This is a genomic window from Streptomyces sp. NPDC001137 (assembly GCF_040298885.1).
In the GTDB taxonomy this organism is placed as follows: domain Bacteria; phylum Actinomycetota; class Actinomycetes; order Streptomycetales; family Streptomycetaceae; genus Streptomyces.
In genome coordinates, this window is the sequence record NZ_JBEPBA010000015.1 from 1 (window position 1) to 113,905 (window position 113,905).

Annotated in this window: 103 protein-coding genes, 5 tRNA genes and 1 pseudogene (1 of these 109 cut by a window edge); 31 read left to right on the plus strand and 78 right to left on the minus strand. The window is 70.4% G+C overall.

Going from position 1 to position 113,905, the window contains the following annotated elements:
- Positions 1–157: 157 nt before the first annotated feature.
- Both tsf and rpsB read right to left on the minus strand, forming a co-directional pair.
- Positions 158–994 carry a translation elongation factor Ts gene (tsf, locus tag ABT254_RS27275; protein ID WP_351475277.1) on the minus strand — a complete coding sequence of 279 codons (837 nt, stop codon included), beginning with the start codon at positions 992–994 and terminating at the stop codon, positions 158–160.
- Between the two features lie 156 nt (positions 995–1,150).
- Positions 1,151–2,044, minus strand: coding sequence for a 30S ribosomal protein S2 (gene rpsB / locus ABT254_RS27280; protein ID WP_351475280.1), 894 nt, complete (start codon positions 2,042–2,044; stop codon positions 1,151–1,153).
- Between the two features lie 270 nt (positions 2,045–2,314).
- Between rpsB and ABT254_RS27285 the strand changes: the two genes are divergently transcribed.
- Positions 2,315–2,887 carry a peptidoglycan DD-metalloendopeptidase family protein gene (locus ABT254_RS27285; protein ID WP_351475283.1) on the plus strand — a complete coding sequence of 191 codons (573 nt, stop codon included), beginning with the start codon at positions 2,315–2,317 and terminating at the stop codon, positions 2,885–2,887.
- Positions 2,888–3,000: 113 nt separating this feature from the next.
- Here the strand turns inward: ABT254_RS27285 and ABT254_RS27290 are convergent, their stop codons facing one another.
- The 18 genes from ABT254_RS27290 to proS all read right to left on the minus strand — a co-directional run bounded on the left by ABT254_RS27290 (position 3,001) and on the right by proS (position 17,833).
- On the minus strand, positions 3,001–3,558 hold the full coding sequence (locus tag ABT254_RS27290) for a TetR/AcrR family transcriptional regulator (RefSeq protein ID WP_351475790.1): 558 nt from the start codon (positions 3,556–3,558) through the stop codon (positions 3,001–3,003).
- Between the two features lie 74 nt (positions 3,559–3,632).
- Positions 3,633–4,475 (minus strand): RNA polymerase sigma factor WhiG, encoded by an 843-nt coding sequence (gene whiG, locus ABT254_RS27295; RefSeq protein ID WP_351475285.1) that lies wholly within the window; start codon positions 4,473–4,475, stop codon positions 3,633–3,635.
- 271 nt (positions 4,476–4,746) lie between these two features.
- Positions 4,747–5,907, minus strand: a complete 1,161-nt coding sequence (gene dprA / locus ABT254_RS27300) for a DNA-processing protein DprA (protein ID WP_351475288.1) — start codon at positions 5,905–5,907, stop codon at positions 4,747–4,749.
- Complete coding sequence (locus tag ABT254_RS27305; protein WP_351475291.1) at positions 5,904–7,529, minus strand: YifB family Mg chelatase-like AAA ATPase; 1,626 nt, start codon at positions 7,527–7,529, stop codon at positions 5,904–5,906. Before ABT254_RS27305 ends, dprA begins: the two co-directional genes overlap by 4 nt.
- Positions 7,529–7,933 carry a YraN family protein gene (locus ABT254_RS27310; RefSeq protein ID WP_351475294.1) on the minus strand — a complete coding sequence of 135 codons (405 nt, stop codon included), beginning with the start codon at positions 7,931–7,933 and terminating at the stop codon, positions 7,529–7,531. Before ABT254_RS27310 ends, ABT254_RS27305 begins: the two co-directional genes overlap by 1 nt.
- Before the next feature lie 87 nt (positions 7,934–8,020).
- Positions 8,021–8,329 carry a DUF2469 domain-containing protein gene (locus ABT254_RS27315; RefSeq protein WP_003965949.1) on the minus strand — a complete coding sequence of 103 codons (309 nt, stop codon included), beginning with the start codon at positions 8,327–8,329 and terminating at the stop codon, positions 8,021–8,023.
- Positions 8,330–8,385: 56 nt separating this feature from the next.
- A complete protein-coding gene (locus tag ABT254_RS27320; protein ID WP_351475296.1) occupies positions 8,386–8,919 on the minus strand; it encodes an NUDIX hydrolase in 534 nt (177 codons plus the stop codon).
- The gene (lepB, locus tag ABT254_RS27325; RefSeq protein ID WP_351475298.1) at positions 8,909–9,685 is read right to left on the minus strand and encodes a signal peptidase I; all 777 of its coding nucleotides are present in this window, start codon (positions 9,683–9,685) and stop codon (positions 8,909–8,911) included. The genes ABT254_RS27320 and lepB (ABT254_RS27325) overlap by 11 nt, the downstream gene beginning before the upstream one ends.
- Before the next feature lie 91 nt (positions 9,686–9,776).
- The gene (gene lepB, locus ABT254_RS27330) at positions 9,777–10,784 is read right to left on the minus strand and encodes a signal peptidase I (RefSeq protein WP_351475793.1); all 1,008 of its coding nucleotides are present in this window, start codon (positions 10,782–10,784) and stop codon (positions 9,777–9,779) included.
- Positions 10,672–11,784, minus strand: coding sequence for a signal peptidase I (gene lepB / locus ABT254_RS27335; RefSeq protein WP_351475300.1), 1,113 nt, complete (start codon positions 11,782–11,784; stop codon positions 10,672–10,674). Before lepB (ABT254_RS27335) ends, lepB (ABT254_RS27330) begins: the two co-directional genes overlap by 113 nt.
- Positions 11,777–12,505, minus strand: a complete 729-nt coding sequence (gene lepB, locus ABT254_RS27340) for a signal peptidase I (RefSeq protein ID WP_351475303.1) — start codon at positions 12,503–12,505, stop codon at positions 11,777–11,779. The genes lepB (ABT254_RS27335) and lepB (ABT254_RS27340) overlap by 8 nt, the downstream gene beginning before the upstream one ends.
- 45 nt (positions 12,506–12,550) lie before the next feature.
- On the minus strand, positions 12,551–12,901 hold the full coding sequence (gene rplS, locus ABT254_RS27345; RefSeq protein WP_030866123.1) for a 50S ribosomal protein L19: 351 nt from the start codon (positions 12,899–12,901) through the stop codon (positions 12,551–12,553).
- Positions 12,902–13,034: 133 nt separating this feature from the next.
- The gene (gene trmD / locus ABT254_RS27350) at positions 13,035–13,868 is read right to left on the minus strand and encodes a tRNA (guanosine(37)-N1)-methyltransferase TrmD (RefSeq protein ID WP_351475307.1); all 834 of its coding nucleotides are present in this window, start codon (positions 13,866–13,868) and stop codon (positions 13,035–13,037) included.
- Positions 13,869–13,871: 3 nt separating this feature from the next.
- A complete protein-coding gene (rimM, locus tag ABT254_RS27355) occupies positions 13,872–14,414 on the minus strand; it encodes a ribosome maturation factor RimM (RefSeq protein WP_351475310.1) in 543 nt (180 codons plus the stop codon).
- 94 nt (positions 14,415–14,508) lie between these two features.
- Positions 14,509–14,748: an RNA-binding protein gene (locus ABT254_RS27360; RefSeq protein WP_003973401.1), complete on the minus strand. Its 240-nt coding sequence runs from the start codon at positions 14,746–14,748 to the stop codon at positions 14,509–14,511.
- A gap of 2 nt (positions 14,749–14,750) precedes the next feature.
- Positions 14,751–15,170 (minus strand): 30S ribosomal protein S16, encoded by a 420-nt coding sequence (rpsP, locus tag ABT254_RS27365; RefSeq protein WP_232650873.1) that lies wholly within the window; start codon positions 15,168–15,170, stop codon positions 14,751–14,753.
- 389 nt (positions 15,171–15,559) lie between these two features.
- Positions 15,560–16,156 (minus strand): hypothetical protein, encoded by a 597-nt coding sequence (locus tag ABT254_RS27370; RefSeq protein WP_030943152.1) that lies wholly within the window; start codon positions 16,154–16,156, stop codon positions 15,560–15,562.
- Between the two features lie 261 nt (positions 16,157–16,417).
- Positions 16,418–17,833: a proline--tRNA ligase gene (proS, locus tag ABT254_RS27375; RefSeq protein ID WP_351475315.1), complete on the minus strand. Its 1,416-nt coding sequence runs from the start codon at positions 17,831–17,833 to the stop codon at positions 16,418–16,420.
- 199 nt (positions 17,834–18,032) lie between these two features.
- On the opposite strand from proS, the gene ABT254_RS27380 reads away from it, so the two are divergent.
- Positions 18,033–18,899 carry an MDR/zinc-dependent alcohol dehydrogenase-like family protein gene (locus tag ABT254_RS27380; RefSeq protein WP_351475317.1) on the plus strand — a complete coding sequence of 289 codons (867 nt, stop codon included), beginning with the start codon at positions 18,033–18,035 and terminating at the stop codon, positions 18,897–18,899.
- 76 nt (positions 18,900–18,975) lie between these two features.
- Here ABT254_RS27380 and ftsH read toward each other — a convergent pair whose 3' ends face one another.
- From ftsH to nsdA, 6 genes are all read right to left on the minus strand, one after another.
- On the minus strand, positions 18,976–20,913 hold the full coding sequence (gene ftsH, locus ABT254_RS27385) for an ATP-dependent zinc metalloprotease FtsH (RefSeq protein WP_351475319.1): 1,938 nt from the start codon (positions 20,911–20,913) through the stop codon (positions 18,976–18,978).
- A gap of 50 nt (positions 20,914–20,963) precedes the next feature.
- Positions 20,964–22,517 carry a signal recognition particle protein gene (gene ffh / locus ABT254_RS27390; protein ID WP_351475322.1) on the minus strand — a complete coding sequence of 518 codons (1,554 nt, stop codon included), beginning with the start codon at positions 22,515–22,517 and terminating at the stop codon, positions 20,964–20,966.
- A gap of 275 nt (positions 22,518–22,792) precedes the next feature.
- Positions 22,793–25,240, minus strand: a complete 2,448-nt coding sequence (locus ABT254_RS27395; RefSeq protein ID WP_351475324.1) for a [protein-PII] uridylyltransferase — start codon at positions 25,238–25,240, stop codon at positions 22,793–22,795.
- A gap of 27 nt (positions 25,241–25,267) precedes the next feature.
- Positions 25,268–25,606 (minus strand): P-II family nitrogen regulator, encoded by a 339-nt coding sequence (locus ABT254_RS27400; protein ID WP_003997576.1) that lies wholly within the window; start codon positions 25,604–25,606, stop codon positions 25,268–25,270.
- Positions 25,603–26,940 (minus strand): ammonium transporter, encoded by a 1,338-nt coding sequence (locus ABT254_RS27405; protein WP_351475327.1) that lies wholly within the window; start codon positions 26,938–26,940, stop codon positions 25,603–25,605. The genes ABT254_RS27400 and ABT254_RS27405 overlap by 4 nt, the downstream gene beginning before the upstream one ends.
- Positions 26,941–27,255: 315 nt before the next feature.
- Positions 27,256–28,740 (minus strand): transcriptional repressor NsdA, encoded by a 1,485-nt coding sequence (gene nsdA, locus ABT254_RS27410; protein WP_351475330.1) that lies wholly within the window; start codon positions 28,738–28,740, stop codon positions 27,256–27,258.
- Between the two features lie 444 nt (positions 28,741–29,184).
- Between nsdA and ABT254_RS27415 the strand changes: the two genes are divergently transcribed.
- Complete coding sequence (locus ABT254_RS27415) at positions 29,185–29,841, plus strand: bifunctional DNA primase/polymerase (protein WP_351475333.1); 657 nt, start codon at positions 29,185–29,187, stop codon at positions 29,839–29,841.
- Positions 29,842–29,949: 108 nt separating this feature from the next.
- On the opposite strand, the gene ftsY is transcribed toward ABT254_RS27415, so the two are convergent.
- Positions 29,950–31,152 (minus strand): signal recognition particle-docking protein FtsY, encoded by a 1,203-nt coding sequence (gene ftsY, locus ABT254_RS27420; RefSeq protein WP_351475336.1) that lies wholly within the window; start codon positions 31,150–31,152, stop codon positions 29,950–29,952.
- Between the two features lie 105 nt (positions 31,153–31,257).
- On the opposite strand from ftsY, the gene ABT254_RS27425 reads away from it, so the two are divergent.
- Both ABT254_RS27425 and ABT254_RS27430 read left to right on the plus strand, forming a co-directional pair.
- Positions 31,258–32,241: an LLM class flavin-dependent oxidoreductase gene (locus ABT254_RS27425; protein ID WP_351475338.1), complete on the plus strand. Its 984-nt coding sequence runs from the start codon at positions 31,258–31,260 to the stop codon at positions 32,239–32,241.
- Positions 32,242–32,281: 40 nt separating this feature from the next.
- Positions 32,282–32,659, plus strand: coding sequence for a hypothetical protein (locus ABT254_RS27430; protein WP_351475341.1), 378 nt, complete (start codon positions 32,282–32,284; stop codon positions 32,657–32,659).
- Positions 32,660–32,767: 108 nt separating this feature from the next.
- On the opposite strand, the gene ABT254_RS27435 is transcribed toward ABT254_RS27430, so the two are convergent.
- From ABT254_RS27435 to ABT254_RS27450, 4 genes are all read right to left on the minus strand, one after another.
- Entirely contained in the window at positions 32,768–34,186 is a 1,419-nt protein-coding gene (locus ABT254_RS27435) for a sugar porter family MFS transporter (protein WP_351475344.1), read from the minus strand.
- A 202-nt stretch (positions 34,187–34,388) separates the two neighbouring features.
- Positions 34,389–37,997: a chromosome segregation protein SMC gene (gene smc / locus ABT254_RS27440; protein WP_351475347.1), complete on the minus strand. Its 3,609-nt coding sequence runs from the start codon at positions 37,995–37,997 to the stop codon at positions 34,389–34,391.
- A 207-nt stretch (positions 37,998–38,204) separates the two neighbouring features.
- Positions 38,205–38,408 carry a hypothetical protein gene (locus tag ABT254_RS27445; protein WP_016432419.1) on the minus strand — a complete coding sequence of 68 codons (204 nt, stop codon included), beginning with the start codon at positions 38,406–38,408 and terminating at the stop codon, positions 38,205–38,207.
- Positions 38,409–38,791: 383 nt separating this feature from the next.
- Complete coding sequence (locus ABT254_RS27450) at positions 38,792–39,073, minus strand: acylphosphatase (RefSeq protein ID WP_351475350.1); 282 nt, start codon at positions 39,071–39,073, stop codon at positions 38,792–38,794.
- 168 nt (positions 39,074–39,241) lie between these two features.
- On the opposite strand from ABT254_RS27450, the gene ABT254_RS27455 reads away from it, so the two are divergent.
- Positions 39,242–40,336: a CAP domain-containing protein gene (locus ABT254_RS27455; RefSeq protein WP_351475353.1), complete on the plus strand. Its 1,095-nt coding sequence runs from the start codon at positions 39,242–39,244 to the stop codon at positions 40,334–40,336.
- 78 nt (positions 40,337–40,414) lie between these two features.
- Positions 40,415–40,816, plus strand: a complete 402-nt coding sequence (locus ABT254_RS27460) for a winged helix-turn-helix transcriptional regulator (protein WP_351475356.1) — start codon at positions 40,415–40,417, stop codon at positions 40,814–40,816.
- Here ABT254_RS27460 and mutM read toward each other — a convergent pair.
- The 8 genes and pseudogenes from mutM to recG form a co-directional block, all read right to left on the minus strand.
- On the minus strand, positions 40,789–41,649 hold the full coding sequence (mutM, locus tag ABT254_RS27465) for a bifunctional DNA-formamidopyrimidine glycosylase/DNA-(apurinic or apyrimidinic site) lyase (protein ID WP_351475359.1): 861 nt from the start codon (positions 41,647–41,649) through the stop codon (positions 40,789–40,791). The genes ABT254_RS27460 and mutM overlap by 28 nt on opposite strands.
- A gap of 106 nt (positions 41,650–41,755) precedes the next feature.
- Positions 41,756–42,619 carry a ribonuclease III gene (gene rnc, locus ABT254_RS27470; protein WP_351475362.1) on the minus strand — a complete coding sequence of 288 codons (864 nt, stop codon included), beginning with the start codon at positions 42,617–42,619 and terminating at the stop codon, positions 41,756–41,758.
- Positions 42,620–42,626: 7 nt separating this feature from the next.
- Positions 42,627–42,800 carry a 50S ribosomal protein L32 gene (gene rpmF, locus ABT254_RS27475; RefSeq protein WP_007493396.1) on the minus strand — a complete coding sequence of 58 codons (174 nt, stop codon included), beginning with the start codon at positions 42,798–42,800 and terminating at the stop codon, positions 42,627–42,629.
- Between the two features lie 2 nt (positions 42,801–42,802).
- Positions 42,803–43,447, minus strand: a complete 645-nt coding sequence (locus ABT254_RS27480) for a YceD family protein (protein ID WP_351475365.1) — start codon at positions 43,445–43,447, stop codon at positions 42,803–42,805.
- A gap of 132 nt (positions 43,448–43,579) precedes the next feature.
- A complete protein-coding gene (locus ABT254_RS27485) occupies positions 43,580–44,635 on the minus strand; it encodes a F0F1 ATP synthase subunit B (RefSeq protein WP_351475368.1) in 1,056 nt (351 codons plus the stop codon).
- 58 nt (positions 44,636–44,693) lie between these two features.
- Positions 44,694–45,173 carry a pantetheine-phosphate adenylyltransferase gene (gene coaD / locus ABT254_RS27490; protein WP_180292546.1) on the minus strand — a complete coding sequence of 160 codons (480 nt, stop codon included), beginning with the start codon at positions 45,171–45,173 and terminating at the stop codon, positions 44,694–44,696.
- A 26-nt stretch (positions 45,174–45,199) separates the two neighbouring features.
- Positions 45,200–45,799, minus strand: a pseudogene (gene rsmD, locus ABT254_RS27495) (16S rRNA (guanine(966)-N(2))-methyltransferase RsmD); the annotation flags it as partial.
- Between the two features lie 125 nt (positions 45,800–45,924).
- Entirely contained in the window at positions 45,925–48,144 is a 2,220-nt protein-coding gene (gene recG / locus ABT254_RS27500; protein ID WP_351475371.1) for an ATP-dependent DNA helicase RecG, read from the minus strand.
- 168 nt (positions 48,145–48,312) lie between these two features.
- Between recG and ABT254_RS27505 the strand changes: the two genes are divergently transcribed.
- Positions 48,313–50,163, plus strand: a complete 1,851-nt coding sequence (locus ABT254_RS27505) for an HSP90 family protein (protein WP_351475374.1) — start codon at positions 48,313–48,315, stop codon at positions 50,161–50,163.
- Positions 50,160–53,093 (plus strand): tetratricopeptide repeat protein, encoded by a 2,934-nt coding sequence (locus ABT254_RS27510; RefSeq protein WP_351475377.1) that lies wholly within the window; start codon positions 50,160–50,162, stop codon positions 53,091–53,093. The genes ABT254_RS27505 and ABT254_RS27510 overlap by 4 nt, the downstream gene beginning before the upstream one ends.
- Positions 53,094–53,275: 182 nt before the next feature.
- Here ABT254_RS27510 and ABT254_RS27515 read toward each other — a convergent pair whose 3' ends face one another.
- Positions 53,276–54,976 carry a DAK2 domain-containing protein gene (locus tag ABT254_RS27515; protein ID WP_351475380.1) on the minus strand — a complete coding sequence of 567 codons (1,701 nt, stop codon included), beginning with the start codon at positions 54,974–54,976 and terminating at the stop codon, positions 53,276–53,278.
- A 255-nt stretch (positions 54,977–55,231) separates the two neighbouring features.
- On the opposite strand from ABT254_RS27515, the gene rpmB reads away from it, so the two are divergent.
- A complete protein-coding gene (gene rpmB / locus ABT254_RS27520; protein WP_007384934.1) occupies positions 55,232–55,417 on the plus strand; it encodes a 50S ribosomal protein L28 in 186 nt (61 codons plus the stop codon).
- A 151-nt stretch (positions 55,418–55,568) separates the two neighbouring features.
- Here the strand turns inward: rpmB and thiD are convergent, their stop codons facing one another.
- Complete coding sequence (gene thiD, locus ABT254_RS27525) at positions 55,569–56,375, minus strand: bifunctional hydroxymethylpyrimidine kinase/phosphomethylpyrimidine kinase (RefSeq protein WP_351475383.1); 807 nt, start codon at positions 56,373–56,375, stop codon at positions 55,569–55,571.
- Positions 56,372–57,337 carry a thiamine-phosphate kinase gene (locus ABT254_RS27530; protein WP_351475386.1) on the minus strand — a complete coding sequence of 322 codons (966 nt, stop codon included), beginning with the start codon at positions 57,335–57,337 and terminating at the stop codon, positions 56,372–56,374. Before ABT254_RS27530 ends, thiD begins: the two co-directional genes overlap by 4 nt.
- 206 nt (positions 57,338–57,543) lie before the next feature.
- Between ABT254_RS27530 and ABT254_RS27535 the strand changes: the two genes are divergently transcribed.
- On the plus strand, positions 57,544–57,777 hold the full coding sequence (locus ABT254_RS27535) for an Lrp/AsnC family transcriptional regulator (protein ID WP_003997603.1): 234 nt from the start codon (positions 57,544–57,546) through the stop codon (positions 57,775–57,777).
- 20 nt (positions 57,778–57,797) lie between these two features.
- A complete protein-coding gene (locus tag ABT254_RS27540; protein ID WP_351475393.1) occupies positions 57,798–58,286 on the plus strand; it encodes a DUF3515 domain-containing protein in 489 nt (162 codons plus the stop codon).
- Between the two features lie 83 nt (positions 58,287–58,369).
- Here the strand turns inward: ABT254_RS27540 and ABT254_RS27545 are convergent, their stop codons facing one another.
- The 3 genes from ABT254_RS27545 to ABT254_RS27555 are packed head-to-tail and all read right to left on the minus strand — an operon-like array spanning position 58,370 to position 61,376.
- Positions 58,370–59,527 (minus strand): D-alanine--D-alanine ligase family protein, encoded by a 1,158-nt coding sequence (locus tag ABT254_RS27545; protein ID WP_351475396.1) that lies wholly within the window; start codon positions 59,525–59,527, stop codon positions 58,370–58,372.
- A 59-nt stretch (positions 59,528–59,586) separates the two neighbouring features.
- Positions 59,587–60,597 carry an NAD(P)H-dependent glycerol-3-phosphate dehydrogenase gene (locus ABT254_RS27550; RefSeq protein ID WP_351475399.1) on the minus strand — a complete coding sequence of 337 codons (1,011 nt, stop codon included), beginning with the start codon at positions 60,595–60,597 and terminating at the stop codon, positions 59,587–59,589.
- Entirely contained in the window at positions 60,594–61,376 is a 783-nt protein-coding gene (locus tag ABT254_RS27555) for a lysophospholipid acyltransferase family protein (protein WP_351475402.1), read from the minus strand. Before ABT254_RS27555 ends, ABT254_RS27550 begins: the two co-directional genes overlap by 4 nt.
- A 156-nt stretch (positions 61,377–61,532) precedes the next feature.
- Here ABT254_RS27555 and cofC point away from each other — a divergent pair, with 156 nt between their 5' ends.
- Complete coding sequence (cofC, locus tag ABT254_RS27560) at positions 61,533–62,171, plus strand: 2-phospho-L-lactate guanylyltransferase (protein ID WP_351475405.1); 639 nt, start codon at positions 61,533–61,535, stop codon at positions 62,169–62,171.
- Positions 62,172–62,369: 198 nt separating this feature from the next.
- Positions 62,370–62,573, plus strand: coding sequence for a hypothetical protein (locus tag ABT254_RS27565; protein WP_351475407.1), 204 nt, complete (start codon positions 62,370–62,372; stop codon positions 62,571–62,573).
- Between the two features lie 78 nt (positions 62,574–62,651).
- Here ABT254_RS27565 and ABT254_RS27570 read toward each other — a convergent pair whose 3' ends face one another.
- The 4 genes from ABT254_RS27570 to leuC all read right to left on the minus strand — a co-directional run bounded on the left by ABT254_RS27570 (position 62,652) and on the right by leuC (position 65,961).
- Positions 62,652–63,299 carry an HU family DNA-binding protein gene (locus ABT254_RS27570; protein WP_351475410.1) on the minus strand — a complete coding sequence of 216 codons (648 nt, stop codon included), beginning with the start codon at positions 63,297–63,299 and terminating at the stop codon, positions 62,652–62,654.
- 137 nt (positions 63,300–63,436) lie between these two features.
- Positions 63,437–63,667, minus strand: a complete 231-nt coding sequence (locus ABT254_RS27575; RefSeq protein ID WP_030943037.1) for an SCO5555 family protein — start codon at positions 63,665–63,667, stop codon at positions 63,437–63,439.
- A 264-nt stretch (positions 63,668–63,931) separates the two neighbouring features.
- Positions 63,932–64,525, minus strand: a complete 594-nt coding sequence (leuD, locus tag ABT254_RS27580) for a 3-isopropylmalate dehydratase small subunit (RefSeq protein WP_351475413.1) — start codon at positions 64,523–64,525, stop codon at positions 63,932–63,934.
- A 5-nt stretch (positions 64,526–64,530) separates the two neighbouring features.
- Positions 64,531–65,961 (minus strand): 3-isopropylmalate dehydratase large subunit, encoded by a 1,431-nt coding sequence (gene leuC, locus ABT254_RS27585; protein WP_351475415.1) that lies wholly within the window; start codon positions 65,959–65,961, stop codon positions 64,531–64,533.
- 188 nt (positions 65,962–66,149) lie between these two features.
- On the opposite strand from leuC, the gene ndgR reads away from it, so the two are divergent.
- A complete protein-coding gene (ndgR, locus tag ABT254_RS27590; protein ID WP_015036427.1) occupies positions 66,150–66,866 on the plus strand; it encodes an IclR family transcriptional regulator NdgR in 717 nt (238 codons plus the stop codon).
- 75 nt (positions 66,867–66,941) lie between these two features.
- Here ndgR and ABT254_RS27595 read toward each other — a convergent pair whose 3' ends face one another.
- Positions 66,942–67,451: a DUF4188 domain-containing protein gene (locus ABT254_RS27595; RefSeq protein ID WP_351475418.1), complete on the minus strand. Its 510-nt coding sequence runs from the start codon at positions 67,449–67,451 to the stop codon at positions 66,942–66,944.
- 82 nt (positions 67,452–67,533) lie between these two features.
- Here ABT254_RS27595 and ABT254_RS27600 point away from each other — a divergent pair, with 82 nt between their 5' ends.
- A complete protein-coding gene (locus ABT254_RS27600; protein ID WP_351475421.1) occupies positions 67,534–68,178 on the plus strand; it encodes a MerR family transcriptional regulator in 645 nt (214 codons plus the stop codon).
- A gap of 50 nt (positions 68,179–68,228) precedes the next feature.
- On the opposite strand, the gene ABT254_RS27605 is transcribed toward ABT254_RS27600, so the two are convergent.
- The 10 genes from ABT254_RS27605 to ABT254_RS27650 form a co-directional block, all read right to left on the minus strand.
- A tRNA-Glu gene (locus ABT254_RS27605) sits at positions 68,229–68,301 on the minus strand.
- A 43-nt stretch (positions 68,302–68,344) separates the two neighbouring features.
- A tRNA-Gln gene (locus tag ABT254_RS27610) sits at positions 68,345–68,416 on the minus strand.
- Positions 68,417–68,436: 20 nt separating this feature from the next.
- Positions 68,437–68,509, minus strand: a tRNA-Glu gene (locus tag ABT254_RS27615).
- A 29-nt stretch (positions 68,510–68,538) separates the two neighbouring features.
- Positions 68,539–68,611, minus strand: a tRNA-Glu gene (locus tag ABT254_RS27620).
- A 39-nt stretch (positions 68,612–68,650) separates the two neighbouring features.
- Positions 68,651–68,722, minus strand: a tRNA-Gln gene (locus ABT254_RS27625).
- 91 nt (positions 68,723–68,813) lie between these two features.
- Entirely contained in the window at positions 68,814–69,545 is a 732-nt protein-coding gene (locus tag ABT254_RS27630; RefSeq protein ID WP_351475424.1) for an HAD family hydrolase, read from the minus strand.
- A gap of 50 nt (positions 69,546–69,595) precedes the next feature.
- A complete protein-coding gene (locus ABT254_RS27635) occupies positions 69,596–70,270 on the minus strand; it encodes a DUF4241 domain-containing protein (protein WP_351475426.1) in 675 nt (224 codons plus the stop codon).
- 111 nt (positions 70,271–70,381) lie between these two features.
- A complete protein-coding gene (gene gltX / locus ABT254_RS27640) occupies positions 70,382–71,866 on the minus strand; it encodes a glutamate--tRNA ligase (protein WP_351475429.1) in 1,485 nt (494 codons plus the stop codon).
- On the minus strand, positions 71,859–72,644 hold the full coding sequence (locus ABT254_RS27645; RefSeq protein WP_351475432.1) for a fumarylacetoacetate hydrolase family protein: 786 nt from the start codon (positions 72,642–72,644) through the stop codon (positions 71,859–71,861). The genes gltX and ABT254_RS27645 overlap by 8 nt, the downstream gene beginning before the upstream one ends.
- Positions 72,645–72,771: 127 nt before the next feature.
- Entirely contained in the window at positions 72,772–72,960 is a 189-nt protein-coding gene (locus tag ABT254_RS27650; RefSeq protein ID WP_351475435.1) for a hypothetical protein, read from the minus strand.
- 604 nt (positions 72,961–73,564) lie between these two features.
- Between ABT254_RS27650 and ABT254_RS27655 the strand changes: the two genes are divergently transcribed.
- From ABT254_RS27655 to ABT254_RS27690, 8 genes are all read left to right on the plus strand, one after another.
- Positions 73,565–77,284, plus strand: a complete 3,720-nt coding sequence (locus tag ABT254_RS27655; protein WP_351475438.1) for a sensor histidine kinase — start codon at positions 73,565–73,567, stop codon at positions 77,282–77,284.
- A 9-nt stretch (positions 77,285–77,293) separates the two neighbouring features.
- Positions 77,294–77,707 carry a roadblock/LC7 domain-containing protein gene (locus ABT254_RS27660; RefSeq protein ID WP_003973453.1) on the plus strand — a complete coding sequence of 138 codons (414 nt, stop codon included), beginning with the start codon at positions 77,294–77,296 and terminating at the stop codon, positions 77,705–77,707.
- Positions 77,708–77,816: 109 nt separating this feature from the next.
- On the plus strand, positions 77,817–78,212 hold the full coding sequence (locus ABT254_RS27665) for a DUF742 domain-containing protein (protein ID WP_030943001.1): 396 nt from the start codon (positions 77,817–77,819) through the stop codon (positions 78,210–78,212).
- Positions 78,193–78,768: a GTP-binding protein gene (locus ABT254_RS27670; protein ID WP_115905688.1), complete on the plus strand. Its 576-nt coding sequence runs from the start codon at positions 78,193–78,195 to the stop codon at positions 78,766–78,768. The genes ABT254_RS27665 and ABT254_RS27670 overlap by 20 nt, the downstream gene beginning before the upstream one ends.
- A gap of 387 nt (positions 78,769–79,155) precedes the next feature.
- Positions 79,156–82,452, plus strand: coding sequence for a sensor histidine kinase (locus tag ABT254_RS27675; protein WP_351475442.1), 3,297 nt, complete (start codon positions 79,156–79,158; stop codon positions 82,450–82,452).
- Between the two features lie 10 nt (positions 82,453–82,462).
- A complete protein-coding gene (locus ABT254_RS27680; protein WP_004983065.1) occupies positions 82,463–82,876 on the plus strand; it encodes a roadblock/LC7 domain-containing protein in 414 nt (137 codons plus the stop codon).
- 95 nt (positions 82,877–82,971) lie between these two features.
- Positions 82,972–83,565: a DUF742 domain-containing protein gene (locus ABT254_RS27685; RefSeq protein WP_351475445.1), complete on the plus strand. Its 594-nt coding sequence runs from the start codon at positions 82,972–82,974 to the stop codon at positions 83,563–83,565.
- Entirely contained in the window at positions 83,546–84,127 is a 582-nt protein-coding gene (locus ABT254_RS27690; RefSeq protein ID WP_026248371.1) for a GTP-binding protein, read from the plus strand. Before ABT254_RS27685 ends, ABT254_RS27690 begins: the two co-directional genes overlap by 20 nt.
- 122 nt (positions 84,128–84,249) lie before the next feature.
- Here ABT254_RS27690 and ABT254_RS27695 read toward each other — a convergent pair whose 3' ends face one another.
- The 3 genes from ABT254_RS27695 to ABT254_RS27705 all read right to left on the minus strand — a co-directional run bounded on the left by ABT254_RS27695 (position 84,250) and on the right by ABT254_RS27705 (position 88,549).
- Positions 84,250–84,441 (minus strand): acyl-CoA carboxylase subunit epsilon, encoded by a 192-nt coding sequence (locus tag ABT254_RS27695; protein WP_351475448.1) that lies wholly within the window; start codon positions 84,439–84,441, stop codon positions 84,250–84,252.
- 57 nt (positions 84,442–84,498) lie between these two features.
- Positions 84,499–86,082 carry an acyl-CoA carboxylase subunit beta gene (locus ABT254_RS27700; RefSeq protein WP_115905692.1) on the minus strand — a complete coding sequence of 528 codons (1,584 nt, stop codon included), beginning with the start codon at positions 86,080–86,082 and terminating at the stop codon, positions 84,499–84,501.
- Positions 86,083–86,236: 154 nt separating this feature from the next.
- Positions 86,237–88,549 (minus strand): polysaccharide lyase 8 family protein, encoded by a 2,313-nt coding sequence (locus ABT254_RS27705; protein WP_351475451.1) that lies wholly within the window; start codon positions 88,547–88,549, stop codon positions 86,237–86,239.
- A 157-nt stretch (positions 88,550–88,706) separates the two neighbouring features.
- Between ABT254_RS27705 and ABT254_RS27710 the strand changes: the two genes are divergently transcribed.
- The gene (locus ABT254_RS27710; RefSeq protein WP_351475454.1) at positions 88,707–89,261 is read left to right on the plus strand and encodes a YceI family protein; all 555 of its coding nucleotides are present in this window, start codon (positions 88,707–88,709) and stop codon (positions 89,259–89,261) included.
- Positions 89,262–89,402: 141 nt separating this feature from the next.
- Positions 89,403–90,239, plus strand: a complete 837-nt coding sequence (locus ABT254_RS27715; protein ID WP_351475457.1) for a Hint domain-containing protein — start codon at positions 89,403–89,405, stop codon at positions 90,237–90,239.
- Here the strand turns inward: ABT254_RS27715 and ABT254_RS27720 are convergent.
- From ABT254_RS27720 to ABT254_RS27730, 3 genes are all read right to left on the minus strand, one after another.
- Entirely contained in the window at positions 90,233–90,919 is a 687-nt protein-coding gene (locus ABT254_RS27720) for a DUF899 family protein (protein ID WP_351475459.1), read from the minus strand. The two genes, ABT254_RS27715 and ABT254_RS27720, sit on opposite strands and share 7 nt — an antisense overlap.
- A 90-nt stretch (positions 90,920–91,009) precedes the next feature.
- A complete protein-coding gene (locus ABT254_RS27725) occupies positions 91,010–91,555 on the minus strand; it encodes a hypothetical protein (RefSeq protein ID WP_351475462.1) in 546 nt (181 codons plus the stop codon).
- Entirely contained in the window at positions 91,485–92,645 is a 1,161-nt protein-coding gene (locus tag ABT254_RS27730) for an FUSC family protein (protein ID WP_351475465.1), read from the minus strand. The genes ABT254_RS27725 and ABT254_RS27730 overlap by 71 nt, the downstream gene beginning before the upstream one ends.
- A gap of 62 nt (positions 92,646–92,707) precedes the next feature.
- Between ABT254_RS27730 and ABT254_RS27735 the strand changes: the two genes are divergently transcribed.
- The gene (locus tag ABT254_RS27735) at positions 92,708–93,133 is read left to right on the plus strand and encodes a MarR family winged helix-turn-helix transcriptional regulator (protein WP_351475468.1); all 426 of its coding nucleotides are present in this window, start codon (positions 92,708–92,710) and stop codon (positions 93,131–93,133) included.
- Positions 93,134–93,154: 21 nt separating this feature from the next.
- Here ABT254_RS27735 and ABT254_RS27740 read toward each other — a convergent pair whose 3' ends face one another.
- Both ABT254_RS27740 and ABT254_RS27745 read right to left on the minus strand, forming a co-directional pair.
- The gene (locus tag ABT254_RS27740) at positions 93,155–94,510 is read right to left on the minus strand and encodes a hypothetical protein (protein WP_351475470.1); all 1,356 of its coding nucleotides are present in this window, start codon (positions 94,508–94,510) and stop codon (positions 93,155–93,157) included.
- A gap of 57 nt (positions 94,511–94,567) precedes the next feature.
- Positions 94,568–97,600 carry a glycoside hydrolase family 3 protein gene (locus ABT254_RS27745; protein WP_351475473.1) on the minus strand — a complete coding sequence of 1,011 codons (3,033 nt, stop codon included), beginning with the start codon at positions 97,598–97,600 and terminating at the stop codon, positions 94,568–94,570.
- A gap of 116 nt (positions 97,601–97,716) precedes the next feature.
- Here ABT254_RS27745 and ABT254_RS27750 point away from each other — a divergent pair, with 116 nt between their 5' ends.
- Complete coding sequence (locus ABT254_RS27750; RefSeq protein WP_351475476.1) at positions 97,717–99,582, plus strand: ricin-type beta-trefoil lectin domain protein; 1,866 nt, start codon at positions 97,717–97,719, stop codon at positions 99,580–99,582.
- 80 nt (positions 99,583–99,662) lie between these two features.
- Here ABT254_RS27750 and cimA read toward each other — a convergent pair whose 3' ends face one another.
- The 7 genes from cimA to ureA form a co-directional block, all read right to left on the minus strand.
- Positions 99,663–101,267: a citramalate synthase gene (gene cimA / locus ABT254_RS27755; RefSeq protein ID WP_351475479.1), complete on the minus strand. Its 1,605-nt coding sequence runs from the start codon at positions 101,265–101,267 to the stop codon at positions 99,663–99,665.
- A 335-nt stretch (positions 101,268–101,602) separates the two neighbouring features.
- A complete protein-coding gene (locus tag ABT254_RS27760) occupies positions 101,603–102,880 on the minus strand; it encodes a TolB family protein (protein ID WP_351475482.1) in 1,278 nt (425 codons plus the stop codon).
- A 135-nt stretch (positions 102,881–103,015) separates the two neighbouring features.
- Positions 103,016–103,618 carry a TetR/AcrR family transcriptional regulator gene (locus ABT254_RS27765; protein ID WP_351475485.1) on the minus strand — a complete coding sequence of 201 codons (603 nt, stop codon included), beginning with the start codon at positions 103,616–103,618 and terminating at the stop codon, positions 103,016–103,018.
- Positions 103,615–104,106, minus strand: coding sequence for a hypothetical protein (locus ABT254_RS27770; protein ID WP_351475488.1), 492 nt, complete (start codon positions 104,104–104,106; stop codon positions 103,615–103,617). The genes ABT254_RS27765 and ABT254_RS27770 overlap by 4 nt, the downstream gene beginning before the upstream one ends.
- Positions 104,107–104,143: 37 nt before the next feature.
- On the minus strand, positions 104,144–105,181 hold the full coding sequence (locus ABT254_RS27775; RefSeq protein WP_351475491.1) for an agmatine deiminase family protein: 1,038 nt from the start codon (positions 105,179–105,181) through the stop codon (positions 104,144–104,146).
- Positions 105,182–105,231: 50 nt separating this feature from the next.
- On the minus strand, positions 105,232–106,926 hold the full coding sequence (locus tag ABT254_RS27780) for an urease subunit alpha (protein WP_351475494.1): 1,695 nt from the start codon (positions 106,924–106,926) through the stop codon (positions 105,232–105,234).
- Positions 106,923–107,606, minus strand: a complete 684-nt coding sequence (gene ureA, locus ABT254_RS27785) for an urease subunit gamma (protein ID WP_351475497.1) — start codon at positions 107,604–107,606, stop codon at positions 106,923–106,925. The genes ABT254_RS27780 and ureA overlap by 4 nt, the downstream gene beginning before the upstream one ends.
- Positions 107,607–107,724: 118 nt before the next feature.
- On the opposite strand from ureA, the gene ABT254_RS27790 reads away from it, so the two are divergent.
- Positions 107,725–109,206, plus strand: a complete 1,482-nt coding sequence (locus ABT254_RS27790) for a cytosine permease (protein WP_351475500.1) — start codon at positions 107,725–107,727, stop codon at positions 109,204–109,206.
- Between the two features lie 38 nt (positions 109,207–109,244).
- On the opposite strand, the gene ABT254_RS27795 is transcribed toward ABT254_RS27790, so the two are convergent.
- Together ABT254_RS27795 and ABT254_RS27800 are read right to left on the minus strand one after the other, a co-directional pair.
- Entirely contained in the window at positions 109,245–110,333 is a 1,089-nt protein-coding gene (locus tag ABT254_RS27795) for a branched-chain amino acid aminotransferase (RefSeq protein ID WP_351475502.1), read from the minus strand.
- A gap of 242 nt (positions 110,334–110,575) precedes the next feature.
- Complete coding sequence (locus ABT254_RS27800) at positions 110,576–111,619, minus strand: 3-isopropylmalate dehydrogenase (RefSeq protein WP_351475504.1); 1,044 nt, start codon at positions 111,617–111,619, stop codon at positions 110,576–110,578.
- A gap of 142 nt (positions 111,620–111,761) precedes the next feature.
- Between ABT254_RS27800 and ABT254_RS27805 the strand changes: the two genes are divergently transcribed.
- A complete protein-coding gene (locus ABT254_RS27805; protein WP_351475507.1) occupies positions 111,762–113,324 on the plus strand; it encodes a purple acid phosphatase family protein in 1,563 nt (520 codons plus the stop codon).
- A gap of 54 nt (positions 113,325–113,378) precedes the next feature.
- Here the strand turns inward: ABT254_RS27805 and ABT254_RS27810 are convergent, their stop codons facing one another.
- Positions 113,379–113,510, minus strand: a complete 132-nt coding sequence (locus ABT254_RS27810) for a hypothetical protein (RefSeq protein ID WP_115905715.1) — start codon at positions 113,508–113,510, stop codon at positions 113,379–113,381.
- Positions 113,511–113,795: 285 nt separating this feature from the next.
- Between ABT254_RS27810 and ABT254_RS27815 the strand changes: the two genes are divergently transcribed.
- A protein-coding gene (locus ABT254_RS27815; protein WP_351475510.1) for a DUF5988 family protein crosses the window boundary here: on the plus strand, positions 113,796–113,905 show its 5' portion. The gene runs 97 nt beyond the window's last position; 110 of the gene's 207 nt are visible here — the first part of the coding sequence; it begins with the start codon at positions 113,796–113,798; its stop codon lies beyond the right edge, outside the window.

A 113,905-nucleotide genomic window follows, 5' to 3' on the forward strand; every position in this document is an offset into this window, starting at 1 on the left:
CACCGCACCCCGCCCTCGCCCGGGGGGGTTTTCCAACCCCCGGCCCGTCAGGGGCCCCCTCGACTTCTCGGCTGCCGCCCCCCCCGCGCGGGGGGGCGGCACGGCCGGACGGCTGCACTCGACCCTATCGGGCCGAGGCGCCGATCGCGGCACGGACTCAGATGCCGACCTTGATACGCGTGAAGCGCTTCAGGGTGACACCGGCCTCGTCCAGGACCTTCTGGACGGACTTCTTGTTGTCGAGCGCGTACGGCTGGCCCAGCAGCGTGGCGTCCTTGAAGAAGCCGTTGAGGCGACCCTCGACGATCTTCGGCAGGGCGGCCTCGGGCTTGCCCTCGGCGCGGGTGGTCTCCTCGGCGACACGACGCTCGGACTCGACGACCTCGGCCGGCACGTCCTCCTTGGAGAGGTACTTCGGCGCGAAGGCGGCGATGTGCTGGGCGATGCCCTTGGCCAGCTCGGCGTCGGCCTTGTCCAGCTCGACCAGGACACCGATCTGCGGGGGCAGGTCGGGCATGGTGCGGTGCATGTAGGAGAAGACGAAACCGTCGGCGAACTGCGCGAAGCGGTCCAGGACGATCTTCTCACCGAGGTTGGCGTTGGCCTCGTCCACGAACGCCTGGACGGTCTTGCCGGCCTCGATCTCGGAGGCGAGCAGGGCCTCGAGGTCGGCCGGAGAGGTCTTGGCGACGTGCTCGGCGATCGCGTTGGCGACGGCCTGGAACTTCTCGCCCTTGGCGACGAAGTCCGTCTCGCACTTCAGCTCGACCAGGACACCGGAGGTGTTGTCGTCGGCGATGAGGGAGACCACGGCGCCGTTCTCGGCGGAGCGGCCCTCGCGCTTGGCGACGCCCTTCTGGCCCTTGATACGGAGCGCCTCGACGGCCTTGTCGACGTTGCCCTCGGCCTCGTCCAGCGCCTTCTTGCAGTCCATCATGCCGGCGCCGGTGAGCTCACGAAGCTTCTTGACGTCGGCGGCGGTGTAGTTCGCCATGAGTCTGTGAATCTTTCTCGAAGTCTGGAAGATCGAAGATCTACGGGGTCTACGGCCCCCATGCAGCCGGGGGCCGCTGACTCGCCGCTGACCTACGGGTGAACGGCGGGGGCGGACTTCATGCCGCCCCCGCCGTCAACCTCTGACGCTGACGGGTCAGGCCTGCTCGGCGTCCGCGGCCGGAGCCTCAGCCTCGACGGCCGGAGCCTCAGCCTCGGCGGCGGGGGCCTCGGCAGCGGCCTCGGCCGGCTTCTCGGCGGCTTCCTCGGAGTCCGCCTTCTTCTCGCCCTCGAGCAGGTCGCGCTCCCACTCGGCGAGCGGCTCGCCCGCGGCCTTCTCCTTGCCCTCGGTGGCGACACCGGAGCGGGCGATGAGGCCCTCGGCGACCGCGTCGGCGATCACACGGGTGAGCAGGGTGACGGAGCGGATCGCGTCGTCGTTGCCCGGGATCTTGTAGTCGACCTCGTCCGGGTCGCAGTTGGTGTCGAGGATCGCGACGACCGGGATGTTGAGCTTCCGGGCCTCACCGACCGCGATGTGCTCCTTCTTGGTGTCCACGATCCAGACGGCGCTGGGCACCTTCTGCATCTCGCGGATACCACCGAGGGTCTTCTCCAGCTTGGCCTTCTCGCGCGAGAGCACGAGAAGCTCCTTCTTGGTCAGACCCGAGGCCGCGACGTCCTCGAAGTCGATCTGCTCGAGCTCCTTGAGGCGCTGCAGACGCTTGTAGACGGTGGAGAAGTTGGTGAGCATGCCGCCCAGCCAGCGCTGGTTGACGTAGGGCATGCCGACGCGGGTGGCCTGCTCGGCGATGGCCTCCTGCGCCTGCTTCTTCGTGCCGACGAACATGACCGTGCCGCCGTGGGCGACGGTCTCCTTGACGAACTCGTAGGCGCGGTCGATGTACGACAGCGACTGGAGCAGGTCGATGATGTAGATGCCGTTGCGCTCGGTGAAGATGAAGCGCTTCATCTTCGGGTTCCAGCGACGGGTCTGGTGACCGAAGTGGACGCCGCTTTCCAGCAGCTCCCGCATCGTGACGACGGCCATGGCCGTTCTCCTTGAGTTTCTCGGTTGTACCGCGGGTGCCGGTGGGCACTCGCGCCTGACGCCCGCATGCGCCGTGCCACGAAGGACCGAGGGGCGCTGACACCGGCTTTTGATCACCTGGTGTCGGGGCGTGCGAAGTCGACCCGGTGACCCGGATCGCCAGAAGAAGTGTACGGGACCCGCGGGGTACCGGGTGACGCCGCTGTCCACAACCGGGGAGTAGTCCACAGATCCCGGCCGTGATCGGGGACGGCGCGGGAGGGTTCTCGCATGCGAGCGAGGCGATACGTGCAGATGACGTGGGCGGCGGTGCTGGGACTGGCGTTGACGGTCCTGTCCCCCTGGGCCTGGGCGGCCGACCCGCCGCCACCCGCGGCACCGGACCCACCGGTCCCCGCAGTCGGCCGCGCCTGGCCGGTGGGAACCCACCCCACGGTCCTACGAGGCTGGGAGCCCCCGGCGACGGTCTACGGCCGCGGCCACCGGGGCGTGGACCTGGCAGCCCCCGCCCAAGCCCCGGTAAGAGCGGTGGCAGCCGGCCGCGTTTCCTTCGCGGGCCGGGTGGCAGGCCGCGGCGTGATCTCCGTACAGCTGACGGACACGAACCTGCGAACGACGTACGAACCGGTGACGGCGTCGGTCCAGAAGGGGGACGAGGTGACGCCGGGCGAGGTACTGGGCACGGTGGAACCGGGGCCCAGTCACTGCACGGTCACGTGCGTGCACTGGGGCCTGCTGAGGGGTGAAACCTACTTGGACCCTCTGTCCCTGCTCCCCCCGTGGCTGCTGCACCGAGGGCCATCGAGGCTGCTGCCGGTACTGGGCGTACCACTGCCACAGTGACCGGCCCAGCCTGCGGGCAGTCGTCCCGCTGGGGCGGCTCCCGGGCCCAAAGAGAGGCGGCGCCCCGCAAGCGCGGGCCGGCGGCACCGCCCCGACAGCAACCCCCGCCGCCCTCAGCCGCGAACCCCCCGCAACGCCATGGCCACGGCGGCCTCGGTGATCACCGAGGGCTCCTCAGCCGCCCCCAGCTCGATCCGCCGCACAGCCGCGTCCACCACCCCCTGCACCAACATCGCAGCCAACCGAGGCGAAGAATGCCCCATCTCCCCGAGCGCCTCGACGATCATCGCGACCAGTCCCCCATGCGCGGCCCGGATCTTCTCCCGGGCCCCCGCATCCAGCTCGCTCGCGGAAATCGCCACCACGGCCCGATGCCGCCGGTCCCCGACCAGCACCAGCTGCTGCCGCACATACGCCTCGACCTTGCCCTCGGCCGACCCCGCCCGCTCCATCGCGGCCGAGACCTCCGCGGCCCACACCGGGAAGTCGACCGCGCACAGTTCCTCGACGACGGCCGCCCGGGAGCGGAAGTACTCGTACACGGACGACCGCGCGAGCCCCGTCCGCTCGGCGAGAGCCGGGAACGTCAGCGCCTCCGTCCCACCCTCGGACAGCAGAGACCGGGCCGCGTCCAGCAGGGCGGCTCGCTGCATCGACCGGTGTTCGGCCACGGAGGCCGCTCGAATCCTTGGCACGTCAACCACTTTACGGACGGACCACCCCCGACGGGAGTGAGTCGTGCCGCTCAGCGTCCGAAGCCGGCCAGCTTCGCCCGCAGCTGCAGCACCGACTTGGTGTGGATCTGACTCACCCGGCTCTCGGTCACGCCGAGGACGTTCCCGATCTCGGCGAGCGTGAGGCCCTCGTAGTAGTACAGCGTGACGACGGTCTTCTCCCGCTCCGGCAGGGTGTTGATGGCCCGGGCCAGGAACCGTCTGAGCTCCCGGTCCTCGGCCACCTCCACGGGGTTGTCGGCGGCGGTGTCCTCCAGCGTGTCCATCACGCTGAGCCCGTCCCCGCCCTCGCCCCCCACATGCAGCAGCTCTTCCAGGGCCACCACGTTGGCCAGCGACAGCTGGCTGAACACGGCGTGGAGTTCATCGACGGGGATGCCCATCTCGACGGCGACCTCGCTCTCCGAGGGTGTCCGCCTCAGGCGCGCCTCCAGGGTCGCGTACGCCCGCTCCACGTTCCGCGCCTTCTGCCGCACCGATCGGGGGATCCAGTCCAGCGCCCTGAGCTCGTCGATCATCGCGCCCCGGATCCGGGTGATCGCGTACGTCTCGAACTTGATCTCCCGGTCGATGTCGAACTTCTCGATCGCGTCGATGAGCCCGAAGACCCCGGAGGAGACGAAGTCGGCCTGCTCCACGTTCGGCGGCAGACCGACGCTCACCCGTCCCGCCACGTATTTCACCAGCGGCGAGTAGTGCAGGATCAGCTGCTCCCGCAGCCGCTCGTCGCCCGTGTCCTTGTACGACCGCCACAGCTCGTCGAGCGTCGAGGGAGCGGGCGGCCGCACGCTGCCACCGTCACGGGCGGCTGGGGGGATCGCCGCCCGGTCGGACCCGGAGGTGTGCTGGGGCATTCGTCGCCTTGTGCCGTTCTGCTGTGAAGTGGGGGTGCCTGGGGGAGCTGTCGGTCTGGTGTCGAGATGCCGGTCTGTGCCGGAATCCTCGTGAGCGTAGCGTGACTGAAGTGTCGCGGTGCGCGAAGGACGACGCGGATCGGGTGCGCAGATACGTTCCGCAGGACGCTCCAGCGAGTCACGGTGATCGCTGAGTGTGACTGCCGAGGGACGCCAACTGCGGGTATTTCCACAGGTGTCAGGCTTCCCCCGGACGGCCGAACACGCTCGGTCAGCACGGACTGCGACCCCCGCGGACGGAGATCATCGCCTGGCGTGTCAACTTCCAGCCGTCGCCGTGTCGTTCGACGTAACCGAGTGATCGGAGTTCGTACAGTCTCGCGATCGCGTCGTCCTGCGTGGTCTGCGCACCCCGCGCGATGTCACCGGGCGGCGCCGCCCCGCGGCCGGGCAGTGCGGCCAGGACGCGACGGGCCGCGGGCTCCAGCAGATCGCGGGGCAGCACGGGTCCGCGCCGGTCCGGGGCCAGTTCGCCCATGTCGCCGACCAGCTCGACGACCTCCGCGGCGTCGGTGACGAGCACGGCGTCGCCCCGCAGGAGCTCGTGCACTCCCGCGGACAGGCCGCTGGTGGCGGGCCCGGGCACTCCCATCGTGTGGCGTCCCAGCCGCTGCGCGGCCCGTGCCGTGACCAGCGAGCCGCTGCGGTGCGCGGCCTCGACGACCACGGTTCCCCGGGTCAGGGCGGCGATCACCCGGTTGCGGACGATGAATCTGCTCGGCGTCGGATGATCGCCGGGCGGCAACTCGCCGATGACCAGTCCCTGTTCCGCGATCCTGCCGAGCAACTCGGTGTGACCGCGCGGGTAGGCCCGGTCGACGCCGCAGGCCAGCACCGCGACGGTGGCACCGCCGGCGCCGAGCGCGCCCCTGTGGGCGGCCCCGTCGACCCCGTAGGCCCCGCCGGACACGACCACCCACCCGTGCTCGGCGAGCCCGGCGCCGAGTGTGGCCGCCATGTGCGCCCCGTACTCCGTGCACGCCCGTGCCCCGACGACGGCGACGGATCTGAGCGCCCACATCCGCAGGCTGGGCCGCCCGCGCACCCACAGCCCCACCGGCCGCGCGTCCCCGAGGTCGTCGAGCTGCCCCGGCCACTCCCCGTCCCCGGGCGCGACGAACCGCATGTCGGCCTCCTGGGCGGCGGCGAGATCCCGCTCGGGCTCGGCCTGCCCGGCCCGGTCCAGCAGCCCGGCCCACCGTTTGTCGGTGATCCCGACGAGCTGCGGCCCGCCCTCGCGCAGCCGGCGCGCCACTTCCACCGCGCCGAGCTCCCGCAGCCACCGCCCGCCGACCTCGTCCCCCGGTTCGAGAACACGGCTGAGAAGGACACGGGCCAGCAGCTCACCGGCCGGGTTGTCGGCGAGGCTCATGTCAGCGCCCCGATCGCCATGGGCACGCCGCGCGGCACTCCGGTACGCAGTTGCAGCGCCAGGGCGACGTCCGTCGCGTCGGGTCGTTCGTGCCCCACGAGGTCCGCGACGGTCCAGGCGACGCGCAGCACGCGGTCGAGCCCGCGGGCGGTCAGCACACCCCGCTCCAGATTCCGTTCCGCCTCGTCCATCGCCCCGCTCGCGGCGTGCCAGCGGCTGCGCAGCTCCCGCCCGGGAACCTCGCTGTTGGTCCGCCACGGTGTGCCCACGAGCCGGGCCGCCGCACGCTCTCTGGCCGCCTGTACCCGGTCGGCGACGGTCGTGGTGGACTCGCCGCCGGCGCCGCGCCGGGCCAGCTGGGCGCGGGTGACCCGGTCGACCTCGACGCGCAGGTCCACCCGGTCGAGCAGTGGGCCGGACAGCCGGGCCTGGTAGCGGCGGATCGCCGAGGGCGGGCACTCGCAGAAGTCGTCCGTCTGCGAGAAGCGGCCGCAGGGACAGGGGTTCGCCGCGAGCACCATCAGGAATTTCGCCGGGAACCGCACGACTCCCGCACTGCGTGCGATCACCACGTGCCCCGCCTCCAGGGGCTGCCGCAGCGCGTCGAGCGCGTGGCTGCTGAACTCTGGTGTCTCGTCGAGGAAGAGGACGCCCCGATGGGAGAGCGAGACCGCGCCGGGCCGCGCGATGCCCGGGCCGCCGCCCACGAGCGCCTGCATGGTGGCCGAATGGTGCGGGGCGCAGTACGGAGCGACGTCGATCAGGGGTTTGCCCGGTGGGAGCAGGCCTGCCACCGAGTGCACCGCCGTGACCTCAAGGGACTCCTGTCGGCTGAGCAGCGGGAGGATCGCGGGGAGCCGCTCGGCGAGCATGGTCTTCCCTGCGCCGGGCGGGCCCTCCAGGAACAGATGGTGGCCGCCCGCCGCGGCGACCTCCACCGCCGTCCGCGCCGAGATCTGGCCCACCACGTCGGCGAGGTCATGACCCTGGTCGTGCTGTGCGGCGCCCAGGCTGTGCATCCCGGTGGCCGCGCCTGTACCGGGCACCCGCAGACCGGCGAGCAGCGGATCCGGGCGGCCCTGCTCGTCCGGTTCCTCGTCGGGTACGGGCTCGTCGGCCAGGACGGCGATCAGCTGGCGCAGGCTGCGCACGCCCAGGACGGAGACACCGGGCACCAGCGAGGCCTCGGCGGCCGCGCACTCCGGCACGACCACCTGCTCGTAGCCCGCGTCCGCCGCGGCCAGCACCGCCGGCAGGATGCCCCGCACGGGCCGGACGCGACCGTCCAGACCCAGCTCCCCGATCATGACGATGTCGGCGAGCACCCGCGGGTCGATCCGCTCGCAGGCGCCGAGCACGGCGCAGGCGACGGCCAGGTCGAAGCCGCTGCCGGCCTTCGGCACCGAGGCCGGGCTCAGCCCCACGGTCAGCTTCTTCTGCGGCCACTCGCCGCCCGAGTTGACGACCGCCGCCCGCACCCGGTCCCGGCTCTCGCTCAGGCTCTTGTCCGGCAGTCCCACCAGCGTGAACGCCGCCACCCCCGGCTCCAGATCGGCCTGGACCTCGACCACCACACCCTCGACGCCGACCAGCGCCACCGAACACGTACGCGCGAACGCCATCAGGCCACCCCCCGCGCGTGTTCGACCACGGGTGCGCCGCGGTCGGGGAGCAGGACGCCCACCAGGTCGATACGGACGCCGCCCGGTGGCGCCCCGCCGTGCTCCTGAACCCAGCGTTCCGCCAGGTCGCGCAGGCGCTGCGCCTTCGTCGGCGTGACCGCGGCCATCGGGTGCTGGAAGATGTCCGCCCTGCGGGTCTTCACCTCGCAGACCACCAGGACGTCCCCGTCCCGGGCCACGATGTCGATCTCACCCGTCCTGCCGGAGCGCCAGTTGCGCTCCAGGACGGTCATACCGGCGTCCGTCAGCCGCCGCGCGGCCAGATCCTCGCCGTACTTGCCCATGGCACTGCGTTGTGCGTTGCGTGTCCTCATGTCGGCACCACCTCCGGCGCCAACCGTCACGCATCCGCTCCGACCGAGTGGATCTTGGTGGACTACTCGGCGGTTGTGGACAAACTCGTCACCCGCACGAGCGACCCACCGCGGCCGTCAGCCGCCCGGCAGCTCGAGGTCGCTCTTGTTCAGCTCCTCGATGTTCACATCCTTGAACGTGAGTACCCGCACCTGCTTCACGAACCGAGCCGGCCGGTACATGTCCCAGACCCAGGCGTCCGCCATAGACACCTCGAAGAACACCTCGCCCTGGACCGAATGCACCTGCATCTCGTAGTCGTTGGTCAGGTAGAAGCGCCGCTCGGTCTCGATCACATATTTGAACAGACCGACGACATCGCGGTACTCCCGGTAGAGCTTCAGCTCCATCTCGGTCTCGTACTTCTCGAGGTCCTCGGCGCTCATGGCAGCTTCCCCTTCAGCCGTGCGATCCCACCATTGTGCGCCAGTCCCGTGAGCCCCTAGACGATTTCGGGGTCAAGGGTCACGGGCCCGGCTGGGGGACCTTCGTCGAGCAGCCTGCACAGCAGCTCGGCGAGTCTGGTCGGATACACGGTCTCATGCGCCCGGGCAAGTTCCCGACACGTCCACCAGCGTGCTCCGGCGACGCTGCGCCGCTCCAGTTCCGTGAGGCCCGTGGCCTCGGGCACCAGCCTGGACGTGTCCGTCGTACGGGCCAGGTAGTACCACTCGTCCTGGTCCCAGCGGCGGCCCGCGAACGGGAAGGAGCACATCCGCCGCCACAGCACCGGGCCGAGTTCGACATCGGTGATGCCGGTCTCCTCGGCGAGTTCCCTGAGGGCGGCCTCCTCACGACTCTCGTCGCCCTCCAGTCCACCGCCCGGCGTGAACCACCAGTCGTCGGCCGGATCGTCCGGCTCATGGCCGTGCAGGAGCAGGATGCGGTCCTCGGGGTCGAGCAGAACCACCCGGGCCACCTTGCGCAGCCCGCCCCGGTACGAGTCCTCGTCCCCGCCCGCGGCCTCAGCGGGCACCCACGGGCTCCGTCCGCGCCCGGGTGCGGCGCCCGCCCATCCGCTTGGCGATCGGGCCGTACGCGCCGCCGCCGAGGACGAGGACGGCTCCGGCCACGATCAGGGTGACGATGATCCGCAGCGGGCCCGGCTGGGAGAGCGCACCGAGGGCTTCGAAGCCGGTGGGGCGCTCCAGCATGCCCTTCAGGGGCCAGACGACGGCGTCCACGCGAGCCGTCACGGCGGAGCGCGCGACGGTGCCCTGGGCGGCGTCACTGAGGTGGGCGGAGGAGTCCAGCGACCCCTGGCGCTCGTCACCGAGCAGGAACAGGCGGCCCTGGGGGACCTTCACGGCCGGGATGTTCTTGTCCTCGACGACGCTGCCCTTGAGATAGCCCTCGTCGATCCGCTTGCCGTTGACGGTCAGCTTGCCGTTCGTGCAGCAGGAGACCGTGTCACCGCCGACCGCCACCACGCGCTTGACCACGGAGGCGCCCGTCACCCAGGACTTGTCGTTGAAGACGACGACGTCGCCCCGGCGGATCTCACTGCCGTCGACGCGCTGCGCCAGCACCCGGTCGCCGGCGTCGATCGTCGGCGTCATCGAGGTGGTCGGCACGGTGTACGGCCGGTAGACCACCGCTCCCCAGCCGAATCCGCCGAGGAACAGCACAATGCCCAGTGCGACGGCCAGTCCGGACAGTCGCTGTCCGGCCTTGCTGCCCACCGGGCCCGTGCTCTTGCCGCCGCTGCGCGGGGCCGTACGCGTAGTGCTCTCGCCACCCATGGGTCCGCACCCTACCCGGCGGTACCTGACGCGGTCAGCCCCTCATGGCCGACCTGGGTCACAGCTGCACCAGGGCTTCACCAAGGCGTGTTCAGGCGGAGTGTTCCGTGCCCGCTTCGCGGATCCCGGCCGCCGCGACCTTCCTACGACGCCACAGGGCCACCGGCACCACCCCGGTCAGGGCGAGCGCGTTCGGGGCGGCCGTCAGGGCGGCGGACGCCGAGGACTGGTCGTTCAGTCCCGGCTGGTCGAAGGTGTCCGGGATCGGGAGGGTGTCCCAGCGGGTGATGGGCCAGGCGATGACGATGGCACGTCCGACGACCTTGCTCACCGGAACCATGCCGTTGTGCTTGTCGCTCTGGTTGTAGCGCGAGTCGCGCGAGTTCTGACGGTGGTCGCCCATGACCCAGATGTAGCCCTTGGGGACCTTCACCGTGAACTGGCCGCCCTGGTCGTCGACGCTGCACGGGGTGTTGCCCGCGTACACGAACGACGCGTCGTTGAGCGCCTTGCCGTTGACCCTGAGCGGGCCGGAGCCCTTGCAGGAGACGGTGTCGCCGCCGACGCCGATGACGCGCTTGATGAGGTCCTTCTCCTCCGCGGACGGCATGAGGCCGATCCAGCTGAGGGCCTTCTGCAGCGGGTTCGGATTGGCCGTGGGCTCGCCCGCCAGCCAGTTGTCCGGGTCGTGGAAGACGACGACCTCGCCGCGCTCCGGCTTCGAGCCGAACCAAGGGGTGAGCTTGTCGACCAGGACCCGGTCGCCCTGCTGCAGGGTGTTCTGCATCGAGTCCGAAGGGATCGAGAACGCCTGCACCAGGAAGGTCTTGATCAGCAGCGCCAGCACGAGCGCGATGCCGATCAGGATGGGCAGCTCCTTCCAAAAGGAGCGCTGCTTCTTGGACTTGGGGGGTGCCCCGTCCGACCCCTGTTCCTCGGTCCGGTTCCGCTCGCCCGGCACCGTGCCGTCGTCGGTCGCCCCGGAGTCACTCCCGGAGGTCACGGCGCTGTCCGCGGCCGGGACGGCTGCGGAAACCCCGGGGACGGGCTGTCCGCGGTGCTCCTCGCCGTCGTGTCCGGACCGTGCGCCAACCGCCACATCCCCCACGCCAACTCCTTACTCTGTGCCGCTGCCTGCCCCAGACGCGGTGCAGGCCCACCACTCCCATAACGAGCGGGAGTTCCGCAGGGCTCGGGAGCTGGACCGTTCCGTTGAAATAGTCAGGAGCAACCCTATGCGACAGCCGAGGGGACGCGGTCGTCCCCGACACGGAGTTGGAGACGGAGGAGAAAGTTTTAGGTTCTTTCAAGGAAGTCCAGTGGCCGAAGGGCCAGGCGATGACCATCGCCCGTCCCACCACGGAATCCTCGGAGACCGTGCCGCCGTAGGGCGTGTTCTGGTGGGCGCGGGAGTCCGCGGAGTCGCCCCGGTGGTCGCCCATCACCCACAACCGCCCCTGGGGGACGGTGATGTCGAACGGCTGTGTGGAGGGGGCGTTTCCGGGATACAGGTAGTCGCCCTCGGTCAGGGGAACGCCGTTGACGGTCACCCGCCCCTGCGTGTCACAGCACTTGACGTGGTCGCCGCCGACGCCGATGACCCGCTTGATGAGGTCCTTCTCGTTGTCGGACGGCAGCAGGCCGATGAAGGTGAGTCCCTCCTTGACCTGCTTGACGACGACGGGGTCGTTCTTCTTGGTCGTGGTCTGCTCGTCCGCGAGCCAGCCGCCAGGGTCCTTGAAGACGACGACGTCCCCGCGTTTGGGCTTCGAGCCGAACCAGGGGGTGAACTTGTCGACGAGGACGCGGTCGCCGATCCGGATCGTCTGCTCCATGGAGCCGGACGGGATCACGAACGCCTGGACGAGGAACGTCTTCAGGACCAGGGCTATGAGGACGGCGACGCCGACGAGGAGGGGTATTTCCTTGACCGCGCTGCGCCTGCGCTTTCGTTTGACCTTGCGCTGCAGCTTGCGCCGCTCGGCGCGGGTGCGGCCGGCGCCCCCGGCGACCGGGCCGGAGGCGCGGCGGGAGCCGGTGGGCAGCAGGCTCTCGGCCGGGCTGCTCGCGGCACCGCGCGGTTTGCCACGGTTACCCATGCGCACCGTCCGCGGCGGGCACGCGCGCGTAGGCGCCGGGACGCTGCAGGCGGGTCCAGTGGGCGGTGGGCCAGATGATCCAGTCGGCGCGTCCGATGACGTCCGAGACGGGGATCATGCCGCCGCCGGGTGAGCCCAGGTGGTCGCGGGAGTCGCTGGAGTCGCTGCGGTGGTCCCCGAGGACGAAGAGGGTGCCGTCGGGCACGACGACGACGAAGGGCACCGTGGACGGGCTGTCACCGGGGTGGAGGAACGTCGACTCGTCGACCGACCGGCCGTTCACCTTGATCCTCCCCTCCCTGTCACAGCAGACCACGTGGTCTCCCCCTACGCCCACGACGCGTTTGATGTAGTCGCCGTTCCCGAAGTATCCGGTGCCGTCGAACACGACGACATCGCCGCGCCGCGGCTCGGCACCGAAACGGTACGCCAACTTATTTACGAGAACCCGGTCGCCGATCCTCAAACCGTTTTCCATGGATCCGCTGGGAATCTGGAATGGTTGGACCACGAAATGGTTGAGGAGCAGCAAAAACACCAGGCAGACCAGCAGGGTCAGGCTGATCCTCCCGCCGGGAAGCCAGTCGGCGACCCGCGACACCAACGCGAAGCGCGACCGTCCCTCCGGCCCCTCTGTGTCCGAAATCTCCTGGGAGACGTGCTCGGAATCGGAAGGGCGGGAGGAGCGGTCGCGCTCCGTGTGCTGTGCTTCGGTGTCCATCGGGGCCAGATGCTATCCGGCCCCGGTAGGAACGCCTGCGCGAGCTCAGCTGTCGCGCTTCTCCTTGATCTTCGCGGCCTTACCGCGCAGCTCGCGCAGGTAGTACAGCTTGGCGCGACGCACGTCACCGCGGGTGACGAGCTCGATCTTCTCGACGATCGGGGTGTGCACCGGGAAGGTGCGCTCGACGCCGACGGAGAAGGAGACCTTGCGGACCGTGAAGGTCTCGCGGACACCGGCGCCCTGGCGGCGGATCACAACGCCCTTGAACTGCTGCACACGGGAGCGGTTGCCCTCGATGACGCGGACGTGGACGTTGACGGTGTCACCCGGGCGGAAGGCCGGGACGTCGCTGCGCAGCGACGCGCTGTCGACGGAGTCGAGCAGGTGAGACATTTCGTCTGCTTTCTTCGCTGATGCCACAGGTCATCAACGGGAGCTAGGTGTTCAGGAGGATGCTGTCCGTGTCGGGGCGGGCGTCGTGTCCCCCTGTGGCAGGGGCGCACGCCGGACGACGCACAACAGCGGTCTATTCTTCCACGCCCTCGGTCCTGCGCCAAAATCGGCCGTACGGCTCCCCCTCCGGGTCCGGGGCCCAGCCCAGGATGGAGAGCATCTCGCGGTCCTTCTTGTCGAAGGCCTTGGGGTCGCAGCGCTCGATCAGGTCGGGCCGGTTGGCCGTCGTACGCCGCAGGGCCTCGTCGCGGCGCCAGCGGGCGATCTTGCCGTGGTGGCCGCTGAGCAGCACGTCCGGGATCCCGCGGCCACGCCACTCCGGGGGCTTGGTGTAGACGGGGCCTTCCAGGAGGTTGGCCATGGCGCCGGGGGCGAAGGAGTCGTCGCGGTGGGACTCGGCGTTGCCGAGGACGCCGGGCAGCAGCCGGGCCACGGCCTCGGTGATCACCAGGACGGCCGCCTCGCCGCCGGCGAGGACGTAGTCGCCGATGGACACCTCGTGGACCGGCATCCGGGTGGCGTACTCGTCGATCACCCGGCGGTCGATGCCCTCGTAGCGCGCGGGCGTGAAGATCAGCCAGGGCCGTTCGGAGAGCTCGACGGCGAGTTCCTGGGTGAAGGGGCGGCCGCTCGGGGTGGGCACGATCAGCGCGGGCGTGTGCGAGCCGGTCTCGTAGCCGTCGGCGAGGGCGGAGTCCAGGGCGTCGCCCCAGGGGTCGGTCTTCATGACCATGCCGGGGCCGCCGCCGTACGGGGTGTCGTCGACGGTGTTGTGGCGGTCGTAGGTCCACTCGCGCAGATCGTGCACATGGACGTTCAGCTGTCCACGCGCGCGTGCCTTGCCGACGAGGGAGACGTTCAGTGGCTCCAGGTACTCGGGGAAGATCGTGACGACGTCGAGGCGCATCTCTTACGACTCTTCCCGTGCGGAGACGATTTCTGCGCTGTCGTCGATGAGGCCGGGCGGCGGGTCGATGACCGCCTTCTGCTCCTCGAGGTCGATCTCCGTGACGATCTCCTCGACGAACGGGATCATGACCTCGCTGCCGTCCGGACGCTCCACGATGAACAGGTCCTGGGAGGGCAGGTGCGAGATCTCGGTGATGCGGCCGACCTCGACACCGTCCTTCGTGACCACGTCCAGGTCCATCAGCTGGTGGTCGTAGTACTCGTCCTCCTCCTCGGGGAGCGCCTCCGGGTCCACCTCGGCGATCAGGAGGGTGTTGCGCAGCGCCTCGGCCGCGCCTCGGTCGCGTACGCCCTCGAAGCGCAGAAGCAGGCGGCCGCTGTGGACGCGGCCCGTCTCGATGGTGAGCGGGCCCGCCGAGGCGGGATCGGTGGCCAGTACGGCGCCGGGTGCGAGCCGCAGTTCGGGCTCGTCGGTACGGACCTCGACGGTGACCTCGCCCTTGATGCCGTGGGCACGGCCGATCCGTGCGACTACGAGCTGCACTTCCCAGGATCTCCTGTCGTAACGACTGGTAACGACTACGGGCCGGGGACGGCACAGTGGCCCTCCCCGGCCCGAGCCGGTGTTGCGTTTGGCGTCAGCGGACGTGGTCCACGTCGACGAGGTCGACGCGGACACCGCGGCCGCCGATGGCGCCCACGACGGTACGCAGAGCGCGCGCGGTGCGGCCGTTGCGGCCGATCACCTTGCCGAGGTCGTCGGGGTGGACCCGGACCTCGAGCACACGGCCGCGACGCAGGTTGCGCGAGGCGACCTGCACATCGTCAGGGTTGTCGACGATGCCCTTCACGAGGTGCTCGAGAGCCTCCTCGAGCATGCTCAGGCCTCGGTCGACGCGGACTCGGCGGGAGCCTCGTCCTTCTTCTCAGCCTTCTTCTTCTGGGTGATGGCCTCACCCTTGCCCTCGTCGTCGCCACCGAGGGCGTCGAACACCGGGCGAGCAGCCTTCGGCTCGGCCACGAGCAGCGGAGCCGGGGCGGGCAGGCCCTTGAACTTCTGCCAGTCGCCGGTCAGCTTCAGGATGGCGAGAACGGGCTCGGTCGGCTGCGCGCCGACACCCAGCCAGTACTGCGCGCGCTCCGAGTCGACCTCGATGCGCGAGGGGTTCTGCACCGGGTGGTACAGACCGATCTCCTCGATCGCACGGCCGTCACGACGGGTGCGGGAGTCGGCGACGACGATGCGGTAGTGAGGCGAACGGATCTTGCCCAGACGCTTCAGCTTGATCTTGACTGCCACGGGAGTGGGTTCTCCTGGATTTGACGTGGTTGGGCACGGCGAGATTGCCGCGTGGGGTTGCGGTACCCGAGTGCCCGATGGACGCGTCAGCCGGAGGCGAGAGGGTTCCTGTGCGGCTGTCGAGTACAGCTAGCCATTGTGCCATACCCGGCGGGGCGCTTTTGGCCGAGGGTGCGGCGCGGGTGCCCGGGCATGCCTGAGCGGCGCCTGGCCTTTCAGGCGCCGTCACGGGGTTCGCGGTCCGGCGGCGCGGAGTGCCGCCCGCGCCCACCCGTGCCGCCCCAGCGGCACGACTGCCCGCAGGCTGCGCGGGGGGGGTTACGGCGGCACTCCGAGCGCCTGGCGTTCCGACCGGCAGCCACGAGATGCCGGTGTCGAACGCCGCGCGACTACGCCGCCCCCACGACCTCCGGGATCCGGAACGGCTTGCCGCAGCCGCCGCAGACGATCGGTGCCTGGGCCAGCACCGACGGGACGACCCGTACGTTGCGGCCGCAGTCGCACACCGCCTTCACCCGGACCCCGCCCCCGGACGAGCCGTGCCGGGCCGCCGGGCCGCGGAAGCTCTTCGGGGTGTCGGCGGAGGTGGCCGCCGTGTGGGCCTTGAGGGCTCGCTGCAGCCGCTCGATGGTCGGGCGGTAGCGGCGCTTGGCCTCGGGGTTGAGCGTGACCAGCGAGAAACCGCTGCTGGGGTGCGGTTCCTCGGGGTGGTCCAGGCCCAGCTCCTCGGCGATCGCGAGGAATCTGCGGTTGTGGTACCGGCCGGCGCGGGACGTGTCGCGCACGCCGCGCGCGGCGGCGATGCCATGGACTGCCTCATGGAGCAGTCGCTCGAAGGAGAGCTCGTGACCGCACGCGGACGACGACTCTCCGATCAGGGACTCTGGCGCGGCAAGGTCCGGCAGCTCGGGGTGGTACCGCTGAATGTCGGCCCACGCCTCTGCCAGCTCTGCGGCGAGAACAGGTGGTGTCTGTGTCGTGCTCACGTAATGACAACGAGCGGGGCCTCGAATGTGTTCCTATTCCGGGCCATCCCAAATAATTTGCACGTACCCGTCAGTTGCCGCTGATGCGTGCCGACGAGGGCGGGTGCGCTGATCTGCGGAGAAACCTCACAGCTCGTCCCAAGCCGGTACGTAGTCCGCTCTACGCACCGGCGCGTAGACGGTGTCCACGCGCCGGTGCGGGTGTGATCCGCAGGTGCGCAAGGGGCGTTTCGGTCGCTCTGGCGGCGGAACGGCCCTGTATCAGTAAGCGCGCGCGACGACCGCGACGTTACCGGGCGCGTCGTCGGCGTCCGGAACCGACCCGTCCGCAGCGACCAGACACCGTACGGTCACCGCGTGCTCGGCCAGTCCGGCCTCGCCTTCTTCGCCGAGATCCGCCCAGGGAATGCGCGCCCAGCCGCCGGCGGCGACCGCCTCGACGGCTTCCTCGATCGTCGACACGTCGGCCGTACGGGACTCACGGCGCTCGCGGGACCGGGCGAGCAGGAGCGCCTGGTCCTCCTCCAGGATCGCCGGGAGGAGCCGCGCGAGGGAGTCGACCGGCATCGGCTCCTTGCCGCCGGGGATGCGGCGGGCCACCATCGCCGTGCCGTTCTCCAGGTCACGGGGGCCGACCTCGATGCGTACGGGCACGCCCTTCAGCTCCCAGTCGACGGCGCGGCGCCCGAAGGGGGTGTCGGTGCGGTCGTCGACGTGGACGCGAAGACCCGCCGCCCGCAACCGGTCACCGATCTCACGGACCTTGGCCAAAACCGCCTCCTCGCCCTTGATCGCGAGGACGACCACCTGGATCTGCGCCAGCCGCGGCGGGACCCTGAGGCCGTTGTCATCTCCGTGAGTCATCACCAGGGCGCCGATCATGCGGGTGGTCGAGCCCCAGGAGGTCTGCCAGACGAGTTCCTGCCTGCCTTCCCTGGACAGGTACCGGGTGTTGAAGGCCCTGGCGAAGTTCTGGCCCAGCTCGTGGCTGGTGACCATCTGGAGGGCCTTGCCGTCGCCCATCATGCTTTCGAGCGTGAGGGTGTTGACGGCGCCGGCGAAACGCTCCTTGACCGTCTTGCGGCCGGAGACGAAGTCCATCGCGAGCACGTTCCGCAGGAAGTCCCCGTAGACGTGCTCCTGGATGTGCGCGGCGAAGTCGCGCGCCTCCTCGTAGGTGGCGTGCGCGGTGTGGCCCTCCTGCCACAGGAACTCGGTCGTGCGGAGGAAGAGACGGGGCCGAAGCTCCCAACGGACCACGTTGGCCCACTGGTTGATCCGCAGGGGCAGGTCGCGGTAGCTCTGCACCCACTTCGAGAAGTAGTCGTTGATGATCATCTCGGAGGTGGGGCGGACGACCGCGGGCTCCTCCAGTTCCTTGCCGCCGCCGTGGGTGACCACGGCCAGTTCGGGGGCGAAGCCCTCGACGTGGTCGGCCTCCCTGGCGAAGTACGACTGCGGGATCAGCAGCGGGAAGTACGCGTTCTGGGTGCCCGTCTCCTTGATCCGGGCGTCCATCTCGGCCTGCATCCGCTCCCACAGCCCGTACCCGTACGGTCGGATCACCATGGTGCCGCGCACCGGCCCGTTGTCGGCCAGCTCGGCCTTGGTGATCAGATCCTGGTACCAGCGCGGGAAGTCGTCCGCGCGCGGGGTGAGAACGGGAGCCTTTGCCATGGGCGCGATGGTAGGGGCCCACGTTGCCGGGATGTGAATTCTTTTCGCCCGCATATGCAACCCACAAGCAGGACCCCGCTACCCCTGGACGAGCGGTCGAGTGCGGAGTTATCTGGCATACGGGGGGAGTGCGAGCGCACGTCACGGGGGCCAAGGAATCGGGTACAGGGGCAACTCTCGGCGGATTGGGGCGCTTTACATGACACCTACGCTCGTGCGGCAGCACCCGTCCCCTACGGGCCAGGCGCCCCGTGTGGACCTGTGTGCACGCGCGCGTGACTGGTCCGAGATCCAGGAGCGGATGCTGGTCCCGCTCTACGAGGCCGTCTACGAGCGACTGGAAGTGGGCCCCGGCACACGGTTGTTGGGCCTCGGCTGCGGCAGCGGGCTCGCCCTCTTGATGGCGGCCTCCAGAGGCGCCGCGGTCACCGGTGTCGACCACTCCTCCCCCGAACGGCTGGCTCTCGCGCGGGAGCGGCTGCTCCCGGACGCGTGGGGCACGCGCGCGCGTGCAGGTACCCGTGTCGTCGACGGCTCGCCCGAAGACGTCGTGGCCGCGGGCGACGCGGAGACGCCCGCGTTCACCCTGGTGACGGCTTTCGAGCCGATCGGGTGTCTGGCGGGCGACTCGGAGGGGCTCGGCGGGCTGCTGCAGGCAGCGACACCGCTCGCCGGGCACGGGGCGCCCGTGGTGCTCGCCGGCTGGGGTCCGCCGGAACGTTGCACCACGTCGTCCGTGCTGCGGGTGGCCACCAGGCTGGCGGATCCGCTGCGCAGCACGGGCAGTTGGCGCCCCGCCCTTCGCGACGACCTGGAGGAGGTCGCCCAGCGGGCGGGTCTGAAGCCCGACGGCTCCGGGCGGGTCGCCTGCCCGTTCGGGTACGCGAGCATCGACAGCGCCGTACGGGGCCTGCTGTCGACGGGCCTGTTCGACGCGGCGATCTCCGCGACCGACCAGGCGCAGGTGGACAAGGAGCTGGCGGAGGCCCTGCACCCGTATCGGCGCCGGGACGGGACGGTGTGGATGCCGAACGTGTTCCGGTACCTGATCGCCCGTACGCCTTAGGCGTGCTGTCCGGCGGATCAGCTCGGCCTCGCGGGGCCCGGCACGCGCTCCGCCAGAGGAGGTGCCCCCGTACAGGTCAGACGCCGTCGACCTTCGCCAACCGAGTGATCCCCGCGATCCGGTACGCGTCCGCCTCCTCCAGTGTCTCCCTCTCCAGCAGGGCCCGGGCGAGGGCGTCCAGTTGGCCGCGGTGGTCGGTCAGCTTGCGGCACGCCTCCTCGTAGCACTCGTCGACGATCCGGCGCATCTCGCCGTCGATCACATCGAGGGTTTGCGGGGCCGCCGCGAGGCCGTAGGCCTGCTGGGCGTCGTTGGGGAGGGCGGAGAGGCGGCCGACGCGCTCGCTCATGCCCCAGCGGGCGACCATGCCGCGCGCGATGCCGGTGACCTGCTCCAGGTCGTTCTCCGCGCCGGTGGTGACGACCCCGTAGACGACCTGTTCCGCCGCCATGCCGCCGAGCGCGCCGATGATCCGGCCGCGCAGGTACTCCTCGGTGTACGCGTACTTGTCGGACTCCGGGGTGGAGAGCGTGACGCCGAGGGCGCGGCCGCGCGGGACGATGGTGATCTTGCGGACGGGGTCGGCGCCGGGCTGGAGCATGCCGAGCAGGGCGTGGCCGCTCTCGTGATAGGCGGTGCGGCGGCGCTCCTCCTCGGGCATCACCAGCGGCCGTTCGGCGCCCAGTTGGACCTTCTCCAGAGCCTCGGAGAGGTCGGTCTGGGTCACCCGCTCCTGTTTGCGCTTGACGGCGAGCAGGGCCGCCTCGTTGGCGAGGTTGGCCAGTTCGGCGCCGGTCATGCCCGGGGTGGTACGGGCGACCTGGCCGAGGTCGACGTCGTTCGAGAGCGGGATCTCGCGGGTGTGGATCCGCAGGATGGCCTCGCGGCCGCCGCGGTCCGGGGGCGAGACCATGACCACCCGGTCGAAGCGGCCGGGGCGGGTCAGGGCCGGGTCCAGGACGTCGGCGCGGTTGGTGGCGGCGATGACGATGACGCCCTCGGAGCCGGAGAAGCCGTCCATCTCGGTGAGGATCTGGTTCAGCGTCTGTTCGCGTTCGTCGTGGCCGCCCATGCCGGAGCCGCCGCCGCGGGCCCGCCCGATGGTGTCGATCTCGTCGATGAAGATGATCGACGGCGCCACCTTGCGGGCCTCCGCGAACAGTTCACGCACGCGTGAGGCGCCGACGCCGACGATCATCTCGATGAACTCGGAGGCGGACGCCGAGAAGAACGGCACGCCGGCCTCACCGGCGACGGCACGCGCGAGGAGGGTCTTGCCGGTGCCGGGTGGGCCGGCGAGCAGCACGCCCCGGGGCATCTTCGCGCCCATCCTGCGGTAGGCGTCCGGGTTCTTCAGGAAGTCGACGACGTCGTTGAGCTCGCCCTCGACCTCGTCGATGCCCGCCACGTCCTCGAAGGTCGTGCGCTGGGCGCCCGGCTGCAGTTCGACCGGCTTGGGCGGCGTCTTGCGGCCGAGCATCCCGCCCGCGCCGCCCAGCCCCGCGCTCATCCGCCGCGCGACGAACACCCACACGGCGATCAGCAGCAGCATCGGGGCCAGCGAGATCAGCAGATTGGCCAGAAAGCTGCGGTGCTGGACGACCGGTTCCGCCGTGACGGTGACGTTGTGCTTCGTCAGGTCGTCCCAGATCTTGTCGCTCGCGAACGTCGGCCGCTCGGTGCTGAACTTGGTGTACTTGCCGCCGCCGTGCGGGCTCTTCTGCTCCTTCTTGAGCTGGCCCTGGATCGCATTGCCCTTGGCGTAGATCTTGCTGACGTTGCCCGCGTCGACCTGCTTGCTGAACTCGGTGTACGAAATCGTCGGCTCGTTGCCCTCGTTGAAGAACGAGAGGATCAGATTCGCGATCAGGTACACGACCAGCGCGGTCAGGATCAGGCTCCACCAGCCGCCGCGCATCCTCCGCCCGTCCGGCGGCTTGGGCGGCTGCTCGGGAGTGCCCTCGGTACGCCAGGGCTGGTCGGGCGACTTGCGCGGCGGGGCGGGGTTGGTCATAAGCGGACGTTACGACAACACCCCACCCCTGGCACGCGCACCGGGTGAACTCAGCCCATGAACTTCTTGAACTCGTCCGGGAGCTCGAAGTCCTGCGGCGCCTGCTGACCCGGCACGCCGAAGGCGCCACCGCCCTGAGCGGCGGCGGCCCGGCGTGCGGCCTCCTCCTGCTCCTGCTGCTTGCGCTTCATCGGGTTGCCGGAGCGCTGCTTGCCCTTGGCCTTCTTCGGCTGCTTCTTGGCGCGGCCGGCGCCGCCGCCCATGCCCGGCATCCCGGGCATACCCGGCATGCCGCCGCCCTGGGCCATGCGGGACATCATCTTGCGGGCCTCGAAGAACCGCTCGACCAGGTTCTTGACCGCGCTGACCTCGACGCCGGAACCCTTGGCGATACGGGCGCGGCGCGAGCCGTTGATGATCGTCGGCTCCTGGCGCTCGGCCGGCGTCATCGACTTGATGATGGCGGCCGTGCGGTCGACGTCCCGCTCGTCGATGTTGTTGATCTGCTCCTTGATCTGGCCCATGCCGGGCATCATGCCGAGCAGCTTGGAGATGCTGCCCATCTTCCTGACCTGCTCCATCTGGGCCAGGAAGTCGTCAAGGGTGAAGTCCTGGCCCTTCTTGGAGGCCAGCTTGGAGGCCATCTTGGCGGCCTCTTCCTCGCTGAACTCCTTCTGCGCCTTCTCGAACAGGGTGGCCAGGTCACCCAGGTCGAGGATGCGGGAGGCCATCCGGTCCGGGTGGAAGACGTCGAAGTCGTCCAGCTTCTCGCCGTTCGAGGCGAACATGATCGGCTTGCCGGTGACCGAGGCGATGGACAGGGCCGCACCACCGCGGGCGTCACCGTCCAGCTTGGACAGGACCACGCCGTCGAAGCCGACGCCGTCGCGGAAGGCCTCCGCCGTGTTGACGGCGTCCTGACCGATCATCGCGTCGACGACGAAGAGGATCTCGTCCGGCGAGATCGCGTCACGGATGTCGGCGGCCTGCTGCATCATCTCCTGGTCGATGCCCAGGCGGCCGGCGGTGTCCACGATGACGATGTCGTGGACCTTGGTCTTCGCGTGCTGGATCGAGTCCTTGGCGACCTGGACCGGGTCACCCACGCCGTTGCCCGGTTCGGGGGCGAAGACGGCCACGCCGGCCCGCTCGGCGACGACGCTCAGCTGGGTGACCGCGTTCGGGCGCTGGAGGTCGGCGGCGACCAGGAGCGGCGAGTGGCCCTCTTCCTTGAGGTGCTTGGCCAGCTTGCCCGCGAGGGTGGTCTTACCGGCACCCTGCAGACCCGCGAGCATGATCACGGTCGGCGGCTGCTTGGCGAACCGCAGGCGGCGGGTCTGGCCGCCCAGGACGGTGACCAGCTCGTCGTTGACGATGTCCAGGACCCGCTGGGCGGGGTACTGCGTGCCGGAGACCTCGGGGCCGAGGGCGCGCTCCTTGACGTTCTTGATGAACGCGCGGACGACGGGCAGGGCCACGTCCGCCTCGAGCAGCGCGATACGGATCTCGCGCGCGGTGGCGTCGATGTCCGCCTCGGAGAGCCGTCCCTTGCCGCGCAGGTTCTTGAAAGTCGCTGAGAGGCGATCGGAGAGAGTATCGAACACGGCGGCGTCGGTCCTCGGGGTCGGTGGCAGTATGAGCGTCTTCCAGGGTATCCGGCCGCGCAAGACAATCGTCCCCGCCCGGTGCATACGACGGACGGGACGGGCAGCCTGCGCAGGTGAGGGCGGCCCTCGGCGTCGGCCGGACCGGGCGGTCTCGACGCCTGCGCCCAAGGGACGGCGCCTGCGCCCAAGGGACGGAATGACGCCGGCACCCGGGCCCGCACCCGGGCAGACGGGCCCCGATCAGCGCCTGGGACGCCTTTGCGTCATCCGCCTCACCCCCGCAGCGTCTCCTCCAGCTTCCGGGCCACGGCGGACGCCTCCTCGCCCGGCAGGGGCGCGCCCTCCGGACCGGTCACGTAGAAGGCGTCCACGGCGTTCGCGCCCAGCGTGGAGACATGCGCACTGCGGACCCGTACGTTCGCGTCCTCCAGGGCCCGCCCGATGCGGAACAGCAGGCCGGGGGCGTCCTGCGCCCGCACCTCGATCACGGTGGCCAGCCGGGAGGCGGCCGAGGCGACCGTCACCCTCGCCGGCGGCGCCACGACTCCCCGGCGGCGCGGATACGCGGCGTCGCGCTCGGCGAGGCGCCCGGCGATGTCCAGGGACCCGTCCAGCGCCCGTACGAGATCCGCCCGCAGCCGGGCCGCCTGGGGCAGCGAGCCGTACTCGGCGGCGACCCGCCAGTTCAGCAGCAGGACCGAGCCCTCGACGCCGTCCGGCAGGTCCAGGGTGCGCAGCTCGGCGGTGCGCACGGTCAGCCGGTGCATGGCGAGGACACCGGCCACCGCGGGCAGCACGGCCTCCTGGTCCGGCACGGCGATGAGCAGTTCGACGCCGAGCGGCTCCGGGTCGCCGGAGGGCTGTTCCTCCGCCGGCGGCTCGGTCTGGGCGCGCAGGGACAGCACCGGGCTGCCGGTGGCGACCGCCTCGATGGCGAGCCGCTCCTGCTCGGCGGTGGGCGCGGCGGCCTCGGGCTCTTCGGGTACGTCCCCGGCGAGGACGGCGGCGACCCGCTTGACCAGGTCGGCGACGAGCGAGCCGCGCCAGGACGACCAGGCGGCCGGTCCGGTGGCCAGGGCGTCCGCCTCGGTCAGCGCGTGCAGCAGCTCCAGGGTGGACTGCGAGCCGACCGCCTCGGCGACCGAGCGGACCGTGGCCGGGTCCTCCAGGTCGCGGCGGGTGGCCGTCTCGACCAGCAGCAGATGGTGGCGTACGAGCGTGGAGAGCACGGCCACGTCGTCGCGGTCGAAGCCGATCCGGGCGGCCACGTCCTTGGCGATGATCTCGCCGGCCACCGAGTGGTCGCCGGGCCAGCCCTTGCCGATGTCGTGCAGCAGCGCGGCGACCAGGAGCAGGTCGGGACGGTGGACGCGGCGGGTGAACTCGGAGGCGCGTACGGCCGTCTCGATCAGGTGCCGGTCGACGGTCCAGATGTGGACGGCGTTGCGCTGCGGGCGGCAGCGCACCCGCTCCCAGTCCGGAAGCAGCCTCGTGATCAGGCCTTCCGCCTCCAGCGCCTCCCAGACGTCGGTGGTGGGGTGCCCGGAGCCGAGCAGGGTGACCAGCTGTTCGCGGGCCTCGGCGGGCCAGGGCGTGGGCAGGGGGCGCACGGTCGCCGCCATACGCCGTACGGCGTGCAGGGAGAGCGGGAGGCCGGCCTGCGCGGCGGCGGCCGCGGCGCGCAGCGGCAGCACGGGGTCGCGCTCGGGGCGCGCGGCCCGGGCGAGCACCACCTCGCCGTCCTGCTCGACCACGCCCTCGGCCAGCGGAGAGCGCTCGGGCACGGGCTTGCCGCCGCCGAGCATGGCGCGCAGCCGCGGCCGTACGGCACGCGACCGCAGCACGCGCGCCACTTCGCGCCAGGTGACGTCACTGGCGTACGAGATGACGCGTGCGGCTTCGTAGACCTGGCGCAGGAGGGTGTCGGCGTCCAGCAGTCCGAGCTCGACGGCCACCTGGTCCTGCTCCTGGAGCGCGAGCCGGTCGGTCGCCCGCCCGGTCGTCAGGTGCAGGGCGTCGCGTACGTCGAGCAGCCGGCGCCGGGCGTCGTCGAGGCCCTCGCGCGGGGCGTCGGCCAGCCAGGAGGCGGCTACGGCGCGCAGGGTGGTGGCGTCACGCAGACCGCCGCGGGCCTCCTTCAGGTCCGGCTCCAGCAGGTACTGCAGCTCGCCCTGGCGTTCGGCGCGCTCGGCGCAGAGTTCCTGGAGTTCGGGGAGACGTTTCGGCGCCTGGTTGCGCCAGTCGGCGAGGACGGCCGTCCGCAGACCGGCCGTCATGCCCAGGTCGCCGGCGATGTGGCGGGCGTCCAGCAGACCGAGCTGGACCTTCAGGTCCTCCGCGGCCGTCTTGCGGGCCTCGGCGGGGGTGCGCACCGAGTGGTCGAGGGCCAGGCCGAGGTCCCACACGGGGTACCAGATGCGGTCGGCCAGGGCGGCGACCGCCTTGGGGTCGCTGCCGTCGTGGAGGAGGAGCAGGTCCAGGTCGCTGCGTGGCGAGAGCTCACCGCGGCCGTAGCCGCCCACGGCGACCAGGGAGACCCCGCGCAGTCCCTCGGCGCCCGCGGCGAACAGCCCCGTCAGCCAGTCGTCCGTCAGCTCCGACAGGGCGGTACGGCGCGGCGGCCCGGACCGCGCCCCCTCGGTGAGGAGGTGCAGCCGGGCCGCCGCGTAGCCGCTGGGTCCCGAGTCTTCCGTTTCCTTGTGCACGTCCGTGCTCGACACCCAGCAGCTCCTGTCCTTCTTCTTCCTTTAGAGCGCGTCCGGGCCGCGCTCGCCGGTCCGGACCCGTACGGCCGTCTCGACCGGCAGGGACCAGACCTTGCCGTCACCGATCTTGCCGGTTCGGGCCGCCTTGACGATGACGTCGATCAGCTGCTCGGCATCGTCGTCCTCGGCCAGGACCTCGATACGGATCTTGGGGACCAGGTCGACGGTGTACTCGGCACCGCGGTAGACCTCGGTGTGGCCCCGCTGACGACCGTAGCCGCTCGCCTCGGTGACCGTCAGGCCGTGGACTCCGAAGGCCTGCAGGGCCTCCTTGATCTCGTCGAGCCGGTGGGGCTTCACGACGGCGGTGATGAGCTTCATGCGTCAACCTTCTTGCTCTCCGTGGCGGCCAGGACCGAGGCGGCGGATCCGGCGATGCCGCCACCCGCGCCGCTGAAGTCGTATGCGGTCTCGGCGTGCTCCGCCTGGTCGATACCGGAGATCTCCTCGTCCTCGGTGACCCGCATCCCGATGGTCTTGTCGAGGAGGAAGGCGAGGATCGCGGAGGCGATCAGGGAGTAGGCGAGGACCGCGCCGACACCGGCGAACTGCTTCCACAGCTGGGTGAAGGAGTGGTCGCCGTAGAAGACGCCCGTCGCGGTCGACTGGCCCTTGCCGGTGGCGAAGAAGCCGATGAGCAGGGAGCCGATGATGCCGCCGACCATGTGGACGCCGACGACGTCGAGAGAGTCGTCGTAGCCGAACTTGTACTTCAGGCCCACGGCCGCGGCGCAGGCGACACCGGCGATGGCGCCGACGGCGATCGCGCCGAGCGGGGAGACCGCACCACCGGACGGGGTGATCGCGACCAGACCGGCGACCGCACCGGAGGCGGCGCCCAGCGTGGTGAACGCGCCGTGGCGGATCTTCTCGTAGGCGAGCCAGGCCAGCATGGCGGCGGCGGTGGCGACCTGCGTGTTGACGAACATCAGCGCGCCGACGCCGTCGTCGTTGCCGAGCCACGAACCGGCGTTGAAGCCGAACCAGCCGAACCACAGCAGACCGGCACCGAGCATCACCAGCGGGAGGCTGTGCGGGCGCATCGGGTCCTTCTTGAAGCCGACGCGCTTGCCGATGACCAGGATGACGCCGAGGGCGCCCGCACCGGCGTTGATGTGGACCGCGGTACCACCGGCGAAGTCGATCACGCCCAGCTTGAAGGCCCAGCCGTCAGAGCCCCAGACCCAGTGGGCGACCGGGACGTAGACGACCGTCAGCCACAGGGCGACGAACAGCGCCCAGGCCGAGAACTTGACGCGGTCCGCGAGGGCGCCGCTTATCAGGGCCGGAGTGATGATGGCGAACATCATCTGGAAGACCATGAAGACGAAGATCGGGATGGTGTAGCCGGGCCACAGCTCCGTGAGACCGATCTTGCGGAGGCCGAACCAGTCGGAGTCCCAGCCGATGAGGCTGTTGTTCGTACCGAAGGCGAGGGAGAAGCCGTAGAGCACCCACAGAATGGTGACGATTCCGATGCTGATGAAGCTCATCATCAGCATGTTGAGGGTGCTCTTGACGCGGACCATGCCTCCGTAGAAGAAGGCGAGGCCCGGCGTCATGATCAGTACCAGAGCGGATGCAATGAGCATGAAGCCTGTGTTCGCGGAGGACAGCTTGGGTGCCTCCGCGGCAAGCGTGATGGCTGGTGCCATCGGCGTCTCCTCGTCGTTGGTACGGCCCCGTGCGGGCGAAGCCTGAAGCGGTCATGAGGGGTGGGCCGGTTATGCGCCATGAGATTGGCGCAGCGCGGTTTCGTTGGAAGCCCCTCGTTGTTTCGCCGCCGTGACGAAGGCGCCCTGCGTGTTACGCCTCGATGAACTGCCGGATGTCGGGTGCGTTCATCGTTATCGTGGCGCAACCTTCACAGAAGGAAAAAACCGGCCACGGGCGGCCTTCCGATGACCTGGCATGGGGGGAGCCGAGTCGGGCAGTTCGGGAGGGCCGGCCGCGGCCGGGGTCAGGGGATTTCAGACCGCCTCGGCGGTCTCGGGGAGCTCGACGGCGAGCTTCTCGGTGAGGTCCACGACCTCGGCGAGGTCCCCGAAATCGCGTACGGCCGTGTCGACCGTCTTTCGGATACGAGTGTTCACGCGCTCGGAGCGGACCTTCTTGGCGATGTGCATGGCCTGCTCGGCCAGCACGGCGCTGCGCTCGGGCTCACGCTGGAGCAGGTGCACCGTGGCCATGCCGATCAGGTTCAGTGCATACGAGCGCTGGTGCTCGGCGTCCCGGGAGAACAGCTCGACGGCCCGCTGCATCACGGGCTCGGCGAGGGACGCGTAGGTGGGGCTGCGGCCCGCGACATAGGCGAGGTCGCGGTAGGAGTGGGAGTTCTCGCCGTGCAGCTCGGCCTCGGAGAAGAAGCGGATCCAGTCGGGGTCCGGCTCGTCCCACTCGTCCGCGTCGGCGAAGGTGTCCTCGGCCATCCGGACCGCCCGCTTGCACTTGCCGGGCTGCCCCATGTTGGCGTAGGCGCGGGCCTCCATCGCATACAGCATCGACTGGGTGCGGGGGCTCGCGCAGTCCCGGCTGCCGTACTGCGCGAGGTGGATCAGTTCCAGCGCGTCGTCCGGCCGGCCGAGGTGGATCATCTGGCGGCTCATGCTGGAGAGGATGTACGAGCCGAGCGGCTTGTCGCCGGCTTCCTTGGCCGCGTGCAGGGCGAGGACGAAGTACTTCTGGGCGGTCGGCTGGAGCCCGACGTCGTACGACATCCACCCGGCCAGCTCCGCCAGCTCCCCTGCGACCTTGAACAGCTTCCTGGTGGTGGCCTCGGGCTGGGGCTCCTGGAGGAGGTCCGTCACCTCGTGGAGCTGGCCGACGACCGCCTTGCGGCGCAGGCCTCCGCCGCACTGGGCGTCCCACTGCCGGAACATCACCGTCGTGGACTCCAGGAGGTCCAGCTCGGGCTTGGAGAGCCGGCCGGGCCGGCGGGGCGCGGCCGGCGGCTCCGGCTCCGACTGCGGCCCCTGGGGCGTGGGCACCAGCCAGCGCTGCATGGGCTCGATGAGGGACGGGCCCGCGGACAGGGCCAGCGAGGTCCCGAGGAAGCCGCGCCGCGCCAGCATCAGGTCGCTGCGCGAGAACTCGCTGAGCAGGGCCACCGTCTGCGGGCCCGTCCAGGGCAGGTCGACGCCGGACACGGAGGGTGACTGCCGGGCCGCTCGCAGGCCGAGGTCCTCGACGGAGACCACACAGCCGAAGCGCTCGGAGAACAGCTCGGACAGGATCCTGGGGATCGGCTCGCGGGGGTTCTCGCCGTCCAGCCAGCGGCGCACCCGGGAGGTGTCCGTGGAGATGTGATTGGCGCCCAACTGGCGCGCCCTGCGGTTGACTTGGCGGGCGAGTTCGCCCTTCGACCAGCCGCTGCGCACGAACCAGGACGTGAGCAGCTCGTTGGGGCGCTTGTCCGTGCTGGTCGCGGTCGTCCCGCTTCCGCCGTTGCCGCTCACTGGAACGCCCCCATCCCTGAGACCACTTGTCGCCGAGTGCGCCAAGCCCTATCAGAATGCCGGTAAATACAGCCGCCCGTCCGCCGGTTCTCACCCTTCGAACGGGATACCTACTTGCCTCCGGCATACCCACGAGTGCATGTGCCCCCAGGACTCGTGCACTTACAGTAATCCTACGATCACTGGTCCAGCCATGGCGATCCCGGAAACGCCACCATTCGCCACCCCTTCGAATGAACTCAGTGTCGCCTCGGCGCGATTCACTTGACATAGACCAACCCGGAGTAGGCGGAGCGATGCACTCAGGGGCGTGCGCCGCCGAGTTCACCACCCGGGGCACTTCGAGCGCCGCCCGGACAACGCGGGGCCGATGCATCCGGAACACAGGGTCACGATCCGCATCCGCGTCGTAACCACCGACGCGTCGGACCCGTTGGAGGGGGCATGGGCTTCACGATCGGCGGCATCCGGGAGATCCGCTCCGGCTCGCGTCGGCGCGGCCGCTCCTCGGAGTGCACCGCCGTCGCCGAGTTCACGGGGCTCTGGGGCTGGGACGCGGTTCCGGGAGCCCGGGCCGCGGCGGGCGCCTGTTCCTGCGGCCGGGCGGACTGCGGCGCACCGGGGGCGCACCCCCTGGAGTTCGCGCCCCAGGTCCAGGCGGGCGCCACGCTCGACGAAGTGACCAAGGCCTGGGGCGAGTTCCCCGGGGCGTCGGTGATGCTCGCGGTCGGCCGGGCGTTCGACGTCATTGAGGTGGCCGAGCCCGCCGGCCGCCGCGCCCTGGTCCGTCTGGAGCGTATGGGCCTGCCCGTCGGGCCGGTCACCGCGACCCCCGAGGGCCGCGCCCAGTTCTTCGTCGCCCCCGGAGCCGCCGCCGAACTCCCCGAGCTGCTGTACCGCATGGGCTGGGACGACCCGACCTCCCTGGACCTGCGGGGCCTGGGCCCCGGCACCTACATCACGGCCCCGCCGTCCGACCGGGGCGGCCTGGGCCCGGTGCGCTGGCTGCGGCCGCCCGCCCTGGACTCGGCCACGAAACCGCCGGCGGCACGGCTGCTGCTGGGGACGCTGGCTTATGTGGCGCATCGGTCGCGGGCGTAGTCGTATCCGCGCAGACGTACACAGCGAAGCGCCCGCCTCCCAACTGCACCTTGGGAAACGGGCGCTTCTTCGGCCACAGACCACATACCGACTCTGGTAGGTGGGGGGTCACTCTCCGATAAGGGCGTCAACGAACGCCTCCGGCTCGAACGGCGCCAGGTCGTCGGCGCCCTCGCCGAGACCCACCAGCTTGACCGGCACGCCCAGCTCGCGCTGGACCGCGACCACGATGCCGCCCTTCGCCGTACCGTCCAGCTTGGTGAGCACGATGCCGGTGATGTCGACGACCTCGGCGAACACCCGGGCCTGCACCAGGCCGTTCTGCCCGGTCGTCGCGTCGAGGACGAGGAGGATCTCGTCCAGCGGGGCGTGCTTCTCGACGACGCGCTTGACCTTGCCGAGCTCGTCCATGAGCCCGGTCTTGGTGTGCAGGCGCCCGGCGGTGTCGATGAGGACGACGTCGCAGCCCATCTCCTTGCCCTCCTTCACCGCGTCGAAGGCGACGGAGGCGGGGTCGCCGCCCTCCGGCCCGCGCACGGTGTGGGCGCCGACCCGCTCGCCCCAGGTCTGGAGCTGGTCGGCGGCGGCGGCACGGAAGGTGTCGGCGGCGCCGAGGACGACGCTGCGGCCGTCGGCGACCAGGACGCGGGCCAGCTTGCCGGTGGTGGTGGTCTTGCCGGTGCCGTTGACACCGACGACCATCACGATGCCGGGCTTGCTGGTCTCGGGCTCGGTCCTGACCGTGCGGTCGAAGTCGGTGCCGACCAGCTTGAGGAGTTCCTCGCGCAGCAGGCCGCGCAGCTCGGCGGGGGTGCGGGTGCCGAGCACCTTCACCCGCGCGCGCAGGCTCTCGACCAGCTCCTGGGTGGGGGCCACGCCGACGTCGGCGGTGAGCAGCGTGTCCTCGATCTCCTCCCAGGTCTCGTCGTCGAGGTGCTCGCGCGACAGGAGCGTGAGCAGCCCCTTGCCGAGCGCGTTCTGGGAGCGGGAGAGGCGGGCGCGCAGACGGACCAGGCGTCCGGCCGTCGGCTCGGGGACCTCGAGCTCGGGGATCTCGAGGACGGGCGGCTCCTCGACGGCGACCGGCGCCGAGCCGTCGGGAAGATCCACCTCCTCTATCGTCCGGCGCGGTTCGTCGCGGGGTGTCTCGGCCTCGTCGCCGACATGCGGCTCGGCCGGAGGGGCGGTGATGTCGGGCGCGGCGGGCGGCGGCGGGGGCAGCGACTTCTTCCGTCGGCTGCCGATGACGAGCCCGCCGAGCGCGCCGAGCACGACCACGGCGATGACTACAGCAAGGATGACGGTTTCCATAACGGGTCCAGTATCAGTCATGGAGTCCTGCGACACCCCTCTGGATGTCTGACACACCGTCAGCTAACGTCCCCCTGCACACCCGTCCGGTGAAGGGAGACCCCCATGCCCGTCTCCGTCGTACGTTTCAACCTCGTCGAACCCGGCGCCACCCCCGCCTCGCTCGCCGCCCGCTACCGGGCCGCCCTGGAGATGGCCGCGTACGCCGACGAGCACGGGATCACCACGGTCCAGACGGAGGAGCACCACGGCGCCGACAACAACTGGCTGCCGTCGCCGTTCGCCTTCGCGGGGGCGGTCTTCGGCGCCACCCGGCGCATCGCGGTCACCGTCTCGGCGGTGATCGGCCCGCTGCACGACCCGCTGCGGCTGGCCGAGGACATCGCCGTACTGGATCTGCTGAGCGGCGGCCGGCTGGTGACCGTCGCCGGGATCGGGTACCGGCCCGAGGAGTACGCACAGTTCGACGTGGACTGGAAGCGGCGCGGCAGGCTCCAGGACGAGCTCCTCGAGACGGTGCTCAAGGCGTGGACCGGGGAGGAGTTCGAGTACCGGGGCCGTACGGTACGGGTCACCCCGCGTCCCTTCACCGAGCCGCACCCCCTGCTCCTGGTCGGCGGCTCCTCGAAGGCCGCCGCCCGGCGCGCGGCCCGACTCGGGCTCCCCTTCTTCCCGAGCGCGCATCTGCCGGAGCTGGAGGCGTACTACAAGGAGCGGCTCGTCGAGTACGGCACCGAGGGCTGGACCATGATGCCCGCCGCCGAGACGCCGCTGCTGCACCTCGCCGAGGATCCCGACCGGGCGTGGGCCGAGTACGGCGAGCACTTCCTGCACGAGGCGCGGACGTACGCCTCCTGGCAGTCCGGCGACATCCGCTCGGCGGTGAAGTCGGCGGCCACGAGCGTGGACGAGCTGCGCGCGGAGGGCGTGTACCGGATCCTCACCCCCGACGAGTGCGTGGCGCAGGGGCTCGACAGCCCCGTGCTGCATCCGCTGGCCGGCGGGATGCCGGTGGAGGAGGGGTGGCGGAGTCTGCGTCTGTTCGCGGAGGGGGTGCTTCCGGCGCTCGGGGCCGAGCCGGGGCGATAACCGGTGGTCGGGCAGGGCCCGGCGGTGGTCCACTGCGGCCATGAGTCTGCTGGTGGAAGTGTTCGTCCGGGAGCCGGACGGCGAGATGCGGATACTCGACGTGCCGGACGACGTGTACCAGTCCGGTGGGTTCGAGTCCTGGCGTACGACGGTGTGGGGGTCGGAGTTCGTACGCTCGCTGGGTGCCCGCTTCCTGCCGGCCCTGGCGGACGACGACCTCTACGTCGAGGCCGGGGACGTGCCGGAGTTCCGGCGCGAGGTCGCCCTGCTGCGCTCCCGTCTCGACGAGCTCGCCCACGGCACCGAGCGGCCGCGGACCGTCGAGGAGCACCGGCACCAGATCGATACCCGGCTGCGGATCATCGAGGAGAGCATCCGCAAAGCCCTGGAGATCGGTGGTGGCGTCCTCATCTGGTGAGACATGACACCGCCGCCCCGCCCGGAAAGGTGACCGGGCGGGGCGGCGGACGGTACGAGGAGAGGGGCAGCGGGGACTTGGCCCTTCTCCCCGAGTGTGCGGGGCTGCTCAGCCCATCTCCTCCAGCGCCTTGCCCTTCGTCTCCTTCACGAACTTCAGGACGAACGGGACGGACAGCGCCGCGAAGACCGTGTAGATCACATAGGTCGCGGAGAGGTTCCAGTCGGACAGGGACGGGAAGCTGGCGGTGATGGCCCAGTTGGCGATCCACTGCGCGGAGGCGGCCACGCCCAGGGCGGCGGCGCGGATCTTGTTCGGGAACATCTCGCCGAGCATGACCCAGACGACCACACCCCAGGACAGGGCGAAGAAGAGGACGAAGACGTGCGCGGCGATCAGGGCGGTCCAGCCCTGCGCGGCCGGCAGCTTGCCGTCGACCAGGTGGTACGAGAAGGCCCAGGCCTCCAGCGCGAGACCGACGACCATGCCGATCGAGCCGATCAGGGCCAGCGGCCTACGGCCGATCCGGTCCACGAAGACCATGGCGATCACGGTGCCGACGATGTTGATGATCGACGTCGTGAAGGAGTAGAAGAACGAGTCCGTCGGGTCGACGCCGACCGACTGCCACAGGGTCGAGGAGTAGTAGAACGCGACGTTGATGCCGACGAACTGCTGGAAGACCGAGAGGCCGATGCCGATCCAGACGACCGGCTTGAAGAAGAAGCCGCCGCCGAGCAGGTCCTTGAAGGCGGACTTGTGCTCACTCTTCATCGCGTGCTCGATCTCGTTCACGCGGGCGTCCAGGTCGCCGTGCTCGCCCTCGACCTCGGCGAGGATCTCGCGGGCGCGCTCATGCCTGCCCACGGAGATGAGGAAGCGGGGCGACTCGGGGATGGCGAAGGAGAGCAGGCCGTAGAGGACGGCCGGGATCACCATCACACCGAGCATGACCTGCCAGGCCTCCAGGCCCATCAGCTTGCCGCGCTGGTCGCCGTCGGCGCCGTTCAGCAGACCCCAGTTGACCAGCTGCGAGACGGCGATGCCGATGACGATCGCGGCCTGCTGGAAGGAACCGAGGCGGCCGCGGTACGCGGGCGGGGCGACCTCGGCGATATAGGCGGGGCCGATGACCGAGGCCATACCGATGGCGAAGCCGCCGACCACGCGCCAGAGGGCGAAGTCCCACAGCGCGAAGGGCAGCGCCGAGCCGACGGCGCTGACGGTGAACAGCACGGCGGCGATCTGCATGACCCGGATACGGCCGATCCGGTCGGCGATGCGGCCGGCGGTCGCGGCGCCGATGGCGCAGCCGATCAGGGCGATGGCGATGACCTGGGCCAGGGCCGCGGAGCCGATGCCGTAGCGGTCCCGGATGGCCTCGACGGCGCCGTTGATCACGGAGCTGTCGTAGCCGAACAGGAAACCGCCCATCGCGGCCGCCGCCGCGATGAAGGTGACGCGCCCGAGGTGCTCGGGACGAGCCGTTCTGGCTCCTGACTTCTGTGCCTGCACTGTGCTGGTCACGTTCAACTCCTCGGGCCACCGGCAGCGCTGCCGGGTGGGGGACCCTTCCCGGTAGGTAATACCTGAAGGTAAAAACAACGTTGCCGAGACTATGCCTTCAAGTTTCGAAGTCAAGAGGTCACCCCTGTGACTTTTCAGCGCACCTGTGACGGGAATGTGTTCAACTCTTGAAGAGATTGCTCGGCGCAGATACCGGCTGAGGTCAGCGCAGCCGCTGGCTGATGACCTTCGACACACCATCGCCCTGCATGGAGACGCCGTACAGCGCGTCGGCGACCTCCATGGTCCGCTTCTGGTGGGTGATCACGATCAGCTGCGAGGCTTCCTGCAGCTCCTGCATGATGCGGATCAGCCGCTGCAGGTTGGTGTCGTCGAGCGCGGCCTCGACCTCGTCCATGACGTAGAACGGGCTCGGCCGGGCCTTGAAGATCGACACCAGCAGCGCCACGGCGGTGAGCGAGCGCTCACCGCCCGAGAGCAGCGACAGCCGCTTGACCTTCTTGCCCGGCGGGCGAGCCTCGACGTCGACACCCGTGGTGAGCATGTTGTCGGGGTCGGTCAGGATCAGCCGTCCCTCACCGCCCGGGAACAGCCGGCTGAAGACGCCCTCGAACTCGCGGGCGGTGTCCCGGTAGGCCTCGGTGAAGACCTGCTCGACGCGCTCGTCGACCTCCTTGACGACCTGGAGCAGGTCGGCGCGGGTCTTCTTCAGGTCTTCGAGCTGTTCGCTGAGGAACTTGTGGCGTTCCTCCAGTGCGGCGAACTCCTCCAGGGCGAGCGGGTTGACCTTGCCGAGCTGCTGGTAGGCCCGCTCGGCCGCCTTGAGCCGCTTCTCCTGCTCGGCGCGGTGGAAGGGCCTGGGCTGGTTGCGGGGATGCTCCGGGTCCTCGGGCAGCTCCTCGCCCTCGGCGGGCGGTGAGGGCGGTACGAGCTGGTGCGGGCCGTACTCGCTCACGAGCCCGGCCGGCTCCACGCCCAGCTCCTCCAGCGCCTTGGTCTCCAGCTGCTCGATCCGCATGCGCTTCTCGGCGCCGAGCACCTCGCCGCGGTGGACGGAGTCGGTGAGCTTGTCCAACTCGGCCTTGAGATCCCGGCCGGTGGTGCGGGCGGCGGCCAGCTCCTGCTCCCGGCGGGCCTTGGCGGCGTCGGCCGCGGTGCGTTCCTCCTCGGCACGGGCGAGGGAGACCTCGACGTGCGCGAGCAGCTGCCGGGCGCCGGAGGCGACGGCTTCCGCCACGGACGCCTCGTACTTGAGGCGCGCCCGACGCTGCTCGGCACGCGCGCGTGCGTCCCGTTCCGCTCGGGCGGCGCGGTCGAGGGAGTCGGCACGGCCGGCGAGGCCCTTGACGCGCTCTTCGTGGGTACGAACCTGGAGGCGGGCCTCCATCTCGGTCTGACGGGCGTTGGCGCCGTCGGCGGCGAGACGGTCCCGTACCGAGGTGTCCGGTTCCTCCTCGACAGGCATCTCCTCGGCGACGGCGAGGCGTTCGGCGAGGACCTCGACCTCTTCGAGGGCCTTGTCCAGCGCGTCCTGCGCCCGCGCGGCGGCGGCGACGGTGCGCTCCGCCTCGCCCGCCGCGCCCCGGGCCTGCCCGGCGAGCCGGCCCAGCTGCTGCGCCACGGCCGACTTCTCCCGGTCGGCGGCCCTGCGCCTCTCCCCCAGCTCCTCTACGAGCGCCGCGCATTCCCTGCGCCGCTCGGTGGCCGCGTGCTGTGCCTCGGTGAGTTCCTCGCAGCGCACGGCGAGCTCTTCGAGCTCGGCGGCGGCCTCGTCGACGGAGGCCTGTACCTCCAGCAGGCTGGGCGCGCCGGCAGAACCGCCGTGCGCGAAGTGCGCGCCGAGGAGGTCGCCTTCGGCGGTCACGGCGGTGAGGTCCGGTCGTCTGTAGACGAGCTCTTCTGCGTCTTCGAGGGTGGCGACCACGACGATGCCCGCGAGGAGACGGCGGATGGCGGGCATGAGGTCGGAAGGCGCGCGGACGAAATCTGCCGCGTGAGGTTGTTGGGTGTCTGCGGGTTCGCTGTGGCTGGTCGCGTCCTGCGGCGGAGCCGCATATTGATACAGCCCCGCACCCGTTTGGGGCGCTTCCGGCGCACCCGCCAACAGCAGTGACGCCCGGCCGCCGTCCTGTTTGCGCAGCAACCGGATCGCGTCCGCCGCGGCCGACGGGGACGTCACCGCGAGGGCGTCCGCCGCCGCGCCGAAGGCGGCCGCCAAGGGGACCTCGTACCCGGGCGTGATCGTCAGCAGTTCGGCAGCTGGGCCGAGCAGACCGGAGAGACGATCCTTCGCCCCCAACAGCGCGCCCGTGCCATCCTTGCGCCGCAACCCCATCGCCAGCGCTTCATGCCTGGCCTGGGTCGCGGCTCGGCTGCGCTCCGCCGCGGTGGCCGCCTCGCGGGCGGTGGTCAGGGCGGCCTCCGCCTCGGCCAGTTGCTGCTTGGCCGCCGCGTGCTGCTCGGCCAGTTCCGTGTCGTCCGCGTCGAGGCCGTCGACCTCGGCCTTGAGCGCCTCGTACTCCTCCTGGGCCGCGACGGCCCGCTCCTGCGCCTCGTCCCGGGCCGCGGCCAGGCGGTCGATCTCGGCCTGGGCGGAGGCGGCCCGCGAACGGGCCGCGCCCACCTGCCCATTGAGCCGGGCGAGGCCCTCGCGGCGGTCGGCGATGGCGCGGGCGACGTCCTTCAGACGCCGTTCTTCCTGCGTGAGTTCGCGCTCCAGCTCGGCCCGGTGCGCGACCGTGTCCTCCAGAGCCCGCTCGGCCGCCTCCAGCGCCGCCTCGAGCTCGGCCTCCTGCTCACGGATACGGGCGGCCTCGCGCTCCATGTCCTCGGGGTCGCGACCGCGCCGCTCCTCCGGCGGCGCCGACGTCGCGCTCTTCACCCGCGCGTCGGCCAGCGAGATCGTGCCGCGCACCCGCTCGGCCAGCTGCGACAGCTCGTACCAGGTCTGCTGGGCCCGCTGGAGGCGGGGAGCGAGCTGTCGTACCTCGTCCTCCAAGAGCGCCTCGCGCTGCAGTGCCTTCTTCAGCTCCTGCTCGGCGGCTTCCTTGCGTTCCTTGAGCGCGGCCTCGTCCGCGACCTCGGCCTTCAGCGCCTGCCGCAGCCGTACGAGATCGTCGGCGAGGAGGCGCAGACGCGCGTCGCGGAGGTCGGCCTGGATGACGGCGGCCCGCCGGGCGACGGCAGCCTGCCGGCCCAGCGGCTTGAGCTGTCTGCGCAGTTCGTCCGTCAGGTCCTGCACGCGCGCGAGGTTGGCCTGCATCGCGTCCAGCTTGCGCAGGGCCTTCTCCTTGCGCTTGCGGTGCTTCAGCACGCCCGCGGCCTCTTCGATGAAGGCCCTGCGGCCCATCGGGTCGGCGTGCAGGACGGAGTCGAGCTGGCCCTGGCCGACGATGACGTGCATCTCGCGGCCGATGCCGGAGTCGGAGAGGAGTTCCTGGATGTCGAGGAGACGGCAGGTGTCGCCGTTGATCTGGTACTCGCTGCCGCCGTTGCGGAACATGATCCGCGTGATGGTGACCTCGGCGTACTCGATGGGCAGGGCGCCGTCGGAGTTGTCGATGGTCAGGGACACCTCGGCGCGGCCCAGCGGCGGGCGGCCGGTGGTGCCGGCGAAGATGACGTCCTCCATCTTGCCGCCGCGCAGCGACTTGGCACCCTGCTCGCCCATCACCCAGCTCAGGGCGTCCACCACATTGGACTTGCCCGAGCCGTTCGGTCCCACGACGCACGTGATGCCCGGCTCGAACCGGAGCGTGGTCGCCGAGGCGAACGACTTGAACCCGCGGAGGGTCAGGGCCTTGAGGTGCACGCCGCTGGACTCTACCTTCCGCCGGTATCCCACTCCATGAACCCACGGTTTCACCCTTGAACGTGCAGGGCACACCAAACGTTAAAGAGGGTGAAAGGATGCACGGGGGAAAGAAAGAAGGGACGCCGAAGCGTCCCTTGCAAACTCTGACAACTTAGCGGTTGATACGGGCGGCCCAACCACTGCTGTCGTGGTTCGATGCAGTGATCAGGTGAGCGCAGGCTCCGCCTGGTGTGCGTCGATGCTCTCCATGATCCTGTCGTGAGAAGCGGCAGCCGCGAGCGCGTCGTTCTCCGCCTGGATCCGTACGAGCTCGGATTCCAGGTCCTGGACGCGCTGCTGGAGCCGTCGCATCTCGGCGAGGAGTCGAGGGTCGGAGCCGCCGACGTAACCGAGAAGCGCCTTTGCCATGATGGATGGTCCTCCACACTGAGTGACCGACCGAAGCGGTGTGGGTCGTGAGGGAATCGCACCCGCGGTGCTTGACACTATGGAGTTCATGCTGCCGTTCATCCATGCCAAACAGCTAAGGTGCGCGGGGTGCTTTCAGCGTCTCACCAAAAAGTTTGACGGTCAACACGATCACGCCCTGTATTGGCGGGCAACCCGGGGGCGCGCGGCCTGAAAGCGGCGGCGCTGCGACTCCTGCGGGGCTCTCAGGGCGTGGCGATCATTCTTGGGTGCGCAGCCTGCCACGACAAGCGGTTCTTGGCAACCACCAGGCAATTTCCGCTCCGGGCACCTGCCGAGGGCATGTCCGCCCACTGCCACCGGGGCCTCTTTACAGAATCGGCTCAGCGGATGGCGAAGCCGTCGTACCCCCCGCGCGGTGTGTCCCAGATCTCGGTGACACCCTCGACACGGCCGGGCGTGTCGTCGCCCTCGAGCCAGTCGAGCAGCCCTTCGCACCGCTCCCGGGGGCCTTCGGCGACCACCTGCACCCGTCCGTCGCCCAAATTGAGAGCAAAACCACTCAGGCCGCCGAGCTCGAGGGCCTTGGCCCGCGTGAACCAGCGAAAACCCACACCTTGGACGCGTCCCCGCACCCAGGCGACCAGCCGCACATCCTCGCTCATGGGTGCAACCTAACCGGCCAATGTCTCTCGGGACACATCCTCCTCTGACGCCATGCGGTACCGTCCCCACCCAATGAATCTCATATGAAACTCACTCGATCGTGTGAGTTGGATCACCGAGCAAGATCATATGGGACACGTTGATCGCAAGACGAGGAAGGCCAAGACATGGGACGCCACCGACGCTCCGCCGCCGGCCGCGCCGCCACGGGCCGCGCCACGGGGGTCACAGGTAGGGACGGCTCGTACGCGAGCAGCTACGACCCCCAGCAGTACTCGTACAGCTATGACCCGCCTGAGGCCGGCGCGGGCGACGAGCGGCCCACCCTGGGCACCGCCCCGTATCTGCGCTCCACGGAGTACGCCGAGGCCTCCGCGAGGAGCGCCGCGTACCTGTTCGCCACCGAGGACGACTACGCGACGGTGTTCCCGGAGCACGCTCCCGACAAGGGCTCCCGGCGCGGGGGCTCGCGCCGGCGCCGGAAGAAGGCCGTGACGCCGGTGCGCACCGGCCTGCTCGGGGTCTCCGCCGCCGTCGCCATCGGCACGGTCGCGGTCGCCACGGGCGCGATGCCCGGCCTCGACAACTACAAGCTGGGCGGCAGCGGCAGCTCCGACAAGGTGCAGGCCGCGAACACGCCGACCAACTCGGCGACCGAGCAGGGCGGCACGTCCGGCAGCGCCGCCGGCCGTGACGAGGGCTCCTCGACGAGCCGCGACGCCGACCGCTCGGCCTCGCCGAGCCCGTCGACCTCCTCGGCCGCGCCGACCACCGCGCCGCCGAAGAAGCCGAAGGCCACGCCCACCGAGAAGCCGCACAAGACGCCTCCGCAGCAGCGGACCAAGCCGCCCAAGCAGACCACCGCTCCGGTGACGGTCTCGGCGGCGGCCGCCGCCGAGGCGGAAGTGCTCAAGCTGGTCAACGAGGAGCGGGCCAAGGTCGGCTGCAGCGCGGTCTCCGCCAACAGCACCCTCTCCCAGCTGGCGGAGAAGTTCAGCGACGCCATGGCCGCCCAGGGCTTCTTCGACCACACCGACCCGAGCGGCGCCTCGCCGTGGGACCGGGCGGCGAAGCTGGGCATAGCCAACCTCGGCGGCGAGAACATAGCCCGGGGCCAGGCCGACGCGGCCGCCGTGATGGAGGCCTGGATGAACAGCCCCGGTCACCGCGCCAACATCCTGAACTGCGACTTCAAGACGCTGGGCGTCGGTGTGCACTTCGGGTCGGGCGGCCCCTGGTGGACGCAGGACTTCGGGTACTAGACGGGGGCGACGACCGGTGCACTAACTCACGGTTAGTGCAACCTGTCGGTTAGCGCTGCACTCAAGTACGCTTGAGGTATGGACACCACGCAGGAGCTCATGGAGGCGGGCGACCTCCCGTTCAACGTGTTCGCCAAGGCCTGTCCCTCGCGCGGCACGCTGGAGCACGTCACGGGCCGCTGGGGCGGCCTCACGCTGTGCGCCCTGTTCGAGGGTTCCCTGCGCTTCAACGAGCTGCGCCGCCGGGTCGACGGCGTGAGCGAGAAGATGCTCTCGCAGACGCTGCACGCGCTCGAGCGCGACGGCCTGGTGCACCGCGAGGCCCAGCCGACGAACCCGCCCCGCGTGGACTACGAGCTCACCCCGCTCGGCCGCGAGGTCGCCGAGCGGCTGCTGGCCCTCGTCCATCTGCTGGAGGGCCGCATGGACGACGTCCTCGCGGCCCGCGAGCGTTACGACACCACGCGCGGCGGCCTCTGACACTTCGGGCAGAAGTAGCTCGACCGGTTCATCCAGGGGCGCCGGCGCATCGGTGTGCCGCACCTCTTGCAGGGCAGACCCTCCCGGCCGTAGGCGTCCAGCGACCGGTCGAAGTAGCCCGACTCCCCGTTGACGTTGACGTACAGGCTGTCGAAGCTGGTGCCGCCCACGGCGAGCGCCTGGTTCATCACATCCCTTGTGTGGCCGAGGAGTTCGGCGGTGCGCGGGCGGGTGAAGGTCGCGGTGGGGCGTTCGTAGTGGATGCGGGCGCGCCAAAGGGCCTCGTCCGCATAGATGTTGCCGACTCCGCTGATCAACGACTGATCGAGCAGGGCCCGTTTGATGGTGCTGCGCTTGCGGCGCAGCGCCTGATGGAAGGCCTCGTCGTCGAACAGCGGGTCGAGGGGGTCGCGCGCGATGTGCGCTATGACGTCGGGCAGGCCCTCGGGGGTGTTGTCGTGCAACGACAGGCCGCCGAAGGTGCGTTGGTCGACGAAGCGGAGTTCCGTCTTGAGGTCGTCGGCGAAGCGCACGCGGATCCTGAGGTGCTTCTCGTCCGGGGCCGCGTTCGGCTGGACCAGCAGCTGGCCGCTCATGCCGAGGTGGGCGAGGACCGACTGGTGGGTGTCCTCCAGGGGCAGCCACAGGTACTTGCCGCGGCGGCTGGGCACGCCGATGCGATGGCCCTTGAGGCGGTGCGCGAAGTCGTCGGCGCCGGCCACATGACGGCGTACCGCACGCGGGTGCAGCACCTCCGCGTCGGCGACGACGCGATGGGCGACCCAGCGCTCCAGACCGCGCCGGACGACCTCGACCTCGGGCAACTCGGGCATCGGGACCCCCGTACGGGCTGTGGACGATCCGAGCGCCCGCCCCGGGGAGGGACGGACGCTCGGGTCGCTGTTCGTCAGAAGGAGACGTCCGTCGGTGAGACGTCGGTCAGGCGGAGACGGACGACGGTCCTTCGCCGTCCTGGGCAGCGTTCTCGGCTGCGGCCTTCTCGGCCGCGGCCTTCTCGGCCGCGGCCCTGGCGCGCTCGTCCGCCGCGGCCCGGATGGACCGCCACGCGGATTCCGCGGCCTGCTGCTCCGCCTCCTTCTTGCTGCGGCCGGTGCCGGTGCCGTACGAGACGCCTCCGACGCGGGCGGCAGCAGTGAAGGTCTTCTCGTGGTCGGGGCCGGTCTCCGTGACCAGGTACTCGGGCACGCCGAGGCTCTCGGTCGCGGTGAGCTCCTGGAGACTGGTCTTCCAGTCCAGGCCGGCTCCGAGGTTGGAGGACTTCTCGATCAGCGGGTCGAAGAGTCGGTGGACGAGCTCGCCCGCCGCTTCAAGACCCTGGTCGAGATAGACAGCGCCGATCACCGCTTCCAGGGTGTCGGCGAGGATGGACGCCTTGTCCCGGCCGCCCGTGCCCTCTTCGCCCCGGCCGAGCCGGATGAAGGAACCCAGGTCGAGCCCACGGCCCACCTCCGCCAGCGCACGCGAGTTGACCACCGCGGCCCGCAGCTTGGCCAGCTGGCCCTCGGGCAGGTCGGGGTGGGTGCGGTACAGCGTGTCCGTGACCACGAGGCCGAGCACGGAGTCCCCGAGGAACTCCAGCCGCTCGTTGGTCGGCAGACCGCCGTTCTCGTACGCGTACGAACGGTGGGTCAGCGCTCGCACCAGAAGGGCGGACTCGAGCTTGTACCCGAGCCGCCCTTCCAGAAGCGTGTGGGACGAGGCCGTGTTGTCCGACTTTTTCCTGGCGGTTGGGTCCGCCTTGGCGTCATCCGCCTTCTTGGCAGTGGACACGGTGCCTCTCACCAGCCGCTCAGACCTCGAGGACCTGGCGCTTGTTGTAGGTGCCGCAAGACGGGCACGCGATGTGCTGCAGCTTGGGCTCGTGGCAGCGCTCGCACGCAACCAGGGTGGGGACCGCAGCCTTCCACTGCGACCGGCGGTGGCGCGTGTTGCTGCGCGACATCTTCCGCTTCGGAACAGCCACGGCTACTTCTCCTGCTTCTCGTCGACGCCCGCATCGGCGCCGCTCATCTCGTCCTTCTCGCCGTCTCCGAGTGAACCGGCGAGTCCCTGCAGTGCCGCCCAACGGATGTCGACGGCGTCATGGTGGTGGTCCGGGTCGTCCGCCAGCCGCGCTCCGCACTCGGAGCACAGACCGGGACAGTCTTCCTGGCACACCGGCTGCATCGGCAGTGCGAGCACCACCGCATCGCGCAGCACGGGCTCGAGGTCGAACAGGCCGTCCTCGATGAAGAGCCTGTCCTCGTCTTCCTCGGCGTCGTCGGCCGGCTCCGCTTTGGGGCGGCCCCGGTCATCGGCGTCAGGGTACGAGAACATCTCCTGGAATTCCGCTTCGACGTCCAGCTGAAGCGGCTCCAGACACCTTACGCACTCCCCCTCGGCCTGTGCACGGGCGGTGCCTGTGACAAGCACCCCTTCCATGACCGACTCGAGGCGGAGTTCGAGCTCCACCGAAGCGCCTTCCGGCACTCCGACGACTCCCGCGATACCGAGGTCCTTGGGAGCGTCGACCGTGCGGGTCAGGCGCTGCAGCGCACCGGGCCGCCGCCCCAGCTCGTGTGTGTCGAACACGAGAGGCTTGCGGTGGTCGAGGCGGGCGTTCAGAGCCATTCCTGCTTTCGGTCTTCCAGCTCAGGGGGACGCTGCCCTTCGGTGTCCCCGGGCAGCGCTGATCGCGGACGTACACGCGACCGAAGAGCCAGGATACTGGACCTTTCGCTCACGGCCCAATCCGGTGGCTGCTTACTGGCCGCGCCCCTGTTCGTAGGCCCTCAGTTGCTCGGGCGTGATCATGCCGGTGTCGAAGAGACTGGTCTCGTCGAGGGCGTACGACTGGTGCTCCTGGGGCTGCTGGTGCGCCTGCTGCATCTGGCTCGGGTCGTACGCCGGCTGCTGGCCGGTGTCGTAGCCCTGGTAGGCATACGGATCGGCCTGCTGGTAGCCGTAGGCGTCCTGCTGGCCGTAGCCCTGCTGCTGGTACGCGCCCCCGTACGGGTCGGTCTGCTGCTGATAGCCGTACGCCGGCTGCGGCTGGGCGTAGTCCTGCTGCTGGGCGGGCTGCTCGGCCTGGGGCTTCGGTTCCGCGACGGCGGCGAGGTCGGCCAGGTAGTCGGCGTCGCTGGAGTGCTGGAAGGACGTGGAGTCGTCGGCGAGGGCGCCGAGGTCGTCGGTGGCGATACGGCCGTGCAGCTTCTGGCGGCCGCGGCCGACGGCCTCCAGGGTCTTGGCGAGGACCGCCTCGAAGGCGCCCAGCTTGGCGTCGACGTAGGCGTCGGCGTCCTTGCGCAGGGTCTCGGGGTCGTGGCTGCGCTCGGGGGCGTCCTCGTCCTCGTAGCCCTGCTCGTCGACGCCAGGGCCGGTGCCGAGGAGCTTCTCGCGGCCGCGGCCGACGGAGCCGAGGGTCTTGGTGAGGACGACCTCGAAGTTGGCCAGCTTGGAGTCGACGTAGTCGTCGGCCTCCGCGCGGACCTCCTCGGCCTCCTGGCGGGCCTCGGCGAGGATCCGCTCGGCCTCGGCCTGGGAACGGCGGGCGACCTCGGTGTCGGAGATGAGGGAACCGCGCTCGGCGTGCGCCTGCCCGATGATCCGGTCGGCCTCCTGACGGGCCTGCTCGACCATCTGCTCGCGGTCGCCGATCAGCTCCTGGGCCTGGGCGAGGGAGCCGGGCAGCGCCTCGCGCAGCTCTTCGAGCATCGAGAGCAGCTCGGCGCGGTTGACCACGCACGAGGCCGACATGGGCATCGACCGGGCGCCGGAGACCGCGGCGACGATCTCGTCGAGCTTCTTCTGCACGTCCACCGTGTGCTCGCCACTCTCTACAGCTGTGTTGGAGACGGACGGGACGACTGTAGCCCCATCAGTCCTTGCGCAGGCGCTTGTTGAGGGCCTCCAGGACCATCGGCGGCACCAGGTGGGAGACGTCTCCGCCCCAGGTCGCGACCTCCTTGACGAGCGAGGAGGACAGGAAGCTGTAGGTGGGGTTGGTCGGCACGAAGAGTGTCTCGACGCCCGAGAGGCCGTTGTTCATCTGGGCCATCTGCAGTTCGTAGTCGAAGTCGCTGACCGCCCTGAGGCCCTTGACGATGGCCGGGATGTCCCGTTCCTTGCAGTAGTCGACGAGGAGACCGTGGAAGGCCTCGACGATCACGTTGCCGTACTCGGCGGTGACCTGACGGATCAGGTCGATCCGCTCGTCGATCTCGAACAGGCCCTTCTTGGACTTGTTGATCATGACCGCGACATAGACCTCGTCGTACAGGCGAGAGGCACGGGAAATGATGTCGAGGTGTCCGTTGGTGATGGGGTCGAACGACCCGGGACAGACGGCGCGGCGCACTAGTGATCCCTCGCTCTCCGGTCCGGTCATCGTGCGTCTTCGCACGTAGAGGCGGCGCGACCGTACCAAAACGTTCCCTCGCCGTAGCGACGGGCCTTGACCGCGTCGAAACCCTCGGGCCACCTGAATTCGCCGCCTCTGGTGCTGCGCTCCACGGTGACGATCGCCTCCGGCGCGAGCCAGCCTCCCGAGCGGAGTGTGAGGAGAATCTCGCGAAGATCGTGATCCGTGACTCGGTACGGCGGGTCCAGGAAGACGAGGTCGTACGGGTCTGCCGGCGCCGGCGTCTGGATGATCTGTTCGGCTTTGCCCGCCCTCACCTCGGCGCCGGGGAGTCCGAGAGCTTTGACGTTCTCGCGGATGACTCGGGCGGCGCGGGTGTCCGCCTCGACGAGGAGGGCGTGGCTCGCGCCTCGGGAGAGGGCTTCCAGGCCCACGGCGCCGGAGCCGGCGTAGAGGTCGAGGACGCGTTCGCCTTCCAGGGGACCGCCGAGGAGGGACTGCCAGGTGGAGAGGAGACCTTCGCGTGCGCGGTCGGAGGTGGGGCGGGTGCCGGTGCCTGGCGGCACGGCCAGGCGACGTCCGCCTGCCCGGCCGGCGATCACGCGGGTCATTGTCGGGGTCCTTGTTCGTGGGCGGCTTTGGGTTCAGTTTGGCAGGCCTACTGGGTGGGGCGTCTTCGCCGTCGGCGGGTGCGGGCTTGTTGTGGCTGGTCGCGCAGTTCCCCGCGCCCCTGTCGGGGCGCTCCACCTCAGCCCTTTTCCAAGTACTGCTCCCTCTCCTCGTCCAAAAGGGCGTCCAGGGCCGTCCGGAGGCCGGGGAGTCCCGTCAGTTCCGGATCCGCCGCCACGACCGCGGCCGCTTCCTCCCTCGCCTCCGCGATGACCTCCTCGTCCTCGATGACCGCGAGGACCCGGAGGCTGGTGCGGGCGCCCGACTGGGCCTGGCCGAGGACGTCGCCCTCACGGCGCTGTTCCAGGTCGATACGGGAGAGTTCGAAGCCGTCGAGGGTGGAGGCGACCGCGGTCAGGCGCTGACGGGCCGCGCTCGCCTCGGGCATCTCGGTGACCAGGAGGCACAGGCCGGGTGCCGAGCCGCGGCCGACGCGGCCGCGCAGCTGGTGGAGCTGGGAGACGCCGAAGCGGTCGGCGTCCATGATCACCATGGCCGTGGCGTTCGGCACGTTGACGCCCACCTCGATGACCGTGGTGGCCACCAGGACGTCGGTGTCGCCTGCGGCGAAACGGCGCATGACCGCGTCCTTGTCGTCGGGGTGCATCCTGCCGTGCAGGACCTCGACGCTCAGGCCCTGGAGCGGGCCCTTGGCGAGCTGGTCGGCCACGTCGAGGACGGCTAGCGGGGGGCGCTTCTCCGCCTCGTCCTCCGGAGATTTCTTCTTGCCGGACTTCTTCGGGTCGTCCTCCTCGTCGCCGATGCGGGGGCACACGACGTACGCCTGATGGCCGCCCTCGACCTCCTCGCGGACCCGCTCCCAGGCGCGGGAGAGGAAGTGGGGCTTGTCGGCGGCCGGGACGACGTGCGAGGCGATGGGCGAGCGGCCTGCGGGGAGCTGGTCGAGGACCGAGGTCTCCAGGTCGCCGAAGACGGTCATGGCGACCGTGCGCGGGATGGGGGTGGCCGTCATGACGAGGAGGTGCGGGGGCTGCTTGCCCTTGCTGCGCAGGGCGTCGCGCTGTTCGACGCCGAAGCGGTGCTGTTCGTCTACGACGACCAGGCCCAGGTCGTGGAACTGGACCTTGTCCTCGATCAGGGCGTGCGTGCCGATCACGATGCCGGCCTCGCCGGTGACCAGGTCGAGCAGGGCCTGACGGCGGGCGGCGGCGCCCATGGAACCCGTCAGCAGCACCACCTTGGTGGAGTGCTCGGCACCGCCCAGCATCCCGCCCTCGGCCAGCTCGCCCATCATCTCGACGACGGAGCGGTGGTGCTGCTGGGCGAGGACCTCGGTGGGCGCGAGCATGGCCGCCTGGCCGCCGGCGTCGACCGTGGCGAGCATGGCGCGGAGGGCCACCAAGGTTTTTCCCGATCCGACCTCGCCCTGCAGCAGCCGGTGCATCGGATGCTCGGTGGCCAGGTCGTCGAAGATCTCCTTGGAGACCTTCTGCTGGCCCTCGGTGAGGGTGAAGGGGAGGCGGCCGTCGAAGGCGGTGAGCAGGCCGTCGGGTTTGGGTCTGCGGGCGACCGCGGGGAGCTGTGCGTCGGCGTGCCTGCGGCGGGCGAGGGCCACCTGGAGGACGAACGCCTCGTCCCATTTGAGGCGGGCCCGGGCGTCCTCGATGTCGGCCTTGGTGTGCGGGCGGTGGATCTTGAGCAGGGCCTCGGGGAGGGAGACCAGGCCGCGGCCCTCGCGCAGTCCCTCCGGCAGCGGGTCGATGGCCTCCTGGGCGGCGGGCAGCACCGTCTGGAGCGCCTTGCCGATCTTCCAGGACTCCAGTTTGGCGGTGGCCGGGTAGATGGGGATGAGGGCGCCGGCCCAGGTCTCGACCGTTTCCTCGCTGTCGCCCCGTAGCAACTCATAGGCCGGATGGGCCAGTTGCAGGCGGCGGTTGAAGACGGAGACCTTGCCCGCGAACATCGCGCGTGTGCCCGGCAGGAGCTCCTTGTGGGGCTTGTGAACGCCGTTGCCGAAGAAGACCAGTTGGAGGCGGCCGCTGCCGTCGGTGATGGTGACCTCGAGGCGCTGGCCCTTGCCGCGGGGGGCCTTGGCGGAGGCGAAGGTGTGCAGGCGGGCGTCGGCGACCATCGCGACCACCGTGACGTGCTCGTCCATCGGGAGGTCGGCGAGGTGGGTGAGCTGGCCGCGCTCCTCGTATCTGCGCGGGTAGTGGTGCAGGAGGTCGCCGACGGAGTGCAGGCCGAGGTGCTCGGCCATCACCTTCGCGGTGGCGGGGCCGAGCACTGACTTCAGTGGTTGCTTCAGTGGTTCATCCAGTGCGGGCACGAGATCCATTGCACACCACGCCACTGACAATCCCGTATACGTCCCGCGAAACCCCTGGTCAGACGGCTCGTTCCGGCCTTAGGATGGCGCGCTCCGGCCATCCCCCGCGGTCACCGCCCCACCAGGGACCGCCCGACCCCGCGCCGTCGCGAACCTCCCCCCACCGGCGCTGCGACGATGGACTCCCAGACTTCGAAGTCATCCCAGCCGTCCCAGTCACCCCAGCCGCCTCATACGTTCCAGGTCGACCTGCGCGGGCTGGTGGACCTGCTCTCCCATCACCTCTACTCCAGTCCCAAGGTCTATCTGCGGGAGCTGCTGCAGAACGCCGTGGACGCCATCACCGCCCGGCGCGCGGAGCAGCCCGACGCGCCGGCGCGGGTGCGGCTGTACGCGCAGCCCGGTGCCTTGCGCGTCGAGGACTCGGGAGTGGGGCTCACCGAGGCGGACGTGCACACCCTGTTGGCCACCATCGGGCGCAGCTCCAAGCGGACCGACCGGATCGCCGACGGGATCCAGGAGGTCCGCTCCGACTTCCTCGGGCAGTTCGGCATCGGCCTGCTGGCCTGTTTCGTGGTCGCCGAGCGGATCCGGGTCGTCAGCCGCAGCGCCCGCACGCCGGACGCGGCGGTCGTGGAGTGGACGGCGAGCGACGACGGTTCGTACACCGTGCGGACGCTGCCGCAGGAGGCCCGGCCGGAACCGGGCACCACCGTGCATCTGGTGGCGCGGGCGGGGGCCGGCGAGTGGCTCGCGCCCGAGCGGGTGCTGACGCTGGCGCGGGACTTCGGGTCGTTGCTGCCGTACGACGTCCGGGTGGGCGACGAGGCGGTCACCGACCTCCCGGCGCCCTGGGACCGGTCCTACCCCTCCCCCGCCAACCGGCGGGTTGCCCTGGCGCGGCACTGTCACGATCTGTTCGGCTTCACCCCGCTCGACTCGATCGAGCTGAACGTGCCGCTCGCCGGGATCCGCGGTGTGGCGTACGTCCTTCCGTCGGCCGTGAGCCCCGCCCAGCGGGCGACGCATCGGGTGCATCTGAAGGGCATGCTGCTGACCGAGCGCGCCGAACAGCTGCTGCCCGACTGGGCGTTCTTCGTACGCTGCGTACTGGACACCGACAGTCTGCGGCCCACGGCCTCCCGCGAGTCGCTGTACGAGGACGAGACGCTGGCCGCCGTACGGGAAGCACTGGGGACAAGGATCCGGTCCTGGCTGACCGGGCTCGCGGCCGGCGATCCGCAGCGGCTGGCGGCCTTCCTGTCCGTGCACCACCTGGGGGTGAAGTCCCTGGCGCGGCACGACAAGGAGATGCTGCGGACGATGCTGCCCTGGCTGCCCTTCGAGACCACCGACGGGCAGCTGTCGCTCGAGGAGTTCGCGCTGCGGCACCCGGTGGTGCACTTCACGCGGACCGTGGAGGAGTACCGGCAGGTTGCGCCGATCGCGTCCGCGCAGGGCGTCGGGGTGATCAACGGGGGTTACGCGTACGACAGCGAGCTGGTCGAGGCGCTGCCGTCGGTGCGGCCCGGGACGGTGGTCGCGGAGCTGGACGCCGACACGGTGACCGCGCATCTGGACGCGGTGGACCCGGCCGAGGAGCTGGCCCTGTCCGGCTTCCTGGCGGCCGCGCGGGCGAAACTCGATCCCCTGGGCTGCGATGTGGTGCTGCGGGCCTTCCACCCGCTCTCCGTTCCCGCACTGCACCTGGACGACCGGGCGGCCCGCCATGAGCAGGCGCGCGCCGAGGCCGAGGAACAGGCCGACGATCTCTGGGCGGGCATCCTGGGGTCACTGCGTGGCAGCGCCCCACGCGCGCGTCTCGTGCTCAACCACCTCAATCCACTGATCCGGCGGATCAGTTCGCTCGGCGAACCGGAACTGATCGGCACCGCCACCGAGTCCCTGTACGGGCAGGCACTGCTCATGGCGCAGCGCCCGCTGCGGCCGGCGGACACGGCGCTGTTGAACCGGGCGTTCATCGGCCTGCTGGAATGGGCGACCCACGGGGAGGACGGCAACTCATGAGCGGGATCACGGACTTCGACTCCCTGCGCCGCGCGCTGGCGGAGAACGCCGAACAGCCGGAGGGCCCGGCGCGCAACGCGCGCGCGGAGCAGCTGCTCGTGGAGGCCGAGAAGCTGGGCATCCCGCTGGCCGTGATCGAGGCGCTCGGGCACCAGCTGAAGGTCTACAACTACAGCTCCGAGAAGGACAAGATGTTCGTCCCCTTCGCGCGTCTGCTGCGCATGTGGGACGAGCGGCCCGGTGACTTCGACGAGTACGAGGCGCACTCGCTGCACTGGGTCTTCAAGTGGATGTCGGCCGGCATGCTCGACCAGCCGCATGTGCCGCTCGCCTCGATCGAGAAGTGGCTGGGCGAGATGGAGCACCGCTACCGGCTCGCCGGGCACTCCGAACGGGCCGTGCGCAGTGCCGAGCTCAGCGTGGCCGCGCATATCGGGGACATCGAGCGTGCGGAGCGGGCGTACGCCGCGTGGCTGGCCGCCGACCGGGACGACATGGCCGACTGCCCCGCGTGCGAGCTGCACGGGCAGGGCTGGTGGCAGGCGGAGCAGGGTCGGGACGCGGAGGCGCTGCTGCTGTGGCGGCCGGTCCTGGAGGGCGAGTTCACGTGCGCGCACGAGCCGCACACGGTGCTCGCGTCGTCCCTGGTGCCCCTGCTGCGGCTGGGCCGCACGGACGAGGCGCGCGCCAACCATCTGCGGGGTTTCCGGCTGGTGCGGTCCATGGAGAGCATGCGGGGCGCGTACGCGGACCACGTCGAGTTCTGCGCGCTGACCGGCAACGAGGCGCGCGGTCTGGAACTGCTCGCGGAGCGGCCGGCGTACTTCACGGACACCGGGCAGCCGCGCAGCCTGCTGGACTTCCTGAGCGTGGTGACGCTGCTCATGGAGCGGCTGGGCGAGGCGGGCCTTGCGGACCGTGAGGTGCCCGGGCCGGCCGGCCGGACGTGGACGGCGCGCGAACTCGCCACGCACGCGCGTGCCGAGGCGCTCGCCCTGGCCGCGCGTTTCGACGAGCGCAACGGCAACGGGTACGTCAGTGAGCGGGCACGCGCGCGTATGGGGCAGCGGCCGCTGGTGGAGCGGCTGCCGCTCGGGGTGCGGGCGACGCGCCCGGTCTCCGCGCCCGCGGTGGCGCCGCCGGCCGCCGTGACCGCGGACGTGCCGGATCTGCCCGCCCTGCTGGCCGAGGCACGCCGGCTCTCGCACACCCTGCAGCCGAACGCCATGGACGCCTGGGCGGCCGTCTCGCGTGCCGCGGAGGGCGTCGAGCTGGACGCCCGCGACCGCGCGGAGATCGCCGACCACGAGGCGATGGACCGGGGCCCGGAGGGCGCCGCACTCTTCGAAAGGGCCGCCGAGCTGTACGCGGAGGCCGGCGACCCCGGTGAGGCGCTGGCGGCACGCACGCGTGCGGCGTATGTACGCGCGCTGTCGGGCCGGGTGGACGAGGCGCTGGCGGCGGTCGCGGAGCCGTACGACCAGGCCCTGGCGCTGTACGCCGACGACGCCACCGGCGTGCGGCAGACGGCGTCCGTGCTGATGGGACGGGCGCGGATCCTGATGCGCCGGGTGCAGGAGGCGGGCGAGCCGGCTGAGGAAACGGTTCTCGCCGACGCCGAGAGCGCCGTACGTGAACTGCTCGCGCTGGTCGGCGGGTACACCGGCGACGATGTGCGGATCGCCTCGCGGGAGGCCGAGGCTCAGGCCATGCTCGCGGACCTGGCGGTGCGTGGCGGGGATCTTGAGGCGGCCGTGGAGCTGTTCGGGCGGGCCACGGCCGGGTTCGTCGGGGCCGGGCTGCCGTGGTTCGCGGTGGAGTACGAGGCGCGACTGGCCGGGCTGGCGCATCACCTGGGCGACGTCTCGGGGGCGGAACGGGCGCTGCGGGCGGCCCTGGAACACGGCGGTGCGCATCTGGAGGCGGTCGGGCGGGCCCAGCTGCACCTGCAGCTCGCCGAGGTGCTGGGCGGCCGGGGGCTGTCCGTGGAGGCCGCCGAGCACGCCCTGGAGGCGGCGCACTGGGCCGACGAGGCGGGCGAGGGCCCGACGATCGGCGCGTGGGCGCGGCAGCAGCTCGGCGGGTACCTGCTGCGGCAGGAGCGGTGGGCCGAGGCCGCGGAGGTGCTGGAGTCGGCGCTGCCCGACCTGAGCGCCGAGACGCACGGGGACGGCGCGGTCGTCCAGACCCAGTGGTGGCTCGGTGACTGTCTGAGCGAACTCGGCGAGCACCGCGAGGCGGCCGAACGGCGGTTGCAGGCCGCCGAGATCGCCAAGGAGTGGCCCGAACAGCACGACCACGCGACGCTCGCCCACCTCGCCGCCGAATCCCTCGGGGCGGCGGGGATGCCCGTCGAGGCGGACCGGGCGTACGCGCGCGCCGGCGACCTGTGGCGCTCGCTCGGCAACGTCCACGGTCTCGTACGCTCCCTGCGCGCCCGCGCCTGGCTCGCGCTGCGCGCGGAGGACGGGACGGACGCGGCACGGGAGCTGATGGCGGGCGCGGTGCGGGAGTGCGAGGCGGCGCTGGGCGCCGCCGGGGCCGACGAGGAGGCCCGGCAGCGGCTCGTCGCCGAACTCGGGCACACCCACCGCCAGTTCGGCGACCTGCTCGCCCGCTCCGCCACGGAGGACGCCGACGACGACGCGATCCGGACGGCACTCGAAGACGCCCTGTCGCAGGTCACCGAGGCGATCGCAGTGTTCGCCTCCCTCGGCGACGCCGCCCTGGACAGCCGCACCGGCGCCGAACTCGCCGCAGGCTGGCTGGAGGCCGATCTCACCCGCCCGTCCCGGGCAGCAGCGCGCGCACGCGCGGTCCTCGCCGCATACGACGGCGCCCCCACCGAGGACGAAACGGCACAGGCCCGAAAGGCGGAGGCGGAACAGATGCTGCAGGTGGTGGAGGAACAGGAGGCGGGTGGGGCCTGAGCCGGGAGCTCCGGGGCAGACCCGACGGGGGCAGCAGTCCGACCCGGCAGGGTCGGCAGCCCCCAACCGGCCGAGGACAGGAGCGAGCCGTGGCTGCACAGTCCAGAAGGGGACGGGCCGCAGGTGCAGGTGCTCGTGGCCGGCGGAGCGGGTGGCGTCAGGCGCGGTGGGCCGTAGTGGGGCTATTCGACGCCGATCAAGAGCAGCGCTCCCTGGCGGCCGCCGCGGTACACCACCGTGTCCACGGCGAGGTACGACTCGCGGACGCGGGTCTCCAGGCGTTCCGCGACGGAGTCGGGGGCCTCGTCGCCGAGGACGAGGGTGACCAGTTCGCCACCGGCCTGGAGCATGCGGTCGAGGACGGTTTCGGCGGTGAGGGTGACGTCGGAGCCGATCACGGCGACGTCGCCGTCGATGAGGCCGAGGACATCGCCGGCCTGGCAGATTCCCGCCATGGTCCAGGACTGGCGCTCGGCGACGGCGACCTCGGCGTAGCGGGTCGCGCCAGCCGCCGAGGTCATCGAGACGACGTCCTCGTCGAAGCGGCGCTCGGGCTCGTGCACGGCGAGCGCGGCGATCCCCTGCACCGCGGAGCGGGTCGGGATCAGGGCCACCCGGATGCCCTCGGCCCGGGCCTGCTCGGCCGCCGCGGCGGCGGTGTGGCGCAGGTCGGCGTCGTTGGGCAGCAGCACGACCTCGCGCGCGTGGGCGCGCCGTACGGCGTCGACGAGCTCACCGCTCGCAGGCGGCTCCCCCGGGCGCGCGAGCACGGTGGTCGCACCGGCCTCGGTGTACAGCCCGGCCAGGCCCTCTCCCGGCACGACGGCCACGACCGCCCGCTGCACCTGCTCCCTGGGCGGCCGCTGCCCGCCGGTGGTGTGCACGTCCCCGACGCCGAAGTGGGTGATCCGGATCCGGTACGGCCGCCCCGCCTCGACGCCCGCCTCCACGGCGGCGCCCGCGTCGTCCACATGCACGTGCACGTTCCACAGCCCGTCCCCGCCGACCACGACCAGCGAGTCACCGAGGGCGTCGAGCCGCGCCCGCAGCCGGTCCACGGCCGCGTCCTCGGCCTCCAGCAGGTAGATCACCTCGAAAGCGGGGCCGCCCTCCGGAGAGGAGGCGCAGTCCTCGGCAACGAGGGTGCTCACGGCCGCGGCCGTGTCCCTCTGCACGCGCGCGTGCCCGCCGGAAGGCGCGACGGCCGCCGGTACCTCCCCCGTGAACGTCTCCACCAGCGCCGCCAGCACCGCCACCAGCCCCCGCCCGCCGGCGTCGACCACCCCGGCCCGCCCCAGCACGGCCAGCTGCCCCGGGGTCGCGGCCAGTGCGGCGCGTGCTCCCTCGTAGGCAGCGCGTGCCACCGCCCCGCAGTCTCCCTCGGTTCCCATGGCCGCGTCGGCGGCGGCGGAGGCGACCGACAGGACCGTGCCCTCGACGGGGTGCGCGACGGCCTGGCGGGCGGAGTCGGCCGCGTGCCGCAGCGCGAGCCGGAGGCCGGAACCGTCGGTGTGAGACGTCTCACCCTCGGCGGCCAGCACCTGTGCCATGCCGCGCAGCAACTGGGCGAGGATGGTCCCGGAGTTTCCCTGGGCGCCTATCAGCGCCCCGTGCGCCATCGCGCGCGCGGCGTCGGCCAGCGAAGGCTTCCCGGCGGCCCCGGCGGCCCCGGCGTCCACCTCGTGCCCGGCGAAGACGGCCTCCACCGCCCCGGCGGCGGACTCCACGGTCAGATAGAGGTTGGTGCCGGTGTCCCCGTCGGCCACGGGGTAGACGTTGATCGCGTCGATCTCCTCGCGCGCACGGCCGAGCGCCTCCAGCGCGAGGCCGCACCAGGTGCGCACCGCGAGAGCATCGAAGAATGTCTGCGGCACCTGCGCCACCTGCGCCTCCTCAGGATCCGGACTGGACGCAGCGTAGACCCGGAGCGGGTGACCACCGGAAGAGGGCCGGGAGCGGGGCCCTGATGAGCCATGGTAGTTTCGTTGTACTGGCGCAGTCGTTGTATGCTGCTCCGGTTGCCCGATCCCGATCGGGCCATTCCCCTGGCAGCGCCACTCAGATCTTTGATCCTGCGATCTCGATCCCGGCCCGCCGGGATCCCACCGTAAGTGCATCTGAAGTCTTTGGAGTGACCCGTGGCTGCCAACTGCGACGTCTGTGGCAAGGGGCCGGGCTTCGGCAACAGCGTGTCCTTCTCGCACCGCCGTACGTCCCGTCGCTGGAACCCGAACATCCAGCACGTCCGTACTGTGGTCGGCGGGACGCCGAAGCGCCTCAACGTGTGCACCTCGTGCATCAAGGCCGGCAAGGTCTCGCGCTGACGCACAGCTAAGCGCGCGGCCACCGCTGGTTCGCTGCACTGAGCCGGTCCACCTCGGTGGACCGGCTTTTTGCTGTACCCGACAAGCCTGTAACTGACGAACCTGCACCTGACAAGCCTGTGCCTGACAAGCTGGACGGCGGTGACCGGCATCAAGCCGAGGGAGCGCCCCTTCCGAGAGCCCAGGCGTGGTCCACGGGCCCGATCCCGCCGCCGAGTGCGAACCCGGCCGCGATCGCCCCGGTGACGTACTCCTTGGCCGCCGCCACCGCCTGAGGCACGGACTGCCCCTTCGCGAGCTGCGACGCGATCGCCGACGCGAGGGTGCAGCCCGTGCCGTGCGTGTGCCGGTTGTCGTGCCGGGGGGCGCGCAGCCAGTGTTCCTCAGAGCCGTCGGTGAGCAGGTCGACGGCAGCACCGGACAGATGACCGCCCTTGACGAGCACCCAGCGCGGCCCGTACGCCAGCACGGCCTCGGCGGCCTCGCGCAGATCCGACTCCGACCCGACATGCACACCGGCGAGCTGGGCCACCTCGTCGAGGTTCGGCGTCGCGACAGTCGCCGCGGGCAGCAGCTTCGTCCGTACGGACTCCAGCGCGGAGGCCGCCAGCAGCGAGTCCCCGTGCTTCGAGACGCCGACCGGGTCGACGACCGCGGGGGCATCGGTCGCCGCGAGCAACTCGGCGACCGCCTCGACGAGTTCGGCCGAGGCCAGCATCCCCGTCTTGACCGCCTGTACGCCGATGTCGTCGACCACACTCCGGTACTGGGCCCGCACCGCCTCCACCGGCAGCTCCCAAGCCCCCTGCACACCGAGGGAGTTCTGCGCGGTGACCGCCGTGACGACACTCATGCCGTGCACGCCGAGCGCGAGCATCGTCTTCAAGTCGGCCTGGATCCCGGCCCCTCCACCGGAATCCGAGCCCGCGACCGTCAGCACCCTGGGCGGGGCGCTCATGACTCGATGTCCCCGAAGTGGTCCCAGCCGCCCTTGCTGGTCCACGGCGCCCCGTCCACCGTCACCTGGGGCAGCGCCGACGGGTTGAGCACCTCGCCGATGACCTTCCAGCGGGCCGGCAGTTTCACGTCCGGCGGGAAGGTCGCCACGATCGCGTGGTCTTCTCCCCCGGTCAGCACCCACTGCATGGGGTCGACGCCGACGGCCTGCCCGATGTCGTTCATCTGGGACGGGATGTCGATCGCGCCGGAACGGATGTCGATACGGACCTTGCTGGCCTCGGCGATGTGCCCGAGGTCGGCGATGAGTCCGTCGCTGACGTCGCACATCGCGGTCGCGCCGAGCCCCGCGGCCGCCGGACCCGCGTGGTACGGCGGCTCGGGGCGCCGGTGCGCCTCCACGAACGCGCGCGGCGAGCGGAAGCCCCGGGAGAGCACCGCGTAACCGGCGGCGGACCAGCCCAGCCAGCCGGTCACCGCGACCAGGTCGCCGGGCTGGGCGCCGCTCCGGGTGATCGGCTCCTGGTTGCGCAGATCGCCGAGCGCGGTGATCGACACCACGATCGTGTCGCCCCGTACGACATCCCCGCCGACCACGGACGCGCCCGCGACCTGGCACTCGTCGCGGATGCCGTCCATCAGCTCGCTCGGCCAGGTCACCGGGAGTTCGGCCGGCACCACCAGGCCGAGCAGCAGTGCGGTCGGTACGGCACCCATGGCGGCGATGTCCGCGAGGTTCTGCGCAGCGGCCTTACGTCCGACGTCGTAGGCGGTGGACCAGTCGCGGCGGAAGTGCCGTCCCTCCAGGAGGATGTCGGTGCTGGCCACGACCCGGCGGTCGGGTGCGGCCACCACCGCGGCGTCGTCGCCGGGGCCGACCCGGACCGCCGGGGTGGTGGTGAGACGGGAGGTGAGCTCCCTGATGAGCCCGAACTCCCCGAGCTCACCAACAGTGCCCTTCATTGCCCTTGCTCCCCTTCTGTCCCTGGCCGTGCCCGGTCGCGCGTCATCAGTGTCCTCGATACGGTCGGGGTGACCGTCAACCTTTGCCGTGCCTGCACCCCGGCGCGCAAGCCCCGGCCCCCGCAGGTCTCCCCGCGGCGAGCGGCGACGCGATACCGTGGCGTTCCTTTTCCCCACATGATCCTCGTGGCCGCCCTGGAGGTTCCGTGGTACAGGCGTACATCCTGATCCAGACGGAGGTCGGCAAAGCGTCGACCGTCGCCGAGACGATCAGCAAGATTCCTGGGGTGATCCAGGCCGAGGACGTGACAGGACCTTATGACGTGATCGTGCGGGCCCAGGCCGACACCGTGGACGACCTCGGCCGCATGGTGGTCGCGAAGGTCCAGCAGGTGGACGGCATCACCCGCACCCTGACCTGCCCGGTCGTCCATCTGTAGCCCCCGTCTACCCTTGGCCGGTGAAGCTTTTTCGTCGCCGGCGTCCTGTCGTTGCCGGGCTGCCCGTACTCGCACTGCTGATCGGCGCCGCGGGCTGCTCATCAGCAGACGACAGCGCGTCGGCGACGGTTCCCTCGCCCGGAGCGAAGGTCGCTGCGCTGTGCCGGAGCCTGGACAAAGTGCTGCCGGCCAAGGTCGACGGTCTCAGTCGCCGGGATCCCGAGCCCGCGTCCGCGCTGACCGCGGGCTGGGGGAACCCGGCGATCATACTGCGCTGCGGTGTTGCGCGGCCCGCGGAGATGAGTGATCCCGAGGCCGACGGGGTCGAGGTGGACGGGGTGGGGTGGTTGCTGCAGAAGCAGAAGGACGGGTCCTTCCGCTTCACCTCGACGCTGCGGAAGGCGTATGTCGAGGTGAGGATCCCTGCGGGGCGGAGCGGGGATGGCATGGCGCCGTTGGTTGATCTGGCGCCTGCCATCAAGAAAGTTCCGGCCGGTATTGCCGACTAGTCGCCGTGGGCGGAAATCTCGTACGCCTACTGCGGGCCGCTGGGGGCTGATCGCGCAGTTCCCCGCGCCCCTGTCGGGGCGCTTCAGCGAAGGCCCGTCGACCTGCGCAGTGCCGCCTGGATGAGCTTGTCGACCAGCTCGGGGTAGCTGATGCCGCTGGCCTGCCACATCTGGGGGTACATCGAGATCGGGGTCATGCCGGGCATGGTGTTGATCTCGTTGATCACGAACTCGCCGTCCTCGGTGAGGAAGAAGTCCGCGCGCACCAGGCCCTCGCAGGACGCGGCCTCGAAGGCGTCCACCGCGAGCCGCTGGACCTCGGCGGTCTCCTCGGGCGTCAGCGGTGCCGGCACGATCCCGGGGGTCGAGTCGATGTACTTCGCCTCGAAGTCGTAGTACGCGTGCGCGTCCGGCGGCGGGATCTCGGAGGGCACGCTCGCCCGCGGACCGTCCGCGAACTCCAGCACCCCGCACTCGATCTCGCGGCCGCGCAGCGCCGCCTCCACGAGGATCTTCGGGTCGTGCCGCTGGGCCTCCGCGATCGCCTCGCCGAGGCCGGCGATGTCGTCGACCTTGGTGATGCCGATCGAGGAGCCCGCGCGCGCGGGCTTCACGAACAGCGGCCAGCCGTGCTCGCCGGCGAAGTCGACGATCTTCTTGCGGGCGGCCGACTCGTCCCGCTCCCACTCGCGGGGCCGGATCACCACGTACGGGCCGACCTTGAGCCCGAAGGAGGTGAACACCCGCTTCATGTACTCCTTGTCCTGGCCGACGGCCGAGGCGAGCACACCCGAACCCACGTACGGGACGCCGGAGAGCTCCAGCAGGCCCTGGAGGGTGCCGTCCTCGCCGTACGGGCCGTGCAGGACGGGGAAGACGACGTCGACCTCGCCGAGCGCCTTGGGCACCGATCCGGGCTCGCTGACGACGACTTCGCGGTTGCCGGGGTCCAGGGGGAGCACCACTCCGCCCTCGCCCGACTCGGCGACGTCCTCCACCTCGGGGGTACGGCGGTCGGTGATCGCCATGCGTTCGGGCTCGTCGGCGGTGAGGGCCCAGCGCCCGTCCCGGGTGATGCCGATCGGCAGGACGTCGTACTTGGTCCGGTCGATGGCCTTGAGGACGGCGCCGGCGGTGACCACGGAGATCCCGTGTTCGGAGCTGCGCCCGCCGAACACGACGGCCACGCGCGGCTTGCGAGGCGGCTGCTCAGGGCTCTGGGGGAGGTTCTCGGTGCTCATATCGCGTTGAGCGTACCCGTTGGTAGAGCCCCGATACAGCGTCGACTCAGCAGGTTCGCTCAGCGTCGCTCGGGCTTCGCGCTGCGCGACATCAGCTCCTTGAGGGCGACCACCGGGGGCTTGCCCTCGTGCACGATGTCCACGACGGTCTCGGTGATGGGCATCTCCACACCGTGCCGACGGGCCAGATCCGCCACGGACTCACAGGACTTGACGCCCTCGGCGGTCTGCTTGGTGACCGCGATGGTCTCCTGCAGGGTCATGCCCTTGCCGAGGTTGGTGCCGAAGGTGTGGTTGCGCGACAGCGGCGAGGAGCAGGTCGCCACCAGGTCGCCGAGGCCCGCGAGTCCGGAGAAGGTCAGCGGGTCGGCGCCCAGCGCGATGCCGAGCCGGGTGGTCTCGGCGAGGCCGCGCGTGATGAGCGAGCCCTTGGCGTTGTCGCCGAGGCCCATGCCGTCCGCGATGCCGACGGCGAGGCCGATCACGTTCTTGACGGCACCGCCCAGTTCGCAGCCGACCACGTCCGTGTTCGTGTACGGCCGGAAGTACGGAGTGTGGCAGGCGGCCTGGAGCCGCTGGGCGACCGCCTCGTCGGTGCAGGCGACGACGGCGGCGGCCGGCATCCGGGCGGCGATCTCACGCGCGAGGTTGGGCCCGGTGACGACGGCGATCCGGTCGGCGCCCACCTTGGCGACGTCCTCGATCACCTCGCTCATCCGCATGGCGGAACCGAGTTCGACGCCCTTCATCAGGGAGACGAGGGTGGTGTCGGGCGCGAGCAGCGGCGCCCATTCGGCGAGGTTGCCGCGCAGCGTCTGCGAGGGGATCGCGAGGACGGTGAAGTCGGCGCCGCGGGCGGCCTCGGCGGCGTCCGCCGTCGCCCGTACGTTGTCCGGGAGTTCGACACCGGGAAGGTAGTCGGGGTTCGTCCGCGTGGAGTTGACCGCCTCCGCGAGTTCGGCCCGCCGGCCCCACAGAGTGACCTCGCACCCCGCGTCGGCGAGCACCATGGCGAACGCGGTGCCCCACGAACCGGTGCCGAAGACGGCCGCCTTGACGGGCTTGCTCACGTACCCTGCCCCTCTTCCTGCTCGGCCTTCTCCTGGACCAGCTTCTGCTCGTGCGTCCTGCGCCGCTGCTCGATCCGCTCACGGCGCGGGTCGTACGGCGTCGCGGGCGCCTTCTCGCCGCGGATCTCCTCCAGCTGGCGGGTGATGGCGGCCATGATGACCTCGGTCGCCTCCTTCAGGAGGTCGGGGGTCATCTCCTTGTCGTAGAAGCGCGAGAGATCGACGGGCGGCCCCGCGAGCACATGGTGGGTCTTGCGCGGCCGCAGGTTCGGCTTCTTGGCGTACGGCGGCAGCAGTTCGTTGGCGCCCCACTGAGCCACCGGAATCACCGGGCACTTGGTGGTGAGGGCGACCCGCGCGGCACCCGTCTTGCCGGTCATGGGCCACTGGTTCGGATCCCGGGTGATGGTGCCCTCGGGGTAGAACGCGACGCACTCGCCGCGCTCCACGGCGTCGATCGCGGCGCGGAATGCGCTCAGCGCGTCCGTGGTCTCGCGGTAGACGGGGATCTGTCCGGTGCCGCGCATCGCGGCGCCGACGAATCCCTTCTTGAAAAGGCCGCTCTTCGCCAGGAATCGCGGAACCCGTCCGGTGTTGTACTGATAGTGCGCGTACGCGAAGGGGTCCGCATGGGAATTGTGGTTCACCGCGGTGATAAATCCGCCCTCGGCCGGAATGTGCTCCATTCCGCGCCAGTCCCGCTTGATCAGAACCACCAGTGGCGGTTTGCAGAGGACCGCTGCGAAGCGGTACCAGAAGCCGATTCTGCGGCGGGGCACGCGGACACCTTCCTCTAGGGCCTTGGGGGGCCGCACAAGTGTCGCCCCAGGCCGCCGGTCTGTCGAGAACACCGTACGCCCCGACGAGGCGACCGCCAGATGGTCCAGGTGACGGCTGAGTGACAATGGCCGCGACAAGAGAGGGACGGAACGCCGGTGCTGTGGACCTTGGTCATACCCCTGAAACCGCTGACGCGCGCCAAGAGCAGGCTCTCGGACACCGCTGCCGACGGGCTGCGCCCCGGCCTCGCCCTCGCCTTCGCCCAGGACACCGTGGCGGCGGCGCTGTCCTGCCCGGCGGTCGGGGATGTGGCAGTCGTCACGGACGACGCCCTGGCCGGGCGCGAGCTCGCCGCGCTGGGCGCGCGGATCGTCGCCGACGAACCCCGGGGTGGCCTCAACGCGGCCCTGACGCACGGAGTGGCCGCCGTGCGCGCCGAGCGCCCCGACAGTCCCGTTGCGGCCCTGAACGCCGATCTCCCGGCGCTACGGCCCCTGGAATTGTCCCGGGTCCTGGACGCGGCCGCGGAATTCCCCCGCGCTTTCCTGGCCGACGCGGCCGCAATCGGTACGACCCTGCTGGCCGCAGCGGCCACCCAGGAATTGCTTCCGGCATTCGGCCCGCATTCCCGCGCCCGGCACCGGGCGTCCGGGGCCGTGGAGCTCACGCTCGGGGACGTGGATTCCGTGCGCCAGGACGTGGACACGGGCGACGACTTGCGCGCGGCGCTGGCGCTGGGGGTGGGGCGGTACACGGCGGCCGTTTCAGCGGGGGTTTGGGGCGCTGCTCGCTAGGAGGTGCCGCCTTCTGCGGGACGGGTGCCGCACAAGGCGGCACGATTGCCCGCAGGCTGGGCTGAGCGCCCCGAAGGGGCGCGGGACTGTGTCGATATGCGGCTCCGCCGCGTGGGCACGACCAGCCACGAGTTGCCCGCAGCCGGCGGGCAACCCGCACCCTCACTGCGAGCCGGCGCAGGCACTAGGCTGGCCGTCATGCAAGCCACCGCATACACGTACGACGCCGAGACGAGAACCGGCAGCGTGCTGCTCGACGACGGCACCCCCGTGCCCTTCGACGCACCGGCGTTCGACGCGGGCGGCCTGCGACTGCTCCGCCCCGGGCAACGGGTCCGCATCGAGACCGAGGGCGCCAAGGACAGCCTCCGGATCACCCTGGTGACACTCCAGACCCTCTGACCCCGGGAAAAACGCCGCGGGCCGGACTCCGATGCGGAGTCCGGCCCGGCGCGTGAGTGCCCCTGTGCCCTTGCCTCTTTACCTCTTGCGGGCCGTGGCCGTCTTGGCGGTGGTGGTCTTGCGAGCCGTCGACTTCTTGGCGGGGGCCTTCTTGGCCGTCGCCTTCTTCGCCGGGGCCTTCTTGGCGGTCGCCTTGGTGGCCGTCGTCTTCTTCGCCGCGGTGGTCTTGGCGGCGCCCGTGGTCTTCTTGGCCGTCGTCTTCTTCGCGGTCGTCTTCTTGGCGGCCGGCGTGGCCTTCTTGGCCGTCGTCTTCTTCGCCGTGGTCTTCTTGGCGGTGGCCGCCTTGGTGGTCTTCTTCGCGGCCGCCTTCTTCACGGTCGCCGAGGCGCCACCGGTCAGGCTGCCCTTGGGCGCCTTCTTGACGGCGACCTCGCCGCCACGCGGGAGCTTCTTCGAGCCGCTCACCAGGTCCTTGAAGCCCTGGCCCGCGCGGAAGCGCGGAACGGAGGTCTTCTTGACCCGAACCCGCTCGCCGGTCTGCGGGTTACGGGCGTAGCGGGCCGGACGGTCGACCTTCTCGAACGAGCCGAAGCCGGTGACCGAGACCCGGTCCCCGGCGACGGTCGCGCGGACGATGGCGTCCAGGACCGCGTCGACAGCGTCGGCGGCCTGCTGTCGGCCGCCCAGCTTGTCGGCAATCGCTTCTACGAGCTGCGCCTTGTTCACGTCTTCCCCTTCGGAGACATTGCCCGAACGAAAGTGTTCAAGCTTTTTCGCACGTTAGGCAGATATATACCGCAAATCAAACACGAAACGGGCTAATCACCCGTGCGTCGCAACGAACTCGGCTGTCTCGAACGCGTTCAGCGGTCCTCTTCGGGGAATCGACCCTCGTCGAGGTCCACGGTGAACGCCTCCAGACGCCTTGCCGCGTCGGCGAGATCGTGCTTGGCCGCGGCCGTAATGACCAGCAGCTTCCGGGTCAGCGCCATCCGTACGCCCTCCGGGACTTGCAGTGCGCGCACCCTTGAGTGCGCTTCCTTCAGTTGGTCCGCGACTGCCGCATAGAGCTCGAGTTGGCCGTCGTGTTCCATGCACAGATTGTGCCATCTGGGGCGAGTTGTCGCCTGCGGGGGTCGCAACTGATGCCTCAAACGGCCTTCCGGACTCCGGCGGGAGTCGGGCCCGCACAACTCGGCTACCCCGGCAACAACCGTCGTAACGTGGGAAGTTGAGAAGAGACTCCAGAGCCCCCGAGCCGGTTCGGGCCCGGACACAGCTGTACCCCCGATCGGGCTGATCGGGGGTACAGAGGGGCGTTCAGGTGGCCGAAACCCGACCTGCTCAGGGGCTCGGGATCAGACCTTGAGCGTCTGCGGCTTGTACGACGGGCGCTTGGCCTCGTACGCGGCGATGTCGGCCTCGTTCTGGAGGGTGATGGAGATGTCGTCCAGCCCGTTCAGCAGCCGCCAGCGGGAGTTCTCGTCCAGCTCGAAGGAGGCGGTGATCCCCTCGGCGCGCACCTCGCGGGCCTCGAGGTCGACGGTGATCTCGGCCTCGGGGTCCTTCTCCGTGAGCTCCCACAGCGCGTCCACGATCTTCTGCTCCAGAACGACCGTGAGCAGGCCGTTCTTCAGCGAGTTGCCGCGGAAGATGTCGGCGAAGCGGGACGAGATCACGGCTTTGAAGCCGTAGTTCTGCAGCGCCCACACCGCGTGCTCGCGCGAGGAGCCGGTGCCGAAGTCGGGGCCGGCTACCAGGACCGTGGCGCCCTGCCGCTCGGGGCGGTTGAGGACGAAGGTCTCGTCCTTGCGCCAGGCCTCGAACAGCCCGTCCTCGAAACCGTCCCTCGTGACCTTCTTGAGCCAGTGAGCAGGGATGATCTGGTCGGTGTCGACGTTGGAGCGGCGCAGCGGGACGGCCCGGCCGGTGTGCGTGGTGAATGCTTCCATGACTCTCAGACTCCAGCGGGCGTACGGGTCTCGGCGTCGGACAGGTCGGCCGGGGAGGCCAGGTGGCCCAGGACCGCCGTCGCGGCGGCGACCTGCGGCGACACCAGGTGCGTACGACCGCCCTTGCCCTGTCGGCCTTCGAAGTTGCGGTTGGAGGTGGACGCGGAGCGCTCACCCGGGGCCAGCTGGTCGGGGTTCATGCCGAGGCACATCGAGCAGCCCGCGTGCCGCCATTCGGCGCCGGCCTCCTTGAAGACCACGTCCAGACCCTCGGAGACGGCCTGCAGACCCACGCGCGCGGAGCCCGGGACGACCAGCATCCGTACGCCTTCGGCGACTTTGCGGCCCTTGACGAGCTCGGCCGCGGCGCGCAGGTCCTCGATGCGGCCGTTGGTGCAGGAGCCTACGAAGACGGTGTCCACCTTGATGGAGCGCAGCGGCTGCCCGGCCTCCAACCCCATGTATTCCAGGGCCTTTTCGGCGGCGAGGCGCTCCGAAGCGTCTTCGTACGAAGCCGGGTCGGGGACGGACGCCGAAAGCGGTGCGCCCTGGCCGGGGTTGGTGCCCCAGGTGACGAACGGCGACAGCGACGCGGCGTCGATGACGACCTCGGCGTCGAACTCGGCGTCCTCGTCCGTCTTCAGCGTCTTCCAGTACGCGACGGCGGCGTCCCAGTCCTCGCCCTCGGGGGCGTGCGGGCGGCCCTTGAGGTACTCGAAGGTGGTCTCGTCGGGGGCGATCATGCCCGCCCGGGCGCCGGCCTCGATCGACATGTTGCAGATGGTCATCCGGGCCTCCATCGAGAGCTTCTCGATGGCGGAGCCGCGGTACTCCAGGATGTAGCCCTGGCCGCCGCCGGTGCCGATCTTGGCGATGATCGCCAGGATCAGGTCCTTGGCCGTGACACCCTCGGGCAGTTCGCCCTCGACCGTGATCGCCATGGTCTTCGGACGGGCCAGCGGCAGCGTCTGGGTGGCCAGCACGTGCTCGACCTGCGAGGTGCCGATGCCGAACGCCAGCGCGCCGAAGGCGCCGTGCGTGGAGGTGTGGGAGTCGCCGCAGACGACCGTCGTACCGGGCTGCGTCAGACCCAGCTGCGGGCCGACGACGTGCACGACGCCCTGCTCGACGTCGCCCAGCGGGTGCAGCCGGACGCCGAACTCGGCGCAGTTCTTGCGCAGCGTCTCCAGCTGGGCCCGGGAGACCGGGTCCGCGATCGGCTTGTCGATGTCGAGGGTCGGGGTGTTGTGGTCCTCGGTCGCGATGGTGAGGTCGAGACGGCGCACCGGGCGGCCGTTCTGACGCAGGCCGTCGAAGGCCTGCGGGCTGGTCACCTCGTGCAGGAGGTGGAGATCGATGAAGAGGAGGTCGGGCTCGCCCTCGGCGCGCCGGACGACGTGGTCGTCCCAGACCTTCTCCGCGAGTGTCCTACCCATCGCTTTCCCTCCGGCCGGCAAACGTCCACCGGCCCAACTAGAGATCTTGAGGAGACGGCACCCGGCCCCAATTCACGGGCGTCCGTCATCCGGCCCGTTCGGTCAGCGGGCCGCTGTGCCTACAAGGGTTGCGCGTCTCACGGAAAAAGGAACTTGCGTTTCACAGAGTGAGACGTGAGTATCGTTTCATGGACAACAGTAGCGGCGTGGGCGTTCTGGACAAGGCAGCCCTTGTCCTCAGCGCCCTGGAGTCCGGACCGGCCACCCTCGCGGGACTGGTGGCGGCCACCGGACTGGCACGACCGACGGCCCACAGACTGGCCGTGGCCCTGGAGCACCACCGTATGGTGGCACGCGACATGCAGGGCCGTTTCATTCTCGGCCCGCGCCTGGCGGAGCTGGCTGCGGCCGCCGGCGAGGACCGTCTCCTCGCGACCGCGGGCCCGGTGCTCACGCATCTGCGGGACGTCACGGGCGAGAGCGCCCAGCTCTACCGCCGCCAGGGCGACATGCGCATCTGCGTCGCCGCGGCGGAGCGCCTGTCCGGACTTCGGGACACCGTCCCGGTCGGCTCGACGCTCACGATGAAGGCCGGTTCCTCGGCACAGATCCTGATGGCCTGGGAGGAGCCGGAGCGCCTGCACCGGGGCCTGCAGGGCGCCCGCTTCACGGCCACCGCGCTCTCGGGCGTACGACGCCGCGGCTGGGCCCAGTCCATCGGCGAGCGGGAACCGGGCGTCGCGTCCGTCTCCGCGCCCGTACGCGGCCCGTCCAACCGCGTGGTGGCCGCCGTGTCCGTCTCCGGCCCCATCGAGCGCCTGACGCGCCACCCGGGCCGTATGCACGCCCAGGCGGTCATCGACGCCGCCGCCCGCCTCTCCGAGGCACTGCGCCGCACCGGCTGACACTCGGGGCGGCAGGGAGACGTCAGCGAGGAGAGCCCGCCTCAACGCCGCGGCAGGCCCTCCCCGCTCCCCCGGTCACCCGGCCTTCTCGGCCACCGCCTCCTGCGGCGAGCGGAAGGCGAACCGGTCCTTCGCGTACCGGCCCCGCTTCCGCAGCGGGATCTGCCCGTGCGCGGCCGCGAGGCCGAAGGCAGGCATGTCTCCGTAGATCGCCTCGTACGACCCCTCCGGCACGATGTACGCCTCGTGCCAGATCCCCACCTGCCCGCGCAGTCTTCCGCTGCGCTCCTTGCGGTTGATCGCGGCCCACGCCGTGTGGTGGAAGGCGTCCGGCGCGGTCGCGTAGGCGTACAGCTTCTCCTTGGACTCCCAGTACTGCACGACGTAGTACGTGCGGGGCGAGGCCGACAGCAGGACGCGGCTGAGCAGGCCCCGCGCGGGGTCCTTCGCCAGCTCCCGCAGCATGCGGAACATCCCGAGCATCACCGGCAGCCACAGATGGACGGCCCAGAAGCGGTTGATGCGCATTCCGATCAGCAGGACGACGACATCGCCCTTCGCGTCGGCCGTCGTACGGGACACCATGGCCATTCCCCCTCGTTGGTGAGCGCCGCTATCCGACTGGCGGTGCTTGGATAGTGCCGGTATCCGAGAAGGGGCGCAAGACATGCGGCTCGCCGAACTGAGCAGACACAGCGGTGTGTCCGTCGCGACGATCAAGTACTACCTGCGCGAAGGGCTGTTGATGCCCGGCCGGCAGATCAACGCGACCACCGCCGAGTACGACGAGGAGCACCTGCGGCGGCTGCGGCTGGTGCGCGCGATGATCCAGATCGGCCGGGTGCCGGTGGCGACGGTCCGGGAGGTGCTGGCGCATGTGGACGACGACTCCCTGCCCCGTACGATCCGCCTGGGCGCGGCGCTCTGGGCGCTGCCGCAGGTGCCGGAGCCGGACGAGGACGACGAGTACGTCAGGGCCGCGCACCAGGAGGTCGACGCGCTGCTGGACCGGCTCGGCTGGGAGAACGCCAAGCGGCTCGCGACCATCTCCCCCGCGTACCGCTCGCTGGTGGTGGCGGTGGCCGCCTTCCGCCGGCTCGGCTATGGCTGGGGGGCCGAACAACTCGTACCGTACGCCGAGTTGATGCACCGGACGGCTGTACTCGATCTGGACCTCATGGAGACGCACCCGTCCCAGGCGGAGCAGACCGAGTTCGCCGTCCTGGGGGCGATCCTCAACGAACCGGCGATGCGGGCGCTACACCGCCTGGCCCAGGAGGAGGAGTCGTCGCGGCGGTACGGCTTCGAATGAGCACCGGCCACAGCGAAGGCCCTCCACCGAAGCGAAGGGCCTTCATGATGTACCCCCGACCGGATTCGAACCGGCGCTACCGCCTTGAGAGGGCGGCGTGCTAGGCCGCTACACAACGGGGGCGAGGATCTTGCAAGCGTTTGTACTGCACCGCCGCAGATCCGAGCTGGTCTACCTGGACTCGAACCAAGACTAACTGAACCAGAATCAGTCGTGCTGCCAATTACACCATAGACCAATGTGGTTTAGACCAGTTTGTACCCCCGACCGGATTCGAACCGGCGCTACCGCCTTGAGAGGGCGGCGTGCTAGGCCGCTACACAACGGGGGCCCTAGCGATCCCGAGTTGATCGAGATCAGTACCCCCGACCGGATTCGAACCGGCGCTACTGCCTTGAGAGGGCAGCGTGCTAGGCCGCTACACAACGGGGGCTTTGCGGACGACATCCGCGGTGCGGATGAGCTCCGCGAGCTGGCCTACCTGGACTCGAACCAAGACTAACTGAACCAGAATCAGTCGTGCTGCCAATTACACCATAGGCCACTGGAACGCAAGCCCCTGCGGGGTTCTTGTTCTAGTTCGCTCCTCCGGATCCAGGCCTTTCGGCCCGCTCCCCGGCGGCGCAGGAAGAACATTACCCGAAGGTGGACGGGGCTCCAAAACGGGTATCGGCGCCGAGCACGGCGGGGAGTTCGGCGAGGGAGGCGATCCGGTGGGGACCGGTGGGTGCGTCACCGCCGGTGTGCGCGCCGTTGCGGTCGATCCACACCGACAGCAGTCCGGCGTCGGCGGCACCGCGCCCGTCGATCTCCGGGTGGTCCCCGACGTACGCGACCTGGTGCGGTGCCAGTTCCAGGGCCTCGCAGGCTGCCAGGAAGGCGCCGGCCTCGGGCTTGGAGACACCGAGTTCGGCGGCGCACAGGATCGTCTCGAAGCGGTTGTGCACGCCGAGGGTACGCAGCTTGTGGTCCTGGACGGTGAGGCTGGAGTTGGACAGCACGGCGTGGCGGTGGCTGGCGGCAAGGGCGTCCAGGACCGGCACGACGTCCGGGAAGAGGGCCCAGGCGGCCTCGTAGTGCGTCATGTACCGCTGGAACCAGGCGTCGGCCTCGGCAGCGCCCAGGGGTGTGCCCAGGAACACCCGGATGCGCTCGCGGCGCTGCTCCTCGAAGGACAGCTCCCCCGCCGAGAACCGCGCCCACTGCCGGTCGGTGATCTCCCGCCAGCGCACGAGGGCCTGCTCAGGGGTCTCGTCCCCGGTGAGCAGGCCCTCGGCGGCCAGATGGGACCGCATGCCCTCGCGGTCCGCGCTGGTGTAGTCGAAGAGGGTGTCGTCTACGTCCCAGACCACGGCGCGAATGCTCATGATCCGACGGTAGCCCGGAGGTCGGGGGCGTGTCCGTGGATCGGCGACTGTCACACGGGGGCGTCGGTGGGGGCCGGCGCGACGAAGAAGTCCGTGAGGTAGCAGGTGACCTCGCCGGCGGCGGTGCGACCGATCCAGGTGGGGTAGAACCCGTCGCCCCAGCCGGAAGTGAACGCGGCCAGCGTGTGGCCGGTGGAGGTGGAGGTGACCAGATGGGGCCCGTGCGACCAGTCGCTGTTCTCGAAGGCCTCCCACAGCGGCCCCTCTTCCTCCTCGGTCCCGGGGAAGGCCTCCTCGGCCGAGGCGTCGTAGAAGCAGCCGGTGCCGGCGTCGACGCCGTAGCCGAAGAACTCGTCGTCCCCGAGTTCGGCGAGGTCCTGTTCCGGGCCGAGGGCCAACTCCCAGGTCACGGTGGGCTCCTCGCGGATCACGAGGCGGGCGGCCGCCACCCGCCGGTGGGGGCGCTCGGCCGGGGGCTCGACGGGACGGGTCAGGGTCGCGACGGCCGCATCGACGCGGTAGCGACCGGGGGCGACGGTGACGGTGAACGGTTCTATGTCCCCGGACCCGAGGTAGACGAACGGGTCGCAGGCGACGACCCGTCCGGTGGGCAGGTCGAGCATCCCGCCGTCGGCCACGTGGATGACGCCCGTCTGCCCGGACTCGTAGGCGAACGTGCTGCCCGGGGTGAACAGCCAGGTGTAGTCACGAGGAGACATCGGCATCAGGGGCGCCCTTCCGGATCTTGAGTGCGATGCCGGAACACTAATGCGCCCCACTGACAACGCCGAGGGGCGGCGGCCGCGACGGCCACCGCCCCTGCACGCGCGTGTGCGTTACGCGGTCAGCTTCGTCAGCGCCGCGTCGATCCGTGCCAGGGTCCTGTCCTTGCCCAGGATCTCCAGGGACTCGAACAGGGGCAGGCCGACCGTGCGGCCGGTGACGGCGACGCGGACCGGGGCCTGGGCCTTGCCCAGCTTGAGGCCGTGGGCCTCGCCGGCGGCCAGGACGGCCTCCTTGAGGGACTCGGCGGAGGCCCAGTCGGCGGACTCCAGCTTCTCGCGGGCCGTGCGCAGGAGGGCGTCCGAGCCTTCCTTCATGACCTTCGTCCAGGACGCCTCGTCGAAGACCGGCTCGGCGAGGAACAGGAAGTCGACGTTGTCCGTGATCTCGGAGAGGACCTTCAGACGGGTCTGGGCGTGCGGGGCGATCGCCTGCCACTTGGCCTCGTCGAAGTCCTCCGGCGCCCAGGGGGCGAACGGGGCCCTGAGCCAGGGGGCGCAGCGCTCCGTGAAGTCCTTCACGTCCAGCAGGCGGATGTGGTCGGCGTTGATCGCCTCGCACTTCTTGAGGTCGAAGCGGGCCGGGTTGGGGTTCACGTCCGCGATGTCGAAGGCCGCGACCATCTCCTCGATCGAGAAGATGTCCTGGTCCGCGGAGAGCGACCAGCCCAGCAGGGACAGGTAGTTGAGCAGCCCCTCCGGGAGGAAACCGCGCTCGCGGTACAGGTTGAGCGAGGACTCCGGGTCGCGCTTCGAGAGCTTCTTGTTGCCCTCGCCCATGACGTACGGCAGGTGGCCGAAGGCCGGGATCTCCTTGGCGATGCCCAACTCGATCAGCGCCTTGTAGAGGGCGATCTGACGCGGGGTGGAGGAGAGCAGGTCCTCGCCGCGCAGGACGTGGGTGATCTCCATCAGGGCGTCGTCGACCGGGTTGACCAGGGTGTACAGCGGGGCGCCGTTCGCGCGGACGATGCCGTAGTCCGGGACGTTCTCCGGCGTGAACGTCAGCTCCCCGCGGACCAGGTCCGTGAAGGTGATCGTCTCGTCGGGCATGCGGAAGCGGACGATCGGGGTGCGGCCCTGGGCCTTGTACTCCTCGACCTGCGCGTTCGTGAGGTCGCGGCAGTGGCCGTCGTAGCCGGACGGCTTGCCGGCGGCGCGGGCGGCCTCGCGGCGGGTGTCCAGCTCCTGCTGGGAGCAGTAGCAGTGGTACGCGTGCCCGGCGGCGAGGAGCTTCTCGGCGACGTCCGCGTAGATGTCCATGCGCTGCGACTGGCGGTACGGCGCGTGGGGGCCGCCGACCTCGGGGCCCTCGTTCCAGTCGAAGCCCAGCCAGCGCATCGAGTCGAGCAGCTGGTTGTACGACTCCTCGGAGTCGCGGGCGGCGTCGGTGTCCTCGATGCGGAAGACCAGGGTGCCCTGGTGGTGCCGGGCGAACGCCCAGTTGAACAGGGCGGTGCGGACCAGGCCCACATGGGGGTTACCGGTGGGCGAGGGGCAGAAACGGACGCGTACGGGGGAGCCGGGTGCGCTAGCCACGCTTGACAACCTTGTTGGTGAGAGTGCCGATGCCTTCGATGGTGACGGCGACCTCGTCGCCGACGGTGAGCGGCCCGACGCCTGCCGGGGTGCCCGTGAGGATCACGTCGCCGGGGAGCAGCGTCATGGCCTCGGAGATGTTGACGATCAGGTCCTCGATGGGGTGGATCATCTCGCTGGTGCGGCCGAGCTGGCGTTGTTCGCCGTTGACCGTGAGCTGGACGGTCAGGTCGGACGCGGTGGCGAGGTCGATGTCCGTCTCCACCCAGGGGCCGAGCGGGCAGGAGCTGTCGAAGCCCTTGGCCCGGGCCCACTGCTTCTCGCGCTTTTGCACATCACGGGCGGTGACGTCGTTGGCGCAGGTGTATCCGAAGATCACGTCGGCCACGCGCTCGCGGGGGACCTCGCGGCACATGCGGCCGATGACCACGGCCAGTTCGGCCTCGTGGTGGAGGTCCTCGGAGAAGGGCGGGTACTGGATCTCGTCGCCGGGGCCGATCACCGAGGTGGAGGGCTTGAAGAAGGCGAAGGGCGCGTCGGGCACCTCGTTGCCCAGCTCCCGCGCGTGCTCCGCGTAGTTGCGGCCGAAGGCCACGACCTTGTTGGGGAGCACCGGCGGCAGCAGCCGGACCTTGCTCAGCGGCACCTTCGTACCGGAGAGCTCGAAGTCCGCGAACGGGATGCCCTTGATGATGTCGAGGACGAGCTCGTCCGGCTTGTCGCCCTCGACCGCGCCGAAGGCGACGTTCCCGTCGATGGAGAACCTGGCGATGCGCACGGGATCCTGCGCCCCTCACTTGAGCCGGCTGGAGTCTGACGCTCCAGGCTAACGCGGTGAGGAGGCTGCGCCTTGCGCATTTGATTCGTGCGCGGCCGAGGTGAGTGATCTACGGCCGGTGTGCGTACTACTGCGCGACGGAGGCCGTGGCGGGGGCCTCCACCAGGATGGTGCGGCGCGGGTTGGCCGTCTGGGACGGGAGGTCGACGGAGTGCTCCGGCTGCTGCGGCGTCTGCAGTGCGTCGGCGTCCTCGAGGTGCGCCAGCGTCGTGCGCCGCGGGTTGGCTATGTTGCGGAACATCATCGTCGTCTTCACTGTTGTACGTGACCTTGTCGTCCTCGGGCGCCCGGCCGGGACCTCGGGCCCCTCGCGCAGGCGCGGTTGTCAAAGTGTTACGTCCTGTAAAGCGTCAGGCTAAACATTCAATTCCCTTCACAAGACGTGAAGACCCCATGATCAGCATGTGAGTTTGCTCACGGCCTCGCAGGCAAAACGGTCAATTCAGGCCCAGGGCTGACCCCTACGAAACGGACAATGACCCCCTGAAGCCATCATTCCGCTCCTGATCATGGCGACTGGGACACCGCTCCCACCTGTGCGACTCGACCGCATAAGTCCGTTATGGACGAGATCACTTTCTACGTCCCGTAATCCTGCACTCACATGCAGTCACGTGGGTCACGGCATAGTGCCCGGCCCTTGTTGGAGATCCGGCACTGTGCTGGAATTCCACGGACCGCCGCAGGATCGAGCCGGCGCACAGGGGGCGCGACAGCGTCGCGTTGCGGCGAGAAGGGGGAGCCAGCGCCGGTCACTTCACGACCACACAGGTGGGCGCATTCAGGGCGCCGCCTAAAACGCCGACACCGTGTCTTTCCGTTCACGCGGAGGGGCGCCTGGTCCAGAGGTTGCGACGCTAGTGCAGGGACGTTTCAAGAGGGATGGCAGTGCTTCGGCGGAGCCGGAGCCGCACGGCGGGACTGGCCCCAATGCCGGCAGTCCCTCCCCCCAGCACGCCCAGAACCCGGGCCCGGCACCGTCCGGCGACGGCGGAGAGCGCCCCGGGCGCCCCGGCGCGTCGGCACCTCCCGGGCCCCCCGGCTCCGCCGCTCCGGCGGTCAAGCCGCCCAAGGGCCCGAGCGGTCCGGGATCCCGCATGGCGCTGCGCAACTGGCGTATCTCCACGCGCCTGGTCTCGCTGCTCGCGCTTCCCGTGGTGGCGGCCACCTCGCTGGGCGCCCTGCGCATCAGCGACAACATGGACGACATCCAGCAGCTCGACAACATGAAGCTGCTGACGGACATGACCAAGCAGGCGACCGAGTTGGCCGACGCGCTCCAGAGGGAGCGCGACCTGTCCTCCGGTCCGCTGGCGCACGGCTCCAAGGCGAGCGACTACACGGTCAAGGGCTACCGGGACAAGACGGACCGGGCCAAGACCAACTTCATCGACGCCGCCGAGGAGATCGACACCTCCAACAAGGACGGCTCGCTCCAGGGCGTCCGCGAGAGCCTCGTCGGCGTGGTCGGCGACCTCGAACAGCTGTCGAAGATCCGCTCCACCGCCTACCAGGCCAAGAACAACTCGACCCAGACCGTCGAGGCCTACCACCGCCTGGTCACGCACCTGCTGGACCTCTCCCAGGACATGGCCGAGGCCACCAGCAACCCCGAGATGATCCAGCGCACCCGCGCCCTGGCCTCCTTCTCCTCCGCCAAGGAGTACGCGTCGATGCAGCGCGCCGTTCTGGCGGCGGCGCTCCCCGCGAGCAACACCACGGTCGGCGACCTGTCGGAGAACGACCGGCTGTACGCGCAGTCGGCGCTGGAGAGCCAGAAGTCCGAGCTGCGCAGCTTCCGGAGCATCTACGGCACCGAAAAGGCCACCGCTCTCCTCAAGCCCATCGAGGAGAACAACACGACGATCACGGCCAGCGACAAGTACGCCAGCCGTGCCCTCGCCTCCCAGAACGCCCTGGACGACCTGCCGAAGCGCTCGTACCAGGACTGGGTGGACGACAGCTCGACCAAGATCGAGCAGATGAAGAAGATCGAGCACACGCTGCTCGAGGACATGGAGCAGAAGGCCCGCGAGCTGCGAGCCGCCTCCGAGCGCGAGGCGATCATCTCCGGTGCGCTGATCCTGCTCGTGCTCGGCGTCTCCCTCGTCGGCGCCTTCGTCATCGCCCGTTCCATGATCCGCTCGCTGCGCCGCCTGCAGGAGACCGCCAACAAGGTCGCCCAGGACCGCCTGCCCGAGCTGGTCAAGCAGCTCTCGGAGTCGGACCCGCAGGACGTCGACACCTCCGTCGAGTCGGTCGGCGTGCACTCCCGGGACGAGATCGGCCAGGTGGCCGCGGCCTTCGACGACGTGCACCGCGAGGCGGTCCGCCTCGCCGCCGAGCAGGCCCTCCTGCGGGGCAACGTCAACGCGATGTTCACCAACCTCTCGCGCCGCTCCCAGGGCCTCATCCAGCGTCAGCTCTCGCTCATCTCCGAGCTGGAGTCCCGCGAGGCCGACCCGGACCAGCTGTCCTCGCTGTTCAAGCTGGACCACCTCGCGACGCGTATGCGCCGTAACGGTGAGAACCTCCTCGTCCTCGCCGGTGAGGAGCCCGGCCGCCGCTGGACCCGCCCGGTCCCGCTGGTCGACGTGCTCCGCGCCGCGGCCTCCGAGGTGGAGCAGTACGAGCGCATCGAACTGGCCGCCGTGCCGACCACCGAAGTGGCCGGCCGCGTGGTCAACGACCTCGTGCACCTGCTCGCCGAGCTGCTGGAGAACGCGACCTCGTTCTCCTCGCCGCAGACCAAGGTCAAGGTCACCGGTCACGCGCTGCCCGACGGCCGCGTCCTGATCGAGATCCACGACACCGGTATCGGCCTCTCCCCCGAGGACCTCGCCGCGATCAACGAGCGGCTCGCCTCGCCGCCCACCGTGGACGTGTCGGTGTCCCGCCGCATGGGTCTGTTCGTGGTCGGCCGGCTGTCCCAGCGCCACGGCATCCGCATCCAGCTGCGCCCGTCCGACTCCGGTGGTACGACCGCGCTGGTCATGCTGCCCGTCGATGTCGCCCAGGGCGGCAAGAAGCCGCAGCCCAAGCCGGGTCAGGGCGCCGGGTCCCCCGGTGGTCCCGCCGCCGCGCAGGCCGCCGCGGGTGTGGCCGCCGCGCGGCGCCAGGCCGGTGCCGGTGCGCCCGGTGGCGGCGCCCTCGGTGCCGGTGCGGCCTCCGGTGGTGGTCTGCTCGGTGCCGGTCAGGGCCCGCGGGCCGCGCTGCCGGGTGCCGGCGACGGCCGTCCGGGTGCGCCCGGCGGAGCGCGTGGACCGCAGTTCCCGGCAGCCCCGCAGCAGGGCAGGCCGGCTCCCGCGGGTGCGGGTGCCGGGTTCGGCCAGGCGCCGGGTGCGCCGCAGGGCCTGCAGGCCGCGGGCACGGGTCAGGACAGCTTCGGCGGCGCTCGTGGCGCCGTACCGCCGCAGTCCTCGAACAACTCCGACGCGGGCAATGAGCAGGGTCGTGGCCGGCGTGGCCGTCAGCCGCAGCTGCCGGGCCGTGGCGGTCCGCGTGCCGAGCTGCCGGGCGGCAACCAGCAGCAGGCCCGGCCGAGCTGGAGCGACGAGAACGCGCAGCCGCCGGTGCCGCGCGCCTCGCTCGACACCCCGCGCGGCCATGACGAGACGTCCCGGATGCCGCGTATCGACGCGACGTCCGAGATGCCGGCGATCCCGCGGTCCGGCGACCGCCAGGGCCCCGGTACCACCTCGGAATTCGCCCGCCCCGACTTCGGCGCCCCGGCGCCGGGCAACCCGCAGCACACCGGCCAGTTCGCCGCCCAGGACTTCGGGGCGCAGCAGCCGAGCACCAACGGTTCGCAGAACACGGGCCAGTTCGTCCGCTCGGACGTCTTCGGCGCTCCGTCCGGCCAGAACGGGCGGGGCGGCCAGAACCACCCGAACAACCCGAACAACCCCGCCAACACGGGCCAGTTCGCGAGCCCTCAGGCGTACGACGGCAGCTCCACGGGCCAGTTCGCCGCACCGGGCTACGACAACGGCTCGACCGGGCAGTTCGAGCGTCCGGGCGGCGACTTCGGTGCTCCGCGGCCGCCGGCTCCGCAGCGTCCGCAGCAGCGGCCCGTCCGCCAGGAGCCCGAGGCACTGCCGCCGGCGCCGGGCCCGGGCGACGGTCGTACGCCGCTGTACGACACGCTGGAGACCAACTGGTTCCACGGCCAGCAGGGCGGTCAGCAGAGCAACGGCTCCGCACCGGCCCCGCAGCAGCCGCAGGCCCCGGCCGCTCCCGCGGCCCCGCAGCACTCTGCTGCTTCACAGCGTCCCGCCACCTCTTCCTGGCGCACCTCGCCGAACGACGATCTCGTCCGGCAGGCGGAGCGTGTCAGGCAGCCGGCGGCGGGCGGCGTCACCACCTCCGGCCTGCCGCGCCGGGTGCCCCGGGCGAACCTCGTTCCGGGCACGGCTCAGCAGCAACAGCACCAAGCCGGTCCGCAGGTCTCGCGTGCGCCTGACGACGTACGCGGCCGGCTGACCAATCTCCGTCGGGGCATCGCGCAAGGTCGCCAGGCCGGTACAGGTACCGGTCAGACCGGCAGTTTCCCGAGCCCCACTCACCAGCAGGAGCGTTAGTTGAGCCAGATGAGCCAGGCGGCACAGAACCTCAACTGGTTGATCACCAACTTCGTGGACAACACCCCCGGTGTGTCCCACACCGTCGTCGTATCCGCCGACGGTCTCCTTCTGGCGATGTCGGAAGGCTTCCCCCGTGACCGCGCCGATCAGCTGGCGGCCGTCGCGTCCGGTCTCACCTCGCTGACGGCCGGGGCCTCCCGGATCTTCGAGGGCGGCAACGTGGCGCAGACGGTCGTCGAGATGGAGCGGGGTTTTCTCTTCCTGATGTCCGTCTCGGACGGCTCGTCCCTGGCCGTGCTCGCGCACCCGGAGTGCGACATCGGCCTGGTCGGCTACGAGATGGCGCTGCTCGTCGACCGGGCAGGTGCGGTCCTCACGCCGGACCTGCGCGCCGAACTACAGGGCAGTCTGCTCCACTGATCCGTCCAGGATCCACCCCCGTCACCACATCACCGTCCGGCCGCCACAATCCCCCCACGGCCCATAAGACGGCCAGCCCGACCGACTTGCTGTCCCGCCCGGAGGATTCATGACCCCGCCCACCGCCTCTCATGATCCGTACGCGGAGCCGTACGAGGACGAGGGCGACCAGCCACTGGTACGTCCGTACGCGATGACCGGTGGCCGGACGCGGCCCCGCTATCAGCTGGCCATCGAGGCGCTGATCAGCACCACGGCCGACCCGGCAGCACTCATGGGGCTGCTCCCGGAGCACCAGCGCATCTGCCACCTGTGCCGTGAGGTGAAGTCGGTCGCAGAGGTGTCGGCGCTTTTGTCCATGCCGCTGGGCGTGGCCCGGATCCTTGTCGCGGACCTGGCCGAGGCCGGGCTCGTCGCCATCCACCAGCCTGGTGGCGACGAGACGACCGGTGCGCCGGACGTGACCCTGCTCGAAAGGGTGCTCAGTGGACTTCGCAAGCTCTGAACCGAGTCGTGCCACCACCTCCGCCAAGATCGTGGTGGCGGGCGGCTTCGGCGTGGGCAAGACCACGTTCGTCGGCGCCGTCTCGGAGATCAACCCGCTGCGCACCGAGGCCGTCATGACCTCCGCGTCCGCGGGCATCGACGACCTCACGCACACCGGGGACAAGACCACCACCACGGTGGCCATGGACTTCGGCCGCATCACCCTGGACCAGGACCTGATCCTGTACCTGTTCGGTACACCGGGCCAGGACCGGTTCTGGTTCATGTGGGACGACCTGGTACGCGGTGCGATCGGCGCGGTGGTGCTCGTGGACACCCGGCGCCTGGCGGACTGCTTCCCCGCGGTCGACTACTTCGAGAACAGCGGCCTGCCCTTCGTCGTCGCGCTGAACGGCTTCGACGGGCACCAGCCGTATGCTCCCGAGGAGGTGCGCGAGGCGCTGCAGATCGGTCCGGACACCCCGATCATCACGACGGACGCCCGGCACCGCGCGGATGCCAAGAGTGCGCTGATCACGCTGGTCGAGCACGCTCTCATGGCACGGCTGAGGTAACACTCAAATCAGCCATGCCCTACGGCAGTTGTCGTAGACGCATCGGAGCCGGCTGTGGCCTTTGACACGGTCGGCTTCGGTGTTCATAACGTTTCGGCAGAGGAATCGGGTGACACGGCCACGCGTCGTTGCCAAACGGTCTCACTGCGCTCACATCGGCCCCGTCTTTTGACGGGGCTCGCTCTTTATGACCGATTTATCTGGGGCTTACATCACACGGAATCCTCGCTTTCCACTGTTTGGAAGAGCACAGGTCGTCGTGCTGGAATGCCTGAACTGCCCAATAGTCAAAGACGTACTCGGTAGTACTGCGTACTCAATGGCGTACTGGGCTCTGAGACACTGCGGCACAACGTTGGTGCCCGCCGCCGAGAGGTTGTTGGTCGAGTGAGGCGAAGCAAGAACGGTCCCGAGCCGTCGGCCCGGGGCAACTTCACCCCGCCGCCGCGCGGAGCGGCGCCCGCCCCTGTGCCAGGTTCGGAACCGACGGCCGTACCCGCTCCGAGCGGCGGTCGTTTCTCCCCCCGCAACTGGCGGGTGCCGACCAGGCTGAACGCGATCCTGCTCATACCCGTGACCGTCGGGCTCGTCATGGGCGGCTTCCAGGTGAAGAGCTCGATCGACACCTGGCAGGAGGCGCAGGACGCGGAGAACACCGCACGGCTGGTGCGGGCCTCGCTGACCTATGCCAACGCGGTGAACAACGAGCGCGACATCACCGCGCTGCCTCTGCTCAAGGGCAAGAGCGCGACCGCCAAGGACAAGGCGACCGTCGAAGCGGCCCGCAAGGCCACCGACGACGCGGCCGACGAGTTCGACGCCGCGGCGCAGAACATGCCGCACAAGGCCGGCCTGCTGCGCCGCCTCAAGCTGTTCCGCCAGGCCGAGCCGCAGCTGGCCACCCTGCGCGCGACCGCGTACTCCTCCAAGGTCCACGGAGTGGGCACCGAAGAGGGCTACGTCGCCGTCGCCCACCCCCTGATGGAGTTCGCCAACGAGCTCGGCCTGGGCACCGGCAACATCACCAGCTACGGCCGGACCGTCTACGCCATCTCGCTCACCCAGGCCGCCCTGTCCCTGGAGCGGTCGATCGGCATGCACCTGCTGATCGCGCCCGGACCCAAGAAGGACGACCTCGCCAAGCAGCGGGTCGCCCTCTCCTCCTACGCCTACCTCGAGGGCATCGCCATCGAGGAGTACAAGGCCGGCGGCACCGAGGCGGACGCGCAGAAGCTCGTCGACCTCGAGACGAAGGCGAAGGCCGAGGGCGTGGCCCAGGCCAAGCAGGCCGCCGCGCAGGCAGCCGCCAACAACCAGACCTATGTGCCGCCGCCGTCCGACCCGGCGAAGACGGTCGCGCTCCTCTCGTCACTGCAGACCACCGACCCCAGCGCCCGCGCCGCACTCGCCACGCAGGGCATCACGGCGGAGAACTGGTGGGGGACCACCACCCTCCGGGCCAACGTCTACCGGCAGATCCAGTCGGACATGGCCGACAAGGCCGTGAACGAGGCCTCGGACATCGCCGACAACGCCAAGCGTGACGCCCTCATCACCGGTGCCGCCGTCGTCGTCGCCCTGCTCCTCGCGTTCATCCTGGCCGGTGCCGTGGCCCGCCAGATGTCCCGCTCGATGCGCCAGCTGCGCAACGCCGCCTTCGGCATCGCCGAGCAGCGCCTGCCGATGCTGGTCGACCAGCTCTCGCGCACCGACCCGGGCCGGGTCGACACCCGCGTACAGCCCATCCCGATCAACACCCGCGACGAGATCGGCGAGGTCGCCCGCGCCTTCGACCAGGTCCACCGCGAGGCGGTCCGGCTCGCGGCCGAGCAGGCCCTGCTCCGTGGCAACATCAACGCGATCTTCACCAACCTCTCGCGCCGCAACCAGTCGCTGATCGAGGGCCAGCTGACCCTGATCACCGACCTGGAGAACAACGAGGCCGACCCGGACCAGCTGGAGAACCTCTTCCGCCTGGACCACCTCGCGACCCGTATGCGCCGCAACGGCGAGAACCTCCTGGTCCTCGCCGGCGAGGAGCCCGGACGCCGCTGGGACCAGCCGGTCCCGCTGGTCGACGTGCTGCGCGCCGCCTCCTCCGAGGTGGAGCAGTACGAGCGCATCGAGCTCTCCGGCGTCCCGGAGGCCGAGATCCACGGCCGCGCGGTCACCGACCTCGTGCACCTGCTCGCCGAGCTCCTGGAGAACGCCACCACGTTCTCCTCCCCGCAGACCAAGGTCCGCGTCACCGCGACCCGCCTCCCCGACGGCCGCATCATGATCGAGATCCACGACAAGGGCATCGGCCTCACCGCCGAGGACTTCGCGGACATCAACCACAAGCTGGCGAACCCGCCCACCGTCGACGCCGCGATATCCCAGCGCATGGGCCTGTTCGTGGTCGGCCGGCTGTCCGACCGGCACGGCATCCGCGTCCAGCTGCGCCCCTCCGGCGAGCAGGCGGGCACCACCTCGCTGGTCATGCTGCCGGACGCGATCACCCACGGTGGTGGCGGCGAGCAGCAGCCGCGCGACGAGTTCACGGTCTCGCAGATCATCCCGGAGCAGAGCTACCAGGGTGAGGACTTCAACAACGGCCTGCCGATGCGCACGGCCGCGGAACTCGGCTTCGACGACAGCCGCTACGCCGACGTCCCGGACGACATACGCGAGCTGGACCCCGTCGGCCGCTCGCTGATGCGCGAGGAGCGCCGTGCGGCCCTGGAGGCCCAGGCGCAGGACCAGCCGGCCCAGGAGTCCCCCGAGACCCCGTACGCCGACGCGTTCGACCAGCCGTCCTACGACAACGGCCTCGGCGGCTTCCCCGAGCAGCAGCCCGGCGGCTACGACCCGCGCCCGGCCTACGACGAGCCGCAGCAGACCCCGTACGAGGAACAGCAGCGCCCCGCGTATGACGAGCCGGCCCAGCGCCCGTCGTACGAGGAGCCGTACTACGCGCCGAACGGCGGCCTCCCGCACAACGACACGTTCTCGTCGAACGGCGGCTACCCCGAGCCCTCGTATGCGGAACCCGTCCGCGAGGAGCGTCCATCCGCCCCTGAGTCCTTCCCGGCCTTCCAGGAGCGCCGCCAGCAGGACGACTGGCCGCAGCAGGACACCTACCAGAACGGTTACTCGTCCGATTACGCTCCGGAAACGGAATCCGCGCAGGCCGCTGACGGGAGCGAGCGTGACCGCGTAGGCTTCGACCGTCCGGGACCGGCCTCTTCCGCCGCCCACGCGCTGACCGACGCCGGACTGCCCCGCCGCGGATCCTTCGCGGGCGGTGCGAACGGCACGAGCGGTGCGAGCGGTTCGAACGGCACACGGCATGTGAGCCAGGAGGCGCCGGCCCCCAAGCCGGAGAGCAACGGCAATGGCACCGGCGACTGGCGTTCGGCGAACGACGAGCGCTGGCAGCAGGCCTCGCAGCTCCGGAAGCCCAAGGCGGGCGGGGTCACCTCCTCCGGCCTGCCGCGGCGGGTGCCCAAGGCCAACCTGGTCGAGGGAGCCGCCGAGACCACCCCCCAGGGCGGCCCACAGGTCTCCCGCGCCCCGGAGGACGTCCGGGGCAGGCTGAGCAACCTGCGCCGGGGCGTCCAGCGCGGACGCAGCGCCGGCGCAGGCAGTGAAACGAACGGTCAGGGCTTCGGTTCTGACAGCACCTACAACCAGGAGCGTTAGTGTGAGCCCGATGAGCCAGGCGGCACAGAACCTGAACTGGTTGATCACCAACTTCGTGGACAACACCCCGGGGGTGTCCCACACGGTGGTGGTCTCCGCCGACGGACTCCTTCTGGCGATGTCCGAAGGGTTTCCGCGCGACCGCGCCGATCAGCTCGCGGCCGTCGCCTCCGGTCTGACCTCGCTGACCGCCGGTGCCTCGCGCATCTTCGAGGGCGGCAGCGTGAACCAGACCGTTGTGGAGATGGAGCGGGGATTCCTGTTCATCATGTCCATCTCCGACGGTTCCTCGCTCGCGGTGCTGGCCCACCCCGAGGCGGACATCGGTCTCATCGGGTACGAGATGGCTCTTCTGGTCGACCGTGCCGGTACGGTCCTGACACCGGATCTTCGTGCGGAGCTCCAGGGCAGCCTGCTCAACTGACAGTCAGACGGTGCGTTTTGGCGTCCCGGGGCCGTAAGGTACCGGGACGCGGCTCCACAGGGATTGGGTGCCCGGCACAGTCGGAGGAGGAGAAAGTGGCAACACCCCCAGGCGGTTCGAATTCGGGCAACTGGTCGTACGGCCCTGCCCAGGGCCCGGGCGGCGGTTCCCAGAACCCGAACCGTTACAACTTCCCCTCCACCCCGAGCCAGCGGCGTCAGCACCCGTACGCTCCCCAGGGTCCGCAGGGCCCCGGGCCTTCCCCGTACGACCAGCCGCCGGCGCCGCGCATCCAGCCCGTGCAGCCGCAGCGACGCGCTCCCGAGCCGGCGCCCGCAGGGTCGTCGAACAACCCCCTGGTGCGTCCGTACGCCATGACCGGCGGCCGGACCCGCCCTCGCTACCAGCTCGCCATCGAGGCGCTGGTGCACACCACCGCGCAGCCGCACCAGATGCAGGGCCAGCTGCCCGAGCATCAGCGGATCTGCAACCTCTGCCGCGAGATCAAGTCGGTGGCGGAAATCTCCGCCCTCCTGACGATCCCTCTCGGCGTGGCCAGGATCCTCGTCGCCGACTTGGCGGAGGCGGGACTGGTCGCCATCCATCAGCCCGGCGGCGACGAGAACGCCGGCGGCCAGCCAGACGTGACACTGCTCGAAAGGGTGCTCAGTGGACTTCGCAAGCTCTAGCGGCGGTCCTTCCCGCTCCACCACCTCGGCGAAGATCGTGGTGGCGGGTGGCTTCGGCGTGGGCAAGACCACGTTCGTCGGGGCCGTCTCGGAGATCAACCCGCTGCGTACCGAGGCCGTCATGACGTCTGCTTCGGCAGGCATCGACGACCTCACCCACACCGGGGACAAGACCACCACGACGGTGGCCATGGACTTCGGCCGCATCACCCTGGACCAGGACCTGATCCTGTACCTGTTCGGCACCCCCGGTCAGGACCGGTTCTGGTTCATGTGGGACGACCTGGTGCGGGGCGCCATCGGCGCGATCGTGCTGGTCGACACCAGGCGTCTCGCCGACTGCTTCCCGGCGGTCGACTACTTCGAGAACTCCGGTCTCCCGTTCGTGATCGCGCTCAACGGCTTCGACGGCAACCAGCCGTACAACCCGGACGAGGTCCGGGAGGCTCTGCAGATCGGTCCGGACACCCCGATCATCACCACCGACGCCCGGCACCGTGCCGACGCCAAGAGCGCGCTGATCACCCTGGTCGAGCACGCCCTCATGGCACGACTGCGCTAGCACCCCCCTGCAAGCCGGCCCCTCTTCGGAGGGGCCTGTTTGCTGCCTCCGGCAGGAAGACGTACGAGAAGGGCCCCTCCCGGCTCGGGAGGGGCCCTTCTGCGTCGTACCGTCGTACAGGCTCAGTGCCAGCTGTGCGGGGCGCGGAAGCCGCCCTCGCGCTCCAGGCGGCGCCAGCCTGCTTTGGCGCGGCCGCGGTGGGGCTGGGCGTCGGACGGGGCGGCCGCGGCGCGGGCCAGGAGGACGGCCGTGATGGCGGCGACCTCCTCGGGCTCGGCGTGGCCCTTCTCGACACGAATGTCAGGGGTGCTCATAGGTCTCAGTCTCCGTGAGAGAGGTTTCCGCGAGGGTGTCGCGGAGGGTCCGCTGGGTTACTGCGGGGGGTTGCCGTGCTTGCGGGACGGCAGATCGGCGTGCTTGGTCTGAAGCATCGCCAGGGAGCGGATGAGGATCTCGCGGGTCTCGGTCGGGTCGATGACGTCGTCGACCAGGCCTCGCTCGGCCGCGTAGTACGGGTGCATCAGCTCGGACTTGTACTCCTTGACCATGCGGGCCCGCATGGCCTCGGGGTCCTCGGCCTCTGCGATCTGTCGCCGGAAGATGACGTTGGCGGCCCCTTCGGCGCCCATCACGGCGATCTCGTTCGTCGGCCAGGCATAGGTGAGGTCGGCACCGATGGACTGGCTGTCCATGACGATGTAGGCACCTCCGTACGCCTTGCGCAGGATCAGCGAAATCCTCGGCACGGTCGCGTTGCAGTAGGCGTAGAGGAGCTTCGCGCCGTGGCGGATGATTCCGCCGTGCTCCTGGTCGACACCGGGGAGGAACCCCGGGACGTCCAGGAAGGTGACGATCGGGATGTTAAAAGCGTCACACATCTGGACAAAGCGCGCAGCTTTTTCCGATGCCTCGATGTCCAGGACGCCGGCGAGGGTCTGCGGCTGGTTGGCGACGATGCCCACCACCTGGCCGTCCAGGCGGCCCAGCGCACAGATGATGTTGCGCGCCCAGCGCTCGTGGACCTCCAGGTACTCGCCGTCGTCGACGATCTCCTCGATCACCTTGGCCATGTCGTACGGCCGGTTGCCGTCCGCCGGGACCAGGTCGAGCAGCACGTCGCTGCGGCGGTCCGCCGCGTCCGTGGACTCCACCCGCGGCGGGTTCTCCCGGTTGTTCTGCGGGAGGAGGGAAAGCAGGTAGCGGACCTCGGCGATGCAGGTCTCTTCGTCGTCGTAGGCGAAGTGGCACACGCCGCTGGTCTCCGCGTGGACGTCCGCGCCGCCCAGGCCGTTCTGGGTGATCTCCTCGCCGGTCACCGCCTTGACCACGTCCGGGCCGGTGATGAACATCTGCGAGGTCTCGCGGACCATGAAGACGAAGTCCGTCAGGGCCGGCGAGTACGCGGCGCCGCCGGCGCAGGGGCCGAGCATCACCGAGATCTGCGGGATGACACCGGACGCCTTGGTGTTGCGCTGGAAGATGCCGCCGTACCCGGCGAGCGCGGAGACGCCCTCCTGGATGCGGGCGCCGGCGCCGTCGTTGAGGGAGACCAGCGGCGCGCCTGCCGCGATGGCCATGTCCATGATCTTGTGGATCTTGGTGGCGTGGGCCTCGCCCAGCGCGCCGCCGAAGATGCGGAAGTCATGGGCGTAGACGAAGACCGTGCGGCCCTCCACCGTGCCCCAGCCGGTGATCACACCGTCCGTGTACGGCTTCTTCGCCTCCAGGCCGAAGCCGACCGCGCGGTGCCTGCGCAGCTGCTCGACCTCCTGGAAGGAGCCCGGGTCGAGGAGCAGTTCGATGCGCTCCCGGCCGGTCAGCTTGCCCTTGGCGTGCTGCGCCTCGGTCGCCTTCTCGCTCGGGCCGGCCAGCGCCTGCGCACGGATCTCGTGCAGCTCGGCCACTCGCCCGCGCGCGTCCGTCGGCTCACCCGGCGCCTCATCCAAAACGGTCATGTAGTGACCTTACGAAGCCCACCCAAGAAAGCGAGCCGTCGACTCCGTACAGTCTCCGGCCCGTTTTCCTGGTGCCACTGAACAGAACCCCGGCGGCATGCAGGCCTTCCGACTGCTCAGAGGGCATCCGGCTTGTAGGGGACCCACAAAGCCGTCAGCTGAGAGCCAGCTCACAGCGATGAGTCGCACATGACACGCCTGGGGTAATCCGGAGCGTCGTTCGGCGGCCGGCGCAGAGGACTTCGACGGTGTCGTCGGCCCGCACCACCCCCCGCACCGGGTGGTTCCAGGTGATCTCGAACGGCTCGCCCGTTCGGGGTGGCTCGCTCACGCAGAGGGTAGCGGTGCGGGCGTGGTGGCGTACGAGGACGCTCGCGGCCGCCGAGGCGGTGAGCGGGCCCACCGTGCCGGGTCCCCAGAAGTTGGCGGCCGTCAGACCGAGGGAGGGGACTCGGACGGCCTGGCAGGTGCTGTCGTTGGCGAGGAGCGACAGCCAGTGGGGGTCGGCGGCGCGGGCGGCGACGGCTCGGCGGGAGGCGCCGGGCATGAGGACGTAGACGTACCTGGCGTCGGTGGGGTCCGTGCCGTGATCGAGCCAGAGGGTCTGCCAGCGGCGGGTGGCCCGCCGGGTGGTGCTGGTGGTGTTGATGTCGGACCAGGCGCCGGTGCGGTCCTCGCGGAGCGCGTGCAGCCCACCGCCGGGGACGACCCAGCCGCCGTGGCCCTCCAGATGGGCCCAGCCCCTCCCCCGTACGAACTCCGGCGTCCCGCCCTCCCCCAGGTTGCGGTTGTCCACGACGGTCTCGACCGGGACGCCGTCGGTGCAGGTGATGCCCGCGCCCAGACAGATGACCGCGTCCGTGACGCAGAACCACGACTTGCGGGCCTGGAGCGTCGAGCCGAGGCCCTTGAGGTGCTGTCCGACGGCCGCGTACTCGCCGTCCGTCGTGCCGCCCACCCAGCGCACGTCCGGCTTGGGCGCGCCCCACTCGCCACCCGCCTTGTCGGGCAGCGGAAGGGTGGAGACGGTGGTGCCCGGGAGGCGGTACCAGTCGACGGTGGGCCAGAACCAGTCCGTGTACTGATCGGACCGACCGCTGCGCCCTTTCGGCCACCAGTAGAGCATTCCGGCGCCCGTGTGCCAGCCGCGCGGGTTCTCGCCGTTGCCGCACTCGTAGTACGCGATGCGGTCGCTGCACATGGCGATGCTCGCCGTGAAGTCCGGGCCGCGGTGGACGGCGCGGTCCATGGCCGGGAAGAGGCGGTGGCCGACGGGTTCGGGGGCGGCCGGGACCGGTGCGCCGGCGACCGCGTGCAGCCGGGCCAGGTCGGCGACGCCGAACTGAGGAGCCGTCAGGATCGGTGTCACGGTGTCCCGTTCGATCCAGCCCTTGATGGACGAGTGCCAGCGGTCCCGTTGCGCCGGACCCGCCCCGCCGGCCAGCAGGGCGACGGCCGCGATGATGCCCTGCCCGTGGAAGTGGTCGCTGCGCATGACCTGGCGGTCGTCGCTCTTGAGGTAACCGCGGCTGATCGCACGGCCGTTGACGCCGTCCATCACCAACCCGTCGTGGATCAGGGGCGCATAGGCGTGCTCGACGCTGTCGAGGACGATCTGCCGGTTCGGGTCGGTCACCTCCCACGCGGATCCCGCGAGGAGCGTGAAGAGGCGGCCGAGGCCGTCGAGCATCACCTGTCCGTACGTCCCCGAGTACGCCACCCAGGTGTGCTGCACGAACGAGCCGTCCGCATACAGCCCGTCCCCCTTCGTGACGTACGGGAAGACCGGGGAGAGGCCGTCACGGGCGAGGGCCAGCTTGGCGTCCGCGCGGCCCAGGATGCCGCGCAGGGCGACCGAGCGGCACAGGTCGACGCGGTTGGCGCCGGTGGAGGTGCCGGAGTAGTCGGTGAGCATCGTGTCGGGGATGAAGTGGTCGACGGCGGCGCAGGCCGCCTGCCGCTGGGCATCGGTGAGGTCGTCGTACAGGACGGCCGTGATGTCCATCAGCAGGCGGGGGCTGCCGATCTGCCATTCCCACCAGTTGCCGTAGCGGGTGGTGGAGGGGTTGTAGATCGTGGCGGAGAGGTGGTCGAGGCCGCGCAGGACGGCCGCGAGGAGGGCGGGGTCGCCGGTCGAGCCGGTGCCCTGCTGGACGTAGGCCTGGGTCATCGTCCACAGGCGGCCGTAGCTCTGGGTGATGCCGGAGGGCGGGTCGTAGGGGTAGCCGGGCCAGAGGGAGGTGGGGGTGGGGGCCATGGTGGCCCGGGCGGCGCGGGCGAGTGCGCCGGTTTCGGCGAGCCGGGAGGCGTACGGCTCCGCGGTGGGGTCGTAGCCGCTGCCGAGGGCGAGGTCGAGCCAGCGGCGGCGGAGGGCGTCGTAGGGGTCGGGGGCGGCGGCCCGGGCGGGGGGCGCGGCCGTGGCCAGGAGGGCCGCCGCGAGTAAGACGGCTCTGCGTGTGGGTCTCATGGAACCCCTGCGGTGAGTGGTCATGCCATGGGCATCTACCACCTCAGCGTAACCACGCCAACACTTTGCGGATGATGTTGAAACTCGAAGGGAATAGGTCTACGGTCGTTCCCGTTGAGTAGTTCAACGTTCAACATACTCACCCAGGGAGACTGTCATGGCGAACCCCGACCTGACCGCACTGACCGGCGACTACACGATCGACACGGCTCACTCCACCATCGGCTTCACCGTCCGCCACGCCATGGTCACCAACGTCAAGGGCAAGTTCCTCGACTTCACCGGGTCACTGCACCTGGACGGCGGCGACCCGTCCGCGTCGTCGGCCTCCATCGACGTCAAGATGGACAGCATCGACACGGGGTCGGCCGACCGTGACGGTCACCTGAAGAGCGCGGACTTCTTCAAGATCGACGAGTTCCCGACCATGACCTTCCGCTCGACCTCGGCGGAGGCCCTGGGTGGCGAGGACTACCGCATCACCGGCGATCTCACGATCCTCGGCACCACCAAGCCCCTCACCATCGACCTCGAGTTCAACGGCGCCGCGAAGGACCCCTTCGGCAACGAGCGCGTGGGCTTCGAGGGCAAGGCGGAGATCAAGCGCTCCGAGTGGGGTCTGACGTGGAACGCGGCGCTGGAGACGGGTGGTGTGCTGATCTCCGACAAGATCAAGCTGAACTTCGACATCTCGGCGATCAAGAACGCATAGCTCTCACAGCAGCTGAACGCCCGTCGCCCGTATCAGGAGGACGGGCGTTCGACCCACCCGAACAAGACGGATTCATTCGATCGGGCGTTCTAGACCGCACTCGTCTCCCTGAGCCTCCATCAGAGCAACACCATACTCTGCATGACAACGCAAAGCGCCCGCCTCTCATCGCCGGTCGGCGTGCATCCTTCGACCCCGGTGCTGTGTGCGGACCTGGTCTGGCGCCGCGCGGAATCCCTGCGCCCCGGTGACGAGGTCGTCTCCTTCGACGAAGAGACGGTACGCCTCGGAAATGCCAACGGCGGCAGGCGATACCGATTGGGTACGGTGACCCGCAACCAGTCGGTGGTGCAGGAATCCTGTCGCATCGTGACAACGCGCGGAGAGGTCATAGCATCCGCCGACCATCCATTTCTCGCCCGGGCCACGGATGTCAACCCAGGGCCTCGGCTCGCACGCGTAGCCGCCCGATGCCTGGTGCCCGGCATGCGTCGGCTCGTGAGCATCGGCCACCCCTGGGAGGCCGAGAACAGTCGGATCGCGGGTTGGATGGCGGGCGTCCTCGATGCCGACGGACACGCTTTCGCCGGAGGCCGCCACGGGTCGTGGGTGGGTTTTGGGCTGTTCCTCGCCGAGTGCGATCGCAGGGGCTGGGTGACCAAGGTGATCCGCAGGGACTGGGCGCAGCGCAAAACGAAGCCGTTGGCCAAGAACCCGCGCGACTTCACGGACGTACGCATCAACGGCGGCATGTGGGAGTCCTGTCGCATTCTCGGCACCCTCCGCCCCGAACGGCTCCTCCCCGTAGCGGCCCGTATGTGGCAGGGAGCAGTGGTGGGCAAGACAACCGGGGACGTCGAGATCATTCGAGTGGAGCGCATGAGCGAGCAACCCGTCGCCGCCGTTGACACGGACATCCGCACCTATGTCGCCGGTGGCCTGCTCTGCTTCGGCGCAAACACACCGACGGATCAGTAGTCGATGCTCGGGTACCAGTCCCCGCGCCCCCGTGGTGTGAGGTCCAGGAGGTGCCAGACCGGGGTCAGGAGGTCGATGCCGCGTTCCTTGATGTCGTCGGCCATGCGGGGGTGGGTGGAGTAGAAGTGGCGGACCGCGCCGTCGCCGTCGCGGGTGAACACCGAGACGGTGGAGTCCTGCTCGCCGTCCTCGTCCTCGCTGCCGGTGTCGTACTTGAACGTGCTGTCGCCGCAGCTCAGCAGGCGCAGCCGGTGCCAGCCGCGGTTGCGGGCGTGCTGCCGCAGGACGGGCGGCGGGTCGGCGGCGGCCGCCACCACGAAGTCGGCGTTGCGGGCGACGTGGTGGGCTACGGCGCTGAAGCCGTCGATCCACAGGGTGCACATCGGGCAGGGGTCGGTCTGCTTCTTGCCGTACATGAACTGGTAGACGATCAGCGGGCGTTCGGGGGCGCTGAACAGCTCGCTCAGTCCGACCTCGCGCACGGGGGTGTCGCCGGCGTCGAGGTCGGCGGGGCCCTCCAGGAAGGTGTAGTCGTCGACGGGCGGCCCGGGCGGCAGCGCGCGGCGCTGAGCCGCGACCTCCTCCCGCCGGCGCATGAGCTCGATCTCGGCCAGGCGCAGCTCTTCGCGAGCGGCGAGGTACTCCGCGGTCTCCCCGGCCAGTCGTGTGTGCCGCACCATCGCGTCCTCCTGGGGTGGGACCCCGAGCCGGTTCTTCCACTGTAGGACGGTCGCACGCAGGGCGGTCGTGCGGGATTCAGCAGGATGCGGTCACCGCCGGCAGATCTGCCGCACGGCGCGGTCGATGCCGGCGAGTTGGGCGGCGGTCGGCACGACGGGGGCCCGGCCCTCGCGGCGGGCGTTGCGCACGGTCACGAACAGCAGGGGCGTTCCCTGCCGCGGCAGGGGCAGCTGGCAGTAGACGTTCAGGCGGGTGTGCAGGATGCGGACCTGGCCGGGCAGGAGCGCGGCGCCGGGTACGGGCAGGGTCTGCAGGAAGCCGTCGTAGCCCTGACTCGTTCCCGTGAGGGTGACGGGAGAGGCGGTGGCGACACGGAGGGTGATGCCGAGGTCCAGGGTGTAGCGCTGCGGCGTCTCCACAGCGGTGATCCGGACGGTGGTGGCGGCGACCGGGTCGGGCGGCGGGCGCGTGGCGACGGCGTATCCGAGAAGCACGCCCAGCAGGACCGCGCAGACCGTCCCGACGACCGCCACTTGGACCCGGCGCGACAACGCCCGCCAGCGCTCACCGAGCAGCGGCCGATCGTCGCCGAAGCCCTCGACGACTTCCCGTCCGTCTCCATCGGGCGCGGTCACCACTCCCCAAGGGTAGGACCGGGTGCGGCCGTTGGACATCGGTCGGAGCAATCTGTGCCGCCGTCGCCCGCCTCCGCGGCACGGGCAGCAGCCACCACGCCGACGCCACCGACAGTGCCGCGCCCACGGCGATCCCTTCGAGGCGGGTGGGCAGCAGGTGCTGGGCGTCCTGGCCGAAGTAGCCGAGGAGGAGGGAGAGGGCGCAGGTCATTCCGGCGGCCCAGTAGGCGTAGTTGAGCGGGCGCAGCCACAGGGCGACCGCGAGGATCGTGAACATCAGCGCCACGGAGGCGTGGCCGGTGACGCCGGCGGCGGCCACGCCCGTCGCCAGCAGCGTGCCGACGCAGGCGCCCAGCAGCCGCTCGATCCCCTTGCGCAGTACGTCGTTCCGGCCGCGGTTGCCGCTCGCCGCCACGTAGGCCGTCAGCACCACCCAGGGCCAGTGGTCGTCGAAGAGCAGGGAGCCGAGGGCGAAGGCGGTGGCGATGCCGGCCGCCATCTGCAGGGCCATGCGGGTGCTCGGGCGGGGGTGCAGACGGGAGCGGCGCGACGGTTGCTCGGGGACCGGCTCGGCGCGCCAGGGGCCGTACCGGTCCCCCAGCCCCTGCACCAGCCAGACCGAGCAGCACGCCAGCGCCCCGATCAGCGCGGACCAGAACCAGGTCACGAGCCCGCTCTGTGCCTCGGGCGGCAGTGCGGGGCCCGGGACGACCAGGAGGGCGATGAGCGGGAGCGTCAGCAGGGTGCCTGTCTTCGCGGCGGCCGGGCCGTAGCGGCGGATCCAGATGGCCAGCGAGATGCCGGCGGTGAACACGGCGGCCCCGATCACGTAGTGGGCGGCGATCAGCCGGCCGAGGAAGATCGACGCACCGGCCGTCACGGGCAGCACCACGAGCGCGGTGAGCCGGCGGCGGGTGTCCGCGGTGCGCTGGGTCGAGGACAGGGTGAGCGACAGGGCGACCGCGAGGACGAGCACGTCGGTGTGCAGTCCGGCGGCGCCCTCCAGCACCAGGGCGGCGGCCCAGCACAGCAGCATGGCGGTCATCGTGAGCGCCGCCTCGTACGCATTGCGTATTAATTTCGCGGTCACCCTCCCGATACTACGGGCACTGGCGGCATCCAGATAGTAAGTAATCGCGTACGATCTTTTTCATGGACCACCTCGCCGAAGCCGCCCGTATCCGCCGTGGCGTCATGCGTCTGAACCGTCGGCTGCGGCAGGAGCGCGGCGACGGGAGTCTCAGCGCCAACCAGCTGTTGGTGCTCGGCCATCTGCACCGTCACGGTTCGGCCACCCCTGGCGAGGTCGCGGCGGCCGAGCGGCAGCGGCCGCAGTCGCTGACCCGGGTCTTCGCGGAGCTGGAGGCGGAAGCACTGATCGTGCGGGAGCCGGGCACGGTCGACCGGCGGCAGTCCGTGCTGTCGCTGACCGAGGCGGGGCGGCGGGCGCTGGAGCGGGACATGGCCGAGCGGGACGCCTGGCTGTCGCGTGCGCTGGCGTCGCTGAGCCCGACCGAGCGGGGCCTGCTGGAGCTGGCGGGGGCGGTGATGGAGCGGCTGGCGGACGCGGAGGTCTGAACCGCCCTTGCACAGGGGGCCTCAGAAACCTCCGCCGAAGTCCCCGCCGCCCCCGAAGTCCCCTCCCCCGCCGTCGCCGAAGCCGCCCCCGAAGTCACCCGGGTCGAAGTCCGCGCCGGAGGTGTCTCCGCCCTCGTATCCGCCGCCGAAGTCCCCGTAGCCGGTGCCGTAGTCGGCCGCGTACGACGGGGTCGCCATCATGCTGCCGAGGAGGGTGCCGACGAGCAGGCCGGGCAGCAGGCCGCCGCCGAAGTAGCCGCCCGCCCAGGGGCCGTAGGCCGGGCCCGCGTCCCAGTACGGGCGGCGGCCGTAGTCGGTGTCGACCTCGCGGACGACGGGGTCGCGGCCGTCGGCGAGGCGGGTGGCGTCGGCCGCGCAGACGGGGACCTCGCGCGGGGCGCCGCCCGGGGGCGTCCAGACGGCGTCGGTGACGGACGGGCCGTGGCGGGGGTCGAAGAAGCAGGGCGGCCGTCGTTCGGGCAGCGGGCGGCCCTCGCGGCGGGCGGCGAGCAGGGCCAGCGAGAAACGGCCGTCCTGCAGGGCCTGGGTGACGGCGCGCACGTCCTCGGGTCTACGGGCCTCGGCCATGGCCGACTTCGCCTGCTCGTAGGCGTCCAGTGCCCGTTCGTAGTCGGCACGCATGGCGTCGTCGGCGCCCGCCTCCGCCGGGTGGAAGTCGAGACGGTCCAGCTCCTCGCCGAAGGCCGTGATGTCCTCGTCGACCACGACCCGCAGCCGGTCCAGCGCCGCCTGCTGCTCCGCGGCCCTGCGGCGCCGGTTGCGGCGTACGAGCGTGTAGGCGCCCGCGCCGCCGGCCACGACCACCGCGCCCGCGGTGATCAGCGCGGTGGTCGAGATCCCGCCGCCACCTGAGGAGGATCCCCAGCTCGACGGGGCGGAGCCGTTCATGTTGGTGAGGGCACTGTTCGTGAAGTCGGTCAGCTGGGTGTGGGCGTCCTTCTCACCCTGGACACTGGTGACCAGGTTCTGTACGGCGGTGCGCGGCAGGACCGATGAGTCGGCCCGCGCATCGAAGCGGTCGCCGAGCCGGATCGCGTACAGGCCCGTGATGCCGGTGGCGGTGCGCAGGTTCCGGAAGAGGTTCGACGTGGGGTAGCCCGCGGGCAGGACCGCCACGAAGAGGGGTTTGTCGGCGTCTTTGATCTGCTTGGCCAGGGCGTCGGACTCGCCGGACGACAGCTGGGCGCTCGCCGCCGGGTCGACGTAGACCGGGCTCTTGCGCAGGGCCTCGGCGATCGTCGAGACGCTCGTGGCGGCGGAGGCCGGCGGGGAGCCCGCCGACAGTACGGTCAGGGCGGCGAGCAGCAGGGCCAGGAGCAGCCCCGGGAGGCTTCGGGTCCGTACGAAGGCCTTCATGGTTCGAAGCTACCCGAAGCCTCCCAAAACTGGTCGTCCTTGCCGGTGCCGTCCTCCTCAGGTGGTGGCGCGGTAGGCCGTGATCAGCTTCTCCACGGCCGCTTCGTACCGTCCGGTGAGCGAGAGGTGGTCCGCGTCGGCGAAGGGTTTCGCCACCGCCTCCGTGATGCCCGCGCCCGCCTTCTGCTGGACGATCAGCCGGGCCTTGGTGACGAGCGCGCGGCCGGTCTCGTCCGCACCCTTCTTCTCGGCGCGGGAGGCTGCCGCCGCGAGCGCCTTCAGGGTCGCCGCACCGCCCTCGGGCACCTTGGTCAGGGTCGTCAGACCCCAGCCGTAGGGGAACTGCGGGTCGTACGCCGTGTCGCCGACGTTGATCGGCAGCTGGGCCTCGGACCTGGGCCAGGTGACCGGCAGTTGACCGGTGAAGGGGCGTTTGCCGTAGAGGACATCGGCCACCCCGTCGCCCTCCGTGCCCGGCAGCCAGGAGGCGACCAGGCCGTCGATCTCGCCGAGCCGGTCACCGATCAGCTGGGGGCGTCCGGAGACGATCAGCACCGCGCACTTCATGGCCGCGCACACCTTGTCGACGGCGGCCCGGTCGGCGGCGGAGAGCTGGAGATCGTGCCCGTTGCCGACGTCTCCGACGCCCTCGGCGTACGGGGTCTCGCCGACGACGACCACGCCGACGTCATGGCCGGCCGTCGGCGCCGAGGCGTCCTTGGAGTAGGTGACGTCTCCGTCCTTGCGCATCCCGGCCAGGATCGTCGTGCCCTGGGTGTGGGTGCCGGACGCGCCCTGCCAGGTGACGGTCCAGCCGCCGGTCTGGTTGCCGAGGTCGTCGGCGTTGGCCCCGGCGACGTAGACCTTCTGGTTCTTCTTCAGGGGCAGCACGCCGTTCGCGTTCTTCAGCAGGACCTGCGACTCGGCGGCCGCCTGCCTCGCGACGGCCCGGTGCGCGGCGGAACCGATCGCCGGGGCCCCGCTCGTGTCGGCGTAGGGCTTCTCGAAGAGCCCCAGCCGGAACTTCTGGGTGAGGATGCGCGAGACGGCGTCGTCGATCCGCCGCTCGCTGATGCGGCCGGCCCGCACCTCGGCGACGAGCTGCGCGGTGAAGTCCTTGTACGAGTACGGCACCATCATCATGTCGACGCCCGCGTCGACGGATGTGCGCACGTGGGACGAGTAGTCGCCGGGGAGCTGGTCGATGGCGTTCCAGTCGCTGATCACGAAGCCGTCGAAGCCCATTCGACCCTTGAGCACCCCGTTGATCATGTCGGCGCGGGCGTGCATCTTCACCGGGCCCTGTCCGTCACCGAGGATGTCGAGCGAGGAGTACGAGGGCATGACCGTACCGATGCCCCGGTCGACGGCGGTCCGGTACGGCGCCAGGTGGACGGCCTCCAACTGCTGCCGGGTGACCTTGGTGACGCCCTGGTCGATGGTGTACGTGCCGGTCGTGGACGAGCCGTACTCGGTGCCGCCGTCGCCGGCGAAGTGCTTGGCGGTGGCGAGGACCTTGTCGTTGTCCTTCAAGTCCCGTCCGTCCGTCCGCCCTTGGAGGCCCTGGATGATCGTCTCCATGGACTCGACGAGGGCCGGGTCCTCGCCGAAGGACTCGTAGGAGCGGCCCCAGCGTTCGTCGCGGGTCACGCAGAGGCAGGGGGCGAAGTCCCAGGGGATCCCGGTGGCGCGGACCTCGGACGCGGTCACCGCGCCCGTCCGCCGGGCGAGCCGGGGATCGCGGGTGGCGCCGAGGCCGATGTTGTGCGGCATGATCGTGGCGCCGACCAGGTTGTTGTGGCCGTGCACCGCGTCGACCCCGTAGATCAGCGGGATCTGGAACCGCGTTGCCTGCGCCCGCAGTTGGAAGCCGTCGATCATCTTCGCCCAGGCCTCGGGGGTGTTGGGCGTGGGCGTGGAACCGCCGCCGGACAGGAGCGAACCGAGGCCGTAGGCGGCGACGTCCCCGCCGTTCCCCACGGCTCCGCGCTCGGCCTGGGTCATCTGGCCGGCCTTCTCCGCCAGGGACATACGGGAGACGAGGTCGGCGACGCGTTTCCCGACCGGCAACTTGCCGTCCAGATACGGCAGTCCGTGGGCGTCGATGACCACCTGCGGGGTCTCGGCCGGGGGCTTGGCTCCGGTGACCGTGAGCTTGAGCGGGATCGTCTCGGCGGACTCGGCCGACTTGTCGCGCAGGGTCGGTACGTGGATGGTCCGCGTCGCTCCGGAGGCCGTACCGGCGGGGAAGGTGAGGGTTCCGGAGACCGGTGTGTAGTCCTTGCCGGGGTCCGCGGCGCCGCCCGTGGTCTCGTACGTGACGGTCACCGGGTCGTCGACGGGGGCGGCGCCGGTGGTGGCGAGGCTGACCTGGACGGTGGCCGTGGCACCCTCCTTCACCGGGTACACGGCGGCGTCGGTCGTGACGTTCGCCCGCAGGGATTGGTCGGCCTTCCCGTACAACTCGACGTCGTCCATGGCGAATCGGCCCGTGACGCCGACCGGGAGGGTGACGGAGTAGCCCCACATCCGGGTCAGCCCGAGGACGTGGTCGATGCCTCCGACGGGCTGGTAGTCGGTCCGGTAGACGAAGTCCGTGAAGGGGATCTCGACCTGTTTCCAGCCGGTGAAGTCGTCGGTGAAGGAGGTCGTCCAGAGCTCGGAGGCCTCGCCGTTCGCACCGCCGTCCTTGATCTCGAAGGCGATCTTCTTGCCGTTGTCCTGGCCGTCCCACCAGAAGCGGATGCCCTTGTGGGCGGACCAGTCGTGGGCGGGTTCGTTCGCGGCGAAGTCGTGGGTGAAGCCGCCGTAGCCGCTGATGTCGTAGGTGCCGGTGAGCACCTTCTCGCCCTCGGGGGCGTCGGATCTGGCGGTCAGTTGCAGCGTGGGCGGATCGTCGCTGTCGCCGCCCCAGGTGAAGATGCCCTCCGCGGGCTGGGAGGCGAAGGGGACCTCGCCCTCGAAGCGGTCGACGGGGACAGGGGCCGGGTCATCGGCCGCGTGGGCCGACGACAGGGGCAGCGCGGCGGCGAGGAGGGCCGCGGAGACGAGCAGAGCGGTTCTCGGCGTAGACCATCTCTGTCTTGGCATGGACCATCCCTCGACTGTCATGGTTCACTCATGGCTTAGATCACGCCGTGAGTTAACTAACGGCCCACAGACCCGTCAAGACGTCACGTCAGACATTTCGGGAAGGGCGACGCAGCATGAGGAGAACCCCCCGCACGGTCCGGCTGCTGCTGGCCGGACTCCTCTCCACAGCCGGAATCACCGCGGCCACCAGCCCCGCGCACGCGGCCGGTGAGCAGGTCACCGCCTGGCTCACCACCACCGACGACTCCGCCGGACGCCACGTCACGCGTGGGCTCCAGCAACAGACGCCGTTCGCCTTCACGTCCGGGACGGGCGGCGGAGGCGAGAACATCACCGTCGACGAGAACACCCGGTACCAGACCTTCACCGGCGGCGGTGCGTCCTTCACGGACACCGCGGCCTGGCTGATGAACTCCAGCGGGGCGCTCTCGCAGGCCACACGCGACGCGACCATGCGGAAGCTGTTCTCACCGACGGACGGGATCGGGCTGTCGTTCCTGCGCAATCCAATGGGGGCCTCGGACCTGGCGCGGTACGGCTACACGTACGACGACGTGCCGGCCGGCCAGACCGACCCGAACCTGAACAGCTTCTCCATCGCGCACGACCTCGCGGACGTCGTGCCGCTGACGAAGCAGGCCCTCCGGCTGAACCCCTCCCTGACTGTCATGGCCTCGCCATGGACGGCTCCGGCCTGGACGAAGGACAGCGGCGCGCTCAACGGCGGCTGGCTGAAGGCGGAGGACTACGGGGCGTACGCCTCGTACTTCGTGAAGTACCTCCAGGCGTACAGGGACCAGGGCGTCAACGTCTCGTACGTGACCCCGCAGAACGAGCCCACCTGCTGCTCCGGCTACCCGTCGATGAGCTGGAACGCGAGCGGCCTTGCGTACTTCCTGAAGAACGAGCTGCTGCCGAAGCTGCAGTCGGCGGGCCTGCCCACCAAGGTCCTGGCGCACGACTGGAACTGGGATGTGTACGACTCCTATGCGGCCCAGTCGGTCGACGACCCGGCGATCCGCAACCACCCCAACTTCGGCGGAATCGCCTGGCACGGCTACGGCGGTGACGTCACCAAGCAGACGTCCGTGCACAACCAGTACCCGTCGCTGGACGCGTTCGGCACCGAGCACTCGGGCGGGACGTGGATCGCGAACCAGCAGCGAGAGGACATGCTCGACATCGTCGACTACACCCGGAACTGGGCGAAGTCGATGACCAAGTGGTCGTTGGCCGTGGACCAGAACATGGGCCCGCACAACGGGGGCTGCGGCACCTGCACGGGCCTGATCACCGTGCACAACGGGGACGGGGCGAGCGGGACGGTCGACTACACGGTCGAGTACTACACGATGGGGCACCTGACGAAGTTCGTACGGCCGGGCGCCCAGCGCATCGCCTCCACGGCCTCCTCCACCGTGCCGAACGTGGCCTGGCGCAACCCCGACGGCTCGAAGGCGCTGATCGCCTACAACGACGCTTCGTCGGCGAAGACGGTGACCATCGACTGGGGCTCGCAGCACGCGACTTACTCCCTCCCCGGCAAGACGTCGGCGACGTTCACATGGTCGGGGACCCAGTCGGGCACGGGCGGACAGTCGGGGGCCTTCGTCGGTCTGGCGGGCAAGTGCCTTGACGTGGCGGGCGGTTCGAGCGTCAACGGCACGGCGGTGCAGCTCTACACCTGCAACGGCTCGGCCGCCCAGCAGTGGACCGTGCAGACGGACGGCACGGTGCGGGCGCTCGGCAAGTGCCTTGACGTGACATCGGGTTCGACGGCGGACGGGGCGAAGGTGCAGTTGTACGACTGCAATGGGACCGGAGCGCAGCAGTGGTCGTACAACTCCTCGACCGGTGACGTCGTGAACACGGCCGCGAACAAGTGCCTGGACGTCACGGACAACTCCTCGGCGAACGGGGCCCGGGCGCAGATCTGGTCGTGTACGGGGGCTGCCAACCAGAAGTGGCGGTTGCAGTAGGGGCCGCCGGGCTTTCTCGCCCCCGCCGCCCCTACCCGTCCCCTCCCGGGGGCGGCAGCCCCCCGGGGGACGCCGGGGCGTTATTCCGCCGGCTCAACCCCCGCCCGCAGCAGTCCGTACGTGTACGCGTCCTCCAGCGCCTGCCAGGACGCGGCGATGACGTTCTCCGCGACGCCCACCGTCGACCACTCGCCCGCGCCGTCGGAGGTGGAGATCAGGACCCGGGTCGTGGACTGCGTGCCGTGGACGCCCTCCAGGATGCGGACCTTGTAGTCGACGAGGTCCAGCTTGGCCAGCTGGGGGTAGATCTTCTCGAGTGCCACGCGCAGGGCGCGGTCGAGGGCGTTGACCGGGCCGTTGCCCTCCGCGGTGGCGACGATGCGCTCGCCCTTGGCGTAGAGCTTGACGGTGGCCTCGTTGGCGTGGGTGCCGTCGGGGCGGTCCTCGACGATGGCCCGCCAGGACTCGACCTCGAAGTACTTCAGCGGCTTGCCCTCGACCTCGGAGCGGAGCAGCAGCTCGAACGAAGCGTCCGCGGCCTCGTACGTGTAGCCCTTGAGCTCGCGCTCCTTGACCCGCTCGACGACCCGGCCGACCAGTTCGCGGTCGCCGCCGAGGTCGACGCCGAGTTCCTTGCCCTTGAGCTCGATCGAGGCGCGGCCCGCCATGTCGGACACCAGCATGCGCATCGTGTTGCCGACCAGCTCGGGGTCGATGTGCTGGTACAGGTCGGGGTCGACCTTGATGGCGGAGGCGTGCAGACCGGCCTTGTGGGCGAAGGCCGAGACACCGACGTACGGCTGGTGCGTGGAGGGGGTGAGGTTCACGACCTCGGCGATGGCGTGCGAGATCCGGGTCATCTCGCGCAGCGCGCCCTGGGGCAGGACCTGCTTGCCGTACTTGAGCTCCAGGGCCGCGACGACCGGGAAGAGGTTGGCGTTGCCGACGCGCTCGCCGTAGCCGTTCGCCGTGCACTGGACGTGGGTCGCGCCCGCGTCGACCGCGGCGAGGGTGTTGGCGACCGCGCAGCCGGTGTCGTCCTGGGCGTGGATGCCGAGCCGGGCGCCGGTGTCGGCGAGGACGGTCGAGACGACGGCCTGGACCTGGGCGGGGAGCATGCCGCCGTTGGTGTCGCAGAGGATCACCACGGAGGCCCCGGCCTCGGCGGCGGCCCGTACGACGGCCTTGGCGTACTCCGGGTTGGCGCGGTAGCCGTCGAAGAAGTGCTCGCAGTCGACGAACACCCGGCGGCCCTGCTCACGCAGGTAGGACACCGTGTCGCGGACCATCTCCAGGTTCTCGTCGAGCGTCGTTCGCAGGGCCAGCTCCACATGCCGGTCGTGGGACTTCGCGACCAGGGTGATCACCTCGGCGCCCGAGTCCAGGAGCGCCTTGACCTGCGGGTCCTCGCTCGCCTTCGCGCCGGCCCGGCGGGTGGCGCCGAAGGCGACGAGCTGGGCGTGACGGAAGTCGATCTCCTGCCGGGCGCGGGCGAAGAACTCGGTGTCCCGCGGGTTGGCGCCGGGCCAGCCGCCCTCGATGAAGCCCACGCCGAAGTCGTCCAGGTGCCGTGCGATCGCGAGCTTGTCGGCGACGGTGAGGTTGATGCCCTCACGCTGCGCGCCGTCGCGCAGGGTGGTGTCGAAGACGTGGAACGAATCGTCGAGCTCGCTGGTTGCGGTCATGGTGTTCAAGGCTCCTGCTGTTGGATCCCGTTGGATCGCGGTCTGTACCGGAATGACCGGCTCCACCGTCCCCAATGATCCCTCGCGCTCCGCTCCCGGCTGGGGGTGGGCCAGAAAAGCGAAAAACCTCTCGCGGGTGCGAGAGGTCTGCGCGCGGGTCGAGGACGACGGTGTCCACCCGTACCTGGTCGTACGTGGCGGTCACTGCGGACCGGCGCGCCTGCTGCCAATAATCGTGGCGAACGAGAGCACGGGGGCAGTCTGGCACAATCCGCCCCCGTGTTCACCGTCCGTCTCAGGATGCGAGCACTGTGCTGATCACAGCAGGTCGCGGGTCAGCCGATACGGCGGACGAAGCCGTCGTAGAAGCCGTTGGTGTCGCCCGCGACGAGCCGGCCGGACTCGCTGCCGAGGCCGATGCGGCGGGCGCCCGCGCTCACCGCGTACACGGCGACGGGCTCGTCCGTGACGGGTCCGCCCGTGACGGACTCGCTGACCAGGCGGGTGGAGCCGGTGCGCAGGTCGCGGAGGTACACGTTGTCGGGCCCGGGGCGGCCGTCCGCCGACCGCGGCTGTGCCTGATAGGTGACGTACCGGCCGTCGGGGCTGAGCACGGGTTCGCTGATCCCGTCCTCGCCCGCGGGGCCGGCCTTGACCCGCCGGGTGACGTCCCGGCGCAGGTCGCGGACGTAGACGGTGGAGCCGGTGCCGGGGTCCTCGCCCGGGACCAGTTCCTCGTCGCCCCAGTAGGAGAAGGCGATGGTGCGGCCGTCCGCGGAGAGCGAGGCGGGCAGCGCGTACCGCTGGGCCGGGGTGCCGTCCGGTTTGACGTTGACCTGTTCCTCGGTGCCGGTGCGGCGGTCGTGCACCCAGGTGCGGCCGTAGGAGCTGCGCGGCACCAGCTGGGTGTAGGCCACGTAGCGGCCGTTGTCGCTCAGCCCCTGGAGCAGGGAGGGGTTGTCCGGGCGGTCCCGGTTGCTGATCCGCTCCACGGTGCCGGTGCGGCGGTCGAGGAGATACACGATCCCGAAGAGGTCGCGGGGGTTCCTCTCCATCCGGTCGGCCTTGGCGTTGAAGGCGATGTAGCGGGCGTTCGGCGACATCACGGCGGCGGCCGTGAAGGCGGAGCCCCCGTCGAGGGCGACGCTGATCCGCTCCGTGCGGCCGGTGCGCCGGTCGTGCAGGTAGATGTCCTGGGCCGCCTCGTTCGTGGGCGGGTTGTCCCAGTGGACCAGGTTCCTGGCGTTGGAGCTGAACAGCACGTACCGGCCGTCGGCGCTGATGGCCCGCGCCTCCGACCAGCCGCCGACCGCCTGCGCGCCGTCCGAGGCGACATTGACCCGCTCGACCGTCCCCCTGCGCAGGTCACGCACGAAGACGTCCGAGGTCCTGTTGGTGTCGCCCGGCACCAGATTGGACGCGTCCGCCGTGAAGAGCGCGAACCGGCCGTCCGCGCTGAACTGCGGTCCGTACGCGTTGTCGTCGCCCTGCTCCCCCGTCGCCGACAGCGTGACCCGTTCGATCCCCGGCCCGGGCGCCGCTGCCGCGGACGGTGACGTCGCCGTCAACGCGACCATGGCTCCCGCCACCACCGCGACGGACATCCCACGCATGACTCTGAGCACGATTCCCCCTGTGTTCCCCGTGTGACGCTTGCCCCCGGCCCTGCGCCAAGGGCTCCTTTCGAGGCAAACGCACCACGCGGGACAGCGTCAATCCGCCGAATTGAGTACAACCGGGGCACGGGCTCAGCCGTCCGCGAGCAGGCTCTCGTCCAGGAACTCCCGTACATGGCCGAGAACTTGCGCCCGGTCGGTCCCGCGCAGCCCGATCGCCACATGGATCGAGAAGCCGTCCAGCAGGGCTCGCAGCCGGGCCGCGTAACGGTCGGGGTCGACGCGGCGGAACTCCCCCCGCGACACCCCCTCCGCGATCAGCGCCACCAGGTCGCGGTGCCAGACGCCCTCGATGGCGGCCTGCCGGTCGCGGGCGTCCTCGTCGGCGTTCTGCGAGCGGTTCCAGACCTCCAGCCAGAGGGTCCAGTGCGGGTCGCGGTGGCCGTCGGGGACATACAGGTCGACATAGGCGTCGAGCCGCCCGCGGGCCGTGCCGCCGCGCGCCAGCAGCCGTCCGCGCTCGGCGCCCAGCCGGCCCTCGCTCCACTCCAGGGCCTGCAGCAGCAGCTCGTCCTTGGAGCGGAAGTAGTAGAGCAGGTGACCGCTGCTCATGCCGACCTCGCGGCCGAGCGCCGCCATGGTGAGCTTCTCCAGACCGCGCTCGGCGATCATGTCCATGGCGGCGGCGAGGAGTTGTTCGCGGGGCGGGGCGGGAGTGCGGCGCCGGGCGGTCACGGGGCCGCCTCGACGCGCACGGCATCCGGAACCAGTCGCGTCTCGTAGCCGCTGCAGCAGTCGGCGGCCACGATGGCCACCTCGGCCCCGCACCCGCAGACGTGGTTGACCCCGTAGTCCCCGTTCGGACCGCAGCAGCCGATGAGGCGTCGGTGGTCGGAGTGGGGCGCGATGCCCAGGACGTCGTCCGGGTGCAGGACATAGGTGCCGCGCGGCCCGGCGGAGACCAGAACGCCCCGCTCGTCGGACATCCACTTGCCGCCGGGCACCACCCCGTCGTACTCCTGCGCGGGGTCGGCCGGTACGAACGGCGCCCCGAAGGGCCGCGGGTCCACGACGTAGGTCCCGCGAGGGACACTGGGCGGCCCGTGCCGCCTGCCGTCGGGGCCCGGGAGCCCGTCCCAGCCCGGGTACTCGGGCATCTCGTCCAGGTGCCGGACGGGCTCGGTCAGCCGGCCTCCGCAGGCGGCACAGATCAGCACGTTCACCCGTACGTTCTACCTGACGGTGCTGCCCCGTGGGCCGTCACCGGACCTTCGGCTGCTGCTGGGTGATGCAGTGGATGCCGCCGCCGCCCGCGAAGATCGTCCGGGCGTCCACGAGAGTCACCGTCCGCTCCGGGAAGAGCCGGCGGAAGATCCCGGCGGCGATCTCGTCGCGCGGGTCGTCGAAGCCGCAGAGCACGACTCCGCCGTTGCAGAGGTAGTGGTTGATGTAGGAGTAGTCGGCCCAGTGGCCGTCGGCCTCCAGCACGGTGGGCGCCGGGACCTCGACGACCTCCAGGCTGCGGCCGCGCGCGTCCGTCTGCGCCCTCAGCAGCCCGATGACCTCCTTCGTCACCTCGTGGTCCGGGTGCGCGGGGTCCGGCTGGGAGTGCGCGACCACGACACCGGGGCGTGCGAACGCGGCGACGATGTCGACATGGCCGAGGGTGCCGAAGCCGTGCGGCGGGTAGTCGCCGGTGAGGCCGCGGGGCAGCCAGATCGCCTTGCGGGTGCCGAGCTGGGCGTGGATCTCCGCCTCGACCTGCTCCTTCGTCCAGCCCGGGTTGCGCTCGGGGCCGAGCTGCACGGTCTGAGTGAGCAGGACCGTCCCCTCGCCGTCGACGTGGATCGCACCGCCCTCGTTCACCAGCTTCGAGGCGTACGTCCTCGCGCCCGCGAGGTCCGAGACATACGCGGCGATCTTCGCGTCGTGCTCCCAGCGGGCCCAGCCCTGGGCGCCCCAGCCGTTGAACGTCCAGTCCACGGCGGCGAGTTCGCTTCCGTTCGTGAGGAACGTCGGCCCGATGTCCCGCATCCACGCGTCGTCCAGCTCACGCTCGACGGTGTCGACGTCCGGGCCCAGCAGCGCCCGCGCGTACGCCGACTGTCCCGGTCCGCACACCACCGTCACCGGCTCGAAGCGGCGGACCGCACGGGCGACCGCGGCCCAGGCGACACGGGAGGCGGCGAGGTCCTCCGGGTCCTCGAAGGTGGGGTTCGGGCCGGGCCATGCCATCCAGGTGCGCTCGTGCGGGGTCCATTCGGCGGGCATGCGGAAGCCGTCGGCGGCTGCAGACATGGAAGGTCCTTGTCGGAGGGAGTCGGACGAAGTCAGAGAAAGCAGAGGAATCAGAGGAAGTAGAGGCGGTTGAGGGAGACGGAGTCGGCCGGCTGCGAGCGGACGGGCTCTCCGTCGAGGGTGACCAGACCGGTCCGCTGGTCGACATCGACCGCTCCGGTACGGGAGTTGAGCCGCAGGTCGGCCGGTCCGATGCCGCGGGTGCCGCGCACGGCGACCCTTCTGCGCCGGGTCGGCATGGTGTCGTTGCCCTGGTCCAGGGCGGCCTGGGCCACGAAGGCGACGGAGATCTCGGCGGGCGTCGCGCCGTGCGCCCCGAACTGCGGCCCGAGGACCAGAGGTTCACAGGTGTCCGTCGCCGCGTTGGGATCGCCGACCACCCCGTACGCCGGGAAGCCTGACTTGAGGACGAGCTGCGGCTTCGCTCCGAAGTACTCCGGCCGCCACAGCACGATGTCGGCCAGCTTGCCGACCTCGATCGACCCGACCTCGTGCGAGAGGCCGTGCGCGATGGCGGGGTTGATGGTCAGCTTGGCCATGTACCGCAGGACGCGCTCGTTGTCGTGCTCGTCCGGGGCGCCGAACTCGGCCTTCATCTTCCCGGCCATGGCGAAGGTACGGCGGACGGTCTCGCCGGCCCGCCCCATGCCCTGCGCGTCGGACGAGGTGATGCCGATCGCGCCCAGGTCGTGCAGCACGTCCTCGGCGCCCATGGTCCCGGCGCGGATGCGGTCGCGGGCCATGGCGGCATCGCCCGGCAGGTCGGTCTTCAGGTCGTGGACGGAGACGATCATGCCGTAGTGCTCGGCGACGGCGTCCCGCCCGAAGGGGAGGGTGGGGTTGGTGGAGGAGCCGATGACGTTCGGGACGCCCGCCATCTTCAGGACGTTCGGGACGTGCCCGCCGCCGCACCCCTCGATGTGGAAGGCATGGATGGTCCGCCCCTCCAGCACCCGCAGGGTGTCCTCCACCGACAGGCACTCGTTCAACCCGTCGCTGTGCAGGGCGACTTGGACGTCGTGCTCCTCGGCGACGCGCAACGCGGTGTCCAGGGCGCGGGTATGGGCGCCCATGTCCTCGTGCACCTTGAAGCCGCTCGCGCCGCCCTCGGCCAGCGCCTCCACCAGGGGCGCGGAGTGCGAGGACGAACCGCGCCCCAGGAAGCCGATGTTGACCGGCCAGGCGTCGAAGGCGTTGAAGGCGTGCCGCAGCGCCCAGGGCGAGTTGACGCCGACCCCCCACACGGGTCCGAACTCCTGCCCGATGATCGTGGTCACGCCGGACGCCAGCGAGGCCTCCATGATCCGCGGCGAGAGCAGATGGACGTGCGTGTCGACGGCACCGGCGGTGGCGATGAGCCCTTCGCCGGACACGATCGAGGTACCCGTACCGACGACGACGTCGACCCCGTCGAGGGTGTCGGGGTTCCCGGCCCGCCCGATCGAGCAGATCCGCCCCTCCCGGATGCCGATCGACACCTTCCGGATCCCCTGCACGGCATCGATCACCACCACATTGCTGATCACGACGTCACAGGTCTCCCGGACGGCCGCCGCCTTGAGGTGCAGCCCGTCGCGGGCGGTCTTCCCGAAACCGGCGAGGAACTCGTCGCCGTACCGCTGAGAGTCGGACTCGACGCGGACGGTCAGCCCGGAGTCCCCGAGCCGGACACGGTCGCCGGCGCGGGGCCCATGGGTGGCGGCATAGGCACGTGGGTCGATGCTCGGGCGGTGGTCGTTGCTCATCGTTCTGCTCCCAGATATCCGCAGGCGGCGGCCCTGCGCAGGGCCTCTTCCTTCGCCCCCGGCGCGTCCAGCGCCCCGTCGACGAGCCCCGCGAACCCGATCGCGACCCGCTCGCCCCCGACCGGCACCAGTCCGACCTCGACGCTCTCCCCCGGCCCGAACCGCACCGACGACCCGGCAGGCACGGCGAGCCGCATCCCATAGGCCTGTTCCCGTACGAAGTCGAGGCGCGGGTTGGCCTCGAAGAAGTGGAAGTGGGAGGTGACGGAGACGGGCACGGTGGCGGTGTTGGTCACCGTCAGCCGCACGGCCGCCTCGGGCTCGGCATGCTCAGGGCCGGGCAGCAGCGCGCCCGGCGCCTGCTCCCCCAGCCCGCCCCCGCCGATCGGATCGCTCACCACCGCGAGCCGCGAACCGTCGTCGAAGACGGCCTCGACATGCACCTCGGTGACGACGTCCGCGACGCCCGGCAGCACATCGGCCGGGCCGAGGACCGACCGGGCGCGCTCGATCGCCTCGGCGAGCCGGGCACCGTCGCGGGCGGCCTCGCAGACGGTGTCCGCTATCAGCGCGGTGGCCTCGGGCACGTTGAGCCGAAGGCCCCTGGCCCGCCGGGCCCGGGCCAGCTCGGCGGCCCCGAAGAGCAGCAGCCGGTCGCGTTCGGTCGGTGTCAGCCGCATGTCCATCCCTCCATTTAGAGCAACACTCTAAACAGAGGATGGCTTTGGGGGAAGGTCTTGACGCCCACAGCGTCTCGGGTCACATTGAGTGCTGCTCTAACCAACCGAAAGGGCCGCCATGCCGATCTCGATGGAACAGCGCGGGGTGGACACCATCCCCGAGGAGGAACGCACCAGCGGGCCCCGCGACCTCGTCTCGATCCTGCTGGGCTCCAACCTCTGTCTTGGCGTGATCATCTTCGGCTGGCTGCCGCCGTCGTTCGGCCTGGACTGGTGGTCGTCGCTGAGCTCGATCGTGGTCGGCACGGTGGCGGGCACGGCCCTGACGGCGCCCCTGGCGCTGATCTCCCTGCGCACCGCGACGAACCTCTCCACCTCCTCCGGCGCCCAGTTCGGCGTGCGCGGCCGGCTGGTCGGCTCGGTGGTCGGTCTGCTCCTCGCCCTCGGCTACACGGCGCTGACCGTGTGGATCGGCGGCGACGTGATGGTGGGCGTGCTGCGCCGGCTGTTCGGTCTGCCGGTGGACGGAGTGGCGTACGCCCTGGTCTACGCGCTCCTCGCCGGGGCGACGGTCGCCGGCGCGGTGTACGGCTACCGGGTGCTGCTGGCCATGTCCCGGGTCCTGGCGATCGGCATGACGGCGTTGCTGGCGCTGGGCGTCATCGCGTACGCCCCGCACTTCACCACCTCGGCGATCCCGGAGACCGGCGGCTATCTGCTGGGCGGCTACTGGCCGACCTGGTTCCTGGCGACGGTGGCAGCGGGCCTCTCCGGCCCGATCGCCTTCATCACCCTCCTCGGCGACTACACCCGCTACATCTCCCCGGCCCGCCACTCCTCCCGCCGGGTCCTGCACGCGACCTGGCTCGGCCTGCTCCTGGGCCTGCTGGTCCCCCAGCTCTTCGGTACCTTCACGGCGTACGCGGCCCGCGCGGCGGCGGACTACGCGGGCCCGCTGGTGACGGCGTCCCCCGCCTGGTACCTCATCCCGCTCCTGCTCTCCGCCTCCGCGGGCTCGGTCGGCAACGCGGGTCTGATGCTGTACTCCATGGGCCTCGACCTGGACGCGATCCTTCCGCGGGCGTCCCGGGCCCGGGCCACGTACACCGTCGCGATCGTCGCCACGGCCTGCGTCTTCATCGGCCACTACACCTGGAACGCCCAGTCGGCGATGACGTCCTTCGTCCTGCTCCTGACGGCCATCGGCACCCCGTGGGCGGTCATCACCCTCATCGGCTTCGTGCGCTGCCGCGGGGTGTACGACGCGGCCGCCCTCCAGGTGTTCAACCGGCGCTCGCGGGGCGGGATCTACTGGTACCGCGCGGGGTGGAACGTGCGGGCGACCCTGTCCTGGACGGTGGGCGCCGGATTCGGCCTCCTCGGGGTGTCACTGCCGTCGTACGAGGGCCCGCTGCTGTCGCTGACGGGTGGGGTGGACTGCAGCTTCGTACTGTCGGGACTGGTGGGCGGCCTGACGTACTCGGTGCTGCAGCTGAGAGTGCTTTCCAAGCCCCGGCCTGCCACCCCAGCCCGTCCGGCGCTTGAGGACGAGGCCGTTCAGGCCGAAACGGGGGGCCTGGGGGGCGCAGCCCCCCAGTAGGGCCACGGCGACCCCCCGCACGAACCCCTGTTCAGCCCTCAGCCGAGAACATGCATCCAGCCGTGCTTGTCCTCCGCCGTCCCGCGCTGGATGTTCAGCAGGGCCTCGCGGAGCTTGAGGGTGACCTCGCCGGGCTCGCCGCCCGCCTGCTGCCACTCGGCGGTCGCACGCTTGACGGTGCCGACCGGGGTGATCACGGCGGCGGTGCCGCAGGCGAAGACCTCCGTCAGCGTGCCGTTCTCGGCGTCGCGCTGCCACTGGTCGATGGAGACGCGGCCCTCCTCCGACTCGTAGCCGAGGTCGCGGGCGACGGTCAGGAGCGAGTCACGGGTGACGCCCTCCAGGATGGAGCCGGTCAGCGACGGCGTGATGATCTTGTCGCCGTACACGAAGTACAGGTTCATGCCGCCGAGTTCCTCGACCCACTTGTGCTCGACCGCGTCGAGGTAGCAGACCTGGTCGCAGCCCTTGGCCGCGGCCTCGGCCTGGGCGAGCAGGGAGGCCGCGTAGTTGCCGCCCGTCTTCGCGTCGCCCATGCCGCCGGGGACGGCGCGGACGCGGTCCTCGGAGAGCCAGATGGAGACCGGCCTCACGCCGCCGGGGAAGTAGGCGCCGGCCGGGGAGGCGATGACCAGGAAGAGGTACTCGTTGGCGGGCTTCACGCCCAGGCCGACCTCGGTCGCGATCATGAACGGGCGCAGGTAGAGGGACTCCTCGCCGCCGTGTGCCGGCACCCACGCCTTGTCCTGCTGGACGAGGACGTCACAGGCCTCGATGAAGGTCTCGACCGGCAGCTCGGGCATGCCGAGGCGGTGCGCGGAGCGCTGGAAGCGGCGGGCGTTCATCTCGGGGCGGAACGTGGCGACCGAGCCGTCCGGGCGGCGGTAGGCCTTGAGACCCTCGAAGATCTCCTGCGCGTAGTGCAGGGTCATGTTCGCCGGGTCGAGCGAGAGCGGGCCGTAGGGGACGAGCTGGCCGTCGTGCCAGCCGCGGCCCTCCGTCCACTTGATCGTCACCATGTGGTCGGTGAAGTGGCGGCCGAACCCGGGGTTCGCCAGGATCGCCTCGCGCTCCGCGTCGGAGAGTGGCGAGGCCGAGGGCTTGAGCTCGATCGTGGGCGTCGTCATGAGTGGTTGTCCTTCACCGGTTGTGTGTGACGGGCCGCGCTCACGTCCGTACGGCCGGTGGCCAGTTCTAGGACGTCCGAGCATTCCCTCAATCCGCGGCTCCGCGTTCGATTATCGCAAGGCGGGGACCGTGGCAGAAACGGCGTGAAAACGCGGCCCAGGGATGATGGTGGCACCCGGCGGGGACACAGCGGAAGCCGCCGGGTGCTGATGCGACCCGGCGGCTTCGAGAGGCGGCGGGGTCAGCCGGCTACTCGTACGGCCAGCGCGTCGCCGATCTCCGACGTGGAGCGGGCGGGCTTGCCGGTGCGCTCGGCGAGGTCGGCGGAGACCGCCTCGTCGATACGGGCGGCCTCGGCCTCGTAGCCGAGGTGGCGCAGGAGCAGCGCGACGGACAGGACCGTGGCGGAGGGGTCGGCCTTGCCCTGGCCGGCGATGTCGGGCGCCGAACCGTGCACGGGCTCGAACATCGAGGGGAATTCGCCGGACGGGTTGATGTTCCCGCTGGCGGCGACGCCGATGCCGCCGGAGACGGCCGCGGCGAGGTCGGTGATGATGTCGCCGAAGAGGTTGTCGGTGACGATCACGTCGAAGCGGCCGGGGTCGGTGACCAGGTAGATGGTCGCGGCGTCGACGTGGATGTAGTCGGTGGTGACCTCGGGGAACTCCTCGGCCACCTTGTTGAAGATGTTGGTCCACAGGTGACCCGCGAAGGTCAGCACGTTGTTCTTGTGGACCAGCGTGAGCTTCTTGCGCGGGCGGGCCTGGGCACGGGCGAAGGCGTCGCGGACGACACGCTCGACACCGAAGGCCGTGTTCACGGAGACCTCGGTGGCGACCTCGTGCTCGGTGCCCTTGCGGATGGTGCCGCCGTTGCCGGTGTACGGGCCCTCGGTGCCCTCGCGGACCACGACGAAGTCGATGCTCGGCTCGCCGGCCAGCGGGGTGGCGACACCCGGCAGGAGCTTCGACGGACGCAGGTTGACGTGGTGGTCGAAGGCGAAGCGGAGCTTGAGCAGGAAGCCGCGCTCCAGGACGCCGGAGGGAACGCTCGGGTCGCCGATGGCGCCCAGCAGGATGGCGTCGTGCTTCTTCAGCGCGTCGAGGTCGGCGTCGGTGAGGGTCTCACCGGTGGCGTGGTAGCGCTTGGCGCCGAAGTCGTACTCCTTGGTCTCCAGCTTCACATCCTGCGGAAGGACGGCGGAGAGGACCTTCAGACCTTCGGCCACGACCTCCTGGCCGATGCCGTCACCGGGAATCACTGCGAGATTGATGCTGCGAGACATGCGGGAACCCTACTCCTCGTCCCATGGGATGACATGCCGCGTCCGCCATACGGACATGCCGATGACGGAGGGCGTCAACTGGTCGCCACCCGTTCACCCGTATGTCTGGCGGCCGTTGGCCGTCGCTGGGAAGTTCCCTCACATGGACATACCCGACGTCGGCATCCCGCAGCAGCTCGCAAGCCGGATGAGCATGGCCGAGCAGTACGAGTATCTGCGTACGAAGCTGATCCGGCGCCGCACGCTGGTGACCGCGGGCGCGGTGGCGGCGGGCGGGGTGCTGAGCGGCTGCGGCGGTGGATCGGGAGCCCAGGGCACAAGGACCTCGGCGCCCCCGAGCCCGGCGGTGCACGGCTCGGTCGTCGCCCCCTTCGGCCGGCATCTCGCCTTCGGCGCCGACCCGAAGTCGCAGATGCGGGTCTCCTGGCAGGTCCCGCTGGCCGTGCGGAAGCCGTACGTCCGCATCGGTCTGAAGCCCGAGGATCTGAGCCGGAAGATCGAGGCCGAGGTCCGCGCTCTGCACACGCCGGGTGTGACGGGCGTACGGCCTGCGCTGGAGCAGTACTACCTCCATGCGGCCCTGGACGGCCTGCGCCCCGGCACCACGTACTACTACGGCGTCGGCCACGAGGGCTTCGACCCGGCAGCCCCGAAGCACCGCTCGACGATCGGCAGCTTCCGCACGGCACCGGCCTCCCCGGAGAAGTTCGTGTTCACGGCCTTCGGCGACCAAGGGGTCAGCCAGGCCGCGGCCGCCAACGACCACGTCATCCTGCGCCAGAAGCCCGCCTTCCATCTGCACGCCGGGGACATCTGCTACGCCGACACCAATGGCCGGGGCGACAAGTCGGACGGCTACGACCCCGCCTTCTGGGACCTGTTCCTCAAGCAGAACGAGCCGGTGGCGAGGTCGGTACCGTGGATGGTGACGACCGGCAACCACGACATGGAGGCCTGGTACTCGCCGGAGGGCTACGGCGGCCAGCTGGCCCGCTTCTCCCTCCCGGACAGCGGCTTCGACCCTCGTAGAGCGCCGGGGGTGTACGCGTTCACCTACGGCAACGTCGGCTTCGTGGCGCTGGACGCGAACGACGTCTCGTACGAGATCCCCGCCAACTTCGGCTACACGGACGGCAGGCAGACGAAGTGGCTGGACAGCAAGCTGGCCGAGCTGCGGTCGGCGAAGGGGGTCGACTTCATCGTCGTCTTCTTCCACCACTGCGCCTACTCGACCTCCGCACACGCCTCCGACGGCGGGGTACGGGCTCAGTGGCTGCCGCTGTTCGCCAGGCACCAGGTGGACCTGGTGATCAACGGGCACAACCATGTCTACGAGCGCACGGACGCCATCAGGAACGGCGGGGTCGGCAGGCCGGTCCCCATCGGCGCGTCGACCGACCCGGCACGGGACGGGATCGTGTACGTCACGGCGGGTGGCGGCGGCCGTGATCTGTACGGCTTCCCGGCGGGTGTGAAGGAGAGCTACGAGGGACACGTCACGCACCACGACTCCGTCGACACCTTCCGCTGGACGAAGTCGAAGGCGTCCGCGCCGGAGAGCGTGGAGTGGTCGCGGGTGCGCTACCGGGGTTTCTCGCTGCTCACGGTGGAGGCGGAGAGCGGCGCGAGGCCCGCCCTGAAGGTGTCGGCGCTCACGGACAGCGGCGAACGGATCGATCACTTCGAGGTGCGGCGCGGAGCGTGAGCCCGCGCCGCACCTCGTGCGGGTGCGGCTCCCGGCTCAGTGGTGATGCCCGGCTCAGTGGCCGGTCGAACCGCCGTTGTCCCTTCGATCCAGGGCTCGCTGGAGGGCGGCTGCGGCGTTCTTGCGGTCGGACTCGCTCGTACGGGAGAGGTGACGGACTCGGCGGCGTGCGGTCGTCTCGGCCATGGGAAATCGACTCCTTCGACATCCGGGAGTGCGGAAAGGGGTTACGAGACGCCGGATGGGGCGGGGAGCGGCGCCGCAGGGGTTGCCTGCACGGGGCGCGCTCACGACCGCCATTCGCTTGGTCGAGCGAGACGTTCGGCTTCTACAAAAGTAAGCGAGCGAGCCCGGTCTGTCTCCACAATTACTCGGACTTCCTACTATCTGAGACAGTGGATTGAGTCACAGGGCTCTGATCAGGAGTAATGTCGTTTTCTGCCGGATTCCAACCGAGGGAAGGGTGAGGTCATGCCCGACACGGTCAAGGCACTTCTCGAGGGCGGCCCGCAGGATCTGCCCGCACGGATCGTCCCGGTCGACACCTCAGGACCGGACCTGAAGATCGAGCTCCGGAACGG

Coding starts and splice junctions, on each gene's coding strand:
- ABT254_RS27380 (WP_351475317.1), top strand. CDS start 18,033: ATGACACCTACGCTCGTGCGGCAGCACCCGTCCCCTACGGGCCAGGCG.
- ABT254_RS27715 (WP_351475457.1), top strand. CDS start 89,403: ATGACAACGCAAAGCGCCCGCCTCTCATCGCCGGTCGGCGTGCATCCT.
- ABT254_RS27750 (WP_351475476.1), top strand. CDS start 97,717: ATGAGGAGAACCCCCCGCACGGTCCGGCTGCTGCTGGCCGGACTCCTC.
- recG (WP_351475371.1), bottom strand. CDS start 48,144: ATGGATCTCGTGCCCGCACTGGATGAACCACTGAAGCAACCACTGAAG.
- ABT254_RS27405 (WP_351475327.1), bottom strand. CDS start 26,940: ATGGCACCAGCCATCACGCTTGCCGCGGAGGCACCCAAGCTGTCCTCC.
- ABT254_RS27665 (WP_030943001.1), top strand. CDS start 77,817: ATGACCCCGCCCACCGCCTCTCATGATCCGTACGCGGAGCCGTACGAG.
- ABT254_RS27780 (WP_351475494.1), bottom strand. CDS start 106,926: ATGAGCAACGACCACCGCCCGAGCATCGACCCACGTGCCTATGCCGCC.
- ABT254_RS27630 (WP_351475424.1), bottom strand. CDS start 69,545: ATGAGCATTCGCGCCGTGGTCTGGGACGTAGACGACACCCTCTTCGAC.
- leuC (WP_351475415.1), bottom strand. CDS start 65,961: ATGGGTAGGACACTCGCGGAGAAGGTCTGGGACGACCACGTCGTCCGG.
- mutM (WP_351475359.1), bottom strand. CDS start 41,649: ATGCCCGAGTTGCCCGAGGTCGAGGTCGTCCGGCGCGGTCTGGAGCGC.
- lepB (WP_351475300.1), bottom strand. CDS start 11,784: ATGGGTAACCGTGGCAAACCGCGCGGTGCCGCGAGCAGCCCGGCCGAG.
- ABT254_RS27505 (WP_351475374.1), top strand. CDS start 48,313: ATGGACTCCCAGACTTCGAAGTCATCCCAGCCGTCCCAGTCACCCCAG.
- ftsH (WP_351475319.1), bottom strand. CDS start 20,913: ATGACCAACCCCGCCCCGCCGCGCAAGTCGCCCGACCAGCCCTGGCGT.
- ABT254_RS27445 (WP_016432419.1), bottom strand. CDS start 38,408: ATGGCAAAGGCGCTTCTCGGTTACGTCGGCGGCTCCGACCCTCGACTC.
- ABT254_RS27810 (WP_115905715.1), bottom strand. CDS start 113,510: ATGGCCGAGACGACCGCACGCCGCCGAGTCCGTCACCTCTCCCGTACG.
- ABT254_RS27360 (WP_003973401.1), bottom strand. CDS start 14,748: ATGCTCGAGGAGGCTCTCGAGCACCTCGTGAAGGGCATCGTCGACAAC.
- ABT254_RS27425 (WP_351475338.1), top strand. CDS start 31,258: ATGCCCGTCTCCGTCGTACGTTTCAACCTCGTCGAACCCGGCGCCACC.
- ABT254_RS27530 (WP_351475386.1), bottom strand. CDS start 57,337: ATGAAGGGCACTGTTGGTGAGCTCGGGGAGTTCGGGCTCATCAGGGAG.
- ABT254_RS27285 (WP_351475283.1), top strand. CDS start 2,315: ATGCGAGCGAGGCGATACGTGCAGATGACGTGGGCGGCGGTGCTGGGA.
- ABT254_RS27775 (WP_351475491.1), bottom strand. CDS start 105,181: ATGTCTGCAGCCGCCGACGGCTTCCGCATGCCCGCCGAATGGACCCCG.
- dprA (WP_351475288.1), bottom strand. CDS start 5,907: ATGAGCCTCGCCGACAACCCGGCCGGTGAGCTGCTGGCCCGTGTCCTT.
- ndgR (WP_015036427.1), top strand. CDS start 66,150: ATGGACAACAGTAGCGGCGTGGGCGTTCTGGACAAGGCAGCCCTTGTC.
- ABT254_RS27480 (WP_351475365.1), bottom strand. CDS start 43,447: ATGGCTCTGAACGCCCGCCTCGACCACCGCAAGCCTCTCGTGTTCGAC.
- ABT254_RS27400 (WP_003997576.1), bottom strand. CDS start 25,606: ATGAAGCTCATCACCGCCGTCGTGAAGCCCCACCGGCTCGACGAGATC.
- ABT254_RS27460 (WP_351475356.1), top strand. CDS start 40,415: ATGGACACCACGCAGGAGCTCATGGAGGCGGGCGACCTCCCGTTCAAC.
- proS (WP_351475315.1), bottom strand. CDS start 17,833: ATGGCAAAGGCTCCCGTTCTCACCCCGCGCGCGGACGACTTCCCGCGC.
- ABT254_RS27740 (WP_351475470.1), bottom strand. CDS start 94,510: ATGAAGGCCTTCGTACGGACCCGAAGCCTCCCGGGGCTGCTCCTGGCC.
- tsf (WP_351475277.1), bottom strand. CDS start 994: ATGGCGAACTACACCGCCGCCGACGTCAAGAAGCTTCGTGAGCTCACC.
- thiD (WP_351475383.1), bottom strand. CDS start 56,375: ATGAGCGCCCCGCCCAGGGTGCTGACGGTCGCGGGCTCGGATTCCGGT.
- rpsB (WP_351475280.1), bottom strand. CDS start 2,044: ATGGCCGTCGTCACGATGCGGGAGCTGCTGGAAAGCGGCGTCCACTTC.
- ABT254_RS27745 (WP_351475473.1), bottom strand. CDS start 97,600: ATGCCAAGACAGAGATGGTCTACGCCGAGAACCGCTCTGCTCGTCTCC.
- ABT254_RS27760 (WP_351475482.1), bottom strand. CDS start 102,880: ATGCGTGGGATGTCCGTCGCGGTGGTGGCGGGAGCCATGGTCGCGTTG.
- ABT254_RS27430 (WP_351475341.1), top strand. CDS start 32,282: ATGAGTCTGCTGGTGGAAGTGTTCGTCCGGGAGCCGGACGGCGAGATG.
- ABT254_RS27695 (WP_351475448.1), bottom strand. CDS start 84,441: ATGAGCACCCCTGACATTCGTGTCGAGAAGGGCCACGCCGAGCCCGAG.
- ABT254_RS27545 (WP_351475396.1), bottom strand. CDS start 59,527: ATGAGCACCGAGAACCTCCCCCAGAGCCCTGAGCAGCCGCCTCGCAAG.
- ABT254_RS27710 (WP_351475454.1), top strand. CDS start 88,707: ATGGCGAACCCCGACCTGACCGCACTGACCGGCGACTACACGATCGAC.
- ABT254_RS27720 (WP_351475459.1), bottom strand. CDS start 90,919: ATGGTGCGGCACACACGACTGGCCGGGGAGACCGCGGAGTACCTCGCC.
- ABT254_RS27510 (WP_351475377.1), top strand. CDS start 50,160: ATGAGCGGGATCACGGACTTCGACTCCCTGCGCCGCGCGCTGGCGGAG.
- ABT254_RS27700 (WP_115905692.1), bottom strand. CDS start 86,082: ATGACCGTTTTGGATGAGGCGCCGGGTGAGCCGACGGACGCGCGCGGG.
- ABT254_RS27600 (WP_351475421.1), top strand. CDS start 67,534: ATGCGGCTCGCCGAACTGAGCAGACACAGCGGTGTGTCCGTCGCGACG.
- ABT254_RS27455 (WP_351475353.1), top strand. CDS start 39,242: ATGGGACGCCACCGACGCTCCGCCGCCGGCCGCGCCGCCACGGGCCGC.
- ABT254_RS27635 (WP_351475426.1), bottom strand. CDS start 70,270: ATGCCGATGTCTCCTCGTGACTACACCTGGCTGTTCACCCCGGGCAGC.
- ABT254_RS27790 (WP_351475500.1), top strand. CDS start 107,725: ATGCCGATCTCGATGGAACAGCGCGGGGTGGACACCATCCCCGAGGAG.
- ftsY (WP_351475336.1), bottom strand. CDS start 31,152: ATGGAAACCGTCATCCTTGCTGTAGTCATCGCCGTGGTCGTGCTCGGC.
- ABT254_RS27450 (WP_351475350.1), bottom strand. CDS start 39,073: ATGAGCGAGGATGTGCGGCTGGTCGCCTGGGTGCGGGGACGCGTCCAA.
- ABT254_RS27315 (WP_003965949.1), bottom strand. CDS start 8,329: ATGAGCGCCGAGGACCTCGAGAAGTACGAGACCGAGATGGAGCTGAAG.
- ureA (WP_351475497.1), bottom strand. CDS start 107,606: ATGCGGCTGACACCGACCGAACGCGACCGGCTGCTGCTCTTCGGGGCC.
- ABT254_RS27705 (WP_351475451.1), bottom strand. CDS start 88,549: ATGAGACCCACACGCAGAGCCGTCTTACTCGCGGCGGCCCTCCTGGCC.
- ABT254_RS27415 (WP_351475333.1), top strand. CDS start 29,185: ATGGGCTTCACGATCGGCGGCATCCGGGAGATCCGCTCCGGCTCGCGT.
- cimA (WP_351475479.1), bottom strand. CDS start 101,267: ATGACCGCAACCAGCGAGCTCGACGATTCGTTCCACGTCTTCGACACC.
- ABT254_RS27305 (WP_351475291.1), bottom strand. CDS start 7,529: ATGGCGTTCGCGCGTACGTGTTCGGTGGCGCTGGTCGGCGTCGAGGGT.
- lepB (WP_351475298.1), bottom strand. CDS start 9,685: ATGGGTGGCGAGAGCACTACGCGTACGGCCCCGCGCAGCGGCGGCAAG.
- ABT254_RS27680 (WP_004983065.1), top strand. CDS start 82,463: ATGAGCCAGGCGGCACAGAACCTGAACTGGTTGATCACCAACTTCGTG.
- ABT254_RS27660 (WP_003973453.1), top strand. CDS start 77,294: ATGAGCCAGGCGGCACAGAACCTCAACTGGTTGATCACCAACTTCGTG.
- whiG (WP_351475285.1), bottom strand. CDS start 4,475: ATGCCCCAGCACACCTCCGGGTCCGACCGGGCGGCGATCCCCCCAGCC.
- rplS (WP_030866123.1), bottom strand. CDS start 12,901: ATGTCTCACCTGCTCGACTCCGTCGACAGCGCGTCGCTGCGCAGCGAC.
- ABT254_RS27795 (WP_351475502.1), bottom strand. CDS start 110,333: ATGACGACGCCCACGATCGAGCTCAAGCCCTCGGCCTCGCCACTCTCC.
- ABT254_RS27565 (WP_351475407.1), top strand. CDS start 62,370: ATGCAAGCCACCGCATACACGTACGACGCCGAGACGAGAACCGGCAGC.
- ABT254_RS27805 (WP_351475507.1), top strand. CDS start 111,762: ATGGACATACCCGACGTCGGCATCCCGCAGCAGCTCGCAAGCCGGATG.
- ABT254_RS27595 (WP_351475418.1), bottom strand. CDS start 67,451: ATGGTGTCCCGTACGACGGCCGACGCGAAGGGCGATGTCGTCGTCCTG.
- ABT254_RS27800 (WP_351475504.1), bottom strand. CDS start 111,619: ATGTCTCGCAGCATCAATCTCGCAGTGATTCCCGGTGACGGCATCGGC.
- lepB (WP_351475303.1), bottom strand. CDS start 12,505: ATGGACACCGAAGCACAGCACACGGAGCGCGACCGCTCCTCCCGCCCT.
- ABT254_RS27575 (WP_030943037.1), bottom strand. CDS start 63,667: ATGGAACACGACGGCCAACTCGAGCTCTATGCGGCAGTCGCGGACCAA.
- leuD (WP_351475413.1), bottom strand. CDS start 64,525: ATGGAAGCATTCACCACGCACACCGGCCGGGCCGTCCCGCTGCGCCGC.
- ABT254_RS27735 (WP_351475468.1), top strand. CDS start 92,708: ATGGACCACCTCGCCGAAGCCGCCCGTATCCGCCGTGGCGTCATGCGT.
- trmD (WP_351475307.1), bottom strand. CDS start 13,868: ATGCGCCTCGACGTCGTCACGATCTTCCCCGAGTACCTGGAGCCACTG.